We start from the raw sequence: 115,343 nt of genomic DNA, 5'->3' as shown, positions 1-115,343 counted from the left end.
ATATATCTCGCAACAAAAATAATTGCTACACTTATTGCGATCCTTATAATAAAATTTAAAGCAGTTGAAAGCCATTCTTCCATAAAGAATCTCGCCCCCCAATTATATATTTAATCTATCAAATTCATAATTTAAAGCAGTCACAACATATATAGCCGAAGTCTCAAATCTAAGGATACTTTTACCTAAGTTAATAATTTCGAAGTTATTTGTTATAAAAAAATCCTTTTCGTTTTCGGAAAATCCTGTATCTGGTCCTAAAACTACGTTTATGTTTTTAATTGCTTTTGTTTTTAGACTTTGAAGAAATGTTTTTAAAGATGTTTTATTATCGATTAAATCAAGAATGATCGTGTTTTCTTTAGGTATATCTTCTATATTTACTATCTTTATACTTGGAATTTTAGCATAAACAGTTTGCTTACAAGCCTCTATGATAGTTCTTTGAAATTTTTCTAAACTTTTATAGTTTGTTTCAGATTTTTCAGCTTTAAATACATTGAACTCATTCACTCTTAGTTCTACTAATTTTTCTAATAATAAATGAGTTCTGTCCCATTTACTCATACCAAAATATATTGAAATGTAAGGATTATAATTTTCATTTAAATACTCTTGTTTAACAATTTGTGAAATCGTCTTTTTTTTATTTAATTTTTGAATTTTAGCATAATATAAAAATTCGTCTCCAGTTATAGCTTTTATTAAATCGCCTTCTATTTTTCTTAAAACCTTTAAATGAGCAGTTTCCCTTTCATCTAAAATAATGTTATTATTTTCTTTTATACCATAAAAAACATTAGGCATATTTTTGGTCCTTATTATCCAATAAATTTTTTCCCCATATACGGAATTAATTTATCAGGAATCTCTATTTTCCCATCGGAAGTTTGATAATTTTCCATTATCGCTACAAGCGTTCTTCCTACCGCTAAACCAGAACCATTCAAAGTATGAACAAACTCCGTTGTATTATTTTTGCTCTTATACCTTATATTTCCTCTTCTTGCTTGAAAATCTTTTGTATTTGAGCAAGAAGATATTTCCTTAAAATCTTTATAACTTGGAAGCCAAACTTCTATATCATAGGTTTTTGCCGCAGCAAAACCCAAATCTCCTGTACATAATGTTATTACTCTATAAGGTAAATTTAAAAGCTGTAAAACCATTTCTGCATCGTGTGTTAATTCTTCTAACGCTTGTTCAGATTCTTCAGGAAGGCTGTACCAAACTAATTCTACCTTATCAAATTGATGTTGTCTGATAATTCCTCTTACATCTTTTCCATAGCTCCCTGCTTCTCTTCTATAACATGGGGTATAAGAAACATATTTCAATGGTAATTCTTTATATTCTAATATTTCATCTTTATGTAAACTCGCAAGCGGAACTTCTGCAGTTGAGATAAGATACATTTCATCGGGTGTAGTTTTGTAAAGTTCTTCTTCAAATTTTGGTAACTGTCCAGTTGCTGTAATTGTTTCTTTTGTCACTAAATGGGGAGGAAGTATAAAAGTATACCCATGTTCTTTTGTATGTAAATCAACCATAAAATTAATAAGAGCTAACTCTAATCTTGCAATGTCTCCTTTTAACACAGTAAATCTTGACCCACTAAGCTTGGCTCCTCTGTCAAAATCCAACAAATTTAATTCAGAACCTATATCCCAATGTGCTTTTGGATCAAAACTAAAATTTCGTGGAGTTCCCCATTTCCTTATTTCAACATTATCTTTTTCATCTTTCCCAATTGGAACGCTTTTATCTGGAATATTCGGTATATATAGCAATTTATTGTACAAAAGATCTTCGATACTTTTTAACTCATATTCAATTTCTTTAATTTGATTAGAAATTTCTTTTCCTTTTAAAATCAAGGATTCGGCTTCTTCGTGTTTCTTTTCAGCTTTTAGTTTGGCAACAACATTAGAATTTTTGTTTCTTTCAGCTCTTAACATCTCTACATTCTTTAATAACTCTCTTCTTTTTTCGTCTAAAGACAATATTTCATCTATTATTTCTATTTCGTTGTTTCTATTTTTTAAAGCGATTTTTATTAATTCTGGATTTTCACGTATTAATTTTAAATCAATCATTTAGTTTCCTCCCCAATACATTTCTTTTGCCCACTTTAGAAATTACAAAACTCAGATTTTGTAAATGTTTTAACGTTTAGTTTTTTCAAAAAATACCTTCACTACTCTAATTTTGACCAACTGACTATTTCTTTAACTTTTCGCTACGCGTAGCTAAGGAGATGGTGAGAGGGCTCCGCCCTGGACCCATTTTAAATTCAAAAGCTTATTTTCAAAAAAATCTCCGTTTTTTTAGTCTTCTAATATTTTTGCATCATTTTCAAGTTTTGAAAGATTTTTAACGGTTATTTTCCCACTTTCTAATTCTTTTAAAGCTATTGAGACATAATCTTTTCTTTCCTCTATACCGTTCAATTCATCTAAATTCCTCAACGCTTCTGCTCTTTTTGCAGCTATGATGGGAACAGCATACTTGAATCTCACTTTTTTTAAGATTTTATCAAAATTAATATCTAAACTCATTAAAACATCACTCCTTTTTTGAAAAAAGAGAAGTTGAAGTCTCTTTCTTTAAAATTTTCTTTTTTTAATTGTTGGGTTACCAAAACCGACATCAATTGTTTAGTAGCTTCTAAAATTTCATAATTTACTAAAATATAATCAAAAATATCTATTTGAGATATTTCTGACTCAGCATCTTTTAACCTTGTTTCAATAGAATCTTCCGTTTCAGTACCTCTCTTTTTTAACCTTTCTTCAAGATCCTTGGGTGATGGAGGTAAAATAAAAATGTAGGTAGCTTTAGGATATCTACTTTTTATATTAAGAGCTCCTTGTACATCAACATCTAAAACTACTCCTTTACATTCTTGTAAACTTCTTTCCACAAAGCTTTTCGAAGTAGCGTAATAATTTCCGTGCACTTTTGCCCATTCCAAAAATTCATTGTTTTCCCTCATCTTCATAAAAGTTTCTAAACTTACGAAAAAATAGTCTTTACCGTCTATTTCTCCTTCCCTTTTTGCTCGTGTAGTATATGAAACAGAAAAAGAAAAACCATTTAAACTATTCAATGCGTTTTTTATTAGCGTTGATTTTCCTGCTCCAGATGGGCCGCTAACAACATATAATAGCCCCGTCATTTTTCGGAAGTTTCCTTTCTTATTTTATCTAAAGCCTTTTCTATATCGTAAAAATTTTGCAAAAACCTATTCGTTATAGTTTCGGGTTGAATCGCACTTGATATAACGTGTCCTGAGTCAGTAATTATAAAGGCCCTTGTTTTTCTACCGTGGTTGACTTCCAACAGTTTCCCTTGTTGATCTGCAATCTCTTTTAACCGCTTTAATGGCTGAGAACTCGGGTTCACTATAGCGATAACTCTATCACCTACTACAACATTTCCAAAACCGATGTTAATTAATCCATACATAAAGAGCACCTCCCATTACGAAATGAGGAAAATTAAAAAAAATCCATTTTTTATTAATGAATATTTTGGACTTGTTCGCGAATTTTGTTTACCAAAGATCTTCCTTCAAGAGAAAAATTTGTTATCTGTAAAAGTTTCGACTTTGCAGCTATTGTATTAAACTCTCTATGCATTTCTTGACAAATAAAATCTAAATCTTGTCCTATACTATCTTCTTCACTTTCAATAAATCTTTTAAACCTATTTATATGACTGTTCAATCTTTCTATTTCCTCTGATATATCTGATCTTTCAGCTAAAAGCGTTATTTCCATTTCTATCCTTTTTTCATCTAAATCATCAAAATTATCCAATAAAGTTGTAAGATTATTCCTTACTTTTTCCCTGTAAGTTTCTTTCATTTTTGAAGAATTTTCTGAAATATTATCTACAATTTCTTGAGTATCTTCTAAATATTCAGATATAACTTTTTTTAAATGTTCTCCTTCCTCTTTTTGATAAGAAATAACTACTTCGCATACTTCTTTTAGCATTTCTTCCAATCCTTTCCATGCTTCTTCAATCACACTTTCATTTATTGAAATTTTGACAATATCTTTAAATTTCAAAAGTATATCTAAGCTTACATCATCTGTTAAATGAAGTTGACTAACCAGACCACTTAAAGCATTATAATAAGATTTTGCCAACCCGACATCAACATCCACAACATCATCTGTTTTTAAAAATTTTATATCTACAAATACTTTTAAGCTTCCTCTTTTAAAATACTTTTTTAGAAAATTTTGGATATTTATCTCCATAGGAGAAAAAATAGGTGAAAGAAAAGTATTGATGTTTAAAGTTCTAGAGTTTAAAGATTTAATTTCTAAATTATAACCATAATCACCAATATTTTTTGATAATCTCCCATAACCAGTCATACTTCTCATTTTTATACCCCCCTTTTTATATATTATACATTAAAAATTTAATAATTCAAAAATTTCAAAACATTTTTTAACTTATTTACAAATATTTGAACTTCTTCATGATTATTTAAGTAAGAAAGGCTTATTCTAATCATTCCTTTTGATGAATCTTCATCGTACCCCATTTCTCTCATAACTTTACTTGTAGAATTAACCTTGCTCGAACACGCAGAAGTCGTTGAAACAAAGATTTCTTCTTCAGAAAGAGCGTTAACTATAATATCTCCTCGAATTTTAGGGAAAAAAACAGCCAATGTATTTGGTACCGAATCCTCTAACGGTGTTACGATTTCCGCCCCCATACTTTTCAATTCATTAGCGAGCATATTTCGAATTTCTTTTATCTCGGAATTCATAAAAGGAATATGCTCACAAGATTTTTTTAGAGCAATAGAGGTTCCTATTATCCCAGCAACGTTTTGCGTTCCTCCTCTCATAGCATTTTCCTGATTACCGCCGGTAATCAAAGGAAATATTCGAGAGCCTGTTTTTTTGTATAATATGCCAACACCTTTAGGACCATGAAACTTATGAGCAGAAAAAGAAGCAAATTCACATTTATATATTTCTAAATCAAAAGGAATTTTTCCGAGGGCTTGTACCGCATCTATATGAAAATACGCTTCTTTATTTTTTTCTTTCACTATTTTGTAAGCTTCTTTAATTGGTTCAATAGTACCTATTTCGTTATTTGCTGCCATTAAACTAACGAGTATGGTATCTTTTCTAATACTTTTAGAAAGTTCTTCAAGCTCCACAATACCTTTTTTATCAACCTTTAAGTAGGTCACCTCGTATCCTAATCTTTCAAGATCTTTTAATGTACTTATAACTGCTGAATGTTCTATAGATGAAGTGATTATATGTTTACCACGATTTGAATTCGCTTTGGCAACACCTCTTAAGACCCAATTTATCGACTCTGTGGCACACGATGTAAAATATATTTCGTTCACAGAAACTTTTAGCAACTTCGCAATATTTTCTCGAGCTTCTTCTAAATCATTTTCAACTTCTACTCCAAATTTATGTATAGAATTAGGATTCGCATAATATTTTGTCATGTATTTTAATATGACTTCTGCAACTTCCTCATCAACCTTTGTTGTAGCGTTGTTATCAAAATATATCATTCGCAATCCTCCTACTAATTATTTAATACTCGCTTTAGAAATTACAAAATCCTTATTATATGTATTTTTTAGATTCGATTTTTTTACAAAATACCCCATCAGCTCTAATACTCCCTAATCCTTAATTTCTTTAGTTTTTCGGTACTTTTACCAAGGAAAGGGGGGAGGGCTCCGCCCTGGACCCATTTTAAAGTTAAATACTTATTTTTAGAAATTTCTCATTTTTAAAGTCCCTATATATGTTTTAACGTTAAATTTTTTATAAAGCACCTCTTTCACCCTAATCTTCACAAAATATGAATTTCTTTAACTTTTTCGCTACATGTAGCCAAGCAATGGGGAGAGGGCTGTGCCCTGGACCCGTTTAAAGTCAAATGCTTATTTTCAAAAATCCTCATTTTTAAAGTTTCTATCTAATACTTACTAACTATCATTTTTTTTTAACTTGGTCAATACTTCGAGCAAAAAAAAGGAGGAACTGTGCTCTAAAGACCCGTTCCATATTTTCAAAAATTATTACTTATGCGTACATACGCATCTACTCTATTTAACTTTAAATTTTCTCCTTCAAAAAGATAACGTGAATATACTTCCCTTACCCATTTCTGACTCAACACTTATTTTTATATGAAGAGTATCTGCCAATTTCTTAGCAATTGATAATCCTAACCCATGTCCTTTCTGAGATCTTGAAGGATCAGCTTTATAAAATCTTTCAAATATATTTTTTAATTTCTCTTTTTCTATACCTATTCCATAGTCTTTGATACTGATTTTCTTCTGTGAAGGATCTAAGGTTATTTCTATCTCTTTTTTATCAGACGAATATTTTATTGCATTTTCAAATAAAACCTTTAATATTATGAATAAATACTCTTTCGAAGTTTCAACTTTAAAGCTTTCACCATTCACTTTTACAGAAAAGTCTTTAAGGTCTAACTTAAAGAAATCAAAAATATCAGCTAACACTTCAGAAATATCAAAAACTTCTTTCTCAATTTTGTATTCACTCTTGGTAAGCAACAGAAGTTTTTCAACCAAATCTCTGAGATATTCACTTGATGATTCTATACTGTCTAACGCTTCATTCATAACTTGAGGATCACTTTTACCCCATCTTTTTAACATTTTTATATAGCCATTAATTGATGTTAAAGGAGTTCTGAGTTCATGTGAAACATCCGAAACAAATTGATTTTGTATTTCAAAGGCATATTCTATTCTATCTAACATAGAATTTAACTTTTTTGCTAATACATCGAACTCTTCTGAAGCTTGTTCAGGAATTCGTTCGTTTATATTATCTGCGTCTATTTTAGATATTTGTTCCGAAATTTTGACAACTGGTTTTAGAGTGTTTTTAGCTAAAAAATATGAAATTATGAGAGAAATGATGGCACCGATAGATAATATTGCCATAACAATCTTTTCAAAACTCTTTAAAAGTGCCGTAAGTTCAAGAGAAGGATTTCCGACAATTAAAAAAGAAGATTCAAATATAGGCACACCTATAAAAATGTAATATAGACCATCGTATTCATAGAGATAAGGCAAGCGAGGAATTTTAAAACCTTCTTTGATCAAGCCATAAGGATCAGATATCAATACTCCATCAAGTATAACTATTTTATTTGAAAGAAGGCTTCTTCTTAATACACTTGAATCTTGCATCAACTGATAAAGTAACGATAATGAATCTTGAGGGGGTCCGCTTCTTTCTCTATTCATAGTCCCGATATTCAACTCAGAAACATATAATTCATTATAACTTCTGATCGTAAATTCTATAAAAATTACTCTGATTACCACAACTATTGCTAACACGATAGCCATACTTACAGCTGTAAAAACTATGGTTTGTCTAAAAATAGCACTATGTTTCACTTTTCCTTTCTCTGATAACGTATCCAACACCTCTTACAGTTTCAATATTTTGAGAAGCACCTTTAAGTTTTTTTCTAAGGTAGTTTATATAAACTTCAACTAAATTATTATTTTCTTCGTCGGCGTATCCCCAAACTTCTTCCATGATTTTTTCTTTTGACATAACAATGTTTTTATTAATTGCTAAGAACTTTAAAATATTAAACTCAGTTAAACTAAGATGAATCTTTTCGTCTTTTATAAAAACCTCCATACTTTGAGGATAAATCTCTATTTCTCCGACTTTTATGACTTCTTTTGTTTTCCCTAATCTTCTTAACAAAGACTCTATCCTTGCTAAAACCTCTTCTATTTCAAAAGGTTTTACGACATAGTCATCTGCATTTTTCAAACCATCAATCTTAGTTTCTAATTCCCCTTTAGCAGTCAGAATAATTATACCCACATCTTTGTCGTATTCTCTAATAACTTGGGCCACTTCTAATCCATCCATTTTTGGCAACATTATATCTAATAGTATAACATCAGGCTTAAAATTTTCATAGAATTCTAAAGCCTCTTGTCCATCTTTAGCAATTTTTACTTTATATCCAGCATGCGATAATTCTAATTCTAAAAGTCTTGATATTGATTTTTCATCTTCAACAACTAAAATCTTAAACATAAGTCCCCCTTAATTCTGAAATATTATCTTTAGAAATTAATGCTTATTTTAAAAAATCCTCTTTTCTAAAGTTTCTAGATTTTTATTAAAAACTAAGAAAAACGCTAAAATTATTGTTTTTTCTATAATACTGGTATTTAAACGTTAAGATTGCTCTTGTCAAATCAATTTCATATGCTATATTTAAATTAAAATATAAATTAGCTTCTTTTTCTTTATTTACTTCTAAAGATGTACCTGGTGCAATAGTTACTTTTTGAGTATTGTTATCGTTTAAAAAATAATTTTTTATAATAAATAAGTCATAGCTCATTGATTGCATATTGAAGAAACTACTGGAAAGTTCACCATTTAATGAATTTATATATAATTCACCGTTCAACAAGAAAGTTTCAAAATCCTGTGTATCACTTAATATAATAGAGCTAACAACATTTTCATTCATAGTTTTAAAACTGATTCCTATCTTAAAATTTTCAATCAACTGAAAATAATAGAGTATCTGGTAAAACTCAAAAAAGTTATAAGAAAAACTCAAATAATTTTTATTGAATGCTGTAGCACAATGAATTCCAAATAATAAATCTTTTAAGGAATAATCGAGTCCGACGGAAAAAGAAAAAGTATTATTTTGATTATTATTAATAACTTTTAATGTGTCTAAATTTAGATAAGATAACGCTATAATATAATATTTATCCTGATTTTCAAATAACAAATAGTTATTTTCCACCGAAATTAATTCTAAATCTTTACTATTCTGATTTTTTAGAGTATTTACGGTTATTTTTAGTTTATCTTTTTGAACTTCTTTTATTTCAACATTAAAATCCTTCAGATAAACAGTATCTTCGGAAATTTCGAAAAATTCTATTTTATTTAAGGTTGTAAGAATATCAAAATTACTTTCTAAAAACCCTATTGAATCTTTACTTTTAAGTTCTAAAACTTCTTGATTCTTTTCTATGATTTTCAAATATTCATAAAAATTAGAAGATATTTCGTGCTGAGAAACAACAATAATTTGATTTTCTTTTCCAACATTGTTTTTTAAATATTGAATTAACGTTACGATAGAAAATTGTAATTCATCTTGTCCGTGCACTAAAATTTCGTCAGAATTAGGCATTATATTTATTCTATCAGAAATTAACATTAGCACATTTGAAATTTTATATTTATCAATATTTTCTATTTTAATCCTTGTTGAACTTTTCTGCATTGTTTCAATACTTCGGTTAAAATCTCCTACAACGTATAAGTTTTGATTTATTTTCCTATACTCAAAATTTGTTCCGTATAGTAAGATATCCAAAGCTAATTCTATATCTGTTGTATTAATAATTTTATTGGTATTTCCATACAAATTCGCAGTAGTTAATATAGTCGATCCACTTATATTTTCCAATATCTTCAATGCATCTTCCAATTTAGTATCATAAAATCTAACGTTTATGTTTGCAAAAGATAACGTCAAAGCTAATAAAACAAAGAAAAAAACAAAAAACTTTTTCATCTAATATCTCCTTGGAATTTGGATAATTATAGTTCCAAAATATAGGTTTCTTTGCTTAAAATTTCTCTATTAGGCCCTTTATAGTATTCAACATCAATAATAAGTTTATCTATTCCTATCTCCACTTCAAATTCTTCATTAATAGTTATCGATTCACCAGGTAGCAAAGGGACGTTTGAATTGAAATATATATTATCGCCTACTTGCCTACCTATTTTATCAACCCATTTCTTAACTGTTATTAAATAAAACACACTTGAATTACCATCATTTTTAATTTTTGCGTTTAACTCTACTAAATTCGTAAAATCATCGATTTTTGACTTATTGCTTGAAGAGAATATTTGGCTTATCTTATAGTCATTATGCCCAAAATCTAAAATTATAGGTATTCTTATTGAATCCATCATCGAATTTTCTACTTTCGCTGATATAATTCCGAAGTATTCACCTTCTAAATTTGAAAGATTCGCCCTCCTATAATCGACGATTAGATTTACTTTTTTCTTATCATAAGCTTTTAATTCAAATTTCTCTGGAGATAATTTTAAATATTTCTTATTAATAATTCTATCTAAAGGAATATTGCTATAAATTAAGTCGGTATCTACAACCAAAGTTACAAAATCGTTGTTTAAAATATAAAAAGAAGTCTCTTGAGGCAAAGTTATATATTCTCTTGAACTCATCACTTTGGGAATTTTCAAATATATATATTTTATGTCGGACAAAAGATTAAAAGATCTCCAAGAATCGTATAAATTTTCAGTAACATAAAATTCTTTTTCAAAAATATATCGTTCCTGGAAAAAACTTTTATACCCATAATAAATTTCAACTCGAAATTGATATTTATCTGGAATTAAATATTTTTCTAAGAAAATATTTAATTTTCTATTTTCATTAGGCAAAATACTTATAGCATTTTCTTTAGTCAACATTTTTTCTGATACTAAAATATTATCCTTTGTGAAAACTCTAAAATTACCCCAAAAATCTAATTTCATATTGCTATTGTTTAAAATTTCTGACGGGAAGATCATTCCTTTTTCTTCACCAAATAAAATTTCAAAATCGTAACTATTAAACCTTATAACAGGATGAAAATTTTTTTCTAATAAATTAATTTCAATTAGAAATGGAATACTCACCTTAATTTTATTAAAAATTTCGTTAAATGGTTTAGTGATTTCTAAATGAAAAAATAAAAAATATGTACCGCTGGTTTGTTTTAAAGAACTTATATCAAATACTACCATTTTAGTTTCATAAGGTTTTAGACGTATCTCTTGAGGATAATCTATAAAAAAGATATCGTTTAAAGAAGTACTCTTTATGTTGATTATTTGGTCATAGCTTTCGTTATTAGTTATATAAAATGGAATTTGGGTGCTTTTACTTTCAATTAAATCTATGCTCTTATAATATTCATCTAATTCTATAGAAGCTCCCAAAGCTATTATTGTTATTAAACATAAATAGGTAAGAAAAATAATCTTTTTCATATTAAGCCTCCTTTTCAAATAAAAACACTTCCTTTAGAAATCCCAAAATCTACTCTTAACTCCTTTTAAATTCAAATGCTTATTTTTAGAAAATTCTCATTTCTAAAGTGCCTAAAATACAAATTCAAAATTTATTCCAAAAAAATCTACATCTATAAGGTTTAATAAATACCAATCTCTTTTCGTTATATTATATCATTTAATCTTTTAATATTTAAAAATTACTTAAATTATCAGTAAAGAGACAAGAATATTATGATAATATATCTATGAAAGACAAAAGACAACAATAAAAAGGAGTGAAAAGTATGGATTCTCTTTCATTTATGGATTCAACGTTTTTTTCTTTAGTGATTTTTCCTATTATTATATTTCTTATGAGACTATGCGATGTTTCACTTATGACATTAAGAATCATATTTGTTTCTAAAGGTATAAAGCTTTTAGCTTCGGTTATCGGATTTTTTGAAGTCAGTGTATGGCTCATAGCTATATCTCAAGTTATGTCTAATTTAGATAATATTTTTTATGCTATTGCTTATGCTTTAGGCTTTGCTTGTGGAAATTATTTAGGAGCTACAATAGAAGAAAAGATTGCTTTGGGAGTAAATTTATTAAGAGTTATTACTAATAAAGACGCAGAAGAGTTAGTAGAATACTTAAGAAAAGAAAATTTTGGTGTCACAAGTATCAACGCAGAAGGTTCTCAAGGACCCGTAAAAGTTATTTACAGCGTAGTTAGAAGAAAAGACTTAGAAAAAATTATTAACATTGTTAAAAAATTCAATCCAAATGCATTTTATTCTATAGAAGAAGTTCGAGGGGTTAATAAAGGAATTTTCCCACCCGATACGATGGAGTTAAAAAAATTTGGAAGGTTTAATCGAAATGGAAAATAATTTACAGGAAAGATTTTAAAGGTTTTATATGGAGTTTAGAAATGAAGAATCTTAAAAAATAATGTTTTGAATTTAAATGGATTTAGGGCAGAGCTCTCTCCCCCTTTTCTGGCTACAAGTACCGAAAAGCTAAAGAAACTCATATCTTGTGAGGATTAGAGTTGAGAAGGTATTTTTGAAAAACTAAGGTTCAAAACATTTATAAAATCGGAGTTTCATAGTTTTTAAAATGAGTAAAACTAAGAGTTAGGGACTTTAGAAATGAAAATTTTCTAAAAATAAGCTTTTGAATTTAAAAATGGGTCCAGGGCGAAGCCCTCTCCTCTCTCCTTAGCTACACGTAGCGAAAAAGTTAAAGAAATTAAGAATTAGTAAGGGTTAGAAGGAGAAGGTATTTTTGAAAAAACTAAGATTCAAAACATTTATAGAACCAGAGTTTCATAATTTCTAAAGTAAGTAAAACTAAGAGTTTTAAGGAGGTTAAAACTTTGAAATCATATAGAAAAGAACTATGGTTTAACACAAAAAAACAAAGAGAGTTTATAAATATTACACCTATGATAGAGGAATGCGTGAAAGAAAGCAGTATAAAAGAAGGATTACTGCTATGTAATGCTATGCATATTACAGCAAGTGTTTTTATTAACGACGATGAAAGTGGCTTGCATCAGGATTTTGAAAGATTTTTAGAAAAGTTAGCTCCAGAAAAACCTTATGATCAATATAAACACAACACATATGAAAATAATGCTGACGCCCACTTGAAAAGAACTATCATGGGAAGAGAAGTTGTTGTAGCCATTACTGATGGTAAATTAGATTTTGGACCATGGGAGCAGATTTTTTATGGGGAATTTGATGGTATGCGAAATAAAAGAGTTTTGGTAAAAATAATAGGAGAATAAAATTTTTCTTATTTTTAAACATTTTTTTGAGTATGTAAATTATGGTATAATGATAAATAAGGAAATAATTAATAAGCAGAATCAAACAGTTATTTCTTTAAACTTTTAAAAGTATTATAAAATTTATGAATGAAGATTTTAGAATAACAATGTCTTTAACTTAAAGTAGGTTGATGAAGATTTTATAATTTCTAAAGTGAGTATTAAAATAATAGGGACTTTAGAAATGATAATTTTTAGAAAATAAGCATTTGATTTAAAATGGGTCCAGGGTACAGCCCTTTCCCCCTTGCTTGGCTACAAGTACCAAAAAAGGTAAATAAATTGGGAATTATTAAGGACTAGATGCATGTAGGTGTTTTGTAAAAAATCAACGCTAAAATATACATATAATGAGGATTTTGGGATTTATAAAGTGGATATTAAAATAAAAAAAGGAGGGATAAAGTTATGAGTTTAAAAGTTTCTTCACCTTCTTTTAAGAACAATGATTACATACCAACCAAATTTTCCTGTGAAGGTAGAAATATAAATCCAAGTTTGCTGATTGAAAATATACCAGACAGTGCAAAAAGCTTAGCTTTAATAATGGACGATCCAGATGCTCCCAGAGGAACGTTTGTTCATTGGGTTGCTTGGAATATTGAATTAGCAAATGAAATTCCTGAGAACATTCCTAAAAAACATCAAGTTTCTTCTCCTATAAAGATGATGCAAGGAAAAAATAGCGCAGATCAAACTGGATATATGGGACCTTGCCCTCCTGTAGGCCACGGGGTTCATCATTATCATTTTAAAATTTATATTGTGGATACAGAAATAAATTTACCAGAAAGCGCTAAAAAAGAAGATTTACTAAAAGCAATAGAGGGTCATATAATTGATCAAGCAGAGATTGTTGGACTATATAAAAGGGATTAATTATTTGGAACCTAATTGGAAAAAGACAGGAGGGAAATCTGGTGGAATTGAAGTTTGACGTTGTTCAATTGGATATACCACAAGACTGTAATATAATAGTTGGACAATCACATTTTATTAAAACTGTCGAAGATATATATGAAACAATAGTTACCACGAATTCTTCTATTAAATTTGGTTTAGCTTTCAATGAAGCATCCGGTCCTCGCCTTATTAGATATGATGGCAATGACGAAACTTTGATAAAAGTAGCTATAGAAAACGCAAAAAAAATTGGTGCAGGGCATTGTTTTGTGTTATTAATAAATAAAGGATTTCCTATAAATATTAAAAACCAATTACAAAATGTGCAAGAAGTTTTAAAAATCTTTGCCGCAACTGCTAATCCTCTTCAAGTAATTGTTGCAGAAACTGATCAAGGTAGAGGTATCCTTGGCGTAGTCGATGGTTATTCTCCTTTAGATGTTGAAAAAGAAGAAGACATAGAAAAAAGAAAAGATCTACTTAGAAGCATTATAGGTTATAAAAGATAAAAACATTATACTATTAACTTTTTAAAATTAGAGTTTCCCATTATCAAAAGCAAAAAGAATTAGATACGTTAGAAATGAAATTCGTGAGAAATGAACATTTAAGCTTATATTGAATTCTAAGTGATTTATAAAGGAGAGCAGAAGGAGAAAAAGATGTGGTTTTTAATTATTATAGTATTATTAATACTTTTTTATTTAGTCTTTTTTTGGATTATTCCTTTTTCTCTTAATGGTGCTATATTTGATCCAAGTAGAAAAGCTTCTGTAGAAAAAATGGTCGAATTAGCTCAAGTAAAAAAAGGAGAAATTTCAGCTGATTTAGGTAGCGGCGACGGAAGAGTGGTAATTGCTTTTGCTAAAGCAGGAGCTGAGGCACATGGCTACGAAATAAACCCGCTTTTGGTAATAATTTCAAGAATCAACGTTCGAAAAGCTGGCTTGAAAGGTAAGGCTTATATACATTGGAAAAACTTTTGGAATGCCGACTTATCAAAATATGATATTATAACAGTTTTTCAAGTAGATTTTGCTATGAATAAATTAGAAGACAAGCTCAGAAAAGAAATTAAACCTGGAGCAAGAGTCATCTCTAACCATTGGACTTTTCCAAAATGGAATTACTCAAAATTCGAAAAAGATATATATGTATATGATTCAAGAGTTTATTCTATTCCTAAGGATTAGCGAATTATTGGGGTAGACGAAATATGAATAAATTATTGGTGACTATATTACTTTTAGTGTTTTCTGTAGCTTTATATTCGTATAATATACATATTTTCCCAAAAAATTTTTATATTTTCGATGATAGATTGGATAATTTTTTAGAATATTATAATATAGAAATTGATGAGAATATTATAATTTTGGAAGCAAATACTTTAAAAGAGTTTACAAAATTAACAAACTTACCCTATTCTTATTATTCAGGGGCATTTTTGAATAGTGGTGATCAATTTGTAATAGTTACGTTGCCATTTTATGTTTTAATTGAAAAAGGAATTTTCAACGATACTATATTACATGAAATTATGCATTTTTTTCTTAATAAGAATTTTGATTATTCTAAGAAAAGACAAGAAGAAATAATCTCAGAATTTTTAAGGGGGAAAAAAAATGAAAATTAATCTTTCTGATGTTTTTACAGAACCTTTTAAAATTGTTGGTAAAAATCCTGTGATTCTTATTCCAATGTTTATTGGAATAATTGTTTCTATTATTTTTGAAATTCTTGGTTACTTAGGACCAATTGCATCCTTTGTTACAACATTGATAATAGGTATATTTTCTATGATTTTTTTCACTTGGACAACTGTAATGTTTGATGATTACAAAAATGGAAAAGAAGTCAGCCTCAAAGAGAGTTATTCAAAGATTTCGTCTCTTTTTTTAGAAATTTTAGTACTTTCAATAGTTGTTGGCTTTTTGATATCCTTAGGATTTTTAGCGTTTGTAATTCCAGGTATAATTATTTCTCTTTTTCTTATCTTTTCTCCTTGTTCATTAGTTGTCGATAACTTGTCGGTTACTGATTCTATGAAAAGAAGCTTTTCTTTTGTGTTTAATGGTGATCACTTCTTCCAAATCTTAATTGTTTTGTTAGTAATCTTTCTTTTAGGATTGATACCGTTTGTGGGTATTTTTATATCGCTTGTTTTAGAGTTTTTATTACTCCCATATATTTATGTTACTTTCTCATAAAAACTATCTACCAATTAATTCTTAATGTATCTTGAAGAAAGTTTGCAAAAAAACGTTTTTGGTTATAACAGAGATAGTAGTATGATTATTATTTTGAAGCACGTTGATCGTTTTGGTTTGTAGAAGGAAAAATCTTCTTGATATAATGCAACAAATGCTCTATAAAATGTGGAGGTGATGTTTTTGAATACCAAAAAGGTTTTAGGTATATTAGAATACGCTTTATCTAAAGAAATCGAAGGAATGCAATTTTATGAATCAAAATCTAAAACAGTAAAAATAAAACAAGTAAAAGATATCTTTGAAGAGTTAAGCAATATGGAGAAAGGTCACGTAAATTACATTAGTGGTTTAATAAGAAATGTTAAAGATCATGATTATGTATACTTTTCACAAGAAGAAGATATAGGACAAGCTTTCTCAAAAAGGGCTCAGACAGAAATAGTGTATGGAGGAGATTTTGAAAGTGTGAAATCTGATATTCCTGTTTTGAGAATGGCTTATTTGATAGAAGAAGATTTTGTAAACTATTATAAAAAAGCTGCTCAAAGTGTTGATGATGATGAAATGAAAAAGATTTTGAACCATCTTGCCGAATGGGAAGAAGATCACAGAGATCGAATTTATACCCTTTATCAAAAAGTTGCTAAAGACTACTGGGAACATATGGATGTTGAACCACTCTATTAATTAAAAGCAAAATTAAAGGGATGCTTTTAGAAGCATCCCTTTAATTACACTAAAAATTGATCAACTTGCATAAGCTACACTTCGTTTTTCTCTAATTACCGTGACCTTTATAACTCCTGGATATTGTACCTTTTCTTCTATTTGAATTGAAATATCGTGTGCTAATTTTTCGGCTACAGCATCCTCTACTTTATCGGGTTGCACTATTATCCTCAACTCTCGACCAGCCTGGATAGCATAAGCTTTATCAACATATCTAAAAGATTTCGCAATTTCTTCTAATTGTTCTATCCTTCTTATATAATTTTCTAATGTCTCTTTTCTTGCGCCAGGTCTTGATGCTGATAAAGCATCACTTGCAGCAACTAAAACAGCTTCTGGAGTCATTGGATCAACTTCATTATGATGATATTGAATTGCATTAACGACTTCCAACTTTTCACCATATCTTCTGGCTATTTGCCCACCAACCAAAGCATGAGACCCTTCAACTTCATGGTCCACAGCTTTTCCAAGGTCATGAAAAAGCGCTGCGCGTTTTGCTAATTCGACATTTAACCCTAATTCACTTGCCATCATACCAGCAAATTGTGCTACTTCTATAGAATGCTCCAAAACATCTTGCCCATAACTTGTTCTAAACTTTAACCTTCCCAATAGCTTAATTATTTCATTGTGAGGCTGTTTAATTCCAACTCTTACAACGGCTTCTTTTCCCATTTCTTTTATATATTCTTCTATCTCTTTCTTTGATTTTTCATATAGTTCTTCTATTCTTGCAGGATGTATCCTTCCATCTGCTACTAACATTTCAAGAGTTCTCTTGGCAATTTCTCGTCTTAAAGGATTAAAAGATGAAATAACTACAATTTCTGGTGTATCATCTATTATTAAATCTGCTCCTGTTAATTTTTCAAAAGTTCTAATATTTCTACCTTCTCGCCCTATAATTCTTCCTTTCATATCATCTGTTGGAAGAGCAACCGTTGATGTTGTTAATTCTGATGTAATGTCTGATGCATACCTTTGAATGGCCGTTGTTATTACCCATCTTGCATATTTTTTGGCTTCATCTTCATATTGATCCTTGATTTCTTTAAACTTTTGTGCTATTTCTAATTCATATTTTTCTTTTGCTTCCTTTATTACCAATTCTTTTGCTTCTTCTTCACTCATTTTGGCTATTACGTTCAATTTAGTTTCTAAATCTTTTTCTAATTTTTCTGCATTTTCAATTTGGGATTCTAACTTTTCTTTTAATTTTTCAATGGTTTCTTCTTTCTTTTCTAAACTTTCTTCTTTACGTATAAGTCTTTCTTCTAAAGCTTTTAGTTCTTCCCTTTGTTGTTTCGCTTCTAAATCAAATTGTTCTCTTAATTTGTGAATCTCTTCTCTTGCCTCAATCAATTCTTTTTGTTTTAAAGCTTTGGCTTCCTCTTCTGCTTTATCTAAAAGTTCTTTTATTTCTTTTTGTTTGTTCTGAATTTCTAACTCTAACTGTTCTTTTCTGTTTTTTAAAGAAGCAATAAGTCTCTTATTGCCTACATATATCCCCAATATTAATGATAAAACAAATACTACAAATGCTACAATTATAGTTATCCATATTCCCATTATTAATCACCTCTCAAGTCTTCAATAACACAGTTTATAATGTCTGGCTCAAAACCTCGCCTATATAAATATGATTTAGTTTTTAACAAATCAGAAGATTTTTTATAATAATTTTTTGCTACTTCTAAAGCAATCATATAAATATCTACTTCCGTCTTAACTTTTTCCAAAGCTTCAACGATTAAATCTTCTTCAACTCCCCAGCGTTTTAATTCGTTTTGTATATATAACGGACCTTTTTTATCAAGGGTTAATTTGTCGTATGAAAATAAACACGCAAAAATTTTGTCGTCAACCAGACCACTTTTTTTACATTTTTCTACAATCTCAAAAACAACCTTTTCATCAAAACCTTTTTGTTTCAATCGTTCTTCAAGCTCTTTCTCAGATCTAACTCTATATTTCAATAAATTTAAAGCAGCTTTTTCGGCAGCTTTTTTATCATAAGGGTCAATTTTCTTCAACTTTTTCCTCTTGCGATTTTACTTTATTTTTTTCATTTTTAGAAGACTTCGATTCAAATTTTTCTGCTAAAAGTTCCGGGATAATTAATCCATGATTTTTTCTTATTTTATATTCTAAATAGTCTAATATATCAGGATTTTCAACTAAATAATTTACGGAAACATTTTTACCTTGTCCCAAACTTATTTCTTCTCCCTTATCGTTGATATAAGAAAACCAAGCACCCTTTCTCTGGATCAATCCCTCTTCTAGAGCCAAATTAAATATATCATTTTCTTTTGCGATTCCTTTCCCAAACACCATGTCAACCGAAGCTTCTTTAAAGGGTGGAGCTACCTTGTTCTTAACAACTTTTAGAGTTGTCTCAGTCCCAATTTGATCTTTTCCTTCTCTTATTACGCTGCCTTTTCTAACTTCTATTCGTATAGTCGAATAAAATTTTAAAGCTATTCCTCCTGTGGTTGTTTCTGGATTGCCATATACTACTCCTATTTTCATTCTTATCTGATTTATAAAAATCACTATAGATTTAGATTTGCTAACACTGCCCGCAAGTTTTCTTAATGCTTGAGACATCAATCTCGCTTGTAATCCCATATGAGAATCTCCCATTGCGCCTTCAATTTCTGCCTTTGGAACAAGTGCAGCTACCGAATCCACTACTATTATATCTACTATGTTTGACCTCACTAAAGAATCTACAATTTCTAAAGCCTGTTCTCCGTAGTCTGGCTGAGATACAATTAGTTTGTCGACATCTACTCCTAATTTTCGCGCATAGTCAATATCCAAAGCATGTTCTGCATCTATAAATGCTGCTATACCATTCATCCTTTGAACCTCTGCCAAAGATTGTAAAGCGAGAGTTGTTTTACCAGAGGATTCATTTCCATATATTTCAATTATTCTTCCACGAGGATATCCTCCCACTCCTAACGCTATATCTAAGGATAAACAACCTGTAGGAACAACAGAAATATTTTTGTTGTCTAAACCTTTTCCCATTATCATAACTGAACCAGTACCATGATTTTTTTCTAGTTCTTTCACAAGTTTTTCAAGCAAATCTTCTTTGTTTACATCTTTTGAATCATTTTTAGCCATTAATGATTACGCCTCCTTCAAAATCAACCGTGTATAACTTATTATATATAGGTCTTTTTTTTGTCAGTGTAGAAGAATAAATACCTATTGAATTTACAAAAACCTTTATTTCCTCAAAATCCAAAGAATTCAATAGTTCTTGCCAATGATTAGGATATCCTTTAATTCTTCCAACTGTAATATGAGGTACAAAATCTCCTTCTTTTGTATCTATTTCATTTATTTTTATGACTTTTTTTACTTCCTCATATAATCCAACTAAGGTTGGATCATCCTTTATTCCAAGCCACAACACCCTTGGAACGTTATTGTTCTCAAAAAATCCTATCCTTTGTATTTTAAAAATAAAAGTTGGAAAACCCGTTAATCTTTCGCCTATTTTGTATGCCAAATGAGCTATTTTTGATATTTTTTGATCTCCCAAGAAAAATAAAGTAAGATGAACATTTTTAGCTTGAGTCCAGTTTGCTTTAAACCCCATTCTTTTAAGTTTTTCTATTAAATCAGATATACCTTTTTCTAACTCTTTATTTGTTTCTATCGCTATAAAAGACCTGACTTTACTATCATTTATAGGTTCTTTGTCTTCTTTTAATTGAATCATTTGAATTCCTCCCTTACTTCGTTTCACCTTTAAAGTACGAAGTGTTTTTTAACGTATAATTCACAGCAGATAGGAGGCTTATAATTAAGGTAAAATATACAAAAATATTAATAAAAAAAGCTGTAACTTGTAAATAAATCAGGATAATCAAAATAATTTCTAAGACAGTCTTAATTTTTCCAAGTATATCCGCGGGTATAACTAAATTTCTACTTGCTAAATACATCCTAAGTCCACTTACATAAATATCTCTTGATATAATTAAAGCAACAAACCAGCCAGGTAATAAGTTAACGGATAACATAGCAACGAAAATAGAGTTTATAAGGATTTTATCTGAAATCTGATCTAAAAATTTCCCTAAGTCGGTAACTTGCTTCGTTCTCCTAGCTATTAGTCCATCAAACAAATCAGTGAGAGACGCCACTATAAAAACAATCAAGGCAGCGAAATAAAAATTTTCTCCTAAAACAGTTAAAATGAATATAGGAATTACTAAAATTATTCTACTTAGACTCAATAAGTTTGGGACATTCATCTTTTAGCTCCCCTTCCAGATCATATTCGTAAGCTCTTGATATTAGCACATTTGCAAATTCTCCAACTTTTAAATCTTCATCTTCTTTTAAAAATACATTCCCATCAATTTCGGGAGCATCTAAATAACTTCTTGCCAAATAAACACCGTTTTCTTTCTCTTCAAGAAGAACTTTCATAATCTTTCCTACATAGGATTCAAGTATTTCTTTTGATATTTTACTTTGAAGTTCCATCAATTCTTTTTGCCTATTAATTTTAATTTTTTCAGGTACTTGATCAATCATTTTAAACGCTTTTGTACCGTCTTCCTTTGAATATCTAAAACTCCCCAACCGTTCAAATTTAACTTCTTTTACAAATTCCATCAGTTCTTCAAAGTCTTTGGAAGTTTCGCCGGGAAAGCCTAACATTAATGTTGTACGAATAGCAGAAGGTTCTTTTCTAATTCTTTCTATAATTTTGATTATTTCAGTTTTCTTTTTTAACCTTCCCATGGAATTAAGAATATTATTAGAAATATGTTGAATTGGTATATCAAAGTAGTTTAAAACTTTTTCATTGTGATGAATAGAATCTATTATTTCCTGGGTTATAAAATCAGGATGTAAATACATTACTCTAATCCAAAAATCTCCATCAATTTTATTCAACGTATCTAAGAGTTTTGGCAACGCTTGATTTTTGTAAATATCTACACCGTATAAAGAATTATCTTGAGATACTAATATAACTTCTTTAACACCATTTTTTACAAGAAAATTTACTTCATTTTTTATGTCTTCAATTTCTCTGCTTTTTGGTTTTCCTTTAAAAGAAGGAATAGAACAAAAGGTACAATTTCTACTACATCCATCACCAATTTTCACATATGCATAATAAGAGTCTGGAAAGGATCTACTTTCACATTTGTAGATTGTTTCCGGCTCGTTAGATTTAAAAAATAGCAAACCTCTTTCAACATTATCAACAACAGTTTTTGGAGATATAACTCCAAAGATTCCGTCCAATTCCGGTATTTCTTCTTTTATTTCATTGTAATACCTTTCTGTAAGACAACCAAGTGCAATTACTCGCAAATTTTTATGATTTTCTTTTAGAGATATATATTCAAATATTGTTTCTATACTTTCTCTTTTTGCCTCTTCTATGAAACCACAAGTATCAATAAATATTAAATCAGAATCTTCAGGTTTCTTTTCATATAAATATCCTTTACTCTCTAATAAACCTTGCAAATTATCCATATCTGCATCGTTTTTTGGACAACCTAACCTAACTATATGAAACTTTTTCATTTGTTGCCTCCACTTGCACTAAATTAAAGATAAACAATTTATTATTACTCTAATTATATCAAATTTTCTTGAAAAATGAATATTTTATCTTGCGTAGTTATACAAACATATAAATTAACTCTATTTTTGCCAATTTTTCCCAACGTTTATATCAACTTTCAAGGGAACTTCTAATTTTACGACATTTTCCATACAATCTTTAACAACCTTTTTTGTATTTTCAACTAATTTTTCTGGTAGTTCTATGAGAACTTCATCATGAACTTGAAGAATCAATTTTGCCTGTTCATCAAGAGTTTCATACAACTTTATCATGGCTAATTTCATTATATCAGCCGCACTTCCTTGAATAGGGGTGTTTATAACTATTCTTTTTAATTCTGATTGATTAGTTTTTATTTTATTTAAAAATCTTTTTCTTCCAAATATAGTTTCAACATAACCTTTGCTTTTTGCAACTTTTAAACTCTCTTCTTGACTTTCTTGTACCTTTTTATAAGTTTCAAAATACTTTTTTATAAATGTTTTGGCATCTTCGACAGGTATACCAAGATTTTCAGCAAGCCCATAAGCGGAAGACCCGTATATAAGAGAAAAATTAACCACTTTTCCAACTCTTCTCATATTGGAATCGACCTTCTTAACATCAACACCAAATATTTTTGCAGCCGTTAAAGAATGAATATCTTCATCATTTATGAAAGCATTTATCAATGTTTCATCCTTTGTTATATGAGCCAAAACCCTTAATTCTATCTGCGAATAATCTGCGCTTAATAACACAAAGTCTTCTTTTTGTACTTTAAGCGTTCTTCTTATTCTTTCTCCTTCTTCTTCTCTTATAGGCAAATTTTGTAGGTTGGGTTCACTGCTACTCAATCTCCCAGTAGCGGTACCAGTTTGATTGAATGAAGTATGGACTCTTCCTGTTTTTGGATTAACTAATTTTGGAATAGCAACTATGTATGTTGAAATAAGTTTTTGATATTTTCTATATTCTAAAAGCTTTTCAACTATAGGATGCTCATTTTTTAAAGACTCTAAAGCATCTGCGTCTGTTGAATAAACACCACTTTTTGTTTTTCTTTTACCTTTCAAACCTAAATGTTCGAAAAGTAATTCTCCAACCTGCTTTGGAGAATTAGGATTGAAATCATACCCCACCATTTTTTTCATTTCGGCCATTAAAGAATCCAATTTTTTGTTATATTCTATTTCAAGTTCTTTCAACTCTTTTAAATCAAAATACACCCCGTTTATTTCCATTTCTGAAAGTACGTTAATCGTTGGTATTTCAATTTTTTGAAATAATTCCAATAGTTCGAATTCTTCTAATTTTGGTTTCAAAACTTCAAACAATCTGTATGCAATATCAGCGTCTTCACCAGCGTAATCGACTACTTTTTGCTTCTCGATATCTCCTAAAGTTAAAAGTTTTATATCTTTTCCGAATAATTCTTTGTATTTAGTTGATTTGTAATCTAAATATTCTTTTGCAAGATCATCCATATTGAACCTTCTACTGTCTGGATCTAATAAATATGCTGCTATCATAGTATCAAAATATACTTTTTTTAACTCTACACCATTTACTTTTAAAACAGAAATATCGTATTTTAAATTTTGTCCAACAATTTTTTTGTTATTCAATATATCTATGAGTTCATTTACTATGTCCCATCTTTTTTCGTCTTTGTATAAATCAAGAAAATATCCTTCAAATGTTTCAACAGATAACGCTATACCAACGATATCTGCTTTATATGGATCTAAAGAGGTAGTTTCTATGTCAAAAGAAATAATCTCGTTTTCTTCAATAATTTTCAATAATTCTTTATAATTTTTTGAAGTGAACAATTCATATTTTCCTTTTGAAGAATAATCTTTTCTTTTTTCTTTTGTGGAGAGATTAGTACTTTTTTTAGAATTTTCTTGTGTGATATCTAATTCTTTTAGTATAGAATTAAATTCCAGTCTCCTCAAAAGTTCTCTTAAATCTTCTTTGTAACCTCTATATACAATCTCTTCGTCTTTATACATTTTTTCAATAGGAGCGTCTAACATTAGTTTTACAAGTTTTTTGCTCATAACAGCATTATCTTTATTTTCAATGAGCTTCTTTTGAGTGGATCCTTTGATTTTATCTATATTTTCGTACAGTTCTTCTATACATTCGTAATCTTGAAGTAATTTTTGAGCAGTTTTTATACCAATACCTTTTACTCCAGGAATATTATCCGATGAATCTCCCATTAACGCTAATAAATCAGCAATTTTTTTAGGAGGGACTCCCATCTTTTTCTCTACTTCTTTTTCATCATATTTAACTATCTCCGTTACTCCTTGCTCAGGTCTTAAAATATAAATATTTTCTTTCACTAATTGCATCATATCTTTATCAGAAGTTATAATGTAAATATTGTCATAATTTTCCTTTTTTTTAACTACTATTGAAGCTATTACATCATCGGCTTCGTAATTATCCATTGAAATAAACTTTATTCCTAATTTTTCTACAAGCTCCATAATGTAAGGTATTTGTTGAATATATTTTTCGGGAGTTTCAGGACGTTGAGCTTTATAACTTTTAAGTAATTCGTTTCTATACGTTGACGTTTTTTTATCCATAACAAATATTATTGAATCTTCTCCCTTTTTTACGTAATCTTTCAATAACTTGAGAAGCATCCTTGCAACACCGTATATAGCATTTGTAGGAAGGCCGTCAGAAGTACTCATCCAATCTCCCAAAGCAAAAAAGGCTCTATATGCTATTGCCGAACCATCTATCAAATAAAGATTTCCCATAAAAACACCTTCTTTTTGAATCTTTAAATTTTGTGTAATTTATGAATATTAAAACTCTATTTTCACCAAATTGAATTTTCCTGTTTTTTCATCAGGTCTTATATCTTCCACAACTTCTATTGTAAATTTTACATTTCTCATCTGCTTTTTTTCTAAAATATTTTGAAGTCTCATTTTAGTATCTTTTAAGACAGAATTTAGATCTTTATCCTTAGAAACAACTATCCTAAACGTAAAAGTATCCAACCCTGTTTGCACAAATTGAAACCTGTTAACTCCTTTAACAAAGAATTCCGCTATAACGATAGGATGTATGAAATCTTTTTCCTTTTTTTCATTTATAAAATACGGAATCAGTTCATTTCTTCCCACAACATCTTCAATAGGAGTAAAAGGCCACATTGTATTTTCTTTTTCAACAGGTTTTAAGATGTCGCTTATTTCGTATCTTATAAGTGGTTGTGTGTAGTTGTATAAATTCGTCAATAATAATCCTTCTTTTTCTATTTCAACATAAACTGCATCATCGTACAAATACATATAATCGAGATCTTCTCTTGAGACTCCCATTGCTAAAGACTCCGAAGTAGCATAGCTATTAACTATCTTCGCCTCAGGCCAAGCTTCCTTTAAAATCAACTTTGTTTCTTTAAACAAGGGCTCTCCACCGGTAACTATCGTTTCAGGATTTACATTTAAAATCTTTTGTTTTTGATATAGGGCTATACTTTTTATACCATTCGGATATCCTGTCAAATTATCAGGCTTAAATTTATTCAAAATATCAATGTATTCATTTATAGGTTTATTTATATCCATAATTAAATAATCTTTATAAAAATATTGTTCTAACTGATTAATAGGAGATAAAAACAAACTTATTGCTGCGTAATGTCCGTCAACTGCTCCTATAAATGCATATTTCTTCCTTGTTAAATCAAAATGAGGAAACATACGTGTAGAAATCGCTTTTATAAAGTCCCATTCTTTTTTCCCATATAAATAATATCCTATCGTACCGCTTGTTCCAGAACTATGAACTACGTAGTATTTATTAAACAAAAGAGCGCGTGGATCTGGATTGTTGCTTAAAAAATTTTCAACTACTTGTTTATTTATTTTTGAATCTTTAAAAAATTTATTAAAGTTTTCCATAAGAATATTTTTATTGATTTTAGGCAGCTCGGAAATGTCTGTGGATTCTATATTTTTAATCGTTATACCAAAAGAATCATAGTACTCTTTATAAAAAGGTACATTATTTAAAACAAATCTCAAAATTTTTTTTAACTTTTTTTCTCGAAGTTTTAGTATTTCTTCTCGAGATTTTTTTATATTGTTTTGTAATGAATTGTATAAATAAACTGTCCTTAAAAAACTCATAATTGACCGAACTCATTAACAAAGTAAGTTAGGAAACTTTTGTCATAGATAACAAAACGAATATCTTTAAGAAACTTAGGATTATTATTAACAAAATCAAAAACTGCTTTTTTGTAAATAAGAACAGCTTTTTCGATGGGATAACCATATATGCCCGCACTTATAGCAGGCAACGCTATTGAATTTAATTTCAGCTCTTCGGCTTTTTTTAAAGAATTATAAACTGCACTGTACAGTAACTTTTCTTCATTTTTGTTTCCACCTTTCCATATTGGACCAACAGCATGAATTATATATTTACATTTTAAATTACCCCCCGAAGTAACAGCTACGTTTCCAGTTTCCACACTTCCAAATTTTCTTACGTAATCATTTGACTCCTTTTGAACCTGTGGCCCACCTTTTTTTGCTATTACACCTGCAACACCACCACCATGCATAAGTTCTGAATTTGCAGCATTAACGATTGCATCAACCTCTTCTTGTGTTATGTCTCCTTCAATTATATCAATCAATACACCATTTATTTTAATTTTTTTAATTATTTTATTCATATTGATACCTCCTGTAAATAATTATTATACTTACTTTAGAAATTCCAAAATCTACCCTGAACTCCTTTTAAATTCAAAATTCTATTTTTAGAAACGTCTCATTTCTAAAATCCTTAATAATTATTGCTCACTTTATAAAATCTCAAATCTCGTCAGTTATCAAATAATTATATCAAATTTGGTTTTTATATACTAAATTTCAAGAAAAAATGAGAAAAAACTGTTTAATCAAAAATAATTGTTTCTAATATTTTCTAATTCGATATAAACAAGAATAAAGAAATTTTGAAAATAATTTTTTTTATTTTATAATAAAGAAGGAAATTTTCATTTTTTAAATAAGTTTTAAAATTTTTTTTCAAAAAAGCCCAAATTTTAAGGAGGTGTTTTCTGTGAGGAAACTGTTAGCTGTGTTTTTAGTAGTTTTAATGAGTGCTTTGATTTTCACTCAATCGATTACTTACTGGCACACGCAAGTAGAAACAGATAGACAACAAAGAATAAGAGCGTTGGCACAAATTTTTCAAGCTCAAACAGGAATAAAAGTGAATTTAGTTCCAATTGAAGAAAACGAGATTTTGGAACAGATTCCAAGGGCAGTTCAAGCTGGTACTTTGCCAGATGTTATAGAAGGAGGAATTTCTCCAATTTTATTGTTAGGAAGCCAAGGTTTTATGGACACTAAATTGAACGCTAAAATAATCGAAGATTTTGGGGATGTATACACCGGAGTTTCAAGATTAATGCAAGCCCCAGATGGTGGTTATTATGGGGTCCCTTTAAGTGCATGGGTTCAAGGAATTTGGTACAAAACTAATTTATTTGAAGAGAAAAATTTAGGAGCACCAATTTCATGGTACAACATTTTGACCGCTGCAAAAACCTTGCATGACCCACAAAATAGATTTTATGGTTTGGTTCTTCCCAAAAGAGCGGATGCTTATACAGAACAAGTCTTTACACAGGTTGCACTTTCTAATGGTGCAAGACCTATAGACACAGAAGGAAATATCCTTTTTAATACCCCAGAAATGATACAAGCATTCGCATTTTATAAAGAATTGGGTAAATATTCACGTCCAGGTTTTACCGGCGTTCCAGAAGCTCTGAATGCTTATCTTAATAATGAAGCAGCTATGGTTTTTTATTCAACTTACATAATGGATGATATTGCAGTAGAAGAAGTACAAAAGAGAACTGTACAAAATTTTGATCCTAAACTTGTTGAAAACACAGGATTTGCAAACATGATGATGAATATAAGGCCATCTTCATTTGGTGAAGTTATTGGAATAGGCATATTAGACACTTCAAAAAATAAAGATGCAGCTGAACAATGGGTAAAATTCCTTATGAGTGGAAGTAATTATATTTATTTCTTGCATATGGCACCAGGAGGGATGAATCCAACAAGAAGTTCAATAGCTGAAATGGATGAATTTATGGATAATCCTGTATTAGAAAGATACGGAAAAGAACAAATCACTACCATTATTTCCGCTTTGGAAACCGTTGAAAGATTTGAATTCGTGGAAGGTCAAATTATCGACGAAATGGCTATTTTGTCAGGTAATTTTGTAATAGGAAGAGCAATAAATCAAATGTTTGCTAATGATTGGACACCTGAACAAACTGCACAATGGGCTCAAAAAGAGGCAGAAAGAGTTTTAGGTAGATAATCTTTTAGCGACAACTATATAAAGGGGAATTAAAAATTCCCCTTTTTTAATAATGAGAAATATTGGTAAAAGAAACGAATTCTATTTTCGAAAAACAGCAAACTTTACTTAAGGATTTTAGAAATGATAATTTTCGAAAAATGGGTCCAGGGCGGAGCCCTCCCCTCTCTTTCGCTACACGTAGCGAAAAAGTTAAAAAAATTCAGAATTAGTGAAGATTAGAACTGAGGAGGTATTTTGTAAAAAAATCGATTCTAAAACATATATATAATAAGGATTTTGGAATTTCTAAAGTGGGTATAGAAAGAATTTTAGGGACTTTAGAATTAAAGATTTTTGAAAAATAAGCTTTTGAATTTAAAGTGGGTTCAGGGCGGAGCCCCTCTCTATCTTTCGCTACACGTAGCGAAAAAGTTTAAAAAATTCATAGTAAATAAGAATTAGCGTTGAGGAGGTATTTTTGGAAAAACCAAGTGTCAAAACATCTATATAATCTGAGTTTCAGAATTTCTAAATACGTTGAAATTTAGTTTTAAGGAGGGTAAAAATGGAAAATAAATTTAAAGATTTATCTCCTTTAAAAAAGAAAGAAGCCTATTTTGGTTGGAAGCTTATATCTCCAGCAGTAATATTAATAGGGTTGTTCATCTTATATCCTGTTATATACAATATATATCTCAGTTTTTTTGAGGTTTCAATATCTCCAAACCAACCAAATAAATTTGTTGGATTTGCTAATTATACCAGGATATTAAGTGATGCTACTTTTTGGAATTCATTTGGTACAACACTATTATTTGTTTTAATAACAGTAGCAGGAAGTATTTTGGTTGGTTTAGGAGTCGCACTTTTGATGAATAAGAAATTCCCTGGTAGAAGTATCGTAAGGGCACTTATTTTATTTCCTTATGTTGCTCCGGTTATTTCAACAGTTTTTGCTTGGCAATATGTTTTGATGCCTGTAAACGGGCCACTTACTTTATTGTTAAGTAATTTAGGAATAATGGATGCCGGTAAAGATTTGATCAACGATCCCAACAATGCTTTGATAGTTGTTTCTATATACAGTATTTGGAAAAACTTTCCTTTCATTTATCTTATGATTTTATCAAGACTACAATCGATACCTGAAGATTATTACGAAGCAGCAGATATCGATGGAGCAAACGGCTGGAAAAAATTTAGGCATATTACTTTACCTGAACTTTACTACGTATTAGGCTCTTTAGTTCTTTTAAGAGGTATTTGGAATTTTTATAAGTTTGAAGAAGTTTATCTTTTATCAAAAGAGGCAAAAACCTTACCTATATATTTGTATGAAAGAGCTTTTGTAGGCATACCTGAACTTGGAGTTGCTGCCGCCATATCTACAGTCCTTTTCATTGTGATGATGGTTTTAATAACCATTTACGTAAGGAGAGTGTTAAAATGGTAGTAAGAAAAAAATCTTTTATAAAAACGTTTTTCTTTTGGTTTTTTATCGTGATTGTGGTAATTTTTGTTGCTTATCCTTTTGCTTATATGGTTTCTGTTTCTTTTAGATACGATTCTGATGCTTTTGATTCACATTTGATACCCAGAAATCCCACTTTAACGCAGTATGCACAACTATTGGGATTACAAGAATCCATACGACAACAGATGAGTCAGGAAGAGCAACAACTGATGAAACTTTTAGAAGGGTTACCTGAAGAGCAAAGACAACAAGTATTAAATAATATTATGGCTGAAAGAAAAAAAGAATCTTTTCCTTTCTTGAGATGGTTTGGAAATAGTTTGTTGGTTGCAGGATTGAGTGCTTTAACAAGTGTAATAATAGGAATATTTGGAGCATACTCCTTTAGTAGAATATGGTATCCCGGACGTGATCTTGTTCAAAGAGGAGTGCTTTTAGTTTACCTTGTGGGTGGAGTCATTCTTTCAGTACCTTTGTATGCAATGTTTGTTAGGTTAGGATTGACTAATTCTGCAGGAACATCTTTGTTCTCTTTGTATATAATTTATATTATTCAAACACTTCCAGTTTCTTTATACATGCTTGGAAATTATTTTAGAACCATTCCTGAGTCTATTGAAGAGGCAGCCTTAATTGATGGAAGTACCAGAATTGGAACAATAATGAGAATAATAATACCTCTTTCTATGCCAGCTATAGTTACAGTCTTTATATATGCGTTTATGATAGGATGGAATGAATATTTATTTGCATCAATCTTTATCAGACCTTATCCAAGTGCTTATACTTTACCTGTTGGATTGAGAGAAATATTCTTCTCTGAGCATGCCGTTTGGGCAAAGATGATGGCTGCTTCCGTTTTAACTGCCGTACCTGTTATAATATTATTTATGGGTGTTGAGAAATATCTTACCGCTGGATTGACTGCGGGTGGAGTTAAAGAATGAGAAAACACTTTGAATTTGATTATAGACATTTTAAGAAAAAAGGTTTTTGGGACTTTAGAATTTTAAATGAATTATTTAATAATTATTAAAATAAAAAGTTATTTTTTGAACCCAAAGAGGTGTTATTACAGTGAACATTGGACTTATGCACTTTAGAATAGGGGAAACAGATGGAGTTTCTTTGGAAATGGCAAAATGGAAAAAAGTTTTGAAAGATATGAAACATAAAGTATATTTGATAGCTGGAGACATGGGAACTTCAGCAGGGTTCAAAATACCATTCATCGCTTATACTGATAAAAGGAATAATATTTTAAAAGAAAAGTCTTTTGTTAATTTAGGCGATTGGGATGAAAACAAGTATAGAGCAGAGTTAGATGATTACATTGAAGATGTTTATAATCAGTTATATGAATTAATGCCTTTAGATTTAATTATTGTTAACAATATGTTTTCATTGGCTCATAATCCTGCTGCCGCTGTGGCACTTTATAGATTTTGCAAGGACAATTCTATAAAGATGATAGGTCATCATCATGATTTTTATTGGGAAAGAGATTTTTATAAAAATCCAACGAACGATTATATTAAAAGTATATTAGAAAATTTTTTCCCACCCGTAGATATTACTCATGTAGTAATTAATTCTTTGGCACAAGAAGAACTAAAAAAAGTTAAAGGTTTAGACAGTTGTATCATTCCAAACGTTTTTGATTTTGATCAACCACTATGGAAAATTGATAGTTATAATATAAAAATTTATGAAAAACTGGAAATTTCTCCTAATGATTTAATATTTTTACAAGCTACCAGAATCGTAAGAAGAAAAGCTATAGAACTTGCTATTGATACTGTAGCTGAAATAAAAAATGCTTTAAAAGATTATATAGGTATGGTAACTTACAAAGGCAAAAAGATAACTGAAGAAACAAAGATATTTTTGATATTGCCAGGTTTGTCTGAGGAATCTGATTATGTTAATGTACTAAATGAATACGCAAACCAAAAAGGTGTGGAACTAAAATTTGCTTCCTCTATATGCGATGACATTAGACATGAAGAAGAAGAGATATTTTCTTTATGGGACTTTTATGCAATTTCTGATTTTATAACATATCCAAGTATTCTTGAAGGCTTTGGAAATCAATTTTTGGAAGCTATATTTTCTAAAACGCCGATTTTAATCTTTGAGTACCCTGTTTTCAAAAAAGACATCGCACCTTTAGGATTTGAAGTAGTCACACTTGGAGGTAAGGCAGAATATGAAAAAGGCATGTATAGAGTAAATCAAGAAGAAGTTAAAAAAGCAAAAGATCAAATCTTAGATATATTATTTGATTCAAAAAAAGTGTATGAAATAACTCAAAAAAACTTTGAATTAGGGAAAAAATATTTTTCTTATCAAACCTTAGAAAAAAAATTAAAAGAGTTACTTTACCAACAAAATTCTTAAATTTTATAAGGCCTTTAGAAATGAAGCGTTTCTAAAAATAGAATTTTGAATTTAAAAGGAGCCCTCTCCCCATTCCTTGGCTACAAGTACCAAAAAAGTTAAAAAATTCAGAGTTAGTGAGGGTTAGAACTGAGGAGGTATTTTGTAAAAAGTTAAACGCTAAAATATTGATAAAATATAAATCTTAGAATTTTTAAAGTGAGTAATAAATTTGAGAAAAGGAGGAATAAAAACGTGCCAATGTTCTTTAAAGAAGATATTTTAAATGAATTACCTAAAAAAGCTAAGATAGTTGTTGGTATTCCAAGTTACAATAATTCAAGTACAATATCTTTTGTCGCAAAAACTGCTGCAGAAGGTATAAGAGAATATTATAATTCAGATGGAATAATAATAAATTCTGATGGTGGTTCTAAAGATGGAACAAAAGAAGCTTTTATGAAAACCGACACCAGAAATATCCCTAAGGTTGCTTTTGATTATATAGGACTTGCTGGTAAAGGAAGTGCAATGCTTTCAATCATAGAAATTGCAAGACATTTGAACGCAGAAGCTTTAGTGTTTTTAGACTCAGATTTAAAAAGCGTGAGACCTTGGTGGATAGAAAGATTAACAGGTCCTATAATTAAAAAACTCTCGGATTATGTTACTCCTTATTATAGAAGACATAAGTACGATGGAACTATAACTAATCAAGTTTGTTATCCTTTAACTACAGCCTTATACGGACAAGAAGTAAGACAACCTATCGGAGGAGACTTTGGTATTGGCAAGGAACTTTTTGATTCTTTTTTAATTGAGGCAGAAAAAATAGCTAAAACCGACGTAGCGAGATTCGGAATAGACATTTGGCTAACAACCAAATACTTGGTGCTTTCTAAGAAACCCTTATATCAAGCCGCTCTTGGAGCTAAGATTCATGATCCAAAGGATCCAGGTTCAGACCTTGCCCCTATGTTTACTCAAGTTGTCGGAACGTTATTTGATCTTACTTTGGAAAATGCTGGTAAGTGGAAAAGAATAAATTCTATTACTCAAGCTCCTATTTATGGAGAAATACCCGAAGTAACCCCTGAAGTAGTAAATATAAATGTTGATAACTTAAAAAATCAATTGATCGATGGTTTGAACGATGAAATCACGAAAAACCTCGCAGGTAAACATTTAGATAACATCTTAAAAGAAAGAAAGGTGTCGCTTGAAGAATGGGTTGACATTTTGTATAATGCACTGATCAAGTATTCGTCTTCAAAAGATAAAACGTTGATAAAATCTCTTGTCCCATTATATTTTGGAAGAGTAGCGGACTTTGCAGAAATTACTATAGACATGAACGAAAAAGATGCTGAAGATTTTATAAGAAACCAGGTTAAAGTATTTTTAGATAAAAAAGAAACACTCACTGAAAAATTGTAATTTATTAAGTATTAAGAGGTGTTTTTAGATGGTTATTTCTAAGATAAAAGGTTTATTTAACTCTTTAACCGATACTGAAAAAAAAGCCGCACAATACATTATAGAACGTCCGGGAGACGTTATTCATTATAGTATAACAGAACTTTCAAATTGGGCAGGAACAAGCGAAACTACTGTATACAGGCTTTTAAAAAAAGCAGGTTATTCAGGTTATCAAAGGTTTAAAATAGATTTAGCAAGAGAGTTAAGTATGCCTATTCCTGAAACAAAAGAAGTAAAAGATATTTTTGATACTGTTTTCAACAAAGTTATTAAATCTCTTAGTGATATACAGACAGAGTTGGATAGAACAAAAATTGATAAAGTTTCTGATATTATTATTAGAAGTAAAAAGCTATTGTTTTATGCAGTAGGAAGATCTTTTCCAATTGCCTTGGATGCATCTTTAAAATTCGCAGCTTTAGGATTTTCCTCTGTAGCCTATTCTGATCCACATATGCAAGTTATTGTAGCTTCAAACTTGGAAAAAGAAGATGTTGTTGTTGCCATAAGTCATTCAGGTGTAATTAGAGATACGTACAAATCTGCTCAAGTAGCCAAGGAAGCCGGTGCTTTCACAATAGGTATCACTTCTGGTGTGAATTCTCCTTTGTCTAAAATTGTTAATTTGGTTTTGTATACGTCTGCGGGCGAACCAAACGATAGTGAATTCACCGCAATTAGAATCGGAGAGATGTTTATGGTTGAATTGTTATATAATGCAGTTGTTTCAAAAATACAAATAGGGACAAAAGAAAGTAACGTGGTACAGGCAATGAAAACTAAAAGATTCTCATAATACAATAAAAACACTTGCTAAAATTGCAAGTGTTTTTATTTTATGTAAGATTAAAAAATAATTTTTTGCGATAAAATATTTAGAGACTTAGAAATAATAATTTTAAAAAATACGCTTTTGAATTTATAACAGTAAGTGCGCAGAACTCTCTGCATTCTTTCGATATGAGTACCGAAGAAGTCAAGAAAAATAGAGAACGATTTAAAATTAGAATTTGGAGGTATTTTATAAAAAGTCAAACGCTAAAATATCCATAAAATGTGAAGTTTATAATTTCTAAAGATAGTATTATCGTACTAAAAGGAGGTAATTTATGAAAACTCTTATAAAAAATGCAAACGTTGTCTCTCATTCAACCAATGGAATCAAAAATATTGTAATTGAAGATAAGATTATTTCTAAAATAGCAGAAGATGAAATAGAAGAAAAATTTGACAAAATAATCGATACAGGTGGTAAAACTTTGATTCCAGGAATAATTGATATGCACGTACATCTTCGAGAACCAGGATTTGAACATAGAGAAGATCTTGAAAGTGGTTTAAAAGCAGCTTTACATGGTGGAATAACTCTTGTGGGAGTTATGCCTAATACGGAACCAGCTATAGACAATCCATTCCTTGTAGAATATTTGAAATTAAAATCGGAAAAGTTGAATTTAGCAAAACTTCTTCCAATTGGAAGTGTAACAAAAAATCGTGAAGGAAAAGAATTAACAGATATGTTAGCAATGGGTGAGAAAGGAGTAATAGCCTTTAGCGATGATGGAAATCCTGTCGAAGATTCTTGCATAATGTTAAAAGCTTTACAACTTTCAAAAAAGATTGGTTTACCTATAATAAATCACTGCGAAGTAAAAGAATTATCAAGAAATGGGCATGTTAGAGAAGGTTATTATTCAAAACATTATGGTATAGAAGGTATTCCTGATATCGCAGAATCTGTAATGGTCGCAAGAGATATAGAACTGGCAAAATATTGTAAAACTCATGTTCATATTGCCCATCTTTCTACAAAGGCTTCTGTTGATTTAATAAGAAAAACAAAAAAAGAAGGAGTAATGGTTACTTCAGAAGTAACACACAATCACTTACTTTTCACTGATAAAGATCTTTCAGATTATTCTACCAATAAAAAGGTTAATCCCCCTTTACCTACCCAGAAAGATCAATTAGAACTTTTAAAAGGATTACAAGAAGGAGTTATAGACATTATAGTGACTGACCACGCACCTTATTCCAAAAAGGAAAAGCAAGTAGAATTTCAAAGTGCCCCTTATGGGATCTCAGGAGTCGAAACCTTATTATCTTCTTTAATATTATTATCTCAAAAATATGATATTAACTTTATTGATTTGATAAAAAAGGTTACTTATTATCCTGCAAAGATATTTGGCATTGAAAATGTTGGGGACATTAAAGAAGGATATTTTGCGGATTTAGTAATATTAGATACTGAAAAATTCTGGGTAGTTGATGAACTTTCTCTTTTATCCAAAGGCAAAAATACTCCTTTTTTAGGGGAAAGATTACCAGGGGTTGTCGAAAAAACCTTTGTGGAGGGAGAAATAAAATATGATATTGGCTAAGATAACTGAAAAAAGGTTAATTAAAGATTATTTTATTTTGGAATTAAAATTAGACGAACCTTTACATTCGCAGCCTGGACAATTTATAATGATCAAGGTAAAAGATGATGTCAACTTGCCCAAACCTTTTTCTATAATGAATGAAGAAGGAAATTTTATTACTTTATTTATAAAAATTGTAGGACAATTTTCTTTAAATCTTTCTAAACTTAAATCTGGGGATGAAGTATTACTTAGAGGACCATACGGAATACCTTTTTTGAATAAAATCGAAAAAAATGATAAATATTTTTTATTAGGTGGTGGTTGCGGTTCTGCACCATTGATATATTTTTATAAAAAATATCCACAACTGGTTAAGGATTATGTTTTTGCTTTTAAAGAAAAATATGTAGAAACACTCTTTTCTGATTTAACTCTTTACGTAGACGAAAAGGTTGGAAAAACTCCTTTAGAATATTTATCTGAAAACATATCTCAAATACGAGAATGTGATTTTTTAGTCTGTGGTAGTAAAAACCTTATAAAAAATTTTTTTGAATTTTTCCCTATGCTTAAAACAAAATCTTACGTTTCTTTAGAAGAGAATATGGGATGTGGAGCTGGATTATGCAAGGGTTGCCCAGTCCAAACCAATCAAGGAATAAAGATGATTTGTAAAGATGGACCTATATTTAAGGCCGATGAGGTGAACTTAGAATGGATATAAACATATGTGGTATAAAATTTAAAAATCCAATAGTGATAGCATCAGGTCCAGGCGGGAATGGAAAAGAACTTAGTAATTATATAAATCTTTCAAGATTAGGTGGTTTTACAACAAAGACGATTACTTATAAGCCTAAAATTGGTAATCCACCTCCACGTATAATAAATATAGAAAATGGGGTGATAAATTCTATAGGATTGGAAAACCCAGGCTTTGAAGAATTTTTGAAAAATGATCTACCTTTTTTAGAACAGTTCGATACCAACATAATTGCAAGCATTGGAGGATATAATTCTAATGAATTTTGTTATATGATAAAAGCGTTGGAAAATACTAAAATAAAGATTAACGAATTGAATCTTTCTTGTCCTAATGTGGATAAAGGAGGAAGTGTGATATTAAATGACGTAGAAGAAACTAAAAAGATTATAAAAGAGACTCGTAACGCTACTCATAAGCCTCTATTTGTAAAATTAGGAATAGAAGGAAACCTCGAAGAACTTGCCAAAATATGTGTTGAAAATGGGGCAGATGGTTTAACTTTGATAAATGCTCCCAAAGGAACAAAGATTAGCCTTAAAGATAGAAATATGGATTTAAAACGTGGATATGGGGGTATTAGTGGTCCAGTAATCAAACCTTTAGGGCTTGCCAGTGTTTATAGAGTAAAAAAATTGTTTCCAAAAATTCCAATAATAGGAATGGGAGGTGTTGTCAGCAAAACTGACGTCCTTGAATATTTAGCTGTAGGAGCAACCTTAGTAGGAATAGGTTATGGAGTTATGCTGGATCCACAACTTCCTATGCACATCATTGAAGGATTAGATGAAAGTTCAACATAGCTATAGATGAATATCATTAATCTATGATATAATATTTTAAAATCTTCAATGGGGGCGTATCTTTTTGCAAGAGAAAGCTAAATTACCTAATGATATCCTTATAATGCTCATTCTATTTGCATTAATACCTTTTTTAATGGCTCCAAAATTCGTTTATGAATATTCTACACAAAAGCATCTTGTATTTACGATATTTATGTTAATTATCGTGTTCTATTATTTTATAAAATATTTTTCTAAATCTGCAAAATTTGAGTACACTTATGCACATATGTTTTTATCTTTTTTTAGCGTGTCTGCTTTTCTTTCTTTGATATCTGTCTACATGGAAAATAAACATTATTTACCGGCGGCATCAAATATAGCTTTTTATATTGTTTTGATTGTTTTCTTTTCATATTTGGTTACAACACGTTTTGGTGAAGATTTCAAGTTTATAGAATATGGGCTTTTTGTTTTCATGATAACTGGTACGATAATTGCTTTTGATGGGCTTTTAAATAAATTTTTTGGTTATGATATCTTTTTCGGTAAATATGGTGATCCTTCTCAAAGAATCACTCTAAGAACTACTATAGGTAATCCGAATTTTGTGTCAGACTATTTGGCTCAGTTACTACCTATTTCTGTATATTTTACTTTGAGAAAAAACACAAATGTATATATAAGATTGTATGGTTTAATTAATGTTTTCATAATGTTTTGGGTAATTTTATTAGCTCAAACTCGTTCTATATACCTTGCTACTTTTGTGGGTATGGGTTTTGCTATTATTTCTTTTCTTCTTTCTATAAAAAAAGATAGTTTAAAAACTTATATAAAAAGCCACGAGTTTAGACTTTGGCTCATATTAGTGATAAGTGTTTTTGCGTTTCTGTTTTTAATGTTTAGTTTTGAAACACCATTTAACAAAGGTGGAGAAGTAATTGCCTCCGATCGTTTGGCTAGCTTAACTTCTGTTTCTTCTTGGGATGAAAGGATTTTATCATGGAGTTCCGCTATAAAACAATTCAGCGATGAAAATCACAAGAATCATTTTTTCTTTGGAAGCGGTATATCTACTTATCCTGTTTATTCAGTCCGCTATTTAGCGGAAGTTCAACAAGAAAATCCAGAAAGGTTTTTGTACGCGTGGAACAATTTTAAACGTGCCCATAACGATTATCTCCAAGTGTTGGGGGAAACAGGAATTATAGGGTTTACCTCGATAATATTGATGTTGATTAGTTTAATAATTATATATTTTAAAACCCTAAAAAAGGAAAAAGACGAAGATAATAAAGTTTTATTGTTTACATTATTTGGATGGAGTGCTGTAGTAATGGTTATTCACGCATTTACAGAATTTGCGTTTCACATGCATCCAAATCTTATTCTAAGCGTTTTTATTTTGTCTTGTGCTGTTTCAAAACAGTTTTCTGAAAAAGTAAGAACTATTAATTTTAAAAAAGGATACATGATTTTTCTTCCACTAATGATAGTAGCGATTATTACAACTTATTTCAAGATAAATGAAACGTTATCTGAAGCCTATTTTGTATTAGGAAACGAAAAATACAATTCTATGGTGGCATTGCAGGATGCTTCTAAAAATCAAATTCCTAATATCCTTGTTCAACTTGAGAATCAAAAAAGTAATTTGCAAAAGCAGCTTACTACTGGTAATGTTTCGACTCTTGAATTTCAAAGAATTACAAGAAATATAGAACAAATTCAATCAGAGATTGATAAATATGAAAAATTGAAAAATGAATATGAACAACAATCCTTTGAAAACTATGAAAAAGCTTTTGAGTATTTTTTAAAATCTTTAAATAGAAACCCAAATTTTGGTAAAGCTTCTTTTTATATGTCTCAGTTATTTACGTCTGATATTCGAAAAAATTATTTAACATATGAGGATCTGCCAAAGGTATTTAATATGGAACTTCCCGAATATAAATTCATGATTCGAGAGTTCGAAGGAGCTTTAGATTTAATGCCGTTCCCAGATAAAGCTTTGAGAGACACAGTAGAACCTCTTTACGAAGAGACTTTAAATAATAACGCAAAAGAACTTCTTCTTACTATTCAATCGTTGTATGACGGTATAAACCAATTAGAATATACTTATTTATCTTTTAACGAAAAAAACGCTTACAGATTAATAGGAAGAATATATTATAACATCATAGTCCTTTATCAACAGCTTAAAAATTACATGCCAAATGAAGAAGAAATATTAAAAATACAAACGCTACAAAACCAAGCTTATGAAAGTTTTCATCATTGGGAGAATCAAGCCATATACATATTGCCTGGAGGATGGAATAGATTCCCTGAATGGGAAGATGTTTATTATGAGTATATGCTTCTTACAGTTAGATTGAGATCAGTGTATCCCGAAAGTGAAATAATAAAGCAAATTGACCAGATTTCAAAAAAAGAAGGTATGGCAACTTACTATATGGCTAAAAAGAACAGAGGTATTCCAGATGGTTCTTTAAATTTATTAACCGAATTTTATACTTTAATAACAGATTTAAATCCAAAGCAAGAGTTAGCCAGAATAGTAGTTGAAAATTATAAAGATGTTTATGAGTACAATAAAAAAATAAAAGAAGATAATACTAATATTTATAAATCTTATAAAGAAAGGATAGATAGCTTTTTAGAAGCTTATGAATTTTTTATGAGAAAGGTCAATAAATAGTGAACAAAGTGATGATATTTTTATTGTTTTTATCTTTAAGTTGGTTTTTAATTGTATATTCTGTTTATTTAAAAGTAATGTCTTATGGAAAAACTCTTGAAGGAAGCTTAAAAAGTTTTTATATAGAAAATGCTTCACTCATACAAATAAAACCATTGATAGAAAGTGGAGAAATTAAAGACATTGAACTTAATGGCTATAAAATGTATAAAAAAAATGATAAAATTATAATTGAAAAGACAGCAAAAAATAGCGAGTTTTGATTTTAAGGTAGGTAACAAAAATGATTGAAGACATCCTAAATACTTTTGAATATATTATTCAATTGAAAGAAAAAAACATAAAAACTTGGGAAGATATCTTCCCAAGTTTTTATAACCTTGTAAAAAATAATATTTCAGAAATCACAGAAATTGGAGCTTTAGAAGATATTAAGAAAATACTGGCGTATGTAAAACCTTTAAAACTACTTCCGGAAGATAGAAGAGAACAAAGATTAAAAGGTTTAAAAGAATCTATAAGAGAATTAAAAGAAAAGTATCTAATAGATGAAATTACTGAAAGACCCGAAAAAGAACTTGCATTATTCACAGACATAAAATATATAAAACATGTAGGTACAAAAAGGGCTGAGCTGTTAAAAAGACTAAATATTTCCAGTTTATATGATTTTTTCTACTTTCCTCCCCGTGATTACGAAGATAGAAGAAAAGTAACAAAAATTTTTTCTGCTAAAGAAAATGAAAAAGGGGTTATTATAGGTAAAGTAATTAATTATGAAGAGCTAAAAATTAACGAAGGATTAATCATTTTGAATTTTTCTGTGGCAGACGATACAGGTGTTATTATAGTTACTTTTTTCAATCAAGGATATGTTAAATCATATTTGAAGAAAGGTGTAAAAGCTGCTTTTTATGGGAAAATAGAGTTCTCTTATGGATTAAAACAAATGAAATCTCCAGATTTTCAGATTTTAGAAAAAGAAGAGGACTTTAAAAAAGAGATTCTTCCTATATATCCATTGACAACCGGCTTATTCCAAACTACAATGAGAAATATCGCAAAAGAAGTTATAAAACAAACTTTTTTCTTAGAAGACTTTATACCGGATGAGTTCTTAAAAGAGTTTAATATGTTAAGCTTGAAAAAACGTTTAAAAGGTCTGCATTTTCCCTTGAGCCTTTACCATAAAGATAGAGCTTTGTGTTCTTTAAAATATGAAGAAGCCATATTATTCGAAATAGCAATCTTATACGTAAAGTTGAAAGTTAAAGAAACCAAAAGAGTCGAACAAAAAGATATTGAAGGAAAACTTTCGCAAAAATTTATAGAATCATTAAACTTTAAATTAACCGATGCTCAAAAAAGATGCTATGAAGAAATAAAGAGAGACTTGATGTCTCCATATCCTATGAATAGGCTTCTTCAAGGAGATGTTGGTTCAGGAAAAACTGTAGTTTCAGAATTAGCTATTGTCGACGTTTGCGAAGCAGGTTATCAAGTAGCGGTTATGGTTCCTACATCAGTTTTGGCGAAACAACAATTTCAAAGAATTTCGAAAGATTTAACCTCTTTAGGATTAAAAGTGGAGTTACTTATAGGCGAAACTAAGGAAAATGAAAAGATTTCTATAAAAGAAAGATTAAAATTAGGACAAATAGATGTTGTCATAGGCACTCATGCAATTATTCAGCAAGATGTGGAATTTAAAAAATTAGGTTTTATCGTAATAGATGAGCAACATAGATTCGGAGTAAATCAAAGATTAGAGCTAATAAAAAAAGGCACTCACCCTGATATTTTGGTAATGACTGCAACCCCTATTCCAAGAACATTAGCTATGACATTTTATGGAGATTTAGACGTAAGTTTGATTGATGAAATGCCTAAGGGCAGAAAACCTATAAAGACAATCTTGGTATCACAAGCTAATCAAAATAGTTTGTACGAATTCGTTCAACAAGAATTAAAACAGGGCAACCAAGCTTTTTTCATATACCCTTTGATAGAAGAATCGGAAACATTAGATTTGAAAAATGCCACCGATATGTACGAAAAATTGAAAGAAACTTTTAAAGAGTATAATGTGGGCCTTTTACACGGAAGATTTTCTGCCTCAGAAAAAAACGACGTGATGGATAAATTTTTCAACAAAGAGTACAATATTTTAGTTGCGACATCTGTTGTTGAAGTCGGAATAGATGTGCCTGATGCAACAGTTATTGTTATAGAACATCCGGATAGATTTGGTTTATCTCAACTCCATCAGTTGAGAGGGAGAGTTGGAAGAAGTAAAAAACAGTCTTATTGTTTTTTAGTCATAGACGAAAAAATGAATTATGAAACAAAGCAAAAATTATCTGCCTTTGCTAAAACAAAAGACGGATTTAAAGTTGCAGAGATAGATTTAAAATGGAGAGGTCCTGGAAAATTCTTTGGCTTAGAACAGCATGGGATACCTGAATTTAAATTTTTAGATCTTTCAGAAGATATTTTGATAATAGAAAATTCGAGAAAGAAAGCAGAAAACTTTTTAGAAAATCCGCTCGCTCTCGAACACTCTGAGAAGTTAAAAAAAGAGTTAAAATTTAAATATAGGAATTCTTTAGAACTCATAAATGTTCTTTGAAAAAACTCATTTTTTTAATAAATAAAAACATGAGAGGGGATAAGATGAAAAAAGATAAAGTGTTTTTCAATACATTTTTGGTTTCAGTTTTTTCTTTTATTTTAGTGAGTATAACCATATTACCGAAAAGTTTCTCTGGAGAATGGTATTTTAACCCAATTATTATTAAAATAGGAGTTTTAGAAATAAGATGGTACGGGTTATTAATAGCTATTTCTATATTATTAGCTACATTTATCGGTCAAAAAGAAGCTGAAAGAGAAAAAGTGAGCGAGGATGATTTTTTCAATGCCCTTTCTTTAGGAATCATCTTTGGGATTATAGGTGCAAGATTATATTATGTCCTTTTCAACTTACAGTATTTTAGCAAAAATCCTTCAGAAATATTAAAAATATGGCATGGTGGATTAGCTATACATGGAGCCATTTTAGCTGCTTTTTTAACAGTTTTTGTTTATACCCATCTAAAGAAAAATTGTACGTTTACTTTTCTGCAGGGTTTAGACTTATTTACTTTTGTATTACCGTTGGCTCAATCTATAGGAAGATGGGGAAATTTTTTTAATCACGAAGCATATGGAACTCCGACAGAACTTCCATGGAAAATGTATATAGCCCCTGAACATAGAATGGTTGGATTTGAAAGTTATGAATATTTTCATCCAACGTTTTTATATGAATCTGCCTGGAATCTTTTGATATTTTTAGTACTTTTTTATTTCATCAGAAACAAAAGAAAAACATATGGTGAAGTTACGGCTTTATATTTAATACTGTATTCTATTGGTCGCATTCCTATAGAAATGCTTAGAACAGATAGTTTATATGTAGGTAATATGAGAGTAGCTGTTCTAATCAGCATATTTTTCATAATCATTGGAGCTATAACTTTTCTTATTTTAAGATACAAGAAATCTACAAAAGTTATTAAATAAAGGCCCTTAAGGAGTTATATCGATAATGTTATCAGTTAAACATAGAAAAAAGTTAATTTTAATCTTTTCAATGTTTTTATTATTTTTCATTTTTTTAGTATTTCCAATCACTTTAATAATCGAAGAAGATGGAATTATTAAAATTTTTTCTACAGGATTTACAGATATTATTTTTTTTGATGAGATAAAAGAAACGTTTTTTAATAAAAAATTTTTTTTCTATGATATTATCAACTTTGAAGAATTAGGCATTTTAAATATAAGAAATAGTCTTTTAAGCATTCAAAAAGGCGAAAATTTAATTCAAAAGCAAAATAATAAAAGTTCGGCTATGGTATTTTTAAATGGAAAAAATGATTTGTACCAATTCGAAAATTACTATTTTAATAAAGAGTGGCTTAAGGATTGGATAGTAAATGCAGATATCTTTTTAAAAAATATCTATGAAATAGAGGAACCTTTATATATTATTTATGGAAACTATGCCAGATCTTTTCAGGTTTTACCAAAAGTTTATGTAATAACTTCTTATAAAGACATTGTTCATGAATTGTCGCATTATTTTTTTGGGTACAAAGTAAAAAATCAATACGATGACAACTGGGCTGAATTGTTGAGTGAAGTTAACAGTATGCTATTTTTGAGATCTGTTTCAAAGTTTAGATACCTTAACGAAATAGAACTAAAAAGTATAGGATTTTACAATGAACCATATGGAAAGAGTGTTTTAAAATTCCTCGAAAATTTTAATTATGATGAAAAAAAGATATTTGAATTAGAAAAATATATATTATTAAATTTTAATAGATTAGATGATTCTGAATTTGAAAAAATCTTAGAGACATTTCTTAATTATTAAGCGAGAATCTTTTAAAAATAAGCTTTTGAATTTATAACAGGTTCAGAACGATTTTGGAGCTTCTAAGGTAAAAAAATAAAAGGAGGAAAATTAATGAAAAGACTAATTTTAACAATAGGGTTTCTGCTGATATTTTTATTTTCTTTTTCGTATAAGTACATCTTTTTATTTATAGCTGATGGAATGGGCATACCACATTTACAATTAACTAATATGTATAAAGAAAACAAATATGGTGAAACATTAAATATGATGCAACTGCCTTATTTTGCTTTGGTAGAAACGTCTTCCTTAAACGGTGTTACTGATTCAGCTGCCGCAATTACCGCTATACTCTCTGGAGAAAAAACTTATAACGATATGATTAACACTAAGGGCTCTAAAACCTTAACTCCTTTAACTTATCTTCTCAAAAATGATGGGTATCAAGTAGGCGTTATTTCTACAAATAGCTTAGTTGATGCAACTCCTGCAGGTGCCTATGCTTTTGTTGAAAATAGGAGAGATTATCAAAAGATAGTTCAAGATTTGTTAAAAAGTAATTTTGACCTTTTGATCTCAGGTGGCAGAGCTTATTTGGACAAAAAAGAAGTTGAAAAACATGGATATAGTTACAGTGAAATGCTTCCTCAAACTGTTATACCTCAAAAGGAAATTTTAGCTTTGTACTACGGAAATTTTCCATTTTTAACAGACAATGAACAAAGAATAACTTTAGAAGAGAGCTTAAAATACGCATTAAAAAAATTTGGAGAAGATCCATTTTTCCTTTTGATTGAAGGAGGAAGAATAGATCATGCGGCCCATGCACATGATACTTACTCGATGATAAAAGAAATAATTGATTTAGATGATGCAGTTAAGGTGGCGTTAGAGTTTTATGCAAGTAATCCTTACGACACTTTAATAATAGTAACTTCTGATCATGCAACAGGGGGATTGAGTTTGGGGGATGGATTCTTATCTTTAAATAAAATAAAAGAAAATAGATTTTCTTATGAAAAAATGATCAACGTTTTTAATTCAAGTCAAAGCTATTCGGAATTTAAAAAAATTTTGGGACTATTAGAAGATTTACAAGAGGAATTTTATGCCTCAAAAAATTCAACAAAAAACATAACGTATCAATCAGAAATCATAAAAAACTATTATGATTCCTTAAATAATTTAATTGGATTGAGTTGGGGAACATTCGGGCACACTATAGATTACGTTCCATTATTTTCAAACATTCCAAATGATACATATTTAATAAAAAATAACGAAATTTTTTATGTTTTTGAGATTTTTTAAGTTAAATGCCCTTAAAGTGGTTTCTTCGAGCATAAATGAAATTATTTGCTAATAAACAAGTTTTGAGAAAAAAATTTCATGGTGTATAATACTTCTACAGGACACTTTTGTAGGTTACCCTCCCTCCTGGAGTGTTCTGTCCCCGGAAGAATTCATTTCCAAATTAAGGTCCTTTTTTAAAAAAGGACCTTTTTTTTCAAAATAATTAATTCCACATCTCCATATTCTCTTACTTCCTCTAAAAACATATTTTTTAAAGAAAAATTATTCTTTTCTTTTTTATGTTTTTCAATGAACATAATTCCATCGTTTTTCAATATATCACAACTATTGTCAATTATTTTTATTAGATCATCCACGTATCCTAAATTGAACGGTGGATCCGCATATATACAATCATAAGAATAATCTTTTAATTTATTTATAACTCTTCTAAAATCTGACTTAATAACTTTTATACTCTCTAAAATGTTTAATTCCTTTGCATTTTCCAAGATAGTGTTGATAGCTTTAGATGAAATATCTACAAGTGTCGCACTTTTTGCTCCGTTACTTAAAGCTTCAAAGCTAAATATACCGCTTCCTGCGAAAAGTTCTAAAATATCAACATTTGAAAAATCGAACATACTCATAATAGCTTGCCTTAAAGAGGCTGTTGTATATCTAGTTCTGTAATCACTTACAGTGTGAATTATCTTATTTTTAAATTTTCCTGTTTCGATTTTTAAAATCATTTTACCCACCTTCTATATTTTAAAATATACGAATCTTATAAACTCAAAATATTATTTTCTATAAAATAATAAAAGGAGCTTTGGCTCCTTTTATTATACTCAATTTAGAAATTATGGCACTCAGATTTTATAAATATTTTGATCTTAGTATTTTTTAGAATACCTTCGCTATTATGGTTTTGACCAATTAACTATTTCTTTAACTTCTTCAGTATTTTTACTGAAGAAGAAGGAAGAGGACTCCACCCTAAACCCGTTTAAAATTCAAAACTTGCTTCTTAAAAAATTATTATTTTTAAAATCTTTACTATACATTGGAGCGGATGACGGGATTCGAACCCGCAACCCCCAGCTTGGGAAGCTGGTGCTCTGCCAATTGAGCTACATCCGCACTTAATATGTATTTTTATATATCATATTATATCAATAAAACACATAAAAATCAATAATTTAAAAATATGAATTTTAAAAAACAACTAAACTTTACCTTTAAAAGAACCTTGTACTATTTAATGTTTTCTTCATTTGTCTCATAAAATAAGCTATTAAAAAATCTTTCTATATCAGATTTTTGAGGTTTAACATTTTTTTTGCTTAGTTCTACAACTAAATCTTTAACATTTTGAGATTTATCTAAGTTTAAATTTATTTTTTTTTCTTCTTTTTCTAAAATTGATGAATACTTTAATTTAGTGTTATCATTAGGTTTAATAACATCTTTTAGGTAGACATATTCATTTTGATATTCATTTAAATTTTCATGGATAGAAACATTTGAAATATTTTCATTTATTTTACCATCACTATCTTGAAGTTCGTCTAAAATTTCTTCAATTTGGTTTAAATCAGCTGATTTTAATATCTCGTTTATTTCTTCATTTAATGTTTTTTGAAGAAGTTCTATCTCATCTAATTCTTTAGTTTTTGGAGTAGCTACATCTAAATTTCCTTCAGTTTCAGTGTACTCTTGTGAAATGTTCAAAAGATTTTTTAAGGCCTTTGCTTGCCTCCATATAGATTTGATAGATGTTTCATCGAATTCATCTATAGTTTTATAGTTAATTTCTTCATCTTTTTCATTTTTTATATCAGATATACTTTGAAAAGAAATTTGATTATACTGAGTTTTCTTTTTTGATGAAAAACCATACTTTTGAATCCAAATAAAAGTTAAAAGAGCTGAAACAAAAGATACAGAAAAAATAATCAACATTATAATAAAAAATGGAGGATGAAAAAACTCACTTAGTTTTTCTTCAGTTGTTTTTGAAGAACTTTCCGTTATTGTTGATATAGTATTGCTTAAGCGATAATTTTCCCCTTCATTATTCTTTTTCAATTCTTCCAAAACAGAAAGAGTTTGGTCAACCACAGCATTTCCTTCAAATAGTCGAAGATAAATTTCTGCGGTTGCGTAGTCTCTATTTTGAAAAGCAGAAAGCCCCAAATACATTTTGATTTCCGGGATTTCATTCTCTAAGCTTGGAGAAACTTCCAAAGCCTTTTCTAAGAAAGTTTGAGCTAATTCATAGTCACCACTTCTATAATACTTTAAACCATTCAAATAGTACTCATAGCCCAGAGTATAATTATCGGCATTAATAATAACTATCAAAAATGTGAATAGAAAAAAAATAAAGATTTTTTTCATAAACAACCGCCTCATGAATAAACTTATAATTAATATTAAATATTTTATTCATAAAAAGAATATCTAAATACTTCAAAAGCTTCTTGATTAATATACTGAGAAACTATCCATATTTCTTTGTTTTGAGTTACTAAAATATCAAAAACATCTTTTTCTATTCTTTGGTAAACTCTTGGCATTATCATATCTTTTAATTGTAAATAAGTAATATGATTTTTACCAAAAATGTATAAGTTATCTTCAAATAATTGCAGTTTTAATCTTCCAAAGTTTTCGTCACTAATAACCTGAATTTCATTTTTACTTCTATCCCATGCAATCATTTTATAATCATGGGTGAGTATAAAAAATATTTCCCCATATTTGGTAAAATCAACGAAATCCATTATGTTTTCTCCAGATACTTTTTTTATAACATCAGAATCAATCAATTTTTGCAATTTATTCTCTTTTAATTCCATAATTTTATCGTTGAAAAGCAAATAAATCTGACCATCTTCTAAAATTTTTAAACTTATGAAAGTACTATCTTCTTGAATAAGTACATCATTTAAATAAATTTGAGAATAACCTTGTATATATTTTATACTTAAAAATCCCAAGTTGGGAATATAATAAACTTCATCTCCCACATAAACATTATCGCGTATCTTATCAATTTCTCCTTTGCTATTTATCGTATAAACGCCATCAGTTGAACACAAATAATATCTCTCTTGGAAAATGATTCCACCTAATACTGGTTTATTAAAAATTTTGTTTAGCCTGTTATCGTAAATTCCTTCAGGACTTTCAAAAAAAACACTTCCATTTACAGATATGATTTTTAACCTGTTTTCCCTAATTTCTCCTATTTTTATAGGACTTGTCAATATTTCTTTTTCTGCGTAGTACTCGGTAGGTTTAATTATATTCCCCATTTTTAATTCTTTTACTTCACTTATTCCACTTTCTTGATTGTTTTGTCGGTAGGTCGTTTCATTAATGTATTCTAAAAAATTGTCATCTTGAAAAGGCTCTATAGAAATATAATTTATAGACTTTTTTAAAAATTCATCGATTTTGTTTAATACAGCTTGGTCTGTATATAAATCATAAAATCCTTTAAAAAAATAATATTTTTCATCCGCACTATCTAAAATCGCACTATCAACATGAACTATCCCATCACCTTGTCCATTTATAAATTCTGGATAAATTTTGGAAATAATACTTTTTGAGATATTTGCATCTATATTAGAATTTGTTCCCGCAATCGTTAGATAATTTATGTCTTTTCTTTTTTCTAAAGAATTTAACTTAGTTAGAAACGTTGAACCGGGTATAATTTCTTTGTAATAAGAATTAATCTGTTCTAAATAAAAACTCACATTTGCAGTAATTTTGGGTATGATATTTAACTCTACATTTAAATAATCAGTTAAAATAGTAGGGTCTTTTCCATATAAAATGTTTAACAACAAAGGATTTGCCAAATTTGTTCCTTTATGAGGTGTAGAAATAAAAACAACATTTTTCACATTTTTTATGTCAAGATCTGATTCTATAGCATATCTTACAATTAAGCCACCAATACCATGAGCAATAATATCAAAAGATTTATTTGGAAATCTTTTTAACTCTTGAGCAAATCTTCGCGCCTCAAATTCTATATAACTGTTTATACCTGTTCTGGATACAAAACTGTTATAAGAATCTGTGTAATTTTTGCTTTTGGTGGATGTTAAAGGATATAAATAATTCCATATAGTACGATTTGGAAATAAAGAGCTCCAAAAAGATTGAGGATAAACATCACGAGAAAGATTTGGTAACCTTCCAAGAAAGTTCAAATCACTTCCTGGCACCAATATAATATCCGGTTCTATGGAAGGAGGTGCGTCTTTCATAATTCTTAATCCATATACCGCTTCATTTGGAGGATATACTACTAAACCAATATTTTTAATTTTAGTCAATTGAAACGTTTCGGCTTCTATGTAATATTGATCATTTATGCTAACTATTTTTGAACCAGAAAAATCAGATATAATAGGATATTCGTTTTCAATAGTGTATACTAATGAGAAATTAACAAAGTTATCCCCAGTGTATATTTGTTTAGGAATTTTGTACCTAATTGTTACGGGCAGTATAGAAGACTCTTTTGAAGCATCAGAAAAATTTATTTGGTAAATTTCTCCATAAAAATTCCTAAAAGACTTCAAATTTTGATACTCAACAGAATTTTCAGCTATAGGACTAACGGAAAAAACTTTTTGTGAAGTATAAGCGCCTTCAGGTATATAAATTTCAACCATTTGGAGCGAGGTTGAGCTTGAAGGAGAAAATAAAATATTCCTTACAATAAAAAATGTAATTATTCCTATTATTGCTATCAAAGTAACTAATAATAAGATTTTATATCTTTTTTTTGCAAACTTAAGATAATTTAAAATATTTTTAGGTTTGAAATTAATTTTCAGCTCAATTACCTACTTTCTATAAGATTTCTGATGTTTAATAAAAGCTCTACCATCTTATTTAAATTAATCTTTCTAAAATAGTTTAGAGTACTTTCATAATAATTATCGGCCATTTTTTTAGTTTCTTGAAGAGAATATATATTAAGCAAGGTTTTTTTGTAATTATCTTTTTGAACGTCTTTTCCTAATTCTTCAGAATTTTTTGATAAATCTTTTAAATCATCATATATTTGAAAAGCTATACCAAAATATATTCCTGTGTTATGTATCTCTTCAATATTAAAGGTATTTTTTTTAAGAATAAAAGGTATAGAAAAACACAGCCCAAATAAAGCTCCGGTTTTTTTTGAATACATATCTATAATATCTTTTTCATTAACGTGCAACTCTTCTTTTTCAAAAACTAAATCAAGCATTTCTCCTTCAAATAATTTTAAGGTATCTTCTATAAAATATTCTGATAATAAAGTTTTATTATTTACATCTATATATTTTAAATTATTTATAATTTTCAACGGTAATACAAACCCATAATCTCCACTAACAACGGCTTTAAATTCACCAAATTTTAAATGACTTGTTAGTGAACCTCTTCTTAAAGTAGCATTATCTAAAGCTGGTAAATCATCATGAATTAGAGAAGCTGTATGAAGTATTTCTACCGCCATTCCTAAATTTATAAGGGTTTCATGATCATTATTACCTAATAGTTGGCCCAACACATAAATTAACCATGGTCGTAATCTTTTTCCACCGTTTATTACAGCGTATCCTAAAACTTCTTTGATATTGGATTCTAATGTAGCTTGATCAAAAAAATTTTCTAAATATTTATCAAAAACGCGCTTAAACTCTCCTAACTCTAACAAATCCATAAAGGCACCTCTTTGGTGTGTGTTAGTTATTATCTTCGTCGGTTTCATCGTCTTTTTTTTCAAACTTTCTTCTCAACTCATCTATATTGAAATTATCAATATCTTTTTTTATACTATTTTCCTCGTTTTCTTCAAAAAAAGATGAATCAATAGAATGTTCTACCGCAATTTTTTCGTCTATAAAAATAGGAATGTTCTTTTTTAAAGATAATATAATGCAATCAGAAGGTCTTGCATCTATAGAAATTTGATTTGAATCTTTATCTTCTAAAATTAATTTCGCAAAGTAAATGTCATTTTTAAATTCATCTATCAGAACTTTTATTGGAATTGCTCCCAAATTCTCTATAACACTTTGTATAAGATCATGCGTAAGTGGTCTTTCAAATTCTTCGTTTCTTAGTATTAAAGCCAAAACACCCGCTTCACAAGGCCCTATCCAAATTGGTACTACTAAATTTGTGTTTTCTACTTTTAAAAAGACAATGGGAGAATTTGATAGTTTATCTATTCCCATGGTAATATTACTAATTTTTCTCATTATTTTCCACCTCCTTAGAGATAATATCTCTAACATAATTCCTTAATGATTCTTCATTTTCAAAACTCTTTGGTTCTATCGGCTGGTGTATTTTTAGTTCAACATTTGAAGGCTTTATTAAAAAACTCCCCTTTTTATTCATATTTATGGTTCCACTTATACTAACTGGTAAAATTTTTACATTATATCTAAAAGGTATAAGCAAAGAACCTTTTTTAAATTCATTGACTTTTCCATCTAAACTTCGTGTACCTTCCGGAAAAACGGTTAATATACTTTCTTGCTGGATAGCTTGAGCAAATCTTTTTAACGCAATAGCTCCGCTTTTTGGATTCTTTCTATCAATTAAAATAGAACCTAAACTCTCTATGAACTTCCCTAAAATAGGAATTTTAGAAAGTTCCTCTTTAGCAATGAAACCACTGGGATATACGTATCCTAAGATTAATGGAATATCAAAAATACTTTGATGATTTGAAACTATTACATATGGCCCTTCTTTGGGAATATTTTCTTTCCCTATAACTTTAACTTTGCTAAATAAAAATTTAAAAGTAACTCTTCCAAACCATGAAACTACATTTCTAATATAATCATCTGCTGATTTTTTATCTTTGCGCTTTTCTATAATTTTAGCCTTTATTAAAACATAACTACCGTATACAAGAACCACACCCACAAATCCTATGAAAAGCCAAATGCTAAATAAAATACTCTGAATTACTTTTAGAAAAGTTTTCATAAAGATCCCCTCTTTATATATTTAAATGAATTTATTTCTTCTATTTTTCCATCAAAAATTTCAAACTTCTTAGATGTGGTTAGCGCTTCTTCTTCTAAGTTCAAAAGTTCTGCAATTGAAGCTTCTAATTCTGATATTTTTTCTTTTTTTGACTTAGTTGCTGGTTTTTCAGGAACAAAAATGCTACATGAATCTTCGTAAGGAATAATAGAAATTTCATATAGCCCATATTTTTTTGACAGATTTATTGTCTCATTTTTTGTAAAACCAATCAAAGGCCTTAAAATCTCTTTTTTTGAAGCAGCAGAAATAGTTAATAAATTTTCAAGTGTCTGAGAAGCAACTTGCCCCAAACTCTCTCCGGTAATTAAAACATTTGTACCAGTAATTTCAGAGATCTTATTTGCAATTCTCATCATAGACCTTCTTTGAAGAATAACAGAAAATTTGTTTTCTTTCAAATCTTTAAAAAGAAGCTGTATTTTTGTCAATGGAACTATGTAAACATTAAAAGGAAATGGAATATATTCAGAAATTTTGGAAGATAATTTTAAGATTTTATTTAAAGATTTCATCCCAGTAAAAGGTGGACTATAAAAATTAACCGCATTTATGTTCATTCCTCTTCTAAGCATTAAAATCGATGCTACCGGACTGTCAATTCCTCCTGACAAAAGAACTGTTCCGTTTGAAGAAACACCTACTGGAAGCCCTTCAGGTCCTTTGTAGCGGTTTGAAAACACAAAGATTCCGTCATTTCTTATATCTATTTCTACAGTGATATCAGGATTTTTCAAATTTACTTTTAATTCTGGTCTTTTTTCTAAAATGTAAGCTCCTATTTTTGCAGCTATCTCCGGACTTTTTAAAGGAAAAGTTTTATCTGCCCTATTCACCGAAACTTTAAAGGTATCAATCTTTTTATCTAATAAACTTTTTTCTAATGTTTCATAAGCCTTTATTTTTACTTTCTCAAAGTCTTCTTCGACCTTTTCAGCAAAAGAATATGAATGGATACCAAAAATTTTTTCCAACTTTTTTAAATTAAGTACATCTAAACTTTCATTATTTAATGGTTCTAAATAAATCCGATTATTCACAACATGATACAAAAAATCGTTCTTAAAAACTTTTTTAATGTTACTTTTTAATTGATTCATAAAAATAAATTTGTTTTTAATTTTCAAGCCTATTTCATCAACTCTTACTATAATATATTTATCTTTATTAAAATGCATATACTGTTTCACCTCAATAAATATGTATAATCGCCCTGACCTGACATGAATTTATAAAAATGTTTTTTTGATGACCTTAATTTCTAAAGTAGATATACATACAATTTTACTTATAAAATTATATCATAATAGCAAAGTTTTTTTGAAGATAAGTGAACCAAAGACAAAAATGTTAAGATATAAATTTTATATTTGCGAAAAAGTAAATAAAACGTTATTTATCGAATTCAAAAATACGACTTATATATCTTAATTTCTTTGTCCTTTAGAAAGTTTATTAATATTAGATATAAGAATAAATATAAATTGAACAGACTAAAATTTGACAAAATTTATCATATTTGAAAAATTACAAAAAATAGTTTATAATTAAAATGACTGAACGGTCAGTCAAGTTAAGGAGGAATTATAAAAATAAATGAAAACATTAGATAAAAATAAAAAGAAAAAATATATAGCGGAGAAAACTCTTGAACTTATAAATGAAAAAGGACTTTCGAATTTTACAATGGAAGATGTAGCTTTTTCATGTGACTTATCAAAAGGATCTCTTTATAACTATTATAAGAATAAAAACGCATTAATTGTCGCAGCTTTCAGTGCCTTATTGGAAAAAATACAAATGTTTTTTGAAGAAAAAGAGTCTGAAACACCAAACAATTGTGTTGAAAAAAGTGCTGAAATATATTCAGACCTTTATTCAGAGGTTTTATCGAACTTCCCTGCTAATGAATTAATGAGGTTATTTGAAATTTTAATAAATTCTACTCACGATAACAATATGATGAAGATATTGACACAAACTTTTAAAGATTATTATGGAAAGATATTAAGTAACTTTGAGAGAATATTTAAGTCAAAGACTAAAGCTTTGATGTTACAAGCAATGTTTGATGGGTTAGTTATTTATAGGGCAGTGGGTGTAGAGTTTCCAGATGATGAAATCAGGGAAACATTTAAAAAGATAATTATATGTTTAGCAAAAGAAAATGGAGGTGTATAAAATGGCTGTAATAGATTCAATGAAAAACATGATGTTAAGACAAAGTGCAAAATTGGTGACAAATGTAGTTAGGCATGCAGATATCGATCAATTGGCAAAGTTGTTGTGGACATTGTCTAAATTATCTAAGGAACCAGCAAAAAGTGGCTTAAAAAAACTCGCAGAAGGTGCTGAAAACCACGATCCAATGCTTGTGAATTGGTCTGAATTATTCCAAAAATCAAATCCTAAAGTCGTTGAAAAGATAATAAATAATCTAATAATTAATGAATTTGCAATTGGGGAAAAAGTAAGGCAAGAAAAAATGCACGAATATCAAACAGTTTTGCCAAAATTAGGGGTTATTTCTCCTACATATGCATGTAATTTACGATGCGTAGGATGTTATGCTGCTTTATATGGACACAAATACATGCTTTCAAAAGAAGAAATTTTTGACGTTATACAGCAATTCAATGATTTGGGAATTTATTTTTTCATAATAACAGGTGGAGAACCGTTCGTATATCCATACCTTTTTGATGTTTTAGAAAAATTTAACGATTCATTTTTTATGATATACACAAACGGTACTCTTATCAACGAAGAAAATGCCAAAAGATTAGCTGAATTAGGAAATGCTACCTTAGCTATATCTATAGAAGGATTCGAAGAAATGACTGATTGGAGAAGAGGAAAAGGAGTATTTGATCAAATAAAAAATGCTTGGAAACTCTTAAGCGAAAATGGCGTTATATATGGAGCTTCCGTTACAGCAACACGCAAAAATCATGATTTGATTATGAGCGATGAGTTTTGGAATTATTTAAAGGAAAATAACGTAAGTTATGCATGGGTCTTCCAATTTATGCCTGTAGGAGCAGATGCGTCTATGGATTTAGTACCTACTCCAGAACAAAGATATGAGAGATTCTATAAAACAGAAGAGTTGAGGCTTGGAGGTAAATTCGCATTTGTAGCTGATTTTTGGAATCACGGCTTTTTAACAAACGGATGCTTGGCTTCTGGTGCAAAATACCTTCATATAAATGCTAAAGGTTATGTTGAACCATGTGTTTTCCAGCAATTTGCAGTAGACAACATCAGAGAAAAAAGATTGATAGATATTTTAAAATCTCCTTTCTTTGAAGCATATAAAAGAACAATTCCTTATTCTGACAATCTATTTAGACCCTGTCCAATAATTGATAATCCTAAAGTATTTAGAGCCATGGTTAAAAAGTTTAACGCTATTCCTCAACATCCTGGAAGTGAAAGAACCGTTAATGAATTAGCTCCCGAATTAGATCAATTAGCTGAAGAATGGAAAAAATATGCGGATAAACTTTGGTACGAAGAAGGTTACGCTGAGAAGTATCCTTCAAAAAGAGGCGTTTACAACTATGAAGTGAGAATGAGAAGATATGCAGAAAATGAAGAAAAGTTAGCTTTAGATAAAAAAGCTTGATTGATAAAAAACGTTTTAATAAAATTGAAAATAAATTAAAATAACGGGTGATATTGCCCGTTATTTTAATTTATTTGATAATAATACTTAGTTTTAATATGATATAATATTAAAGTAAATTGAACAGTTATGTAATTTTTAAAAGTAGATATATACAAGAACTTTAGAAGCCAGGTTTTCGAATGGGAATGCTTTGAATTTATGATGATTTCGGGACAGAGCTCCTTTCTTTCGTTGGATGTAGCGAAGAAGTTGAAGAAATTCATAGTTAGCAAGAATTAGAGTTATGGAGTATTTTTGAAAAAAATTAAACGCTAAAACAGGATAAAAATCAAGTTTTAGAGTTTCCAAAGTGAGTAAATATCTAAAAATCAGGAGGAAATTGTGAGGCAAAAAGTATCGCTTTTAACTTTTGGATGTAAGCTGAATCAAGCGGAAACTCAAGCAATAGCTGAAAGATTGTCAAGAAATTTTGAAATTAACTTTGAAGAAAAAAATGGCGAAAGTGATATTTATATATTAAATACTTGTGCTGTAACTAAAGAAGCTGAAAGAAAAGTAAGACAAACTATAAGAAGATTAAAAAATTTAAATAAAGACTCTAAGATAGTAACCATAGGGTGTTTTTCAAATGCCAATCCAAATGAATTAGAAAATCTCGGAGTAGATTTGGTTTTAGGTAACTTCGAAAAGAAAAACATTGAAAATTTTATCGAAAAAAATGGAGTTTATGTAGACAAAAATTTTTGGCTCGATAAAGAGAAAATGGTAATAATGAAACCACAAAGCGCTTACAGTAATTATACGAGATTCTTTCTGCCTATCGAAGAGGGATGTGTTAATGGCTGTACTTTTTGTAAGATTAGGTTTTTAAGGGGTATAAAAATTTCAAGCTTGTCACAAGAAGAGGTTATCACCCAAATTAGAGAAGCGATAAAACGCGGCTATAAAGAAGTAGTTCTGACCGGCATAAATTTAGGTTATTATGGTTTTGAAAGAGGAGAAAGTCTCGAAGATTTATTGAATAATATAGGAAAAATCTTTGATAATAAAAATATAAGAATAAGATTAACATCTTTGTATCCAGAAAATGTATCGAACAATTTGAGTTTTATTTTGAATAACTATTCAATATTCGAAAAGCATGTCCATTTGTCTATTCAACATTTCTCAGACAAAATATTAAAAGCAATGGGAAGAAAATATAGTAACGAGGATGTTTCTACAGCTATAAACCGTTTGAGAAAGTATGATCCTAAATTTTCAATAACTTGTGATTTGATAGTAGGATTTCCAGGAGAAGAAGCAGAAGATTTTCAAATAATGTTAGATTCTGTTAAGAATCTTAAGTTGTTAAAAGTTCATGGATTTAGATTTTCTCCTCGAGAAGGTACAATAGCAGCAAAAATGGAAAATCAGATCCCAGAAAACGAAAAAAAAGAGCGATTAAATCAATTGCTCAGTGTTTCTGAAAAATCTAAGTATGATTATTTAAGTCAGTTAATTAATTTCGAAGTTAACGTGTTAATAGAATCTTTTTATAAAAATAATTTTTACGGTTATGATGAGTACTATATTTTTCATGAAATAACAAATACTTCGGATAATTTAAAAAAAGGAGAATTCGTAAGAAGTAAAATTTTTTCAATATCTGACAGAAGGAAAGGGGTGGCATCAAATGTTTTTTAATGGAAAAGAATGGGTAGAATTCCCTTTAGTTAGTGCAGATGATGAAGGTTTTGTTAATGGTTATTCTATTTATGAAGTAATCAGAACTTATTCAAAAATACCTTATAGTTTAAATAAACATTATGAAAGGTTAAAGAAGTCTGCTGATTTTATGGGATTAGAAATACCTTCTTTAGAAAAAATAAAAACCGTTTTAGAACAAGCAAATAAAATTCATAATTATGAGGAATATAGGTATAGAATATTTGTCACCCCTTTCACCTCAAAATACAAAACTTTTTATTGCTTTATCGAAGAGTTAAAAGAAGACGACGACTTGATAGAAGAAGGGGTAATTGTCAATATATCTCGAGAAAGGAAGCCTTCTTCACCAATTATTCCTTATTATGTAAAAACACCATTGAATGGATCTGTTAAATATATCCACAAGAAATATGATTATTATTATGATTCTATCGTATTGAACGAATTTGGATATGTTACTGAATGTACGTTTTCAAATATTTTTTATGTAAGCGGCGGAGTATTAATTACTCCACATCTGTCAAGTGGTATTTTACCAGGAATAACCAGAAGAAATGTAATAGAGTTGGCTGAAGAACTTTCTATGGAAGTGGAAGAAAAAACAAATGTTGAAGTATGGGAGTTGTTGTCTGCTGATGAGGTTTTTCTTTCACATACTTCAAGGGGTGTAGTTCCCGTAAGAAGGATCTTTCCAGACTTTACTTTTACTGTACCCGGGGTAGTAACAGAAGCAATTTTAGAAAATTGGAAAGATTTTATTGCAAAAAATATAGATTAATATAATGATAAATTGCGCGGGAGAAAATAAAATTGGAGGAAAAATTTGAAGATATTTTAAAAAAATTATCGATTAAGAATCCTATTTTTAAAAAAATATACATTCTTTCAAAATTGCGTTTAGAAATGCATCAATATATTCCCGAGCATTTAATAAAAGATATTAAAATAAAAAATTATCTTATAAAAGAAAAAAAATTAATAATTTCATGTAATAATAATTTTGTTATGCAAGAAATAGTATTTAGGGAAAAAGAAATTTTGAAAAAAATCGATATTTTATTTGAACCAAATGTTGTAAAAAGTATCAGCGTAGTTTCGTGAAATTTTTGGAGGTGCATTAATGGTTGAGAAAGAATATTCTGGGGAACAAATAAAAGTTTTAAAAGGGTTAGAAGCTGTTCGATTAAGACCAGGGATGTACATAGGTTCAACAGGAAAGTCTGGGCTTAATCATATGGTATATGAAATAATCGATAATTCTATAGATGAACATATAAATGGTTTTTGTAGTGAAATTAGCGTTATAATAAACGAAGATAATTCAATAGAAGTTGAAGACAATGGAAGAGGAATACCTGTAGATATACATCCAATTGAGAAAAAAAATACGTTAGAATTGGTGATGACCTCTTTACACGCCGGCGGAAAATTCGACAAAAAAGCTTATAAAGTAAGTGGAGGTCTTCATGGAGTAGGTGCATCGGTAGTTAACGCTTTATCTGAATATATGGAAGTAAAAGTATACAGAGAAGGCAAAATATATTATCAAAAATATTCTCGAGGGATTCCTGAAACAGATGTTATAGTTATAGGTGAAACAGACAAAACAGGTACTTTTGTTAAATTTTTACCCGATAAGGAAATTTTTGATGATGGAGATATTGTTGTAGAATCAAGATTGATAGAAAACAGATTAAAAGAAATAGCTTTTTTGAATCCTTCACTAACAATTTATTTTGAAGATAAAAAAAGAAATTACAAAGAAACATTCCAATATAAAGGTGGAATGAAAGAATTTCTTGATTTCTTACTTAAAAAGCGAAAAAAAGAATCTATTTCAGAAACAATTTATCTTTATGGTTCCTATAGATACAATGAAAAAGATCCTGATATACAAGTAGAAATTGTTTTAACCTATACACAATCAGAAGAAAGTGAAATTATATCTTTTGTAAATAATATAAGAACTATAGATGGAGGAGAACATGAATCAGGATTTAAACAAGCTCTAACTCGATTAGCTAATGAATATGCCAGAAAATATGGAATTTTAAAAGAAAAAGATGAAAATTTTAGTGGAGAAGATGTTAGAGAAGGTTTAATAGCAATTATACATGTAAAAATGGCTAATCCAATTTTTGAGGGTCAAACAAAAGGGAGATTGGGTTCCAAAGCAGCAAGAGAAGCTACCAATCAGATTACTTCAGAAAAATTATCTCTTTATTTTGATTCCAACGTTAAAGAAACGAAAAAAATTTTAGAAAGAATGAGTTTTGCATTTAAAAAAAGAATGGCTGCTAAAAAAGCCAGAGAAAATGTAAAAAGAAAATCAATATTTGAAAGTTCTACATTGCCTGGTAAATTAGCTGATTGTACATCCAAAAATATGGAAGAATCTGAGCTTTTCATTGTTGAAGGAGACTCGGCAGGAGGAAATGCCAAGCAAGCCAGAGATAGGTATTACCAAGCCATATTGCCTTTAAGGGGTAAAATATTAAATGCAGAAAAAACAGATTTAATAAAACTTCTAAAGAACGAACAAATAACAAATATCTTTACTGCCTTAGGTACAGGTATAGGAGAAGAGTTCAACATTTCAAAATTAAGATATGGTAAAATTATAATTATGACCGATGCCGATGTGGATGGAGCCCACATAAGAACCTTGATTTTAACTTTGTTTTACAGATATATGAGGCCTCTTATAGAGGAAGGGCATGTTTATATAGCCCAACCGCCTTTGTATAGGTTCGAAGTTGATAATAATCATTTTTATCTCTACTCCGATGAAGAACTGGAGACGATCAAAAAAAACTATCCAAATAAAAAATGGAGGCTTCAAAGATATAAAGGATTGGGTGAAATGAATCCGGAACAACTTAGAGAAACTACGATGGATAGAAATTCAAGAAAATTAATAAAAATAAAATTAGAGGATTTAGAAATGGCTCAAGAGATAATAGAAATACTTATGGGAGATGATCCTAATATACGTAGAGAGTTCATCGAAACAAACGCTAATAAGGTGAAAGAGTTAGATGTTTAAAGATGAGTTTGAAAAGACGTTTCATTACATTACTATATTTTTTTGTAACTTTGGTATGTTTATATAAAATATTTTTCCCTTATCGTTTACAAACAGACATTGAAAACTTATCGTCTCAAATAAAGAATGAAGGAATTATATATTATATAAAATATAATAATCGTTTTTTTTATTTTGACATATATGATAAAATCGTTTTAATAAATGATCTTCCCAATCCTAAATTTATCGAAGTTATTTATAGTGAAGACATTAAAAAAAGAAACGAAGAATTAAATTTAATAAAAAAGATTTATTGGTTACCAAACATTATAAAAGTAGATTTTAAAAATCAAGAAATAACTTGTTTTAATAATGTTTCAATTAAATATTTCGAATTTAAGGATATTGAAGCATATTTAGAAAAAAATAACTTGAACTATTTGAATAGTGGCAACTATGTTTTAATCGGACAAAAGCTATTTTATATAGATGATCGGGGGCTATGATATGACGAAAAGTTATTTAATAGGTTTAGATATAGGCAGCTTTTTTATAAAAGGTGTGTTATTCGAAGTCGGAGAAGATGAAAAGATAAGGCCAATTTCTTTTGCAAAATTACCTGTTGAAGGAATAATAAATGGAGAAATTCAAGATGTAGAATCATTACGAAGAACTATTTTTTATATAATCGATAAATTAAAAGAAGATCTACAAAAGAAATTCAAGAATCCTGAAATAGTTGTTGGATATTCGACAAACTCATTGAGTATAACGCAAGAAAACTTTACCGTTGAATTCAGCCAAAAAACAGAAATTAGAGAAAAAGAACTTTATAACATAAAAAGAAACATTACAAAAAAATACATCGAAGAAGGTAAAATAATTTTAGATGTTAGTTTTGTTAAATTTATTATAGACGATAAAACAGTGAAAAATCCTGTTTCTTTTTTTGCTGAGAGAACTCTGACTACTTCTTTAAACATCGTTTGGGTGGATGGAAATGCGTTCTCTTTGTTAATAAATGTTTTAAAAGATATTGTTCCAACTTCACAAATACCGGTCTATGACTCTACTTTATCTACCAGTTATTTAGTCACTACTGCAAACGATAGAAGCATAGGAATAACAGTGATAGATTTAGGGTACAATTCCTGTCGATTAATTATTTTCAAAGACGGGATACCAAAACTGTTTTATTCTTTCCCATACGGCATTAAATATGTTTTGAAAGATATAAGTAATGTTTTAAAAGTTTCTGAAAAAGAAGCGCATAGATTGTTATCAGAAGAAGGAGCTTGTCTCAGAGATACAAAGATAGTAAAAAAAGTAGATTTTCAACTATTGACAGGGACAGGATATTCTTATGTACCGCTTAGTCTTTTAAATAAGATTATTTTTGCACGTGTCAGAGAAATTATCAGCAGATTAAATGGTGAGCTATCTAAAATAGGTTATGAAAAAACTTTTGAAGTTGGAGCTTTACAAGGTGGGATTGTTTTAACTGGTGGTGGTTCAAAAATTAGAAACATTGAACAGACAGTTAAAGAACTTATGGGTGAAAACTTTAGAAAAGGTTCATTTGTTTCTACAGATTCTTTTCAAGATGTACCTGACGAATTAAAAAAGGATCCGGAATATTTGCCTGTATTTGGTATAATTGATAAATATAGACTTGATTTACTAGAAGAAAGCTCTACTGAGAAAATAAAAGAACAACAATATGTAGAGTCCCCGAAAAAGTCGAAAGACGAACCGAGAGGTAAAATATTTAAAACCTTTATTAAGAAAATTACCGGAGGCGATGAAGATGCCGTTTGAAATTGAGGATATTGGTAAACAAAAAAAACTGTTCACTCGTAAAACTACTTATAAAATAAAAGTCATCGGTTTAGGTGGAGCAGGGAACAATGCTATCCAACGTATGGTGAAAAAAGGGATAGATGGAGTAGAATTGATAGCAGCTAATACAGACGTTCAAGTATTGGAAAATAATGATGCCCCAATAAAAATTCAATTAGGCAAAGAACTTACAAGAGGACTTGGAGCAGGAGGAGATCCAGAAATTGGAAAAAGATCAGCTTTAGAAAGTGAAGAAGAAATAAAAGAAATTTTGAAAGATACTGATCTTTTATTCGTGACAGCAGGATTAGGAGGAGGAACAGGTACAGGAGCTTTACCTGTCATATCTGACTTAGCAACTAAAATGGGGATTTTGACAGTAGCAATAGTAACCATGCCTTTTCATTTTGAAGGATCTACCAAAGAAAGAATTGCTTTGAAAGGTTTTCAGGAAACTAAAAGATATGTGGACAGCTTAATAAAAATTTCTAACGATAAACTCATAGACAACGATGAAGATATACCTATCGATAAAGCTTTTGAAAAAGCTGATGAGATATTGCTTCAGGCCATAACTGGCATTTCAGATCTTATTACTAAACCTGGGATGGTAAACTTAGATTTCGCCGATGTCGCATCTGTATTAAGAATAAAGGGTTCAGCTATGTTGGGTATAGGAATAGCTAAAGGTGAAAAAAGAGCAGAAGAAGCCATTAAAAATGCTCTAAACAGTAAAATTTTAGAAGATCCTGTAAGAAATGCTACAGCTGCTCTTGTGAACATTGCTGGTAAAAACCCAACTACACAAGATGTCAAGATTATAAATGAGATACTCCGGTCCTATGCAATCGACGATGCAAAACTTAAAATGGGTATAACCATTGCTGATTTACCTCCTGAAATGATAAAGGTAACTGTTATAGCATCAGGATATGATAAATTACCTGGAGAAGAAAATTATTTAGACCTCTATGAACAACCCGCACTTTATAGGCAGTTTGGAAAAGGCGTTGTTTCTGAAGAAATATCTAGGTTAAACAAATATTTGCAAGAACATATTCAAGAAACTTCAGAAGAAGAAATTCAATAAAAAAGCAATGAGTAATAAAAAGTTTAATTTGTACGATCTATACAAAAAAAATAATGAATTTTTAGTTGAAGAGGATATTTTAAGTAAATTTTTTGAAAAGTATAATAATAAAAATATAACAGATTTTCATTTTGAACCTCTTGAAGATAATGTATTGGTAAAAATAAGATATTGTGGTAGTTTAATAAATTTGAATCCTATTGATTTTTATGAATACGAAATCTTACTCAACAAATTACTTATTAATTGTGGCTTTGATATAATAAAAGATTTTGAAAATATAGACGGCTCTTTTACTTATAAAAGGGAAAATTTTCGTGTCTCTTTTGTTAAATCCGCAAGAGGTATAAGTTGCGTTTTAAGAAAACTTCGAAATATATCAGAGATAGAAGTTGAATTGGGTTCTGAAATAGAGAAAAAAACAGTTGATTTAATGAAAGAGAAGTCAAAAGTACTCATTTTTTCTGGCCCTACTGGTTCTGGAAAAACAACAACTATGCATTACATTGTAAACAAATTTAAAGGTCAAAGAAAAGTCCATAGTATAGAAGATCCGATAGAGTATATAAATCCAGAAATAATACAAATTGTTTGTCACGATGAAAATGAAAGATTAGACATATTGAAATATATATTGAGACAGGATCCTGAATTAATAGTAGTAGGAGAAGTTAGAGAAAAAAATTTTGCAAAATTATTGTTTGAATCTTCTGTAACTGGTCATTTAGTATTTTCTTCTTTACATACAAAAAACGTATTTTTAGTACTTCAAAGGCTTAAAATGTTTGATATAGATGTTAAAAATCTTTCAGATAGTCTTGATTTTTTAACTAATCAAAGATTGATATCAAAAAATTGTAATCTATGTAAAGGTGCAGGATGTGATAACTGTTTCTATACAGGTAAAGATGGTTTTATTACAGTATTTGAAGGATTAATCGTATCAGAAAACTTAAAAAAAGATATAGCACAAAATAAAAGTGTCAACTATATCAAAGAAAAGTACAAGTTTTCGGAATTTTATATTGATCCTAACCTTAAGCTTTTAGAAGCTCTTAATAGTAAGATAATAAATGAAGAAGAATATCTTGGAAATCTTTCTTCTTTTGAATAAAGGAGAGAAAATGCAGTATTTTTCTAAAAGCCCCAAGGAATGGGAAGAATATGACGAAAAAAAAAGAAAAACAAAAGAAAAAAAATATGGAACCAGAAAGAAGATAACCAAATGGACTTCTTATATTATTATTTTGTTGTCTATAGCGACTTTGTTTTTTATTTTTTTTGGGCCAAGATTTTCAAGATTTGATCTACCTTATAATGTTGTTATTAAAGGAATTAACCTAAATTTACAAGCAGAAGAAGAATATCATTATCCAGATATTGTTGATGTCAAAATAACCATGCAAAATACAAACAATACTTCTGCTAATATTACATTAGAAAACTTTTCATTTTTAATTTTAAATACGGATACTTCGGAAATAGTTTATAGTTTTGTTTTTACTGAAAGCATAAACACCGTGGTTCAATCTTATCAAACGATACTGGTTTTCGATTTATTAAGAGAAAAAGAGTTAAAAGGATTAAAAAATGGAAATTATGAAATAAGAAGCTCTTTTATTTTAAATAATGAAAATATAAATCTTAGAAAAAGCTTTAAATATAATCAAGACTTAGTTTTAAACATTTATCCTAAAGAAATGTTTTTCTTAAGCAATGAATTTCCCGTTTTTGATATATTAGTTTCTAATCGAACAGATAGTCTTATCTCTAAAGAACTAAACGGTAGCTATACAGTGAAAACAAGAAATGATGAAGTTTTTACTTCAGAATTTTCATTCGGTACTTTAAGTTTAAATTCTTTAGAATCTTTCGCATACACTATAACCATTAACAGCCTATTTTCTCCTAATATTTATTCAATTTTATTTGAATTTGATTCTTTAGACAAGAATTATTTATTAACACTTCCTGTATTTGAAAGAATTGACGAAAGTGGTGAGAATTTATCTTTAATAGTTTATTCTATTTCAAGTTCAGATAGAGGTGGACCTTTATATTTTGAAGCCCATTTGAAAAATGACAAAAGAACACCTCGTGGAATTTTAATTTCAAGCATGAATTTCAAACTCTTTTTTGAAAATAACTTGATTTTTAATTATGAAAACACAGACAACTTTCGAGTTTATCTTTCAGAATTAGGAACAACGAAAATTTTTAATATAAATGATATTAGAAATATTGTGTTAGACATCGCAGGTAATTATGAAGCACAATTCTCTGTTAAAATAGGAAACAAAATTTTTTCTCAAAGTAAAAAGATTCAAGTTTATTAATTTATTAACATAAATAACTTTTACTTTAATAGCTTGTACAATCAGAACTTATAAAACTTAGAATATTTACAAAACCTAAGTTTTAGAATATCTAAAGCAAGTAAAATTTCTAAAAGTAACGAGGTATTACTGTGTTTGGATATATATCAATTTACTTTCAACCGACTAAAAAAGAAATAGAGAGTTATCTTTATTATTACTGCGGATTATGCCATATTCTAAAACAAAAATTCGGAGAAGCTTATAGGCCAATAATAATAAGAGAAGTCGTATTTTTTTCTATGATAAAAAACCCTATGCAAAAATTTAACACATTTAGGTGTCCGTACACCTTTTTTAAGGAAAGATACAAACCTGTTGATATAACATTTTTAGAACCCTATTCTTACCTAAATTTGTTAATAATTTATGGAAAACTCTTAGATTATAAATTAGAAGGTATTTCTATTCCTTTGAAGATTGTTAATAAAGTCAAAAATTTATTAATTACTTTTTTTGATGAAAAATTTTTAACAGAATATGAGAGGTTATTGAAAAGACAAGACGAAATAGAAAAGCAAAAGTTAGACTTAGATGAGTACGCTAAACCATCACAAGAAGTAATGAATTTAATTTTTAAAAATTTTTTTGCCGATGGATATCCCGAAACAATGCCTATAGTAACAGCGAACTTAGTTTATTTATTAGATAGTATATACGACTTTAAAAAAGATATAAAAAGACATAAATTTAATGCATTAAATAGTTCTTTTGGAATAAGTGAAATAAAATTTTTGACAGAAGACCAAAAAGAAAGATTACTTTTTACTTATGATATCTGTGCAAAAGAATTTATGGAAAACCTTCAAAATATAACAGAATTTAATATCCACTTCAGTAAAAAATTAGCTACTTTTTCATTAATCTATCATAGAAATGAAATAACTAATATTTTATATGGAGGAAAGAAACATGGCAAACCAAATAATGTTACAAAGTTATATAAAAAATGGGGATTTCAAAAACCTATTTTTAAAATATAAAAACGACGAAAATTTAAAAAAAGATATCGATACCTTTAGAGCTGGATACTACAGATACGGAGGATCCGGATGTGGTGAATGTTTGAAGTGTTTGGGAGCTACTGTTTGTTTGGATACCTTGTGTGAATGTGGTGGAGGAGATCTTTGTCATTGGTTTTAAATTATGAATGTTAACTTAAAAAATCCTTTAATAAAAATCGCATTTTTGGTTATTTTTTTTTATCTATTATTTATTATATCAAGATATCTAAGAATTGCTCCAACAGTGGTTAGTTTATTAATGCCTTTAGGTATTTTGTTTTTGGATAAATGGCAGTCTATAATTTTTTCATTTGTTCTTTTATTTTTAACCTTTTTGAGCGGTTTTTTTGTAGAAGTTATTGGAATCTTTTTGTTATTTTTTATTCCGATAATTGTTTTTAAATTTGTTAAAAATAATTTTTTAAAACATCTTTTTATTTCAATCTTTTCTTTTAGCTCTTTTTTTGTGATGTATTATTTTTTTGGAGATTTGTTACCAGATTTTATAGAAAATAAAAGTATATTGACTATTATAATTTTTATTTATATTTTGTTTTGTAACTTTTATGGGTATCTATTGGAAAGATTAAAGTTGGAAATAAAATATTTGTTAAATAATATTTTAAATTTTAAATAAAAACAATCGTTGATAACTCATGCCTAAGGAAGGTTTGATAAAATTGAATGAAACAATTACAGCTGTCCCAGGAATAAAAGTTGGTCATTATACAGATTTTAAAGCTTTAACTGGTTGCACAGTTGTTCTGTCTGAAAAAGGAGCAATAGGTGGCGTAGATGTTAGGGGATCGGCTCCAGGTACAAGAGAGACAGATTTATTGCGCCCGGGAAACCTCGTACAGCAAATTCACGGCGTTCTTTTAACTGGAGGCAGTGCCTTTGGCTTAGCTGCTGCAGATGGGGTTATGAAATATTTAGAAGAAAATAAAATAGGTTTTCAAACAACAACTATTAAAGTCCCTATAGTTTCAGCTGCTGTCATTTATGACCTTGATATTGGAAATACTTTTATTAGGCCTAACTCAGAGTTTGGCTATTTAGCAGCAAAATATGCCACAGAAGAGCCGGTTGAGCAGGGTTGTATAGGAGTAGGAATAGGAGCTTTAGTTGGCAAAGCTTTAGGAAAAGAGTATGCTATGAAAAGCGGTGTAGGAAGTTATTCTTTAGAACTAAACAGTGGTTTAATAGTTGGAGCCTTAACTGTCGTAAACGCTACAGGAGATGTTTATGAAAATGGAAACATTATTGCTGGAGCTATAAATAAAAATTATACCTTCATGAACATTTATGAAAGCATGAAAAAGCTTGTTTTTAGAGCTCACCCCGGTGAAAATACTACACTTTCAGTTGTTGCAACAAATGCGAAATTGACAAAAGAACAAGCAAATAAAGTAGCACAAGTCGCTCATGATGGTATGGCAAGAGCAATAAAACCGGTTCATTCTATGTATGATGGAGATACTGTTTTTTGCTTATCTACGGATAATATAGAAACAGATACTACAATAATTGCTGAAGTTGCAGCAGATGTGGTAGAAAAATCAATAATAAATGCAATCAAAAATTCTAAAAAAATTGAGAATATTTTAAGTTATAGAGATTTAAAAGAAAATTTTTAGCAAATATAAAAAATGGGCATATTAATGCCCATTTTTTTATTACTTTACAGCGTCTTTCAATTCTTTTCCGGGAACGAATTTTGGAACTTTCTTTGCAGGAATCTTTAAAGGTTTCCCTGTTTGTGGGTTTACACCTTTTCTTGCCGCTCTTTCTTGAACTTTGAATGTTCCAAACCCTACTAACTTTACTTCTTCCCCTTTACTTAAAGCTTCACTTACAACTTCAACAAATGCATCAACGTAAGTCTCTGCTTCTTTTTTAGTTACAGAAGCTTTTTTTGCGAAAGCATCCACTAACTCCTTCTTATTCACGAACATTCCCCCTTTCAAAGATAATAACTCTAAAACCACTATTCTTCAAACTTCAACGCAATTATACCACAAACTTCCTAAAAAATCTACAAATTAACAAATTTTTTCTTGTTTTTCTATTTTAATGCAGTAATCCGTTTTTTTCTATAAATGAAAACAGTTTTTCAAAGGCTTTTGCTCGATGACTAATTTTATTTTTAATATCTTTTTTAAGTTCTCCAAATGTTGTTTTAAAGCCCTCAGGAATAAAAATAGGATCATAACCAAACCCATTAGTACCTCTTATTTCATTTGAAATTGTACCATAAATTTTTTCCTCAAAACTTAATAATATGTTTTTTTCTATATCAAAATAGGTTGCAGCACAAGCGAAAAATGCTCTCCTATCTTCTTCTCCTTCAAGCATAGCCAAAATTTTTTCCATCTTTTTTTCATAAGGTTCATCTTCAAGGAATCTTGAAGAATTGATGCCTGGGAAATCTTTTAAACATAAAATCGATAGACCAGAGTCATCAGATAAAACTGGTTTTTTTATTATTTTACCATAAGACCAAGCTTTGATCACAGAATTTTCTATAAAACTTTCCCCATTTTCTATTATTCTAACCTCTTGATTTTCTATTTCATCAAATATATATTGAATTTGAATATTATTTATATAATCAATTTGAGCCAAAATCTCATTAACTTCTCTTACTTTATTTTTGTTTGAAGTTGCTAAATATAATTTTATCTGATTACTCAAAACTTTCAACCACCTTTTTTAATTCTTTTATTGCTAAAGAAGGATTTGAACTATGAAATATACTCGCACCAACTATAAATGTGTTAGCTCCACAATCATATAACTTTTTTATATTATTTACACTGACCCCACCATCTACTATAATTTCCGTTTTATAGCCTTTTTTTTGAGCCATATCTCGCAATTTTCTAACTTTATCAAATGTCAAATCTAAAAATTGTTGCCCTGTAAAACCAGGATTTACAGACATGATAAGCACTTTATCTACAAACGGTAGAATCTCTTCTAAAAAAGATATAGGTGTATGCGGATTTAAAGAAACACCCGCATCACAACCTAAATCTTTTATTTTACTTATAATTCTATGCAAATGTGTAACTGCTTCAAAATGGACAGTTATGGAACTTACATATTTAGCAAATCTTTCTAAATATTTATCGGGGTCAATCATCATCAAATGAGCATCTAAATAAGTATCGGTATAATTTCTTATTGATTCAATTAAAGGAAAACCAAAAGTCAAGTTTGGAACAAAAACTCCATCCATAATATCTAAATGAATTCCATCGGCCTCTTTCGAAACGCTGTCAATTTCTTTTGCTAAATTCATAAAATTCGCAGCTAAGATAGAGGGATAAATTTTTATCATTATTGAAAACCTCCAACTACACATTCACTTAATTTGATTTTTTCTAACCTATAAAGTATTTATAAAAAATCGAGTTCATTCTGTTACTGCCTTGAGAAAATCCTTTTTTCTTAAATTCTATTGGTTTAATTCTCTATAAATAACACAATAATTATTATACCTACTTAATGAAATATCCCCTTTTTCTACCGCTGCTTTAACCGCACAATCAGGTTCAACAGTATGTGAGCAGTCCGTAAAAGTACAATAAGGTTGATATTTTAAAAATTCTATAAAATAATACTTTATTTCATCTTTGTCGAAAGATTCCAATTCAAGATTTGCAAAGCCAGGAGTATCCACTATAAATCCTCCAAAATCTAGATACAAAAGTTCTCCATAAGTAGTAGTATGTTTCCCTCTTTTTAACTTTTTGGAAATTTCCCCTACTTTAAGGTTTAATTGTGGATCAAGAAGATTCAACAGTGAAGACTTCCCCACTCCAGATAAACCTGCAAAAGTAGATATTTTACCTTTTAAAACACTTTTAAGCAAATCTATATTTTCTTTAGTAATCTTAGAAGTACAAATGATAGGATATAAGGGTTTATATATTTCTAAAAATTCTTTTAATTTACTTTTTTCCTCTTGAGAATTTATTAAATCCATTTTGTTTAAAACAATTATTACTTCCAATTTTTCTTTTTCCACTTGTACCAAAAATTTATCGACTATTAATAAATCTACTTTAGGATCCTTTAATGTAGTAACTAAAACTACTTGATCGATGTTTGCCACTGTAGGCCTAAATAACTGATTTTTCCTTGGCAATATATTTTCGATTGTACCATAGTTTCCATTTTCTTGAACGGAATATTCAACATAGTCTCCGACTATTGGCCTAATTTTTTGAATTTTAAATTTCCCTCTTAAATAGCATTCAAGCCTCTGGTGTGTCTCAAGATCCTGAACAGTAACCATATTGGAATGAAATCTAACTACTATAGCCTTTTTCCAAGCCATCATTTAACTCCTTCATACTTTCCATTGTATAGAATAACTTTTTCACCAAAATATTCTTTTCCAGGTGAGGGAGAAATTTCTAAAATTATCCCATGTTGTTCAGGATTATTCGTTAGCCTATTTCTTATTTCATAACTAATATTATATTCTTCTAAAAATTGTTTTGCCACTTCAGTAGGTATACCTATCAAATCTGGTATTACTAATGAGTCAATATCTCTTAACTGTACAATTACATGATGCCCTAGTTTAACCTTAGTCCCTGCAGGAGGATCTGTATATAGAACCGTATCCCCACTTCCTATTAAATTTGGAATTAAATTTAATTCTTTCAGAGAATTTAACGCTATATTTTTATTTTCTCCTACTAAATACGGTACCTCAACCATTTTAGAAACATTAACAAAAGCTGTCATAAAAAAGAAAGAAAAAATACCTGCACAAACTATTCCTAATAAAAAGAAAATCAAGCTCTTGATAAATCGCTTTACCTTTATCTTCCATTTCATTTGTATGAAACCCCTATCTTTTTAAGGCGAAGTTGTCCACACGCTGCCAAAATATCGCTTCCTTTTTCAGCTCTGACAACTGCGTCTATTCCAGCTTTTATTAAAGTATCCAAAAATATTTCTATAAACCTTTTCGAAGGTTTTTCGAAACCTGCTGGATTTTCATTTATGGGTATCAAATTCACCATAGCTTTCATATTTCCGATAAGATCAGCTAATTTTAAAGCATCTTCTTTCGTATCATTAAACCCTTTTATTAAAATATATTCAAAGGTTACCCTTTTATTTGTTTTTTCCTGATATATTTTACAAGCTTGAACTACCTGTTCAATAGTATATTTATGATTTACAGGCATTATTTTGTTTCTTTGGGCATTAGTAGGAGCATGTAAAGAAACAGATAATCTTATTTCCTTTTTATATTCAGCTAATTCTTCAATCTTATGAGGAATTCCTGCAGTAGAAATTGTTATGTGTCTAGCCCCTAATCTTTTCATTTTAGGATCATTTAAAATTTCGATGCTTCGAATAACATTGTCAAAATTTAAAAGAGGTTCTCCCATTCCCATATATACTACATTATTTATTTCTAAGTTTTTGTCTTTTTCTATTGCTAATAATTGGCCTATAATTTCCCCGGAACTCAAATTTCTTATAAAACCACTTTGCCCTGTAGAACAAAATTCACATTTCAAAGGACAACCAACTTGTGAAGAAATACAAGCAATGGTTCTATTTGGATAAAATATAAGAACAGATTCTACAGTATTTCCATCTTCTAATTCAAAAAGATATTTCGTAGTACCATCAACTTTAGAAACTTGTTTTTTAATGAGATAAGGTATACTTATCTGAAAATTTTCGGTGAGTATATCTCTATCAGTTTTAGATAAATTAGTCATCTCTTGAAAATCAAATATTTTCTTTTTATATATCCAATCACAAATCTGATCGGTTCTATATTTTTCTAATCCTATGTTTTCAGTTAAATATTTTTTCAAGTCGTTATAGTTAAAATCTAAAATATTTTTAACGTTCATTTTTTATAATAATCCTCCGTATACATTTATTTTTACTCACTTTAGAAATTCTAAAACTTAAGTTTTATTAATATTTTTGTTAACTACTATTACTTTAACTTCTTCGCTACGTATAGCGAAAGAGAGGGGGAGGGCTCCGCTCTGAACCCATTTATACATTCAAATCTATTTTTATGAAAATTCACCTTTTCTAAAGTACATAAATTTATTTTTATCATTGAGGTGACTTCGAATATATTTGAGTTTCAAAGAAATATGTATTCTATTTTCTTAATTTATTATACTATACAATCATATAAAAATAAAAATCTAAATTCTTTAAAAAACCCCGGCTATCTAAAATTAATGCCGGGGTAAAAATTATTTTTCAAAGTTCTAAATTTAGGAATTTTTAAATTTAAAACTAATAAATTAGTTTCTTCCTCTTGCTAAAATTAGCATTCTAAGAAGTTGTGCTATAGACATTAAAGCTGCTGCAACATAAGTTAAAGCCGCCGCACTTAAAACTTTTTGGGCACCAGAAACTTCTTCTTTAGACATACCCATTACGGGTAAAATTTTTATTGCCCTTTTGCTGGCATTAAATTCAACCGGTAAAGTTATTACAGAAAACAAAACTACAAAAAGAAACAAGAATATACCGGCATTTAAAAGAAAAGGAGCAGAAAAAATTAATCCTACAAAGAAAATTATCCACGCCATATTAGAACCAAAACCAGCCAAGGGAACAGCTAAGTTTCTTAAAACCAGCGGTTTGTAGCCTTTAGCATGTTGTATAGCATGGCCTGCCTCATGTGCTACTACTCCTAAAGCTGCTATCGAAGAACTATTATAAGTCGCATCAGAAAGTCTTAATACTTTTTTCGTTGGATCATAATGATCAGTTAAAGTTCCTCTAACTCTTTCGATTTTAACATCATATAGTCCCATAGAATCAAGCAACCTTCTGGCAAACATATACCCTGGTTCTCCTAAAGAAGACTTCACTTTGGAGTACTTATTAAAAGTACTACTAACCCTCGCTTGCGCATAAATTGCCAACAGTAAAGGGGGTATTAATAACAATAACGTTGAGTAAAACATAATTATTCACCTCCTAAAAATTTATATTTTACTATCTTTAAAAATTCTAAAACTTAAGTTTGCCAACATTTTAGTTTTAAATTTATTTAAAAATACTTCCCCACTTCTAAGCTTCACTAATTCTGAATTTTTTAACCTTTTTTGTTACGTGTATCGAAAGAGAAGAAGAAAACTTCGCCTTTTCCCTTTTACGAAGGGGTAGATGCGACTGTTTTATGTCACCGACATCAAAGTTTAACCATTATAAATACAAGCACTTATTTTTAGAAATTTTCATTTTTAAAGTTTTTAAAGTATATAACGCCAATTATGACCTCAAAAATATTAAGCTGCTAATATTTATGTTAACATGGTTTTATTTAAACTATTTTACGGTTATGTATACTTTATAACTTTTTACGTATTTCAAATCATCAATAAAAATTTAATATAATAGTTGACAATTTTTGATCTTTTTGATAGAATTACTATAATATTAAGAAAACATATATAAATCTATTTAAGAAAGAGGTTTTGTTATGAATTTCAAGAATTATTTTGAAAAAGTTAATATGTTTTATTATTGGTATTTTAGAAAGACACCCATTTTGGTGCCTTTGTTTGTGCGTACGCAAACATAGCATCAAAGATTCCAAAATGGGTGTCTACTTAATTGTAGACACCTTTTTTTAATATATACACAACTTTGGAGGTGAATTCTTTTATGATTATTGTAATGGAGGAAGATGCTACAGAAGAAGAGATCCACAGGGTAATTAAGAAAGTAGAAGAAGCTGGATTTAAAGCTCATCCAGATAAAGGCGAGAATCATACAATTGTAGGTGTCGTTGGTGAAGGTGACAGAGAATATATTTTAAATAACATCGGTACCTTTCCGGGGGTGCAAAAAGTGGTGGAAATTACCCAACCATTCAAATTATCGAGCAGAACCTTTAGACCTAATCCCTCTATTTATAATGTAGAAGGAATAAAAATAGGGGGAGAAAATTTTACTGTTATTGCTGGTCCTTGTGCTGTGGAAAATAGAGAACAAGTTATAAAAACTGCTAAAATGTTAAAAGAAGAGGGGGTTCATTTTTTGAGAGGTGGTGCTTATAAGCCAAGAACATCTCCCTATTCTTTTCAAGGTTTAAAAGAAGAGGGATTAAAGATTTTAAAAGAAGCATCTGAAGAGACCGGCCTTAAAATTGTAACAGAAGTTATGGACACAAAAGAAGTAGAATTAGTAGCAAAATATGCAGATATTTTACAGATTGGAGCAAGAAACATGCAAAATTTCTCTTTATTAAAAGAGGTTGGCAGGATAAAAAAACCTGTTTTACTAAAACGAGGTTTATCTGCAACATATAAAGAATTATTGATGTCAGCTGAATATATAATGTCCGAAGGAAATTATGAAGTTATATTATGTGAAAGAGGTATTAGAACATTTGAAGATGAAATTAGAAACACACTTGATATTACTGCTATTCCTGTAATAAAAAGATATAGTCATCTTCCAATAATTGTAGATCCAAGCCATGCTGCGGGAGATTGGAGGTACATAATTCCATTATCAAAAGCCGCTTTAGCAGTAGGGGCAGATGGAATAATCGTCGAAGTCCATCCTGATCCCAAAAATGCTCTATCTGATGGTAAACAATCCCTAGACTTTGAAAAATTTAAGGAATTAATGTCTAATTTAAGAACTCTTGCAAAAATAGAGCATAAAGTTTTATCATGAATTTATTATATATTCTTTAAAAATGTGTTTTTTTGAAAATCATAATCGGCTATCGTAATGGGAACTTACGATATTCGCAATCCTGGGGGAAAATTTATGAATTTTGAAAAGTTAATGATAATTGGGACAGGATTGATAGGAACCTCTTTAGCGTTAGCTTTTAAAGAGACTAATTCAATAAGAAAAATAAGTGGTTATGATGTAAATAAAACCAATTCTCAAGATGCTTTAAAATTAGGTTCTATTGACGAAATAGAGAATTTACAAGATGGTATTCCTACAGCTGATATTATAATTTTTGCTACACCTGTTGAAAGTATAAAAGATATTTTAACAAATACAATTGAACTTATAAAGCCAGGAACAATTGTTTCTGATGTTGGAAGTACTAAGTACCAAATTGTAAAAATTTTTGATAGTTTCGTAGATAAAAACATAAATTTTATTGGAGGACACCCAATGGCGGGTACCGAAAATTCTGGACCTTTGTTTGCAAGAAAAGATCTTTTTAAAAATAAACCATATGTACTTGTGAAAACAAAAAAATGTTCTAATGAAGCATTTGAGAAGTTTCGATGCCTAATAAATAAAATAGAAGCTAATCCTGTAATAATGGAAGCCCAAAAACACGATAAAATCGTTGCTGTAACAAGTCATTTACCCCAAATAGTTTCTTTCTATCTTGCAAAAACACTTTTAAAAGAAAAAGATGAAGATTTTCTAAAATTAGTGGGATCTGGTTTTAAAGATACTACAAGACTTGCCAAAAGCGATCCAACTATATGGATAGATATTTTTAAACAAAATAAAGAAAATATTTTAAATTCTGTCGAAATATTTGAAAGTCAAATACAAAACTTTAAAAATAACTTAAATGAGAATAAGTACAAAGAAATAGTTGAAGAACTAAAACAAGTAAGAGAATTTAGAAATAAGTTATAATCAAACAGGAGGTAAAAATGGAAATAGAAATTACTCCCCTTAAAAGTATTGATGGTGAAATAACGGTACCAGGAGATAAGTCAATATCGCATAGAGCTTTAATTTTTGGATCCCTTGCTAATGGGCAAACAAAAGTCTATAATTTTTTAACTTCTGAAGATACCTTAGCAACGTTGAATATTTTAAAATCTTTGGGCGTTGACATTCGACAAACTGATTCAAATGAACTAATTATAAATGGGGAAGGCCTTCATAGTTTTTGTGAACCTTTAGATGTACTAAACGCAAAAAATTCTGGTACTACTATAAGATTAATAATGGGGGTACTGGCTGCTCAAGATTTTTATACTGTTATAACAGGGGACGATTCACTTAGAAAAAGACCTATGAAAAGAGTTATAGAACCTTTAAGCAAAATGGGAGGACGTTTCTACGGCAGAAAATCCGGAAACTACGCTCCAATTACGATATTAGGATCAAAAAATATTTCTTCCATAACTTATCATTCTCCGGTTGCAAGTGCACAAGTTAAGTCTGCAATATTAATAAATGCTTTATACGCCAACGGTGTCACAACGGTCATAGAACCTTATAAGTCAAGAGACCACACCGAAAGAATGCTGAGGTATTTGGGAGCCAATATTTTAGAAAAAGAAAATATTGTAAATTTAGAAGGTCCCGCCTATAACTTGTATGGAAAAGAACTTTTTGTGCCCGGAGATATTTCTTCTGCTTCTTTCTTTTTGGTTGCATCGCTAATTACAAAGAACTCATCTATTCTTATAAAAAATGTTGGTATTAATCCTACAAGAATAGGGATATTAAAAGTACTAAAAATGATGGGGGCAAATATAGAGATAATGAATGAAAGAATTCTCAACAATGAACCTGTAGCTGATTTATTAGTTAAAAGTAGTAAACTGACGGCAGTAGAAATTAAAGGAGAAATGATTCCAACTTTAATCGATGAGATACCCATTTTGGCAGTTGCTGCTACCCAAGCGGAAGGCAAAACTGTAGTTAAAGATGCAAAAGAGTTGAGAGTAAAGGAAACAGATAGAATAAAAGCGATAACAGATGAACTAAGGCGAATTGGTATAAATATAATAGAGAAAGAAGATGGCTTTGAAATAAACGGAAAACAAAAAATAAAAGGAAACTGTATATGCGAAAGCTATAACGACCATAGAGTAGCTATGTCGCTTGCAATTGCAGGACTAATCGCAGAAAATCCTATAAAAATTAAAAATTTTGAATGTGTGAATATTTCATATCCAAACTTTCTTGAAACGTTGAACTCTTTGATATAAAAAGCAGCATAAAGAAGTTGTAGTAGGAGGAAAATATGAAAAAATATGGTTTATTTCAGTATCCACAAAAAGAAAGCCTTTCTAAAAAGGTTTTTAATGAATATTTCCGTAAGGCAGATATAAACGCAATTTACGAAGATATTGTAATTGAACCAAAAGATTTTGATAATAAAGCGGAATATTATTTGGAGAGTTACGAAGGAGTAAATGTTACTGTTCCCTTTAAACAAAAAGTTATCAAATTTGTTGAACCTGTTGAAGACGCCAAGGAAATTGGTGCGGTGAACTGCATTTATCATAATAAAGGCTATAATACTGATTGGAAAGGTTTTTACAATTCACTTGAAAATGTTGAAATTGAACTTCCTGTGTTGATTATAGGAGCTGGAGGAGCTTGCAAAGCTATTCTTTACACATTATTCAAAAAAGATATAAAAGAAATCATTTTAGTCAATAGAACAAAAGAAAAAGCTGAAAACTTGAAAAAATATTTCTCCGATAAATTGGAAATACATATAGAACCGTTTGAGAATTTAAAAATAGTTATAAAAAAGGTAAAAACACTTATAAACTCTACTTCAATTGGCATGTTTGGAGAGTCTTTTGATTTTACCGATAGCGATTTATCAAATATAACCTTCATCTATGATATAGTGTACAACGATACTCCTTTACAACAATTAGCTAAAAAAAATAATATAACATGTTTAGATGGAAAAATATTCTGGTATTATCAAGCTTTAGAAAATTTAAAAATTTGGAATATTTACCAAGAAGAGATATTCAAGAAAGTATTTTCTGATTTTCAAAAATAATAACTGAATTTTTTTAGCTACTTAGATTTTACAATTTAAGAGGTGAAAAGATGCAAATAAAAATAGCCGGTGATTCGCATGGTAGTCAAATGATAGGATTTATTGAAGAAGTTCCTGCAGGATTAAATTTAGAAATTGAAAAAATAAACGAAAATTTAAAAAGAAGACAGTCAGGATACGCAAGAGGAAATAGAATGAAATTAGAAAAAGATGAGGTTCAAATTATTTCAGGATTATGGAAAGGAGTAACTACGGGAGCACCATTAGTTCTTTCTATACAAAATAAAGCTCAAAATCCTATAAAAGATGAAAGATACGTTCCCAGACCTGGGCATGGAGACTATAGCGGATGGAATAAATATAGATTGCAAGATTTAAATATTTATACTGAAAGAAATAGCGCTCGCTGGACAAGTGTATTAACAGCTATAGGAAGTATTGCTAAACAATTTTTGGAAAATTTTGAAATTCAAACAATTAGTTTTGTAAGATCTATAGGAAGGGTAGAAATTAAAGATGAGTTATTTGATGAAGTTCAAAACAATTTTGATTTATACATTCAAAAGCGTAATGAATCTGAAGTTCAATGCCCTTTTGAAGATGAATCAAAAAAAATGATAGAAGAAATAAGAAGTAACGCTTTGATGAAAGCTACAACCTTAGGTGGAAGTATAAAGACTTTCGCTACAAATGTAAAACCTGGCCTTGGAAGTTATACGGACGTATTTAACAAAGTTGATTCGAAAATAGGGAAATATTTTATGTCTATTCCTTCTGTAAAAGGAGTATTCATTGGACATCAAGATGTGAGTTTAACTGGAACAGAATATCAAGATCCATTTATATTAATTGACAACAAAATTAGCCGGTCTAAAAACTATGCCGGCGGAATAGAAGGTGGAATTACAAACGGAGAAAATATTGTGGTTACGACATATTTTAAACCAATATCAACACTTGCTAAACCTTTGGATTCAGTTAATTTAAAGACAAAAGAAAGTGAAAAAGCTCCTTATATAAGGTCTGATTCTGTCATTATTCCTGCTGCAACAGTCATAACAGAATGTACATTGGCTATAATATTAATGGAAGAAATAATAGATGGTTTTGGAAACGACAATATAGATCTAATGAAAGAAAGGTATTTTAAAAAGTATGCTAATGATTTTAATATCGAAGGTTGATTTTATAAAAATAATTTAACTTTTATAATAAGACTTTAGAAATAAAGATTTTTGAATTTTTATAATGAGCTTATTTAAAAAACATCAGAGGTACTTATAGCACGTCTTTACAATTAGTCAATAAAATAATTTTTTTTGAATTTATAACGGGTCCAGGGCGGAGCCCTCCCTCTCTCCTTAGTTACACGTCGCGAAGAGGTTAAAGAAATTCATATTTTGTGAGAATTAGATAGGCACTTTAGAAATAAGAATTTTATAAAAATAATGTTTTTTTGAATTTAAAATGGGTCCAGGGCGGAGCCCTCTCCCCTTTTCTTCGCTACACTTAGCGAAAAAGTTAAAAGTACTTTAGTAAGAATTAGAGTTATGGAAGTATTTTTTAAAAAACTAAACGTTGAAATATTTATAGAATCTGTGTTTTGAAATTTCTTAAGACAGTAGTGATCATTATACGAGGAGGACAAAAGTTGAGTAAAATATTTTTAATTGGAATGATGGGCTCAGGTAAAACAACACTTGCAAAAATGATTTCTAAAATCTTATCTATACCTTATATAGATACAGATGAAGAAATAGAGAAATCCCACCATATGGAAATAAAAGAAATATTTGAAAAAAAAGGTGAAATATATTTTAGAAAGTTGGAAAATCAAATACTTGAATCGTTATTGAAAAGAAGAGAAGATTTAGTTGTATCTACTGGTGGAGGTATAATTTTAAACCCTAAAAATCGTGAATTACTGAAAAATCAAAAAACAATATATTTAAAAGTAGATCCTATAGAATTAAAAAATCGTGTTTCAGTTGAAAATAGACCTCTTTTATTAAATAATAAAGAAAAAATTTTAGAAATATACAATCAAAGAAAAGAGTTATATGAAATTTTTGAAACTGTTGATATTACTAGTCTTAACGAGTGGGAAGCTACAGCTAAAATTTTATATACTTTAAATATATACGAAAAATTGGAGATAGATTCGTCATTTCAAAAGGTTCGTATACAAATGGGAGCTTTAAAATTAGTGCCGAAAGAATGGATAATTTTTACAAATGAAAAAGTTAACAGCTTATATGGAAATTTTTTCTCAAATAAAAAGTTTATTTTCCCAAATGGGGAGAGAGTAAAAGATATATCTTATGTTTCAAAAGCTTACGAACAACTACTTGAAAACAACGTTTCAAGAAAAGATTTTCTCTGCGGAATTGGTGGAGGTACAATTACTGATTTCACAGGTTTTGTAGCATCAACTTATAAAAGGGGTATGAATTTTACATTTTATCCAACGACATTACTCGCACAAATAGATGCTTCTATTGGAGGAAAGAATGGAATAGATTTTAAAAAATACAAAAATGTTGTTGGAACTATAAACTTACCTAACGAAGTCATAATAGACCCTCTTTCTCTTTTATCATTAGACGAAGAAATTTACAGAGAAGGTCTAATAGAAGGATATAAGATGGCTTTAATAGCTGGTAGAGATTTTTATAGTTTTTTTAAAGAAAACTTGAATGAATTATTGAATCGTAATCTTGAAAAATTAAGTAATTTTATAAAATGGGCTGTAGAAGAGAAAATACGAATAGTACAAGAAGATTTTAGAGATATAGGATCAAGAAGTTTTTTGAATTTGGGGCATACCTTAGGACATGCGTTTGAAGCATCTACTGGAATTGCACATGGTTTATCAGTTGGATGGGGATTACTTAAAGAATTAGAGTTATTTAAAAAATACAATTTAACAGATGAGAAATGTTATCAAGAAATTAAAAATACTTTAGAATACCTTGTTTCAGAAAACATTAGAAATATCGAAATAAATAAAGAAGAGTTATTTTATTACCTTATCAACGATAAAAAAGCGGAAAATTCTAAAAAAATAAAAATACCTATTTTAAAGTCTCCTGGGAACGTTACTTTAGAGGAAATTGAATATTCTGTATTAAAAAATTCCCTATAAGCCCGATCATTTAAATGAAACTTTTTAAAATCTCTCATTTATAATTATTGAAAAATGCGAAAAGGTAACCTATAAATCTGACTTTGAGATTTTACTTTTGGAAAAAGGATTTTTATAAAATAAAAATTTAGGTTTGACTAACTTGAAGGAAAGTTACTATTTCAAATTCGATAGGAGGGAATATATGATTTTAATAATAAACGGCCCAAATTTAAACATGCTTGGAAAAAGACCACAGGAAATTTATGGAAGCGGTAGTTACCAAGATTTACAAAGAACTATAAACGAATACGCAAAAAATAACAATTTAGAAGTAGAGCTATTTCAATCTAATTCCGAAGGAAATATAATCGATAGGATTCAAAAATTGAACTACCAAGCAATAATTATAAACCCTGGAGCTTATACTCATTATTCTTATGCCATAAGAGATGCTTTGGAAATTGCAAAAGTTCCAAAAATCGAAGTTCACTTAACAAATATATTGGCAAGAGAAAGTTTTAGAGAGACTTCTGTGACCGCAGCCTCCTGCGACGGTATTATTTCTGGATTAGGGTTCGATGGATATATCTTAGCATTAGAATATATTAAAAACAAAAGGACTTAAAGTTGGCATAGAAAAAAAAGACGTCATCATACGACTATTAGTTCAATAGCCAATTTATAGTTTCTTTGGCTACTGTTTCTTTTTCTATATCGTTCACAACAACATGACCACTTTCTTTCAAAATTAGGAAATCATAATTGGAATGTACATGGGTTTCTATTAAGTTTTTTACACTGAGGGGAACTGCGTCGTCTTTTTCTGAAAGAATAACAAACAACTTTGATTTTATGTCACCGAGATTTTTTACAGCTAACCTCTCCAATTTATACAAGTCTGCTGCTTTAGAAGGCCAATCGTAATTCCAATAATTTTTCGCTAAGAAATCTAAATTATGGTCATCAAAAGTCTGAACGTTTTTTTTAGGAATTCTTTTAATAAAAAATTTCATAAAAGGAGTTAGTTTAATTCTCCAATCAACAGTTAATAAAGCAGGTGCTGCCAATACTACCTTTTCGATTTCAAACTTTTCAGCTAAAATAGTTGCTAACACTCCTCCCATAGATAAACCTAATACATAAGTTTTCTCATAATAAGATTTTAAATTTAAATATGACTCATAAGATTTTCTGAGCCAATCTTTCCAAGAAGAGTTTAAAAAATCTATCGAATTAGTACCATGCCCAGATAATCTAGGAATATAAATTGTGAAACCCGCTTTGTTTATTTCTCTACCTATATAATACATATCGTGCGGAGATCCTGTATAACCATGTAAAATCAAGACGGCTACATCTTTATCACCTTTTAAATATAGTTCTTTAGAAATAGGAGAAACTTTGGTCTCTTTGGGGATTTTTTCAAAAAAATTCATTTAAAGATTCTCCTTTCATCAAATTTTTAGATGATTAAAGTGCCCTGATTATCAGCAAAGGTTATAAGATACTCACTTTCTAATCCGTAAGAAGAAAGGGTTTTTACCATTTCTTCCCCAACGTATTTTTCATTTTTTTCACAAAAAGCTATTATGGAAGATCCTGATCCACTTAAAGCTACACCTAAAGCTCCGTTTTTATAAGCGTTTATTATGACTTTATCAAAGCCCGGAATTAACTTTGCTCTGTAATTTTGGTGTAATTTATCTTGAAAGGCTATTGGAAAGTATTTATAGTCTTTTGTGGTAAAACATGCAGTTAATAGAGAAGCTCTAGCGATATTGAACACAGCATCTTCCATTTTAACTTCTGAAGGAAGTATTTTCCTAGAGTCTTTTGTTCTAATTTCCATCTTTGGTACCAAAACTACTATCTTTAAGTTTTCGTCTACTTCTAATTTTTTATAAATTATTCTATTATCTTCTAAAACAGTTATATTGAAACCACCTTTTAAAGCGGGTACTATATTATCACCATGCCCTTCGATTTTAAAAGCAAGATTTAATATATCTTCTTCTTTCATTATATCGCCTAAAAAAATATTACTCGCTAAAATACCCGCTAAAACAGCTGAAGCACTACTACCTAATCCTCTGGAAAAAGGAATGCTTATATCTTCCTCTAAGTGTATACCTGGTAATCTTTTACCATATTGATCGAAAACCTTCTTAACTGTAGTATATACTAAATTTTCATTTTCGTTAATATTGATATACTCTTTTTTATTTCTGAAGTTCATAACACATTCAAAACCATCAGCCGTCTCTTCAAATTTGAAAGTATTATAAATTTTAATTGCTAATCCAAAACAATCAAAACCGGATCCTAAATTTGCAGTCGTTGCCGGAATTTTTATTTTAAACAATATGTTTTCCTCCTGATTCAACATTTATTACTAATAAATTCGAAACATTGCTTTTTGAAAAATCCCATTTTTAAATCACCTATGACTTTTAATTAAAAAATTTTTTGGAAGTGGAACATTGTATAGTTCTTTTCCAGGTTTTTCATTGTAGAATGGCCTCGTACACCAACTGCATCCGGCGGTTTTAACAGATTCTTCCTTATCTATCTCTAAATCTGGAAGATGCATAATATTACCATTCTCATCAAAAATAAAAGAATCTCCATCTAATTCATACTCTAATATCATTTGACGTGCATACTGAATTTTTCTGTATCTTTCAATATCCGGAGTGTTCAAATTTTCCAACTTCGTTCCTTTAACAGGGGTAAACGCAAATAAACTAACAGTTATACTTAATTTTTTCATCTTTAAGAGAAAATTTATTATATCTTTATCTGTTTCACCTAATCCAACGATTAAATGAGTAGTAATCCTATTAGGAAACTCTTGAGAAACGGCTATAAGTAGGTCCTCATAAGTTGAATATCTTCCTCCTTTTATAATTGAGAAAAGTTCTTCGTTTGCTACATCAACGGCTATGCCTACTCTATCAACTCCGTATTTATCAAATAAAATCCTTATTTCTTCGATATTTTTCGGTCTTATAGAAACAGACGTTTTGACCTTTTGCTCTTTGGTAAAATTTAACAATTCAGATAATTCACTCCAATAGTTAATTGAAGAAATTACTTGAATGCAAACTCTTTTAAATTTATCTCGCACAAAATGGCTTTTAAATTCTTCCATAGAAACTTCTGGCCAAATAACTCTTGATAATAAATCTAACTCGCTTTTTGAATCTCGAGCTTTCGAACAGAATGAACAATTAAAAAGACACTTTTTCCCAACAGAGACGTATGCAGTAAAATTATGGTAATCCAGTTTTCCTTTTTTTAAATTCATCTCAACAGCAGTAGCATAAGAAATTTGCAAACAAACCACCTTCTGAATTATTTTTCGATATACACAAAATCATACCCCTCATGATTAAATATGTAGACAGTTGCTTCTTTCGTTGTTGTATTAATCGTTTCACTGATTTGTATATTGTTAAAAAAATCTTCTATAGGTAATGCTAATATTTCTTCAACTTCAGATATTAAATTGAAGGCTTCATTAACTTCCGCATTTTTAATATTTCTATATTCTAAAATTTTAGCTGTATAATAATATGACAATATAGAAAAAAGCAATAAAGGAATCATAATTACAAAGGTTAAAACAACTTTCAATTAAACGGCTCCTAAAATAATTGCTATTAAAATTATTAATAAAATCGCTATTACAGAAAAACCGCTTATTAAAAGAAAGTCCAACGACCCTATTTTACGGTATTCATAACTATTTTTATTATTTTTCATTTGCTCATAAATATCTCCAATAATTTTTTCGTTTTCATCATCCTCTAACTTTTCTTGCGATTGTCTCAACAATTGTAATTTACTTTGGTCAATGGAAACTTTTAAATCGTTGTGAACTATAGTTTTTCCTATATTATTATTTCCTAAGTCGATTTTCAAAAATATATAATCACTTGAAGGAATCAATTCTTTAGAAATAATCCTTCCTTCTATTATGCTTTTAGGTTTTTTAGCTTTTTCTGTGTTGTCAACAAGTAGAACAATTATAGGTTCTCCTATATCTAACTTAAATATTGGATAACCTTCTACTGGATCTATTATAGGATAAACTTCTATTGCATCTTTAACATCTTGCCTATTAAAATATTCTTCAAAACCTTTTTCACCTTTTTCCTTTACTGCGGATACCCAAGTTAAATCTTTATAATCAAATTTCTGAGCAATTAACTTTATGTTTGTTTCTCCTGCCCATTCTTTTAAAATATCAGCTAAAATAGATTTTAAAACATATGTGTCGTTTTCTTCTATAGCTAAAAAGATTTTTGTGCCGATAATTTCAAAATTCATCTTTCTTAGAGTGCTATAAAAATAAGCTCTAAATTGCTGCAACGAATCATTTTCTTTCTTCCTTGATAGCTGATAGTACAACAAATCAATATCTGATTTAAACTCTAAATAATCTTTAGAAATATCAGGAAGATCTATTTCTTTCATTTGACTCTTATTAAGTAATAAAACATTGAAATATGGACTTTGCGCTTTCTTCCCAAACAGGTAACCAATATAAGTTTCTCCTGTTAAATTAGAAGTTGCCATAAATTTAACTGCATAAAAGTCCAAAATAGACACCTCTTAAAATTAATTGTTAATCCCTTTAGAAATTCTTAAACTTAGATTATATTAATGTTTTGACGTTTAACTTTTTAAAAAAACACTTCTATAACTCTAATTCTTAATAAATAGGCATTTTTTAACTTTTTCGCTACGTGTGACTAAGAAGAGAAATGGGCTCCGCCCTAAACCCTTTTTAAATTCAAAAGCTTATTTTCTAAAATCTTTATTTATAAAATGCTTATGCAATTCTAATTTTGACAAATTAACTATTTTTTAAGTTCTTAGGTACGCATATCAAAGAAGAAGGAAGGGCTCCCCCCTGAACCTGTTTTAAATTCAAAAAAACATTATTTTTTATAAAATTCTCATTTCTAAAATTCTTATCTAATTCCTTCAAAATATGAATTTCTTTAGTTTTTCGGTACTTGTACCCAAGGAATGGGGAGAGGGCTCCGCCCTGAACCCGTTATAAATTCAAAAAAACATTATTTTTTATAAAATTCTTATTTTTAAAGTATCTATCTAATTCTTACTAATGCATTTTTAACTTTTTCGCTAAGTGTAGCGAAGAAAAGGGAAAAGGGCTGTGCGATGAACTCTTTTCAAAACATCGTTTTTCGAAAATCTCAATTTCTAACGTAACTGCTATAAAGTTTCAGTTCGATTCCAAACCTAATATGTCTTACTCAACAATAATGGCTTCCCCACTTTTTAATTCTTTAACATCATAATTGTTTAAATCAACATTATTATCTATAACACAATTTTTACCAATTTTAATCCTTTCTTTAACCTTACTGTTGAACCCTACTACTGTAATTTCAGAGTCATAGATTTTTTTATCAACCTTAGACTCAGCAAATTCTCCTATACCAATTTTAACTGATTTTCCTATAAAAGCATTTTCGCATATTATCGCCTTTTCTATGTAAACATTTTTATCTATAAAAACGTTGTTCATTATAACCGAATCTTTAATAATGGCTCCTTCAGAAACTGTAACTCCCTGGAAAACAACCGAACTTTCTACATTTCCATAAACCTCAGAACCCTCACTTATAAAACTTCTTGTAACTTCAGCATCTTTTGCAATAAAAGCAGGAGGCAGTTCTTCTGATTGAGTATATATTTTCCAATTTTCATCATGCAAATCTAAAGGAGGTAATGGAGCTAATATTTCTAAATTGCAATCAAGATACGACTGAATAGTTCCAACATCTCTCCAATAACCTTCATAATTGAAAGCAAAAAGTTTAGCTTTTTCTTGCAAAACATTTGGAATAACGTTTTTACCGAAATCATGTTCAGATTTACTATCCTTTGCATCTTTGATAAGGGATTCTTTTAAAAATTTCCAATTAAACACATATATCCCTAAGGAAGCTAATGTTCCTTTTGGATCTTTGGGCTTTTCTTGAAATTCAACAATTCTGTTAAAAGGATCAGTAACCATTATACCAAATCTATGTGACTCTGATATAGGTACCTCCATACAAGCTATTGTACAATCCGCTTCTTTTTCGATGTGATAATCTATTATATCGTTGTAATCCATTTTATATATATGATCACCAGATAGTAAAACAATAAAATCTGGTTTATAACGTTCTATAAACTCCATATTTTGGTAAACAGCATCGGCAGTACCTCTATACCACGAAGTTCCGGATCTACTTAAATAAGGTGGAAGAATATGAAGTCCTCCTCCTTTTATATCAAGATCCCAAGGCTTTCCAATCCCCAAATGTTCTACCAGTCTATGAGGCATATACTGAGTAACAACGCCTACCGTATTTATGTTAGAATTTACACAATTACTCAAAGTAAAATCAATCATTCTATATTTTCCACCAAAAGGTACAGCAGGTTTTGCAAGATTGTTAGTTATTGCACCAAGACGAGTACCTTGCCCTCCAGCTAAAATCATTCCTATAACTCTCATAAAATCACTCCTTATATGATTGTACCTTTTTCTATAAGGTTAATCTCGTTTCCTACTGTTTCTAATCTTTTACCTGATCTTATTCGTACGTTTTTATCTATAATGGCTCTTTTTATCACACTACCTTCTTCAACAACACATCCTTGTAATATTATCGAATCTTCTATAACTGCTCCCGCATTTATGATTACATCTCTTGACAAAATAGAATTTTTAACTACCCCATTTATTATACACCCATCCGATATAAAAGAATTACTTATTTTAGCGTTTATATTTATTTTAGGTGGTGCCGAATCTCTTAATTTCGTATAAATTTTTCTTTCGGGATTGTAAAATAACTCGTCACGTACTTCTTTTTTTAGTATATCCATATTAGTATTATAATATTCTTCTACGGACTTTTTAATATTTTTCCAATATCCATTAAATTCGTAAGAAAAAACTCTTAATCGAGATAAATTTGGAATAACTATATCTGTTAATAAATCATATTTTTTGTTTGGTACGTTTGCATAAAGCATTTCTAAAAGTAAAGCTTTATTTATAAAATATAAGCCTAAAAATATTTTGTCAGAATGAAACTCTGAAACCTTTTCATATATTTTGGAAATTCGATTATTTTCATCTGCAACCACTTGACCATATTGTGTCAAATCTAAACCTTTTTTCATGGTTTTTGTAATTAAAGTAATATCTGCACCATTTCTCACATGGTATTTGAAAACATCTCTAAAATCTATATTATATATATGATCACCCGAACCAATCAATACAAAATCTTCTATAGATCTACGCAAATAAGTCATATTTTGAAAAATTGCATCAGCAGTTCCTTCGTATTGCATTTTTTGACTTTCCAAACTCATAAAAGGCTGTAAAATAAAAAGGCCGCCTCTCTTTCTATCAAGGTTCCATTCTTTGCCACTTCCTAAATGGTCCATTAGAGATCTAGGATTGTATTGAGTTAAAACACCTACATTTATAATGCCAGAATTCACCATATTACTTAAAGTAAAATCAATCGCCCTGTATTTTCCAAAAACAGGGACAGCCGCACTTGCTCTTTTTGTTGTTAATTTATCTAAATTATCTCTACTTGAACCGGATAATATCAATCCCATTACTCTCATAAACTTTTCCCCTTCTTTCCATCATATTTTTACTGTTTTTAGAAATTCCAAAACTTAAGTTTTGCCAATCTTTTAAATTTAATTTTTTTACAAAACACCTCACTAATTTCTTTAGTTTTTCTGTACTTATACGGAGTCAGGAAAGAGCTATATCCTGGACCAATTATAAATCCAAAATCCCATTTTTAGAAAATCTTCATTTCTAAATCTAAAACGGCTACATTTAATTTAATCAATCTTTAAAAATTTTCTTCACCAATTGAATATTCCAAAAGTTCTTCTTGATCAAAAAATATTTGCCATTCCTTTTCAGCCTTTTCTTGTGAATCAGAAGCATGTACTATATTTTTTCTAACGGTCAATCCATAATCTCCTCTTATACTCCCAGGAAAAGCTTTTAAAGGATCGGTATCTCCATGCATATGCCTGACCACTTCAACAGCCCTTTCACCTTCTAAAACCATTACTAAAACTGGACCAGACAAAACAAAATCAATCAAGGGTTTATAAAAATCTTTACCTTCATGTTCTTTGTATAACTTTTCTGACTGAGTTTTTGTCATTTGTATCATCTTTAAAGCAATTATTTTTAATCCTTTTTTTTCGTACCTTGATATGATTTCTCCTATTAGTGATCTTCTTACTGCATTTGGTTTGATAAAAACAAATTCTCTTTCAATCATGTTAACTTCTCCTTTGATATAAACATTATACTCACTTTAAAAATTCTAAACTTCACATTTTATAAATATTTCAGCGGTTAACTTTTTGCAAAATACCTCCCCGCTTCTAATCCTTACTAATTCCTAATTTTTTTAACTTCTTCGTACTTGTACCGAAGGAATAGGGAGAGGGCTCCGCCCTGGACCCTTTATAAATTCAAAAGCTTATTTTCTGAAAAATCTCCATTTCTAAAGTTTCTATATAAACATTAGTATATACTGAATTTAGAAACTCTAAAAACATTTTTTATGTATATTTTATCGTTGAATTTTTTATGAAATACCTCCCCACTTCTAATCCTTACTAATTCCTAATTTTTTTACCTTTTTCGGTACTTTTAGCCAAGAAAGGGGAAGAGTGCTGTGCCCTGAATTCATTTTAAATTCAAAAGCTTATTTTCTGAAAATTATCGTTCCTAAAGTGCCTATTAATTATTCTTCTTTTAAAATTTCAACAATGTTCAAGTTAGATGCTCGCCTTGCAGCAGCAAAACTGAAAAGTATAGAGACAGAACAGTTCATAACAAAAGCTACAAAAAAAGAATTAAACGTAATATTTAAAGGCAAATAATCAACATAAAAAAGGTCTTGTGGTAAAGGTATTTTTATTAAATTTAAAGTCCAAGATGTCAAAATACCGAAAAAAACTCCTCCCGAATAACCAATTAAAGATATAAAAAAGGTTTCTAAAATAAAAATTTTTGCTACATTATTCTTCTTTAAACCAAGCGCTCTTAATATAGCTATTTCCTTTTTCCTTGTAAAAACAGAAAAGGAAACTGAATTGGAAATGCTAAAGCCGGAGATTAATATAATAAAGAAAGTTATTAAAAAGGCAATCAAACTATCGAATTGTATAGCTTTTGCTAAGGTTTGATTAGATTCTTCCCAAGTGAACGCAGAATATTCTTTTAAATAACTACTTTTAAATCTGTCTGCCATATTAGAATTTTTAAGAAATATCCCTGTATAATTCTTTTCGGATGTATTTTGTACTAATAAAAAAGAGGTGTCATACGTTGCAACACCTGATTCAAAAATGCCAGAAACTTTAACTCTTTGCGTTATGGGAAGAAAACCTGTTGGACTTATTAATAATATTTCATCATCAATGTTTATATTTAAACTTTCTGCCATTTTTTTACCTACTATTACCCCTTCACTCAACTTACCGTTCACTAAAAAATCTTTATAGAAAGAGGCATCATCCAACTCCATGATCTGAACAAAATTTATTTGATTTTGAAAAAAAACGGCAGCATTCTTTAGATTAAATTTAATTTTGTCTACAATATGTTCATTATTTTCGTTATAATCGCCGTACACTATAATATGAGGGTAGAAATTTGTAATAGAATTAATCAAAACATTTTGAAATCCATTGATTATGGAAGTTACGATTATTACACCCCACACTCCAATTACCATAGCTACGACAGAAAATCTAAAATTGCTTTTTGATCTTCTAAAAAACATTTTGGCTAAAGTAAAACTCATTCTAATATTTTTACCATCTATCATTAAGAATCACCAAAACATCGTAGTCCAAACTATTAACTAAATTCGAAGCAATAAAGTCTATTAATTCAAAATACTTATTTTTATCAGTTATTTCCAGAAAATCTGTGCCAAAACTTTCTTTTAAATCTGATTTTATGGTTTCTTTTTTCTCTTCCTCAATATCTTTAAAAAAAACATATGAGTGAGTAGAAGGTAAACCTCTAAAAACTTCGTCTAAAACTTTTATTTGATAATTAGGTTTTTTCCACACTGAAAACACATAAGTATAGAAATTGTAAACCTTGCTATCAAAATTCTTTGTAACCAACATCCAAACTTTTTTATCTGTAGAAACGTTAAAAGACATTTCAAAGGTTTTTAAAGTATGTTTGAGATTTGTCAATTCCTTTTCATTTATAACTAAATAACCCTTCTCTGTTATTATATATGGAAAAGATAAAAAATCTAATTGCGCATCTTTGCCAAAAGAATACAAATATATCAAATCTGTTATTTCAAATGTATTAATAGTATGGTTTAAAACCAAAGTTGCTGCTTCTATTATCTTTGATATGCCCCCATTTTTGGCTTCATTCAATAATGAAAATACGGCATTCTTTTGTCTTTCTATTCTTCCTAAATCACCACTTTCATCTCTGTACCTTACATAATAAAGTAATTCTTCTCCGCTTAATTGATTGTAACCCATTTTAAAGTCAATAAACAAGTTTTGATGATAGTCTACATATTTCATATCTTTTTCAATATATATATCAATTGGAGCAAAAAGATCTCCAACTTCTTTAAATATTGAATAATCAAAAATAATGTAATCCTGTATAGAAACGTCGGTTAAATTTTCAATTTCACGCATCAAAGTTTCTATACCATATAATTCATAGATAGAATTTATTCTTCTTTCATTTCCGTTTATATTGACTAACAAGTCTCTTGGAATAGATAAAAGAAGAATTTTATCTTCGTTTAAAGCTCCCAACATTATAACATCAGTTCTCACTGAGTTTTCTAAATCTTCGTCTCTTCCAAGAATTAAAAAATAATAAGGTAATTCGATTTTACTTTCTCTTTCATCGAATATCTTAATGAACGGAACAAAGAAACTTATTAATAAAATGAAAAGTAGTACAAAAGAAACTATTCTTAAAATATTTAACCTCAAAATATTTTCACTCCAAAATTTCTTTCATCCTCTGAAAAGCTCCAACATCTGCATATTTTCTTTCAAGCTTTTGAGTTCCAATATTGATTTGTAAGGGTTCATCTAAAACCAAAGGTATTGTCAATTTGTCGTAATTTGTTATTGCATACTTAGAGAATGCATTAATTAAGGCATAAAAACCTTCCTGATCTATGTTACTACTCCTATCATAATCTTTTATTGTATTAATAACTCCGCCAAGAGTGAAAACTTCCCACATATTGAATTTACTATTTTTAAGCGCGGTTAACAACCCATCTATACCCTGTGAAGTCGTACCGTTAAGTTTGCTGATCAACTCATTTGCTAAATTATCAGATAGGTACAAATAATAATTTACATCAGATTTGAGCTCAAAAAGGTTTAAAAAGTTCCTTGCAGCAATTTCCAAATTATCTGAGGTTAAGGTAATATATTGTCCAGGAAATGTTGTACCATTTTGAATTTTCATAACCATAACTTTTCTATTGTTATTTAACACCCTTATGAAATATAAGTCCTCGCTATATGAAACCACATAAGTTAAAGCATCAGCACTAACCACGGGTGATTTTGTTAATCGAGAATATCTATAAAAAAAGAAACCAAAAAAAGCAACAACTGCTACAATGATTATAATTAAACTTATCCAAAATTTACTTCTTTTTTTCTTTTTACTTCCAAGATAAACATTTGCCACGAACTACACCTCCACAATATTTAACTTGTTAAGAAATAGATCTTTTTTTAAGAATCTTACATTTTCTAAATCATATGAGACTATTCCGTGATAAAAACTCTTCAATTACGTCTTGTAAATTGGGTTTACCTATTTCTTGAAGCTCATAAGTTACTCTAACATGTGGCTTAGATATCTTTACAACTCTTGTTAGATCAATAGGAGTTCCGACTACAACAACTTCGGCTTGTGATCTATTTATAGTTTCTTCTAATTCTTTCATCTGTTTTACTCCATAACCCATTGCTGGAAGAATCTTATCAAGATGAGTATATTTTTTATAAGTATCTATTATCGAACCTACAGCATATGGTCTTGGATCTATGATTTCAGATGCACCATATTTTTTGGCAGCTATGAATCCTGCCCCATAGGTCATTCCTCCATGAGTTAAAGTAGGACCATCTTCTATTACTAAACACTTTTTGCCTTTTATAATCGAAGGATTTTGTACAAAAAGTGGTGAAGCAGCATCGACAACGGTTGCGGTTGGATTCCACATTTCTATGTTTTTTCTTACCTTTTCAATATTTTCCAAAGAAGCGGTTTCTTCTTTATTTATAACAATAACATCTGCTGCAAGCAGATTTACCATTCCTGGGAAATACGTTACTTCATGTCCAGCCCTATGAGGATCAGCAACAACTATCGACAAATCTGGTTTGTAAAAAGAAAAATCATTATTTCCCCCATCCCATAATATTATATCTGGGTTTTCTTGCTCTGCTTGCCTTAAAATAGCTTCATAATCAACTCCTGCATAAATTACAGAATTTCTGTCTATGTGAGGTTCATATTCTTCTCTCTCTTCTATAGTGCACTCATGTTTATCTAAATCATCGTAGGAAGCAAATCTTTGTACTTTTTGTTTAACAAGGTCCCCATAAGGCATAGGATGCCTTATAGAAACAACCTTTAGTCCTTTGTTTCTTAAAATATCTAAAACGCGTCTTGAAGTTTGACTTTTTCCAGACCCTGTTCTTACAGCACAAATTGAAATAACGGGCTTCGTAGATTTTATCATAGTATCCTTCGGCCCTAAAAGTTTAAATTCAGCACCTGCTGCAAGAACGATCGACGCCTTCTCCATAACATATTGGAAAGGCAAATCACTATAAGACAAAACAACTTCGTCAATATTTTTTTCTTTTATAAATTCTATAAGCTTTTCTTCAGATTCTATAGGAATACCGGTGGGATAAAGGTCTCCAGCAAGTTCTTTTGGATAAACTCTTCCTTCAATATCAGGAATTTGTGTAGCGGTGAAACATACAACTTCAAAATCAGGATTGTCTCGATAATATACGTTGAAATTGTGAAAATCTCTTCCTGCTGCTCCCATTATTAAAACTTTTCTTTTCATAACAATCTCCTCCTTATTAGAGGCATACTTGCGCATCTGGGTCCACCTCTGCCTCTTGATAATTCACTAGATGGTATGGCAAGAACCTCTACGCCAGCATTTTCCAACTCTCTATTTGTTACATAATTTCGATCGTAGGATATTACCTTTCCAGGCTCAATTGCCAAACAATTTGACCCATCATTCCATTGTTCTCTATGAGAAGCAATGATGTCTCCGTTTCCACATTTTATCAATTGCACTCTATCTAAGTTCAAGTGCCTTTTTAATATTTCTTCTAAAGACATTTCTTCTTCAGTAAAATCAAACCCTTTTGCAGTTTTGTAAATTACAAATGTGTCTATATCCCCTCTTAAATTTGCATGGACAAGGAATTTATCGTAATCTACCATAGTAAATATTGTATCTAAGTGCATGTATGCTCTATTATCTGGTATGATGAATGCTAAAATTTTTTCAAATGAATCTCTATTTTCTTTTAAAAACTTTTTGGCGAGTATTTCAACTGCTTCAGGAGAAGTTCTCTGAGATATTCCTATAGCCAAAACTTTGTCACTTAAAACTAAAATATCTCCACCTTCTATTGAATATGGGAAATTTCTCTCGTAATATACTTCTGTTTCTTTAAAATCATCATGATATTTTATTATATACTCGGTTAACATAACTTCTCTTCTTCTTGCATAAGTTTTCATTCGATTAATACAGGCACCTTTTCCAACCATAGCAACGGGGTCTCTTTGAAAATAAAGATTTGGCATAGGATTCAAAAAAAATGGCAATTCTATATCTGCACGTCTAACTCTCAAGGAAAAGATATTTCTTTTTATTTCCAACTCATCCGATCTGACACCTGCGATAATTTTATTTATCATAACCTCTGTCTCAAGAGAAAACAAATAATCTTTTAAAATTTCAAAGATAAAGTCATTTTTTATATCCGAAAAATCTAAAAACTCATTTAAAAACTGTTCTTTTAAATTATCCTTTTCAAGAGTTTCTTTTAGTAATTTTGTAAGATATAAAACTTCAACCCCATTTCTCTGTAAAAGATTTGCAAAATAATCATGTTCTTGCTGAGCCTTTTCTAAATAAGGAATATCGTCAAATAATAGATCCGAAAGATAATAAGGAGATAAATTTTCTAATTCATTACCAGGTCTATGTAATAATATCTTTTCTAATTTTCCAATTTCAGAATAAATCGATATTTTCATTTTTTAATAAGACACCAACCTTTTATAATTTGAAGTTATTACATTTTAAATTATTATATCATATAATATATAACTAATTGTCTAATAAAAAGCAAAAAGCTCCGCATTTTTGCGGAGCTTTAAAAAAACTTTTAAATTATCGGATATTTAATAGATATGGCATTTACTTTGTATACTACTTTATTGGCATAATATGTATTTCCACCACCGTTATACCAGCCTAAAGCCATATAAATGTCTTCATGTTCTTCTATCAAATATTTTAAATATCCTGTTCCAACTAATATATTAAAACGTGGATCAACCAGTAATCTCTCTCTAATCCAATCTAAATCTGTATTGTTGTAACCTAAACTTTCAAACAGCAAAATATTTTTCTCTACGATGTATTTAGCAGTTGTAGGCTTAATTTGCATGTATCCTATTTCACCATAAGGTCCTATGATGTTTTTAAAAGTAGTTTCGGTATCAATAACAGCTACTATCATTATGGGTGAAATATCAAAAACCTTAGATGCTTCCATAATAGCATCAACTAATAAATACAATCTTTCTTCCGGCATATCCTTTTCTGTAGCTAATTTATACTGAGTTGCTATATAATCGTACAAAACGGTCTTGAGTTTAATATCGGCCTTAATATCTTCTTCACTAATTTCTAAAGAAGGAGAAATAGAGAAAAAAATCACAGAAAACATTACCATAATATAAAAGGACATCGTTTTTTTAAATCTCATTACTTTTACATCACCTCTGCTTTGCTTATTATCCACCTACTTATGTTTTACAACATAAACTCCATAAGGTGCTAATTTCAGATTTTTTCCATCAATTATATTTTCCCCTATGGACAACAATCTTGTACCATTTTCGAGAAAAAACGAGCTATTTGAAGATTTTAGGTTATAATAAGCAATAATTTCGTTTAATTGGTCATACACCTTTAATTTTACCACATTTTGGTCAAAATTCAAAATATCGATCTTTGCATTGTCTATCCAACTGTTGTTTTTTCTGAATTTAATGAGGTTTTTAACGATATTTAGTATAGAATTTCTATCTTTTGCTTGCTCTTCGTAAGAATTACCAGAATAAGGTGGATTGAATTTATAGCCTTTCCATTCCGTTTGACCTAATCCAAAACCATTTTCATACCAATGAAACGGTTCTTGACTATCTTCTGTAAAATTCACATCTATAGGAATACCTTTCATTCCTATTTCTTCACCGTAATATATGAAAGGAATGCCTGGTAAAGTATATATTATAGAAAATCCCAACTTAACTTTCTCTTCACTTTTCAAATCTGATAATATACGTGTCATATCGTGATTAGTTAAAAAGTTACCAGAAGCCGAAAAAACCTTACCAGTAGGCAAATATTCAGGTATACATTTATTTAAAGTTTCTACAAACCTTTGAGTGTTTTCATCTTTTAAAGTGGTTTTTAAATCTTCAGCTATTGGAAAATTAAATCCAATGTCAAAAATTCCTTCATATTTTCTCACTATCTCGGGAGCATCCCAAACCTCGCTTATAACTAATGCTTCGTTCTTTATAGATTTTATAAAAGAAATCATTTCCTTCCAAAACTCTACGTTCTTTTCATGTTGATATTTAAATCTCATAGTTTCAGTGTCAAAATCAAAAATATGCTTAGCTGCATCTAATCTAAAACCATCAAATCCTGCATCCAACCAAAATTTAAAGATATTTTTTATTTCTTGCCAAAGTTCTTTTCTTTCAAAATAAAGATCAGGTGAAGCAGGGCCAAATATTCCATAAAAATATTTATTCCCAATTTTTTGCCATATTTTACTATCATCCCAATGTCTTTTTTCATTTAAATCAGCTTTTTCATTAGCCCAAACGAACCAATCCTTATAAGGTTCTTCTCCTTTTAAAGCTTTTTGAAACCAATCTGATGTAACAGCAACATGATTTATAGGAAGATCAAGAACAAATTTGATTCCTTTTTTATGGCCTTCGCTCAAAACCTCTTTTACATCGTTTAGATTACCATATACGGGATTAACTTCATAGAAATTAGAAACAGTATAACCATGAAAGGCCGGTGATTTCATTATAGGCAGTAACCAAACATGATCTACACCTAATTCAACAAGATAATCAAGTTTTTCTTTTAAACCTTTTAAATCACCCAATCCATCTTCGTTTGAATCATAAAAAGATCTTAAATATAGTTCATAAAATATCATAACTATCCCCTCCAATAAAAATATGCTTTATACTCACTTTAGAAATTATAAAATCTACATTATATCTATGTTTTAGCGTTGAAATTTTTATAAAATACCTCCTCAGTTCTAATCCTTACTAATTCCTAATTTTTTAACCTTTTCTGTACTTGTAATCAGAGAGAGGCTCCGCCATTACCCTTCTACGAAGGGATTGATGCGACAGTCTTTGTAGCAAACGGGATAGTTTAACCGTTATAAATTCAAATGCTTATTTTTAGAAAATTATCATTTTTAAAATCCCTAAAATATGTTTTGCTACCAACTTGAGCCGGTTATAAATTTCTTGTCCATTAATTTATTTGATTTTTTCTACTTCCTCTATAAATTTTACAAAAATAGGATGTGGGTTTCCCACCTTTGACTTAAATTCAGGATGATATTGAATTCCCACAAAAAATGGATGATTTTTAAGTTCAACCGCTTCAACGAAATCTGTTTTTGCAGATATAGTAAGTTTATTTTCGTTTTCTTCTGGCGTTTCGAACATATTATTAAATTCATGATAATTAACTTCATATCTATGCCTATGTCTTTCATATGTTTCTACTTGTCTACCGTATATATCAAAAAGTTTTGTATTTGGTAATATTTCTATCTTTTGAGCTCCCAATCTCATTGTACCACCTAAGTTTAATAACCTTTTCTGTTCCTCCATCAAATCTATTACAGGATAAGGTGTACTTTCATCAAACTCTGTGGAATTGGCGTTTTTATATCCCATAACATTTCTTGCAAATTCAACAACCATTAATTGCATTCCCAAACATATACCTAAAATTGGGATTTTGTTTTCTCTGGCATATTTTATAGCTTTTATTTTACCTTCTATTGCTCTTTTACCGAATCCTCCCGGAATAATTATACCTTGATATTTACTTAAAAAAATCCCCAAAGTTTCTTCTTTCATTTCTTCTAATTCTTCGGCATTAACTATCTCAGGTTTATTAGCTCCACTCAAAAATATGCTTTCTATTATACTTTTGTAAGCATCATCTGTACCCAAATACTTTGATATCATAGCAATCTTTAAATTTTTAAATATCCTTGGACATTTCCAATTTATGCTTTCAATTTTTTGCGGAACAGAAATATTAAGTTTTTTACATATTAGAGAATGAATATCCTTTTCATACAACAATTCAGGAACTTCATAAATATTACTCAAATCTGGTACGTTTACTACGTATTGTAAAGGCACTCCACCAAATAAAGCAATTTTTTCAAGACTTGGTAAATCTATTTCTTTTTCAGTTCTTACCAAAATCATATCTGGTTGAATCCCAATTCTTCTTAAAAGTTGAACAGACTGTTGAGTAGGTTTAGTTTTAAATTCGTTGGTTATGTTCAAATATGGAACAAAGGTAACATGAATAAACATAAAATTGTCTCTACCCTTTTCAAAAGATAGTTCTCTGACAGCTTCTAAAAATATTTCTCCTTCAATATCTCCAACAGTTCCACCAATCTCTATCAATAACACATCAGTTTCAATTTCTTCTATTCTCTCTTTAATTCGCTGAGTAACATGAGGAACCATCTGAACAGTAGCACCCAAATACTTACCTTCTCTTTCTTTCTCAATAACATATTTATAAACTTGACCTGCTGTCATGTTGTTAAACTTCTTCATTTCTATACCTAAAAATCTTTCGTAATGACCTAAATCAAGGTCAGCTTCGTAACCATCTTCAGTAACGAAAACTTCCCCATGCTGATTAGGGTTCATAGTTCCAGCGTCTACATTCAAATAAGGATCTATTTTTAAAGAATTAACCTTTATACCCAACTCTTTGAGAAGTCTTCCAATTGAAGCAGAAGTAACCCCTTTGCCTATGCCACTCAAAACGCCCCCAGAAACAATTATATATTTTTTGGCCATTTATTCTTCACTCCTTTCATAAAAACAATATTAAAAAATAAGGGGGAGCCAAAGCTCCCCTCTTTATTATGGGTTATTCCTCGTCGTCAACATTCAATTTTTCTGCAAGAATATCGACTGCATTTTCAACGGTTTTAATTTTTTCTAACTCGTCATCTTCTATTGTAACACCAAACTCAGTTTCGAAAGCCATTGTCAAATCAACTAATTCCAAAGAATCTGCATCAAGGTCATCTGTAAAAGAAGCATCCAAAGTCACTTCGTCTTCGTCTACACTCAATGTATCTACTATTATTTCTTTTACCTTTTCAAATAATTCGTCTTTTGTCATAATGTTTACCTCCCTATGTAGTTTTCAATACTGCTTTTAAAAATTATGAAATTCATATTTTATCAGCATCTTAGCGCTTAACTTTTTACAAAATACTTCCAAGCTTCTAATACTTACTAATTCCTAATCTCTTTACCTTTTTCGGTACTTGTAACCAAAGAAGGAGGAGAGGGCTGTGCCCTGGACCCGTTTTAAATTCAAAAGCTTATTTTCTGAAAATTATCATTTCTAAAGTTCCCACTTCTTTTTTAGTCATTCTAAGTTCTAATACTTACTAATTCCTAATCTCTTTACCTTTTTCGGTACTTGTAACCAAAGAAGGAGGAGAGGGCTGTGCCCTGGACCCGTTTTAAATTCAAAAGCTTATTTTCTGAAAATTATTATTTCTAAAGCACCTAATCAGTTATTTACTCGCTTTAAAAATTATAAAATTTATATTTTATCAATATTTCAGCGTTTAACTTTTTACAAATTACCTTCACAATTCTAATTTTGAGCTATCCTCTATTACTTCAACCTCTTAGACACACATACCAAAGAAGAAGGATGAGATTTCACCCTGAACCTGTTATAAATTCAAACGCTTATTTTTAGAAAATTCTCATTTTTGAAGCCTCTATAAATCATAAAACTCTGCAATTTATTCTTCGAAGTTTTTCATAATTTTTCAAAAAAAAGAATACAAAATTCGAAACAATTATAATAAGTTATCTTTTTTTTGTCAAGTTATTAATTTTCTATAAAGTAAAATTTTTATAAACTTTTACTTTATAATTTTAAAAATTTATAGGAAATTAATATGGTATAATATTAGTATTTGTAAATATTTTTTTAGCTTTTTCGATGTTATTAATAATAATTAATAATATAATAAATAAAATAATATAAGGGTGAAGAAATGACGTATATATTTTTATTTTTTATTTGGAGTGTTTTAATAAATGACTTTTCAGATCTATCAATAATATTAGGCATTTCAATGGTTTTTATTACAGTGAAACTAACAAACTTATTTTTTAAAAATACAATTTATGGAACTATTCAACTTTTAATTTATAGTATTGGTAGCATTTTAAAAATGTACAAAAATACTTTTCAATTTATACCTCTTATTTTCTATAAAAGACATTCAGGAATAACTCATATTGACATGAAAGGAAAGTCAGATTTTGAAAAAGCGGCCATATCAATATCTGTTACTTTGACGCCTAAAACACTTGCTTTGTATGAAGAAGATGAAACGTTAATTATTCATAAAGTATCTTCAAACTCAGAAGAAATCCACGAGATCGAAAGTGAATGGGAGGAAGACATCTTTTGACAAACATTTTAGAAATATTTCTTCTTGTTTCAATGTTAATAACACTTATAAAATTTATGTTCACAGCTTCTAAATGGGAAAAGGTTCTTGCTTATTCTTCTTTTTCTTCAAAAGCTGTTTTATTAATGTTAGTATTTGCTTTTATTTCAGATCAATTATTTTTATTGGACGTGATAATCATTTTTTTGATTTTAAACGTATGGGGAATAGTGATTATTTCAATTTTTTTAGAGAGAAAAGGTGATATAAAATGATTATTTCAAATATTTTTTTAGTTAGTGGCATAGTGTTTTTAATAATTGGAACTATAGGGTTGTTCACAATGGAAGATCTTTATTCAAAAATTCAAGCTGTAGGGGTATCGGATACGGTAGGAGTATTTTCTATAATGGTAGCATTGATTTTAAGATATCCTGAAATAGTTGGAAGATTGTCTATAATTGCTGTTCTTGTTCTGATTTTGAATCCTGTAATATCTTCTATTATAGGTTACAGCGCGGCTAAATCTGGTGAAAAGTTAGGGAAAAAGAACTAATGAATCTATCTATAATTTTTTTATTGGGATGTTTAATAATTTTTGCTTTATACACTTTAATACAAGATAATCATTTGTATGCAATTATAGGATACGGAATTTTTTCAGTTTCCTTATCGGTTTTATTTTTCCTTTTAAACGCTCCAGATGTTGCTTTTGTAGAGATTACCGTAGGAGCAGCTTTTGTAATATTTATATATATTTTAGCCATTAAAAAAAATGCGGAAATAACAATTTATTATCTTGAAACTCCATATTTGATAGAAAAAAAAGATAATAAATTGCACGGTTTTGAGTATGAAATTATTAAGAATTTTTTAGAAAGGAAAGGTTTAGACGCAGATTTTATAAAAGTAGATGACGCATCTGTATTAGAAAAATTAAAAGATCACGGGGCAATATTAGTTGGAGGAATAATTTTTGAAGATAACAAAGAATTTCTTGCTTCTAAACCCATTATTAATTCTAAACTTTATGTAATAGGAGAACCTAAAAAAGCTCCTGTAGGAATTTTTCTTCCTGATATAGAGACCTTTCAACAAAATGATTTAGATAATGATTTTGTTATCGATGAAATTAGATTACAGACCTTAAAGAATAGTTTAGAAAAATTGGAAACTACGGATTTAAAAATTTTTAAACGCTCTGGATATAGAATAATTTTCTCAAAAAAAGATAGTTCCCTATTAAAGGATTTTAATAAATATATTAGCGAAATAAAAAAAGATAGAAAATATTATAAAAATCTAATACGGAGGTACTTTGGATGAAAAATTTTTTCATTCTCTCTTTGCTTATATGCATTTTTATCCTAATAGTATCGAATTTAACGATTGGAGATGCAAAAAGTTTTTATAATCCTTTAGACATTTTGAACGAAAATGGATCAACCAATATGGTTTCAGCGATTGTTCTAGATTATAGAGTATACGATACTCTTTTTGAAATATTAGTTTTCACAGTCGCAGTTATAGGAGTATCTGAGTTTATGAAGAAAATACCCATTTCAGAAACGAATAATCAAAATACTACATATGAAACTTCAATTATAAAAGTAATCACACCTATATTATTTCAAATAATGGTTTTAACCTCACTATATATTGCTATAACAGGACACCTTGCTCCAGGAGGAGGATTTGCCGCGGGAACAATTTTAGGAACTGCATTTTTAGCTGTATCCTTTGTAAGACAAACTGATGAAATAGAAGAAATATTCCTTAATTCCCAAATTGAAAAAGCAAAAATGTTAGTACCTTTAGCAATAATTGTTTATGGTCTTATGGGTTATATTTGGGGAAATAATTTTTTCTCTAACTTTAATAATGCAGGCACTCCAGGAAAATTAACGAGTGGAGGTTCAGCAATAATATTGAACTTTTTAATATTGTTTGAAGTATTTGGAGGAACTTGGACAATACTATATAGATTTTTAAAACACAGAGGTTTATTATGAATGCTTATGAAATAGCTGCTTTTATAACAATTTTTATTGGGTTATTTGGAGTTATTATAAAAAAAGATCTTATTTTAAAATTTATAAATCTTGGAGTTTTTCAAAGCGGAGTTGTTTTGTTTTTCGTTCTTTTAGCCTTTGATTATCATTCCCCTATTATTGTGTTAGGAGTTGACAGCTATTCGGACCCCTTGATCCATTCCTTTTTATTAACAGTTATAGTTATAGGATTTGCAAATCTTGCTTTAATGCTGGTTTTTGCCATGATACTTTTTTTAAAGTTCAAAACATATAATGTTGATGAAATAGAAAGTAAAATAAAAAATGATGATTTTAAAAAGGAATGATATTAAAAATTTTTTTGAAGTAGGAGGAAATAATGTTTTTGCTTTTGACTTTGATACCAATGTCTTTTGGAGTTTTAGCATATTTATTTAAAAAAAAGGCAAATATTTTAGTTCTGATTTCTTCCATATTAACTTTTGTATTTGCTATATTTTCCCCTGTACAAACTATGGTGATTGGTGGTCATAATGTTTTAAACGGTATAGAATTTAGCTTTGACATAATTAGTAAAACATTAGTTATTTCTTTTTCAATATTTTCGCTTATTTCTTTTTTTAGAATAAGAAAGATATATGATAATGTTTTCTTCTCACTATGGCTGCTTTTAATAGGAAGTATAAACGGCTTTTTCTCAAGTAGAGACTTCTTTAATCTATATGTTCACTTAGAACTTGCGTCAATATCAGTATTCTTGCTATTATCTTACGATAAAAAAGAAACAAAAGTGTGGTCTTCTTTAAAATATATGATAATGAGTATAGTTGCTTTAAATTTCTATTTGATTGGAGTAGGAATATTATATTCTTATTCGGGAACTTTAAATATATATCTTAATGTAAATAATGGACTAAATCCTGTTGCCTTCAGCTTTATAGCTACAGGCATTTTAATTAAGAGCGGTTTATTTTTTCTATCGGGCTGGTTACCTGATGCTCACACACAAGCAGTTAAAGGTATTTCTCCAATTCTTTCCGGAATGATTGTTAAGCTTTCGTTATTTATTTTATATCTTCTTATACCATCTTTAACTATAGAGATGAAGAACTTTTTATTTGGATTTGCAATTATTTCTTCGGTATGTTCTTCTATTTTTACATTAATGCAAAACGATTTAAAAAGATTTTTGGCCTATTCAACTATGACTCAAATGAGCTATGCATTACTCGTAATTTTATCGAATCCGAATCTTTTTCCACATTTTATAATTTTTCACATGTTTAGTAAAGGGTTCCTGTTCATGATTATAGAAGACGTATATGAAGAAACCGGAACTAAAGATATACATAAATTAAAGGGAAAGTCGATAGATCTTTTATTTTTTATAATTTTCACCTTTTTCTTGTTGAATTTAAGCGGTCTGTTCCCTTTTAGTTTATTTTTTATAAAAGATAGTTCAAATTTATCAATATTCATTGATATCAATATTTTTATATGTGGTATGTATTTTTATAAAATTATAAGCATCTTTACTATCGATAAGAATAAATTTTCTTTAAAATACTGGTATATTTTGATTTTTATGATTTTAAATATTTACCTAATTGTATATTACTTTTTTAACTTTAATTATGTCATACCGGTTTTAAAGATTTTATTTCAGTATTTGCTTTTTTCTTTAGGAGTTTTGACTTTTATAACATTCAAAGATAGAGTCACCATAAAAGATGTAGAAATCTATAATTTTAAAAACAGCTTCATTTATCAAATATTATTTCTGTTAATCTCTTTGATGTTTATTAGATAGATAAAGATTTTTCAAAATGTATATATGCTAAAATAAATATAGAAAAATTTTTTTGTTCATAAATCACTTTCAAAGGAGGATGATAAGTGATGAAAAAGACTTTGTTAGTGCTTATATTTGCTATTTTTTTAGTATCCTTTGTTTTTCCTTTTAAAGTAACTATGGTTACTGATGTGGGTGGTTTAGGTGACAAATCTTTCAACGATGGTACATGGCAAGGAGTTTTAAGGGCAAAAGATGAATTAGGGGTAGAAATTGATGTCATTCAATCACGCGAACAAACTGATTATTTACCAAATTTGTCTAATGCTGCAAAAAATTCTAATGTTGTAATTGCTGTAGGGTTTATGATGACAGATGTTTTATTTAATGTTGCCCCTCAATTTCCAGATGTCTACTTTGTAGGAATAGATATAGAACCATCTCCTGGTCAAATAGTTCCTCCAAACGTTATAAGCTATGTATTTAAGGAACATGAATCGAGTTTCCCTGCTGGCTATTTAGCTGCTATGATGACAAAAACCGGTAAAGTTGGTTTTATTGGAGGAGTTGCTGTCCCGGCAGTAACTAAATATGAAGCAGGTTATAGGGCAGGTGTTAAAGTTTACAACGTATTACATAATACAAACGTTGAAGTTATTTCAGGATATGCTAATACATTCAACGATCCTGCTTTAGGGAAAAGTATGACTTTGACACAAATGGAAAGGGGAGCAGATATTGTTTTCCATGCTGCAGGTCCGACCGGTAACGGAGTTATCAGTGCTGCTCAAGAAAGAGGTGCATCATTGTATAACTTACCTATAAATGCTCCTTTGAAAGACGTAATTGATAAATATTACGAATTGGAAAGAGGTCATTTTGCAATAGGTGTGGATGTTGATCAAGATTATATGGCACCAGGATACGTATTAACAAGTGCGATGAAGAGAGTTGATACTGCTGCATTTGAGGGAATTCAAAATGCTATGTCAGTGAGAACTTTTAATTCAGGAGTTTATAGTTTGGGTTTAAAAGAAGGTGGAGTTAGCATTAGTCCTATGAAATATACAAGAAGCATGGTTCCAACACGTTTTTTTGTTGAAATTGAATATTTGACAAAACTTATAAAAGAAGGAAAACTGGTAATTCCTACTGATCCTTCAAAAATAGGTTCTTTCGAAGTTCCTGAAATAGTTTTTCCATATTAGAATAAAATATCCCGCGATAAGCGGGATATTTTATTCTAATTTTCCAGTTATTATTTCTTCTATTGCTTGTTTTAATTCTTCATATTTTACTGCTCCACTTATTATCCATTTTCTATCTATTATAAGAGTCGGAGTAGCAGTGACACCACTTTTTCTTGCGTAATCATAATCTTCCATAACCATATTTCTTACTTTTTCACTTTGAAAATCTTCTATAAATTTATCTATGTCTAATCCAATAGTTTCTGCACAATTTATTAACACATTTTGATCAGCAATATTTTCACAGTCTGTTAAATGCGCTTTCTGAACTCTATCGAAGTAGTCCCAATGAGCCTCTTGTCCTCCCTGCAATTCGGCAGCTTTACAACTCATGAGTCCAGGCATTGAATAAGGATAATCAAAATCTCTCATCGCCATAAGTTCGGCATTTATTCTATGCTCATCGTCATTTGCATTTGCAGCTCTCCAATGATTCAAAATCTCTTCCTTAGCTTTATATTTATTTCCAAACATTTCACTTAAATCTCTATGTTCAGGAGCTAAAGGAAATGCTTTATGAATCACTTCTATATCAGGATATTCTTTAACAATTTTTCTTAATCTGGGAGAAAGCGCGTAACACCACGCACATAAGACATCATGATAAAACTCTATTACCATATAATCACCTCAATAATTTGGAATAAAAATCAGTTTAAATATAGTATATCATAAATAAGAGCATTTTAGTCCAAATTAAAAAACAGGTATATTTAATACTTATTCAATATAAATTTTAAAACACTTAGAGACAATAATTATACCTTGCACATATCTGCTGGATATAAAGGAGGTATTATCAATGGAAATGAATACTATGAAAAACAAAGTTCTAAGAACGAAGCGTTAGAAATATTGAATGGAAAATTTGCAAATGGAGAAATACCTGAAGAAGAATGTTTCCGAAAAAGGAATATTTTAAAAGATGATAATTTGAATTAAAATAATTAAAAGGCGCATTTATAAGATTAGATAGATGCGCCTTTTTGACTGCTTATTTCGTAATTACCAACCATATTCACCTATCAAAGGAACAAATACACACCCATCGTAATCTTCACTTTGCATACTTCCATCATTTAACTTAACAATTTTGCATAACCTCTGGTAAGTTTTAGAACCAATAGGAATTACCATAACCCCAGTTGATTTAAGTTGCTCAAACAATGGTTCTGGAACCTTAGGTGCTGCTGCTGATACGATTATTTTATCAAAAGAAATATTTTTTTCGGGCCATCCTTTAGTTCCATCTCCAATTTCAATAAAGATATTATTGTAACCTAAGTTTAATAACCTTTCTTTTGCTTTTTGCATTAAAATTTCGTTTCTTTCAATAGAATAAACAAATTTTACAATATTAGCCAATAAAGCAGTTTGATACCCTGATCCAGTCCCCACTTCTAAAACAACATCATTTTCATTTAATTCTAAAATTTGTAGCATAAGAGCTATTATATATGGCTGAGAAATAGTTTGCCCTTCGCCTATAGGCAAAGCACAATCTTCATAAGCGTATTCTTGAATACTTTCAGGAACAAATAAATGTCTCTTAACCTTCATAAAAGCGTTGAGAATTTTTTTGTCATATATTCCTCTTAATTTTAATTGATACTCAACCATATTTTTTCTGGCTTTTTCGAAATCTATCAAATCTTACCAACCTTTGATGAAATGTATTCATCTATCGCTTTTGCTGATCTTTTACCTGCACCCATTGCTTCTATAACAGTAGCTGCACCGGTAACAATATCTCCTCCTGCGTATATTCCTTCTATAGAAGTAGCCCCCGTGATTGGATCAGCTTCAATATATCCCCATTTATTCAGTTTCAATTCTGGAAAAGCGTTTAATAATACTTTGTTAGATTCTTGACCAATAGCTACTATAAAAAGATCTGCCGGTATTTCTATTTCACTATTTTCGACTGGTACGGGTCTTCTTCTTCCTGAAGAATCAGGTTCACCTAATTTCATCTTTTGACAAATTATTGAAATTAAATTACCAGTCTCGTCTCCCTTACATTCTATAGGATTGGTTAACCACATAAAATTGATGCCTTCTTCTACAGCGTTTTCATATTCTTCTTTTCTTGCAGGCATTTCTTCTTCCGTTCTTCTGTATACTACCGTTACACTTTCTGCCCCAAGCCTTAAAGCAGATCTCGAAGCATCCATAGCTACATTTCCCCCGCCAACGACAACAACATTTTTGCCTTTTTTAACAGGAGTATCCACTAAAGGGAATTGATATGCTTTCATAAGATTTACTCTTGTTAAAAACTCACTTGAAGAATAAACTCCGTTTAAATTTTCACCAGAGATATTTAAAAATTTTGGAGTTCCCGCACCAGTACCGATAAAAATTGCATCGAAATTTTCTCTCAGTTCATCTATCGTTATAGTTTTACCAACTACGACATCCGTTTCTATTTCAACGCCTAAGGATTTAACATATTCAACTTCTTCGAAAACTATCTGCTTTGGAAGCCTAAATTCAGGAATCCCATAAGTAAGAACCCCACCAGGCTTGTGTAATGCCTCAAATATTTTCACATAATATCCAATTTTAGCTAAATCTGCCGCCACCGTTAAACCCGCAGGTCCGGCTCCAACAACAGCTACTTTGCCTCTAAATTCATTAATTTTAATTACTTCTTTCTTTTCTTCTGTTTTTCTTTGAACACGTTCCCAATCTGCAACAAACCTTTCGAGCCTACCAATAGCTACTGGTTCAAAAATTCCTGATTTACCTAAGGTACAAGCTCCTTCACATTGATTTTCTTGAGGACAAACGCGACCACATATGGCAGGTAAGTTATTGTAACTTTTCAAAATTTCTGCCGATTTGGCAAGGTTTCCTTCTTTTATTTCTCTTATAAATCCACGAATATCTATACCTACAGGACATCCTTTTATACAGTTATAAGCGCTATCAGGACATTGTAAACATCTTTCTGCTTCCATCATTGCCTCTTCTAAACAATAACCATATGCAACTTCTTGAAAATTATGCTTTCTAACCTCTGGAGGTTGCTTTTTTATAGGAACTTTGTTTTTTAAAATTTTTTTAGGTTGCTTTTTTGGCTGGTCTTGGATGGCGGTTTTTTCTTCTATCTTATACTGCCCAAGCCTTTTTAAAAGTTCGTCCCACTCAACTAATTCCCCTTCAAACTCAGGCCCATCAACACAAGCAAACTTCACATTGTTTCCAACAGTTACTCTACAACCTCCACACATCCCCGTACCATCGACCATAATTGGGTTCAAAGAAACAATTATAGGAAAACCCAATTCTTGAGCAGTTAATGTCGCATATTTCATCATAATAACTGGACCAATAGCCCACGCTTTATCTATCTTTTCCCCTTCAGAAACTACTTTCCTCATCCCATCAGTTACTAAACCCTTTATCCCTTTTGATCCATCATCTGTAGTAATTAGTACTTTATCAGAGTATTGTGAAAATTCTTCTTCTAAAATTACAAGATCAGAGGTTCTGGCACCTATTATAGAAATTACTCTATTCCCTTTTTCTTTTAATGCTTTCAAAATAGGAAAAACAGGCGCAACTCCTATACCCCCCCCAACTAACAAAACAGTTCCATAATAATCTATTTCTGAAGGTGTTCCTAAAGGCCCTACTACATGAGCAAAAGAATCTCCATCCTCAAAAGCAGCCATTTTTTGTGTACTTTTACCCACAACTTGGAAGATAAGCCTTATCTTGTCACCTTTTTTATCTACTATTGTGAGAGGAACTCTTTCTCCATCTTCCTGAGCTATTACAATTACAAACTGTCCCGCTTTAGCATGTTGAGCTATTTTTGGAGCTTCTACCCATATACTGTAAACACCTTGGGCTAATTTATTCTTATCAGAAATTAAAAACATTTGTTTCCTCCCTTATAACATTGATTTATAACCGCTTTAGAAATTCCGAAATCCTTATTATATGTATGTTTTAGCGTTGATTTTTTCAAAAATACCTCCTTAGCTCTAATCCTTACTCATTTTAGAAATTCTAAACTTCACATTTTATAAATATTTTAGTGTTTAACTTTTTATAAAATACCTCCCCACTTCTAATCCTTGCTAATTCTTAATTTTTTAACTTTTTCGGTATTTGTACCGAAGGGAGGGGAGGAGGGCTCCGCCCTGAACCCATTTTAAATTCAAAAACTTATTTTCTGAAAAATTATCATTTCTAAAGTACCTATCTAATCCTTGCTAATTCTTAATTTTTTAACTTTTTCGGTATTTGTACCGAAGGAAGGGGAGGAGGGCTCCGCCCTGGACCCATTCTAAATTCAAAAACTTATTTTCTGAAAATTATCATTTCTAAAGTACCTATCTAATCCTTGCTAATTCTTAATTTTTTGACTTTTTCGGTATTTGTACCGAAGGAAGGGGAGGAGGGCTCCGCCCTGGACCCATTTTAAATTCAAAAACTTATTTTCTGAAAATTATCATTTCTAAAGTACCTAAACATTGATTCACATAAAATTTTTAGATTTTATCTTTTAGAATCTATCAAAATGAATTACTTTTTCAAGTGGCCTTTTAGGCACATGAAAATTACCTTCTTCATCCATATAATATTTAACAGTTTCATCATTATTCTCAGCGTAAGATTCATGTCCTTTGTATCCTAAGGCAATTATCGTATCAACTTCGTATTCATCTGGAACATTCAGAATCTTAGCAACATTTTCTTTTTTTATGGATCCAATAATACAACTGCCTATTCCTAATTCCCAAGCTGCTAAAACGATGTTTTCAAATGCGGCACCTACATCGTGCCCAATCCATTTTGTTGCTCGAACTTTATTAACCAAAATGGCAATGTATGCAGTAGGCCTTTCTCCTTCATTTGGTGTCCATTTAGGAGATATATAACCTGCCCAACCAGTATTTTCAAAAATTTTAGCACAAACTTTTTTATCTTTTACCACTACGAATTCCAAAGGTTGCTTATTTGAAGCACAAGGAGCTAACCTTGCACAATCAACTAAATCTTTTAAGATACTATCATCTATAGAGTCCTGTTTAAACTTTCTTATTGTTCTTCTCTGTTTTATTATATCCCGTACACTCATTTTTCACATACCTCCGTTATTATATTTTCATACTTACTTTAGAACCTCCAAAATCCTTATTATGTGTATATCTTAGCAAGGAAGGGGAGAGGGCTATGCCCCGTACCCATTTTAAATTCAAAAGCTTATTTTCTGAAAATTATCATTTCTAAAGTACCTATATATTTTCATCCAATTTTTAAAAAGTACCGTTTCATAAGTATTATAACATATTTAAATTTCTTAACATTGATGGTTTTATTTTAATGGTTTTTCGACAAAGACTATCTCTTCTTTAATTTTATCCTTGTTTTTAGTAATTAACGATAAAAAATAAGTAAATATTATACCTATTACAAAAAGAAAGATATTCAATATAAAAGGCAATGGTCTCCATTTTTCTGAAAGGATTCCAGCAATCCATCCAAATGGAGAAGTTAAAGCTATCATTATTACATGCAAAATTGCCATAATTCTAGCCCTTTCATTGGGATCAACATTAATAATTGTTAAGGAATCAGTTAAAGGGTTAATCAAAGATAAGCTAAAAGCTTCCAATAATGTACTTACCACTAAAATAATATAACTATGCGCTGGAGCACTGATTAGGAGAGTTTGACTGACTATAAATAAGCTAAAACCTATGAGAAGAGGATATTTAAAAAAAGATAAATTTATTTTCGGAATAATAATGAAATAAATAACTAAGATAGTTGCAGAGCGTAAAAAATAAAATAAAGAAACCATTTGTACCGAAACTCCAATTTTTTCTGTAATATAAAGCGGCCAAAAAGTAGTATTTACCATATTCACGATACTCATTACCAATAAAATACCGAATGACAATAATGTTTGTGGAGATTCTAAAATAATTTTTAATACTCCACCATATTGTTTCAGCAAAGAAAAAATGTGTTCATTTTTAGTTTCTTCAAGCCTTCTTTTCCCTTGTTGAGTTTCTTCAGAAAAAATATAAAGAATAACAAATTTTGAAGTCATCATTACAAAAGCTATTAAATATAAAATCCTTACAGCAGGAATAACGTCAAATTTTGCTACAAAAAATCCAGCAATGGGTGCAAAAAAAGCCGCTATTAATCCCGCCATATGAACCCATGAATAAATATACACTAATTTTTCTTGTTCAGCATCTTCAACTAGTAAGCAAGTCCACGAATTCGCAGTTACCCGTTGAACACTGTTTATTATTGCGGCAACCACAAAATAAGTAAAGTTTTTCGCAAAAAACCAAATCAAACAAGGAACACTCCATGCAATAATATCAAATATAAAAGTGGTTTTCCTTCTACCAAGTTTATCTGTAATAGCACCGCTTAATAAAGCAAATAATATTTGAAATGCCAGTCCTATACTTGCAACAAGACCTATTTGACTATCTCCAAGTCCCAAGGCGAACATATATACAGAAGCATAAGGAGTATATAGATTAAAAGGAATCCCCCATAACGGTTCAGTGTAAACACACGCTTTAGTGTTACCTTTGAGGTTTAAAAGAGTATTTATCATAGGATGACGTTTTTTCAAAGTTTTCACCACTCATTAAAGTATAGCTTATCTTTTAATTGATTTAATACTTTTTATAATTATATTTATCCCACTACTTTTAAAATATATTATAGTAAATTTTTTATAATTTTACAAAACATTCTAATGAAAATAATTTATTTTTTAGGCCTCAGGTGATATAAAATATTTTGTGTAAGAAAAGCTTAACATAATCACCCCAAATAGAGATTGGAGAAAAATGAAGGAAATGATAAAACAAAGGTAAGGAGTGAGAGCATGGAAAGTAAAAATCCCCTTTATTGAAGGGGATTCTATTTCAATATTTCTTTCAATTCTTCGATGGTTACTTTTAATAGATTATCTCCTATGTAG

The 115,343-nt window shown here is 29.6% G+C and carries 111 protein-coding genes and 1 tRNA gene (1 of these 112 running past the window's edge); 54 read left to right on the top strand and 58 right to left on the bottom strand.

The genetic code is table 11. The annotated features are described in order from the left end of the window. The 12 genes from X924_RS09375 to X924_RS09320 form a co-directional block, all read right to left on the bottom strand. Positions 1-83: the 5' end (the start) of a mechanosensitive ion channel family protein gene (locus tag X924_RS09375; RefSeq protein WP_121958648.1), read on the bottom strand. Its footprint begins 754 nt before the window's first position; the window shows 83 of its 837 coding nt (coding positions 1-83); its start codon is at positions 81-83; its stop codon lies off the left edge, out of view. Positions 84-102: 19 nt separating this feature from the next. Continuing rightward, positions 103-807, bottom strand: a complete 705-nt coding sequence (locus X924_RS09370) for a 16S rRNA (uracil(1498)-N(3))-methyltransferase (RefSeq protein WP_121958647.1) — start codon at positions 805-807, stop codon at positions 103-105. 14 nt (positions 808-821) lie between these two features. Next, complete coding sequence (gene serS, locus X924_RS09365) at positions 822-2,096, bottom strand: serine--tRNA ligase (RefSeq protein ID WP_121958646.1); 1,275 nt, start codon at positions 2,094-2,096, stop codon at positions 822-824. A gap of 231 nt (positions 2,097-2,327) precedes the next feature. Continuing rightward, positions 2,328-2,558, bottom strand: a complete 231-nt coding sequence (rpoZ, locus tag X924_RS09360; RefSeq protein ID WP_121958645.1) for a DNA-directed RNA polymerase subunit omega — start codon at positions 2,556-2,558, stop codon at positions 2,328-2,330. Continuing rightward, positions 2,558-3,178: a guanylate kinase gene (gmk, locus tag X924_RS09355; RefSeq protein WP_121958644.1), complete on the bottom strand. Its 621-nt coding sequence runs from the start codon at positions 3,176-3,178 to the stop codon at positions 2,558-2,560. The genes rpoZ and gmk overlap by 1 nt, the downstream gene beginning before the upstream one ends. After that, positions 3,175-3,468, bottom strand: coding sequence for a DUF370 domain-containing protein (locus tag X924_RS09350; RefSeq protein ID WP_121958643.1), 294 nt, complete (start codon positions 3,466-3,468; stop codon positions 3,175-3,177). Before X924_RS09350 ends, gmk begins: the two co-directional genes overlap by 4 nt. 53 nt (positions 3,469-3,521) lie before the next feature. Beyond that, positions 3,522-4,400 carry a YicC/YloC family endoribonuclease gene (locus X924_RS09345; RefSeq protein WP_121958642.1) on the bottom strand — a complete coding sequence of 293 codons (879 nt, stop codon included), beginning with the start codon at positions 4,398-4,400 and terminating at the stop codon, positions 3,522-3,524. A 38-nt stretch (positions 4,401-4,438) separates the two neighbouring features. Next, a complete protein-coding gene (locus X924_RS09340) occupies positions 4,439-5,572 on the bottom strand; it encodes a cysteine desulfurase family protein (RefSeq protein ID WP_121958641.1) in 1,134 nt (377 codons plus the stop codon). A 567-nt stretch (positions 5,573-6,139) separates the two neighbouring features. Further along, positions 6,140-7,483, bottom strand: a complete 1,344-nt coding sequence (locus tag X924_RS09335; protein WP_121958640.1) for a cell wall metabolism sensor histidine kinase WalK — start codon at positions 7,481-7,483, stop codon at positions 6,140-6,142. Beyond that, positions 7,446-8,120 carry a response regulator transcription factor gene (locus X924_RS09330; RefSeq protein ID WP_121958639.1) on the bottom strand — a complete coding sequence of 225 codons (675 nt, stop codon included), beginning with the start codon at positions 8,118-8,120 and terminating at the stop codon, positions 7,446-7,448. Before X924_RS09330 ends, X924_RS09335 begins: the two co-directional genes overlap by 38 nt. An 85-nt stretch (positions 8,121-8,205) precedes the next feature. Beyond that, positions 8,206-9,636 carry a hypothetical protein gene (locus tag X924_RS09325; RefSeq protein WP_121958638.1) on the bottom strand — a complete coding sequence of 477 codons (1,431 nt, stop codon included), beginning with the start codon at positions 9,634-9,636 and terminating at the stop codon, positions 8,206-8,208. A gap of 26 nt (positions 9,637-9,662) precedes the next feature. Further along, a complete protein-coding gene (locus X924_RS09320) occupies positions 9,663-11,141 on the bottom strand; it encodes a hypothetical protein (protein ID WP_121958637.1) in 1,479 nt (492 codons plus the stop codon). A 308-nt stretch (positions 11,142-11,449) separates the two neighbouring features. Between X924_RS09320 and X924_RS09315 the strand changes: the two genes are divergently transcribed. The 8 genes from X924_RS09315 (at position 11,450) to X924_RS09280 (ending at position 16,790) form a co-directional block, all read left to right on the top strand. Continuing rightward, complete coding sequence (locus tag X924_RS09315; protein WP_121958636.1) at positions 11,450-12,040, top strand: DUF2179 domain-containing protein; 591 nt, start codon at positions 11,450-11,452, stop codon at positions 12,038-12,040. 488 nt (positions 12,041-12,528) lie between these two features. Further along, a complete protein-coding gene (locus X924_RS09310; protein WP_121958635.1) occupies positions 12,529-12,945 on the top strand; it encodes a secondary thiamine-phosphate synthase enzyme YjbQ in 417 nt (138 codons plus the stop codon). 450 nt (positions 12,946-13,395) lie between these two features. Then, positions 13,396-13,866 carry a YbhB/YbcL family Raf kinase inhibitor-like protein gene (locus X924_RS09305; protein ID WP_121958634.1) on the top strand — a complete coding sequence of 157 codons (471 nt, stop codon included), beginning with the start codon at positions 13,396-13,398 and terminating at the stop codon, positions 13,864-13,866. A 41-nt stretch (positions 13,867-13,907) separates the two neighbouring features. Continuing rightward, the gene (locus tag X924_RS09300; protein ID WP_121958633.1) at positions 13,908-14,399 is read left to right on the top strand and encodes an adenosine-specific kinase; all 492 of its coding nucleotides are present in this window, start codon (positions 13,908-13,910) and stop codon (positions 14,397-14,399) included. Positions 14,400-14,552: 153 nt separating this feature from the next. Beyond that, on the top strand, positions 14,553-15,083 hold the full coding sequence (locus tag X924_RS09295; RefSeq protein WP_121958632.1) for a class I SAM-dependent methyltransferase: 531 nt from the start codon (positions 14,553-14,555) through the stop codon (positions 15,081-15,083). Positions 15,084-15,106: 23 nt separating this feature from the next. Continuing rightward, positions 15,107-15,526, top strand: coding sequence for a hypothetical protein (locus tag X924_RS09290; protein ID WP_121958631.1), 420 nt, complete (start codon positions 15,107-15,109; stop codon positions 15,524-15,526). Then, the gene (locus X924_RS09285) at positions 15,516-16,100 is read left to right on the top strand and encodes a hypothetical protein (RefSeq protein WP_121958630.1); all 585 of its coding nucleotides are present in this window, start codon (positions 15,516-15,518) and stop codon (positions 16,098-16,100) included. The genes X924_RS09290 and X924_RS09285 overlap by 11 nt, the downstream gene beginning before the upstream one ends. Before the next feature lie 183 nt (positions 16,101-16,283). After that, a complete protein-coding gene (locus tag X924_RS09280) occupies positions 16,284-16,790 on the top strand; it encodes a ferritin family protein (protein ID WP_158245368.1) in 507 nt (168 codons plus the stop codon). A 60-nt stretch (positions 16,791-16,850) separates the two neighbouring features. Here the strand turns inward: X924_RS09280 and rny are convergent, their stop codons facing one another. From rny to X924_RS09235, 9 genes are all read right to left on the bottom strand, one after another. After that, positions 16,851-18,404, bottom strand: coding sequence for a ribonuclease Y (gene rny / locus X924_RS09275; RefSeq protein ID WP_121958628.1), 1,554 nt, complete (start codon positions 18,402-18,404; stop codon positions 16,851-16,853). Between the two features lie 2 nt (positions 18,405-18,406). Continuing rightward, positions 18,407-18,868, bottom strand: a complete 462-nt coding sequence (locus X924_RS09270; RefSeq protein WP_121958627.1) for a regulatory protein RecX — start codon at positions 18,866-18,868, stop codon at positions 18,407-18,409. Then, positions 18,855-19,973 (bottom strand): recombinase RecA, encoded by a 1,119-nt coding sequence (gene recA, locus X924_RS09265; RefSeq protein WP_121958626.1) that lies wholly within the window; start codon positions 19,971-19,973, stop codon positions 18,855-18,857. Before recA ends, X924_RS09270 begins: the two co-directional genes overlap by 14 nt. Further along, the gene (gene thpR, locus X924_RS09260) at positions 19,966-20,577 is read right to left on the bottom strand and encodes an RNA 2',3'-cyclic phosphodiesterase (RefSeq protein ID WP_121958625.1); all 612 of its coding nucleotides are present in this window, start codon (positions 20,575-20,577) and stop codon (positions 19,966-19,968) included. The genes recA and thpR overlap by 8 nt, the downstream gene beginning before the upstream one ends. A 13-nt stretch (positions 20,578-20,590) precedes the next feature. Then, positions 20,591-21,115: a CDP-diacylglycerol--glycerol-3-phosphate 3-phosphatidyltransferase gene (gene pgsA, locus X924_RS09255; protein WP_121958624.1), complete on the bottom strand. Its 525-nt coding sequence runs from the start codon at positions 21,113-21,115 to the stop codon at positions 20,591-20,593. Continuing rightward, positions 21,084-22,412: a 30S ribosomal protein S12 methylthiotransferase RimO gene (gene rimO / locus X924_RS09250; RefSeq protein ID WP_121958623.1), complete on the bottom strand. Its 1,329-nt coding sequence runs from the start codon at positions 22,410-22,412 to the stop codon at positions 21,084-21,086. Before rimO ends, pgsA begins: the two co-directional genes overlap by 32 nt. A gap of 120 nt (positions 22,413-22,532) precedes the next feature. After that, complete coding sequence (gene polA / locus X924_RS09245) at positions 22,533-25,220, bottom strand: DNA polymerase I (protein WP_121958622.1); 2,688 nt, start codon at positions 25,218-25,220, stop codon at positions 22,533-22,535. Positions 25,221-25,268: 48 nt separating this feature from the next. Then, the gene (locus X924_RS09240; RefSeq protein WP_121958621.1) at positions 25,269-26,603 is read right to left on the bottom strand and encodes a phenylacetate--CoA ligase family protein; all 1,335 of its coding nucleotides are present in this window, start codon (positions 26,601-26,603) and stop codon (positions 25,269-25,271) included. Beyond that, complete coding sequence (locus tag X924_RS09235; protein ID WP_121958620.1) at positions 26,600-27,157, bottom strand: macro domain-containing protein; 558 nt, start codon at positions 27,155-27,157, stop codon at positions 26,600-26,602. Before X924_RS09235 ends, X924_RS09240 begins: the two co-directional genes overlap by 4 nt. A gap of 392 nt (positions 27,158-27,549) precedes the next feature. On the opposite strand from X924_RS09235, the gene X924_RS09230 reads away from it, so the two are divergent. The 15 genes from X924_RS09230 to X924_RS09160 all read left to right on the top strand — a co-directional run bounded on the left by X924_RS09230 (position 27,550) and on the right by X924_RS09160 (position 46,493). Beyond that, positions 27,550-28,836, top strand: coding sequence for an ABC transporter substrate-binding protein (locus X924_RS09230; RefSeq protein ID WP_233186631.1), 1,287 nt, complete (start codon positions 27,550-27,552; stop codon positions 28,834-28,836). A gap of 547 nt (positions 28,837-29,383) precedes the next feature. Further along, positions 29,384-30,271 (top strand): carbohydrate ABC transporter permease, encoded by an 888-nt coding sequence (locus tag X924_RS09225; RefSeq protein ID WP_121958619.1) that lies wholly within the window; start codon positions 29,384-29,386, stop codon positions 30,269-30,271. Then, positions 30,265-31,239, top strand: a complete 975-nt coding sequence (locus X924_RS09220) for a carbohydrate ABC transporter permease (RefSeq protein WP_121958618.1) — start codon at positions 30,265-30,267, stop codon at positions 31,237-31,239. The genes X924_RS09225 and X924_RS09220 overlap by 7 nt, the downstream gene beginning before the upstream one ends. A 130-nt stretch (positions 31,240-31,369) precedes the next feature. After that, positions 31,370-32,692, top strand: a complete 1,323-nt coding sequence (locus X924_RS09215; protein WP_121958617.1) for a glycosyltransferase family 4 protein — start codon at positions 31,370-31,372, stop codon at positions 32,690-32,692. A gap of 240 nt (positions 32,693-32,932) precedes the next feature. Beyond that, entirely contained in the window at positions 32,933-34,108 is a 1,176-nt protein-coding gene (locus tag X924_RS09210; protein WP_121958724.1) for a glycosyltransferase, read from the top strand. 28 nt (positions 34,109-34,136) lie between these two features. Continuing rightward, entirely contained in the window at positions 34,137-34,946 is an 810-nt protein-coding gene (locus X924_RS09205) for a MurR/RpiR family transcriptional regulator (RefSeq protein WP_121958616.1), read from the top strand. Between the two features lie 313 nt (positions 34,947-35,259). Continuing rightward, a complete protein-coding gene (locus X924_RS09200) occupies positions 35,260-36,534 on the top strand; it encodes a dihydroorotase (protein ID WP_121958615.1) in 1,275 nt (424 codons plus the stop codon). Then, the gene (locus X924_RS09195) at positions 36,521-37,243 is read left to right on the top strand and encodes an FAD-binding oxidoreductase (RefSeq protein WP_121958614.1); all 723 of its coding nucleotides are present in this window, start codon (positions 36,521-36,523) and stop codon (positions 37,241-37,243) included. The genes X924_RS09200 and X924_RS09195 overlap by 14 nt, the downstream gene beginning before the upstream one ends. Further along, positions 37,234-38,085: a dihydroorotate dehydrogenase gene (locus X924_RS09190; RefSeq protein ID WP_121958613.1), complete on the top strand. Its 852-nt coding sequence runs from the start codon at positions 37,234-37,236 to the stop codon at positions 38,083-38,085. The genes X924_RS09195 and X924_RS09190 overlap by 10 nt, the downstream gene beginning before the upstream one ends. Positions 38,086-38,149: 64 nt before the next feature. Then, positions 38,150-40,777: an O-antigen ligase gene (locus tag X924_RS09185; protein WP_121958612.1), complete on the top strand. Its 2,628-nt coding sequence runs from the start codon at positions 38,150-38,152 to the stop codon at positions 40,775-40,777. Then, entirely contained in the window at positions 40,777-41,040 is a 264-nt protein-coding gene (locus X924_RS09180; protein ID WP_121958611.1) for a hypothetical protein, read from the top strand. Before X924_RS09185 ends, X924_RS09180 begins: the two co-directional genes overlap by 1 nt. A gap of 20 nt (positions 41,041-41,060) precedes the next feature. Further along, on the top strand, positions 41,061-43,406 hold the full coding sequence (gene recG / locus X924_RS09175) for an ATP-dependent DNA helicase RecG (protein WP_121958610.1): 2,346 nt from the start codon (positions 41,061-41,063) through the stop codon (positions 43,404-43,406). A gap of 44 nt (positions 43,407-43,450) precedes the next feature. Continuing rightward, complete coding sequence (lgt, locus tag X924_RS09170; protein ID WP_121958609.1) at positions 43,451-44,341, top strand: prolipoprotein diacylglyceryl transferase; 891 nt, start codon at positions 43,451-43,453, stop codon at positions 44,339-44,341. 25 nt (positions 44,342-44,366) lie between these two features. Continuing rightward, positions 44,367-45,200, top strand: coding sequence for a hypothetical protein (locus X924_RS09165; protein ID WP_121958608.1), 834 nt, complete (start codon positions 44,367-44,369; stop codon positions 45,198-45,200). A gap of 93 nt (positions 45,201-45,293) precedes the next feature. Continuing rightward, positions 45,294-46,493: an alkaline phosphatase gene (locus X924_RS09160; protein ID WP_121958607.1), complete on the top strand. Its 1,200-nt coding sequence runs from the start codon at positions 45,294-45,296 to the stop codon at positions 46,491-46,493. Between the two features lie 176 nt (positions 46,494-46,669). Here X924_RS09160 and rsmD read toward each other — a convergent pair whose 3' ends face one another. From rsmD to thiI, 8 genes are all read right to left on the bottom strand, one after another. Beyond that, on the bottom strand, positions 46,670-47,227 hold the full coding sequence (gene rsmD / locus X924_RS09155) for a 16S rRNA (guanine(966)-N(2))-methyltransferase RsmD (protein WP_121958606.1): 558 nt from the start codon (positions 47,225-47,227) through the stop codon (positions 46,670-46,672). Between the two features lie 315 nt (positions 47,228-47,542). Beyond that, a tRNA-Gly gene (locus tag X924_RS09150) sits at positions 47,543-47,618 on the bottom strand. A 114-nt stretch (positions 47,619-47,732) separates the two neighbouring features. Beyond that, a complete protein-coding gene (locus X924_RS09145) occupies positions 47,733-48,878 on the bottom strand; it encodes a tetratricopeptide repeat protein (RefSeq protein WP_121958605.1) in 1,146 nt (381 codons plus the stop codon). A gap of 44 nt (positions 48,879-48,922) precedes the next feature. Next, positions 48,923-51,178 carry a triacylglycerol lipase gene (locus X924_RS09140; protein WP_146255694.1) on the bottom strand — a complete coding sequence of 752 codons (2,256 nt, stop codon included), beginning with the start codon at positions 51,176-51,178 and terminating at the stop codon, positions 48,923-48,925. A 170-nt stretch (positions 51,179-51,348) separates the two neighbouring features. After that, the gene (locus X924_RS09135; protein WP_158245367.1) at positions 51,349-52,218 is read right to left on the bottom strand and encodes a polyprenyl synthetase family protein; all 870 of its coding nucleotides are present in this window, start codon (positions 52,216-52,218) and stop codon (positions 51,349-51,351) included. A 22-nt stretch (positions 52,219-52,240) separates the two neighbouring features. Next, positions 52,241-52,759 (bottom strand): bifunctional nuclease family protein, encoded by a 519-nt coding sequence (locus X924_RS09130; RefSeq protein WP_158245366.1) that lies wholly within the window; start codon positions 52,757-52,759, stop codon positions 52,241-52,243. Next, positions 52,746-53,501 carry a 1-acyl-sn-glycerol-3-phosphate acyltransferase gene (locus X924_RS09125; RefSeq protein ID WP_121958601.1) on the bottom strand — a complete coding sequence of 252 codons (756 nt, stop codon included), beginning with the start codon at positions 53,499-53,501 and terminating at the stop codon, positions 52,746-52,748. The genes X924_RS09130 and X924_RS09125 overlap by 14 nt, the downstream gene beginning before the upstream one ends. Then, on the bottom strand, positions 53,498-54,739 hold the full coding sequence (gene thiI, locus X924_RS09120; protein ID WP_121958600.1) for a tRNA uracil 4-sulfurtransferase ThiI: 1,242 nt from the start codon (positions 54,737-54,739) through the stop codon (positions 53,498-53,500). Before thiI ends, X924_RS09125 begins: the two co-directional genes overlap by 4 nt. Positions 54,740-55,157: 418 nt before the next feature. On the opposite strand from thiI, the gene X924_RS09115 reads away from it, so the two are divergent. The 15 genes from X924_RS09115 to X924_RS09045 all read left to right on the top strand — a co-directional run bounded on the left by X924_RS09115 (position 55,158) and on the right by X924_RS09045 (position 69,875). Continuing rightward, the gene (locus X924_RS09115; protein WP_121958599.1) at positions 55,158-55,742 is read left to right on the top strand and encodes a TetR/AcrR family transcriptional regulator; all 585 of its coding nucleotides are present in this window, start codon (positions 55,158-55,160) and stop codon (positions 55,740-55,742) included. 1 nt (position 55,743) lies between these two features. After that, complete coding sequence (locus X924_RS09110) at positions 55,744-57,189, top strand: radical SAM protein (protein WP_121958598.1); 1,446 nt, start codon at positions 55,744-55,746, stop codon at positions 57,187-57,189. A gap of 384 nt (positions 57,190-57,573) precedes the next feature. Then, complete coding sequence (mtaB, locus tag X924_RS09105; protein WP_158245365.1) at positions 57,574-58,878, top strand: tRNA (N(6)-L-threonylcarbamoyladenosine(37)-C(2))-methylthiotransferase MtaB; 1,305 nt, start codon at positions 57,574-57,576, stop codon at positions 58,876-58,878. Then, complete coding sequence (locus X924_RS09100; RefSeq protein ID WP_121958596.1) at positions 58,868-59,680, top strand: aminotransferase class IV; 813 nt, start codon at positions 58,868-58,870, stop codon at positions 59,678-59,680. Before mtaB ends, X924_RS09100 begins: the two co-directional genes overlap by 11 nt. A gap of 32 nt (positions 59,681-59,712) precedes the next feature. Further along, positions 59,713-60,003 (top strand): DciA family protein, encoded by a 291-nt coding sequence (locus X924_RS09095; RefSeq protein ID WP_158245364.1) that lies wholly within the window; start codon positions 59,713-59,715, stop codon positions 60,001-60,003. A gap of 19 nt (positions 60,004-60,022) precedes the next feature. Beyond that, a complete protein-coding gene (locus X924_RS09090; RefSeq protein WP_121958594.1) occupies positions 60,023-61,948 on the top strand; it encodes a type IIA DNA topoisomerase subunit B in 1,926 nt (641 codons plus the stop codon). Between the two features lie 2 nt (positions 61,949-61,950). Continuing rightward, a complete protein-coding gene (locus X924_RS09085) occupies positions 61,951-62,436 on the top strand; it encodes a hypothetical protein (RefSeq protein WP_121958593.1) in 486 nt (161 codons plus the stop codon). Between the two features lies 1 nt (position 62,437). After that, positions 62,438-63,748, top strand: a complete 1,311-nt coding sequence (locus tag X924_RS09080) for a cell division protein FtsA (RefSeq protein ID WP_158245363.1) — start codon at positions 62,438-62,440, stop codon at positions 63,746-63,748. Beyond that, entirely contained in the window at positions 63,738-64,859 is a 1,122-nt protein-coding gene (gene ftsZ, locus X924_RS09075; RefSeq protein ID WP_121958591.1) for a cell division protein FtsZ, read from the top strand. The genes X924_RS09080 and ftsZ overlap by 11 nt, the downstream gene beginning before the upstream one ends. A gap of 7 nt (positions 64,860-64,866) precedes the next feature. After that, complete coding sequence (locus X924_RS09070) at positions 64,867-65,973, top strand: ATPase, T2SS/T4P/T4SS family (RefSeq protein ID WP_121958590.1); 1,107 nt, start codon at positions 64,867-64,869, stop codon at positions 65,971-65,973. Between the two features lie 10 nt (positions 65,974-65,983). Beyond that, entirely contained in the window at positions 65,984-67,195 is a 1,212-nt protein-coding gene (locus X924_RS09065) for a hypothetical protein (RefSeq protein WP_146255693.1), read from the top strand. Between the two features lie 131 nt (positions 67,196-67,326). After that, positions 67,327-68,217 (top strand): DUF5685 family protein, encoded by an 891-nt coding sequence (locus X924_RS09060; protein WP_121958588.1) that lies wholly within the window; start codon positions 67,327-67,329, stop codon positions 68,215-68,217. After that, positions 68,147-68,377, top strand: a complete 231-nt coding sequence (locus X924_RS09055) for a hypothetical protein (RefSeq protein WP_121958587.1) — start codon at positions 68,147-68,149, stop codon at positions 68,375-68,377. The genes X924_RS09060 and X924_RS09055 overlap by 71 nt, the downstream gene beginning before the upstream one ends. A 3-nt stretch (positions 68,378-68,380) precedes the next feature. Then, positions 68,381-68,875: a hypothetical protein gene (locus X924_RS09050; protein ID WP_121958586.1), complete on the top strand. Its 495-nt coding sequence runs from the start codon at positions 68,381-68,383 to the stop codon at positions 68,873-68,875. A gap of 43 nt (positions 68,876-68,918) precedes the next feature. Continuing rightward, positions 68,919-69,875, top strand: coding sequence for a P1 family peptidase (locus X924_RS09045; protein WP_121958585.1), 957 nt, complete (start codon positions 68,919-68,921; stop codon positions 69,873-69,875). A gap of 39 nt (positions 69,876-69,914) precedes the next feature. Here X924_RS09045 and X924_RS09040 read toward each other — a convergent pair whose 3' ends face one another. The 7 genes from X924_RS09040 to X924_RS09010 form a co-directional block, all read right to left on the bottom strand. Continuing rightward, the gene (locus X924_RS09040; RefSeq protein WP_121958584.1) at positions 69,915-70,187 is read right to left on the bottom strand and encodes an HU family DNA-binding protein; all 273 of its coding nucleotides are present in this window, start codon (positions 70,185-70,187) and stop codon (positions 69,915-69,917) included. Positions 70,188-70,308: 121 nt separating this feature from the next. Continuing rightward, positions 70,309-70,932, bottom strand: coding sequence for an RdgB/HAM1 family non-canonical purine NTP pyrophosphatase (gene rdgB / locus X924_RS09035; protein WP_233186630.1), 624 nt, complete (start codon positions 70,930-70,932; stop codon positions 70,309-70,311). Then, the gene (gene rpe, locus X924_RS09030) at positions 70,925-71,581 is read right to left on the bottom strand and encodes a ribulose-phosphate 3-epimerase (RefSeq protein ID WP_121958583.1); all 657 of its coding nucleotides are present in this window, start codon (positions 71,579-71,581) and stop codon (positions 70,925-70,927) included. The genes rdgB and rpe overlap by 8 nt, the downstream gene beginning before the upstream one ends. 117 nt (positions 71,582-71,698) lie before the next feature. Beyond that, positions 71,699-72,583 (bottom strand): ribosome small subunit-dependent GTPase A, encoded by an 885-nt coding sequence (gene rsgA, locus X924_RS09025; RefSeq protein WP_199172692.1) that lies wholly within the window; start codon positions 72,581-72,583, stop codon positions 71,699-71,701. Then, positions 72,583-73,092 carry a PASTA domain-containing protein gene (locus tag X924_RS09020; RefSeq protein ID WP_121958581.1) on the bottom strand — a complete coding sequence of 170 codons (510 nt, stop codon included), beginning with the start codon at positions 73,090-73,092 and terminating at the stop codon, positions 72,583-72,585. The genes rsgA and X924_RS09020 overlap by 1 nt, the downstream gene beginning before the upstream one ends. After that, a complete protein-coding gene (gene rlmN / locus X924_RS09015; RefSeq protein WP_121958580.1) occupies positions 73,089-74,132 on the bottom strand; it encodes a 23S rRNA (adenine(2503)-C(2))-methyltransferase RlmN in 1,044 nt (347 codons plus the stop codon). Before rlmN ends, X924_RS09020 begins: the two co-directional genes overlap by 4 nt. A gap of 411 nt (positions 74,133-74,543) precedes the next feature. Then, entirely contained in the window at positions 74,544-75,215 is a 672-nt protein-coding gene (locus X924_RS09010) for a zinc metallopeptidase (RefSeq protein WP_121958579.1), read from the bottom strand. 703 nt (positions 75,216-75,918) lie between these two features. Here X924_RS09010 and aroF point away from each other — a divergent pair. The 7 genes from aroF (at position 75,919) to aroQ (ending at position 83,757) form a co-directional block, all read left to right on the top strand. Beyond that, a complete protein-coding gene (gene aroF / locus X924_RS09005) occupies positions 75,919-76,938 on the top strand; it encodes a 3-deoxy-7-phosphoheptulonate synthase (RefSeq protein ID WP_121958578.1) in 1,020 nt (339 codons plus the stop codon). A gap of 96 nt (positions 76,939-77,034) precedes the next feature. Then, the gene (locus X924_RS09000) at positions 77,035-77,880 is read left to right on the top strand and encodes a prephenate dehydrogenase/arogenate dehydrogenase family protein (RefSeq protein WP_158245362.1); all 846 of its coding nucleotides are present in this window, start codon (positions 77,035-77,037) and stop codon (positions 77,878-77,880) included. A gap of 17 nt (positions 77,881-77,897) precedes the next feature. After that, entirely contained in the window at positions 77,898-79,190 is a 1,293-nt protein-coding gene (gene aroA / locus X924_RS08995) for a 3-phosphoshikimate 1-carboxyvinyltransferase (RefSeq protein WP_121958576.1), read from the top strand. Positions 79,191-79,225: 35 nt separating this feature from the next. Beyond that, positions 79,226-80,005 carry a shikimate dehydrogenase gene (locus X924_RS08990; protein WP_121958575.1) on the top strand — a complete coding sequence of 260 codons (780 nt, stop codon included), beginning with the start codon at positions 79,226-79,228 and terminating at the stop codon, positions 80,003-80,005. Between the two features lie 50 nt (positions 80,006-80,055). Beyond that, positions 80,056-81,189, top strand: a complete 1,134-nt coding sequence (aroC, locus tag X924_RS08985; protein ID WP_121958574.1) for a chorismate synthase — start codon at positions 80,056-80,058, stop codon at positions 81,187-81,189. 467 nt (positions 81,190-81,656) lie between these two features. Beyond that, the gene (aroB, locus tag X924_RS08980) at positions 81,657-83,150 is read left to right on the top strand and encodes a bifunctional shikimate kinase AroK/3-dehydroquinate synthase AroB (RefSeq protein WP_121958573.1); all 1,494 of its coding nucleotides are present in this window, start codon (positions 81,657-81,659) and stop codon (positions 83,148-83,150) included. A 184-nt stretch (positions 83,151-83,334) separates the two neighbouring features. Further along, a complete protein-coding gene (aroQ, locus tag X924_RS08975) occupies positions 83,335-83,757 on the top strand; it encodes a type II 3-dehydroquinate dehydratase (protein WP_121958572.1) in 423 nt (140 codons plus the stop codon). A 37-nt stretch (positions 83,758-83,794) separates the two neighbouring features. On the opposite strand, the gene X924_RS08970 is transcribed toward aroQ, so the two are convergent. The 17 genes from X924_RS08970 to acpP all read right to left on the bottom strand — a co-directional run bounded on the left by X924_RS08970 (position 83,795) and on the right by acpP (position 102,016). Continuing rightward, a complete protein-coding gene (locus X924_RS08970) occupies positions 83,795-84,568 on the bottom strand; it encodes a carboxylesterase (RefSeq protein ID WP_121958571.1) in 774 nt (257 codons plus the stop codon). 26 nt (positions 84,569-84,594) lie between these two features. Beyond that, the gene (thrB, locus tag X924_RS08965) at positions 84,595-85,494 is read right to left on the bottom strand and encodes a homoserine kinase (RefSeq protein WP_158245361.1); all 900 of its coding nucleotides are present in this window, start codon (positions 85,492-85,494) and stop codon (positions 84,595-84,597) included. Positions 85,495-85,569: 75 nt separating this feature from the next. Next, positions 85,570-86,469: a radical SAM protein gene (locus tag X924_RS08960; protein WP_121958569.1), complete on the bottom strand. Its 900-nt coding sequence runs from the start codon at positions 86,467-86,469 to the stop codon at positions 85,570-85,572. Between the two features lie 17 nt (positions 86,470-86,486). After that, positions 86,487-86,768, bottom strand: a complete 282-nt coding sequence (locus tag X924_RS08955; protein ID WP_121958568.1) for a hypothetical protein — start codon at positions 86,766-86,768, stop codon at positions 86,487-86,489. Beyond that, complete coding sequence (locus tag X924_RS08950; RefSeq protein WP_121958567.1) at positions 86,769-87,737, bottom strand: DUF4899 domain-containing protein; 969 nt, start codon at positions 87,735-87,737, stop codon at positions 86,769-86,771. 676 nt (positions 87,738-88,413) lie between these two features. Next, the gene (locus X924_RS08945) at positions 88,414-89,673 is read right to left on the bottom strand and encodes a glucose-1-phosphate adenylyltransferase (RefSeq protein ID WP_121958566.1); all 1,260 of its coding nucleotides are present in this window, start codon (positions 89,671-89,673) and stop codon (positions 88,414-88,416) included. Positions 89,674-89,684: 11 nt separating this feature from the next. Further along, positions 89,685-90,806 carry a glucose-1-phosphate adenylyltransferase subunit GlgD gene (glgD, locus tag X924_RS08940; protein ID WP_121958565.1) on the bottom strand — a complete coding sequence of 374 codons (1,122 nt, stop codon included), beginning with the start codon at positions 90,804-90,806 and terminating at the stop codon, positions 89,685-89,687. Positions 90,807-91,045: 239 nt separating this feature from the next. Further along, the gene (ndk, locus tag X924_RS08935; protein WP_121958722.1) at positions 91,046-91,486 is read right to left on the bottom strand and encodes a nucleoside-diphosphate kinase; all 441 of its coding nucleotides are present in this window, start codon (positions 91,484-91,486) and stop codon (positions 91,046-91,048) included. Between the two features lie 474 nt (positions 91,487-91,960). Next, complete coding sequence (locus tag X924_RS08930) at positions 91,961-93,049, bottom strand: ABC transporter permease (RefSeq protein ID WP_121958564.1); 1,089 nt, start codon at positions 93,047-93,049, stop codon at positions 91,961-91,963. After that, on the bottom strand, positions 93,036-94,208 hold the full coding sequence (locus X924_RS08925) for an LCP family protein (protein ID WP_121958563.1): 1,173 nt from the start codon (positions 94,206-94,208) through the stop codon (positions 93,036-93,038). Before X924_RS08925 ends, X924_RS08930 begins: the two co-directional genes overlap by 14 nt. 7 nt (positions 94,209-94,215) lie before the next feature. Continuing rightward, entirely contained in the window at positions 94,216-94,926 is a 711-nt protein-coding gene (locus X924_RS08920) for a hypothetical protein (protein ID WP_121958562.1), read from the bottom strand. Between the two features lie 70 nt (positions 94,927-94,996). Further along, positions 94,997-96,328, bottom strand: coding sequence for a cyclic 2,3-diphosphoglycerate synthase (locus tag X924_RS08915; RefSeq protein WP_121958561.1), 1,332 nt, complete (start codon positions 96,326-96,328; stop codon positions 94,997-94,999). Next, positions 96,325-97,545, bottom strand: a complete 1,221-nt coding sequence (gene arcA / locus X924_RS08910; protein ID WP_121958560.1) for an arginine deiminase — start codon at positions 97,543-97,545, stop codon at positions 96,325-96,327. Before arcA ends, X924_RS08915 begins: the two co-directional genes overlap by 4 nt. A gap of 131 nt (positions 97,546-97,676) precedes the next feature. Further along, on the bottom strand, positions 97,677-98,282 hold the full coding sequence (locus X924_RS08905; protein WP_121958721.1) for a transglycosylase SLT domain-containing protein: 606 nt from the start codon (positions 98,280-98,282) through the stop codon (positions 97,677-97,679). A gap of 36 nt (positions 98,283-98,318) precedes the next feature. Further along, positions 98,319-99,764 carry an alpha-amylase family glycosyl hydrolase gene (locus X924_RS08900; RefSeq protein ID WP_121958559.1) on the bottom strand — a complete coding sequence of 482 codons (1,446 nt, stop codon included), beginning with the start codon at positions 99,762-99,764 and terminating at the stop codon, positions 98,319-98,321. Positions 99,765-100,101: 337 nt separating this feature from the next. Further along, positions 100,102-101,685, bottom strand: a complete 1,584-nt coding sequence (locus tag X924_RS08895) for a CTP synthase (RefSeq protein ID WP_121958558.1) — start codon at positions 101,683-101,685, stop codon at positions 100,102-100,104. A gap of 73 nt (positions 101,686-101,758) precedes the next feature. After that, a complete protein-coding gene (gene acpP, locus X924_RS08890; RefSeq protein WP_199172690.1) occupies positions 101,759-102,016 on the bottom strand; it encodes an acyl carrier protein in 258 nt (85 codons plus the stop codon). An 898-nt stretch (positions 102,017-102,914) separates the two neighbouring features. Here acpP and X924_RS08885 point away from each other — a divergent pair. The 8 genes from X924_RS08885 (at position 102,915) to X924_RS08850 (ending at position 108,328) form a co-directional block, all read left to right on the top strand. Continuing rightward, entirely contained in the window at positions 102,915-103,337 is a 423-nt protein-coding gene (locus tag X924_RS08885; RefSeq protein WP_121958556.1) for a Na+/H+ antiporter subunit E, read from the top strand. Continuing rightward, a complete protein-coding gene (locus X924_RS08880) occupies positions 103,334-103,591 on the top strand; it encodes a monovalent cation/H+ antiporter complex subunit F (protein ID WP_158245360.1) in 258 nt (85 codons plus the stop codon). The genes X924_RS08885 and X924_RS08880 overlap by 4 nt, the downstream gene beginning before the upstream one ends. Then, positions 103,588-103,872: a monovalent cation/H(+) antiporter subunit G gene (locus X924_RS08875; RefSeq protein WP_121958554.1), complete on the top strand. Its 285-nt coding sequence runs from the start codon at positions 103,588-103,590 to the stop codon at positions 103,870-103,872. Before X924_RS08880 ends, X924_RS08875 begins: the two co-directional genes overlap by 4 nt. Beyond that, positions 103,872-104,642, top strand: coding sequence for a hydrogenase subunit MbhD domain-containing protein (locus X924_RS08870; RefSeq protein ID WP_121958553.1), 771 nt, complete (start codon positions 103,872-103,874; stop codon positions 104,640-104,642). Before X924_RS08875 ends, X924_RS08870 begins: the two co-directional genes overlap by 1 nt. Continuing rightward, positions 104,639-105,328 (top strand): MnhB domain-containing protein, encoded by a 690-nt coding sequence (locus X924_RS08865; protein ID WP_121958552.1) that lies wholly within the window; start codon positions 104,639-104,641, stop codon positions 105,326-105,328. The genes X924_RS08870 and X924_RS08865 overlap by 4 nt, the downstream gene beginning before the upstream one ends. Continuing rightward, positions 105,325-105,675, top strand: a complete 351-nt coding sequence (locus X924_RS08860) for a cation:proton antiporter subunit C (protein ID WP_121958551.1) — start codon at positions 105,325-105,327, stop codon at positions 105,673-105,675. Before X924_RS08865 ends, X924_RS08860 begins: the two co-directional genes overlap by 4 nt. A 32-nt stretch (positions 105,676-105,707) precedes the next feature. Next, positions 105,708-107,138 (top strand): complex I subunit 5 family protein, encoded by a 1,431-nt coding sequence (locus X924_RS08855; RefSeq protein ID WP_121958550.1) that lies wholly within the window; start codon positions 105,708-105,710, stop codon positions 107,136-107,138. Between the two features lie 89 nt (positions 107,139-107,227). Beyond that, a complete protein-coding gene (locus tag X924_RS08850) occupies positions 107,228-108,328 on the top strand; it encodes a BMP family protein (protein ID WP_121958720.1) in 1,101 nt (366 codons plus the stop codon). A 30-nt stretch (positions 108,329-108,358) separates the two neighbouring features. Here X924_RS08850 and X924_RS08845 read toward each other — a convergent pair whose 3' ends face one another. Further along, a complete protein-coding gene (locus X924_RS08845; RefSeq protein ID WP_121958549.1) occupies positions 108,359-108,991 on the bottom strand; it encodes a DsbA family protein in 633 nt (210 codons plus the stop codon). A gap of 144 nt (positions 108,992-109,135) precedes the next feature. Between X924_RS08845 and X924_RS10185 the strand changes: the two genes are divergently transcribed. After that, a complete protein-coding gene (locus X924_RS10185) occupies positions 109,136-109,312 on the top strand; it encodes a hypothetical protein (RefSeq protein ID WP_158245359.1) in 177 nt (58 codons plus the stop codon). Positions 109,313-109,375: 63 nt separating this feature from the next. Here X924_RS10185 and X924_RS08840 read toward each other — a convergent pair whose 3' ends face one another. The 4 genes from X924_RS08840 to X924_RS08825 all read right to left on the bottom strand — a co-directional run bounded on the left by X924_RS08840 (position 109,376) and on the right by X924_RS08825 (position 114,989). Continuing rightward, positions 109,376-110,017: a protein-L-isoaspartate(D-aspartate) O-methyltransferase gene (locus X924_RS08840; protein WP_121958719.1), complete on the bottom strand. Its 642-nt coding sequence runs from the start codon at positions 110,015-110,017 to the stop codon at positions 109,376-109,378. Next, a complete protein-coding gene (locus X924_RS08835; protein WP_121958548.1) occupies positions 110,017-112,260 on the bottom strand; it encodes a bifunctional dihydroorotate dehydrogenase B NAD binding subunit/NADPH-dependent glutamate synthase in 2,244 nt (747 codons plus the stop codon). The genes X924_RS08840 and X924_RS08835 overlap by 1 nt, the downstream gene beginning before the upstream one ends. A gap of 629 nt (positions 112,261-112,889) precedes the next feature. Further along, complete coding sequence (locus tag X924_RS08830) at positions 112,890-113,465, bottom strand: nitroreductase family protein (protein WP_121958547.1); 576 nt, start codon at positions 113,463-113,465, stop codon at positions 112,890-112,892. A 237-nt stretch (positions 113,466-113,702) separates the two neighbouring features. After that, positions 113,703-114,989, bottom strand: coding sequence for an MFS transporter (locus X924_RS08825; protein ID WP_121958546.1), 1,287 nt, complete (start codon positions 114,987-114,989; stop codon positions 113,703-113,705). Positions 114,990-115,343: the final 354 nt, after the last annotated feature.

Origin of the sequence: Petrotoga sp. 9PWA.NaAc.5.4 (assembly GCF_002895485.1) — a bacterium.
Lineage (GTDB): Bacteria > Thermotogota > Thermotogae > Petrotogales > Petrotogaceae > AZRK01.
The sequence above is the reverse complement of the archived record's forward strand: the minus strand, read 5'-3'. Positions and strand labels throughout refer to the sequence as shown.

Coding starts and splice junctions, on each gene's coding strand:
- X924_RS09370 (WP_121958647.1), bottom strand. CDS start 807: ATGCCTAATGTTTTTTATGGTATAAAAGAAAATAATAACATTATTTTA.
- serS (WP_121958646.1), bottom strand. CDS start 2,096: ATGATTGATTTAAAATTAATACGTGAAAATCCAGAATTAATAAAAATC.
- rpoZ (WP_121958645.1), bottom strand. CDS start 2,558: ATGAGTTTAGATATTAATTTTGATAAAATCTTAAAAAAAGTGAGATTC.
- gmk (WP_121958644.1), bottom strand. CDS start 3,178: ATGACGGGGCTATTATATGTTGTTAGCGGCCCATCTGGAGCAGGAAAA.
- X924_RS09350 (WP_121958643.1), bottom strand. CDS start 3,468: ATGTATGGATTAATTAACATCGGTTTTGGAAATGTTGTAGTAGGTGAT.
- X924_RS09345 (WP_121958642.1), bottom strand. CDS start 4,400: ATGAGAAGTATGACTGGTTATGGGAGATTATCAAAAAATATTGGTGAT.
- X924_RS09340 (WP_121958641.1), bottom strand. CDS start 5,572: ATGATATATTTTGATAACAACGCTACAACAAAGGTTGATGAGGAAGTT.
- X924_RS09330 (WP_121958639.1), bottom strand. CDS start 8,120: ATGTTTAAGATTTTAGTTGTTGAAGATGAAAAATCAATATCAAGACTT.
- X924_RS09325 (WP_121958638.1), bottom strand. CDS start 9,636: ATGAAAAAGTTTTTTGTTTTTTTCTTTGTTTTATTAGCTTTGACGTTA.
- X924_RS09320 (WP_121958637.1), bottom strand. CDS start 11,141: ATGAAAAAGATTATTTTTCTTACCTATTTATGTTTAATAACAATAATA.
- X924_RS09315 (WP_121958636.1), top strand. CDS start 11,450: ATGGATTCTCTTTCATTTATGGATTCAACGTTTTTTTCTTTAGTGATT.
- X924_RS09305 (WP_121958634.1), top strand. CDS start 13,396: ATGAGTTTAAAAGTTTCTTCACCTTCTTTTAAGAACAATGATTACATA.
- X924_RS09295 (WP_121958632.1), top strand. CDS start 14,553: ATGTGGTTTTTAATTATTATAGTATTATTAATACTTTTTTATTTAGTC.
- X924_RS09290 (WP_121958631.1), top strand. CDS start 15,107: ATGAATAAATTATTGGTGACTATATTACTTTTAGTGTTTTCTGTAGCT.
- X924_RS09285 (WP_121958630.1), top strand. CDS start 15,516: ATGAAAATTAATCTTTCTGATGTTTTTACAGAACCTTTTAAAATTGTT.
- rny (WP_121958628.1), bottom strand. CDS start 18,404: ATGGGAATATGGATAACTATAATTGTAGCATTTGTAGTATTTGTTTTA.
- recA (WP_121958626.1), bottom strand. CDS start 19,973: ATGGCTAAAAATGATTCAAAAGATGTAAACAAAGAAGATTTGCTTGAA.
- thpR (WP_121958625.1), bottom strand. CDS start 20,577: ATGATTCAATTAAAAGAAGACAAAGAACCTATAAATGATAGTAAAGTC.
- pgsA (WP_121958624.1), bottom strand. CDS start 21,115: ATGAATGTCCCAAACTTATTGAGTCTAAGTAGAATAATTTTAGTAATT.
- rimO (WP_121958623.1), bottom strand. CDS start 22,412: ATGAAAAAGTTTCATATAGTTAGGTTAGGTTGTCCAAAAAACGATGCA.
- polA (WP_121958622.1), bottom strand. CDS start 25,220: ATGGGAAATCTTTATTTGATAGATGGTTCGGCAATAGCATATAGAGCC.
- X924_RS09240 (WP_121958621.1), bottom strand. CDS start 26,603: ATGAGTTTTTTAAGGACAGTTTATTTATACAATTCATTACAAAACAAT.
- X924_RS09235 (WP_121958620.1), bottom strand. CDS start 27,157: ATGAATAAAATAATTAAAAAAATTAAAATAAATGGTGTATTGATTGAT.
- X924_RS09225 (WP_121958619.1), top strand. CDS start 29,384: ATGGAAAATAAATTTAAAGATTTATCTCCTTTAAAAAAGAAAGAAGCC.
- X924_RS09220 (WP_121958618.1), top strand. CDS start 30,265: ATGGTAGTAAGAAAAAAATCTTTTATAAAAACGTTTTTCTTTTGGTTT.
- X924_RS09210 (WP_121958724.1), top strand. CDS start 32,933: ATGTTCTTTAAAGAAGATATTTTAAATGAATTACCTAAAAAAGCTAAG.
- X924_RS09205 (WP_121958616.1), top strand. CDS start 34,137: ATGGTTATTTCTAAGATAAAAGGTTTATTTAACTCTTTAACCGATACT.
- X924_RS09200 (WP_121958615.1), top strand. CDS start 35,260: ATGAAAACTCTTATAAAAAATGCAAACGTTGTCTCTCATTCAACCAAT.
- X924_RS09195 (WP_121958614.1), top strand. CDS start 36,521: ATGATATTGGCTAAGATAACTGAAAAAAGGTTAATTAAAGATTATTTT.
- X924_RS09190 (WP_121958613.1), top strand. CDS start 37,234: ATGGATATAAACATATGTGGTATAAAATTTAAAAATCCAATAGTGATA.
- recG (WP_121958610.1), top strand. CDS start 41,061: ATGATTGAAGACATCCTAAATACTTTTGAATATATTATTCAATTGAAA.
- lgt (WP_121958609.1), top strand. CDS start 43,451: ATGAAAAAAGATAAAGTGTTTTTCAATACATTTTTGGTTTCAGTTTTT.
- X924_RS09165 (WP_121958608.1), top strand. CDS start 44,367: ATGTTATCAGTTAAACATAGAAAAAAGTTAATTTTAATCTTTTCAATG.
- X924_RS09160 (WP_121958607.1), top strand. CDS start 45,294: ATGAAAAGACTAATTTTAACAATAGGGTTTCTGCTGATATTTTTATTT.
- rsmD (WP_121958606.1), bottom strand. CDS start 47,227: ATGATTTTAAAAATCGAAACAGGAAAATTTAAAAATAAGATAATTCAC.
- X924_RS09145 (WP_121958605.1), bottom strand. CDS start 48,878: ATGAAAAAAATCTTTATTTTTTTTCTATTCACATTTTTGATAGTTATT.
- X924_RS09140 (WP_146255694.1), bottom strand. CDS start 51,178: ATGGTTGAAATTTATATACCTGAAGGCGCTTATACTTCACAAAAAGTT.
- X924_RS09135 (WP_158245367.1), bottom strand. CDS start 52,218: ATGGATTTGTTAGAGTTAGGAGAGTTTAAGCGCGTTTTTGATAAATAT.
- X924_RS09130 (WP_158245366.1), bottom strand. CDS start 52,759: ATGAGAAAAATTAGTAATATTACCATGGGAATAGATAAACTATCAAAT.
- X924_RS09125 (WP_121958601.1), bottom strand. CDS start 53,501: ATGAAAACTTTTCTAAAAGTAATTCAGAGTATTTTATTTAGCATTTGG.
- thiI (WP_121958600.1), bottom strand. CDS start 54,739: ATGCATTTTAATAAAGATAAATATATTATAGTAAGAGTTGATGAAATA.
- X924_RS09115 (WP_121958599.1), top strand. CDS start 55,158: ATGAAAACATTAGATAAAAATAAAAAGAAAAAATATATAGCGGAGAAA.
- X924_RS09110 (WP_121958598.1), top strand. CDS start 55,744: ATGGCTGTAATAGATTCAATGAAAAACATGATGTTAAGACAAAGTGCA.
- X924_RS09100 (WP_121958596.1), top strand. CDS start 58,868: ATGTTTTTTAATGGAAAAGAATGGGTAGAATTCCCTTTAGTTAGTGCA.
- X924_RS09090 (WP_121958594.1), top strand. CDS start 60,023: ATGGTTGAGAAAGAATATTCTGGGGAACAAATAAAAGTTTTAAAAGGG.
- X924_RS09085 (WP_121958593.1), top strand. CDS start 61,951: ATGAGTTTGAAAAGACGTTTCATTACATTACTATATTTTTTTGTAACT.
- X924_RS09080 (WP_158245363.1), top strand. CDS start 62,438: ATGACGAAAAGTTATTTAATAGGTTTAGATATAGGCAGCTTTTTTATA.
- ftsZ (WP_121958591.1), top strand. CDS start 63,738: ATGCCGTTTGAAATTGAGGATATTGGTAAACAAAAAAAACTGTTCACT.
- X924_RS09070 (WP_121958590.1), top strand. CDS start 64,867: ATGAGTAATAAAAAGTTTAATTTGTACGATCTATACAAAAAAAATAAT.
- X924_RS09065 (WP_146255693.1), top strand. CDS start 65,984: ATGCAGTATTTTTCTAAAAGCCCCAAGGAATGGGAAGAATATGACGAA.
- X924_RS09055 (WP_121958587.1), top strand. CDS start 68,147: ATGGCAAACCAAATAATGTTACAAAGTTATATAAAAAATGGGGATTTC.
- X924_RS09050 (WP_121958586.1), top strand. CDS start 68,381: ATGAATGTTAACTTAAAAAATCCTTTAATAAAAATCGCATTTTTGGTT.
- rpe (WP_121958583.1), bottom strand. CDS start 71,581: ATGATAAAAATTTATCCCTCTATCTTAGCTGCGAATTTTATGAATTTA.
- rsgA (WP_199172692.1), bottom strand. CDS start 72,583: ATGGCTTGGAAAAAGGCTATAGTAGTTAGATTTCATTCCAATATGGTT.
- X924_RS09020 (WP_121958581.1), bottom strand. CDS start 73,092: ATGAAATGGAAGATAAAGGTAAAGCGATTTATCAAGAGCTTGATTTTC.
- rlmN (WP_121958580.1), bottom strand. CDS start 74,132: ATGAACGTTAAAAATATTTTAGATTTTAACTATAACGACTTGAAAAAA.
- X924_RS09010 (WP_121958579.1), bottom strand. CDS start 75,215: ATGTTTTACTCAACGTTATTGTTATTAATACCCCCTTTACTGTTGGCA.
- aroF (WP_121958578.1), top strand. CDS start 75,919: ATGATTATTGTAATGGAGGAAGATGCTACAGAAGAAGAGATCCACAGG.
- X924_RS09000 (WP_158245362.1), top strand. CDS start 77,035: ATGAATTTTGAAAAGTTAATGATAATTGGGACAGGATTGATAGGAACC.
- aroA (WP_121958576.1), top strand. CDS start 77,898: ATGGAAATAGAAATTACTCCCCTTAAAAGTATTGATGGTGAAATAACG.
- X924_RS08990 (WP_121958575.1), top strand. CDS start 79,226: ATGAAAAAATATGGTTTATTTCAGTATCCACAAAAAGAAAGCCTTTCT.
- aroC (WP_121958574.1), top strand. CDS start 80,056: ATGCAAATAAAAATAGCCGGTGATTCGCATGGTAGTCAAATGATAGGA.
- aroQ (WP_121958572.1), top strand. CDS start 83,335: ATGATTTTAATAATAAACGGCCCAAATTTAAACATGCTTGGAAAAAGA.
- X924_RS08970 (WP_121958571.1), bottom strand. CDS start 84,568: ATGAATTTTTTTGAAAAAATCCCCAAAGAGACCAAAGTTTCTCCTATT.
- X924_RS08945 (WP_121958566.1), bottom strand. CDS start 89,673: ATGAGAGTTATAGGAATGATTTTAGCTGGAGGGCAAGGTACTCGTCTT.
- glgD (WP_121958565.1), bottom strand. CDS start 90,806: ATGAGAGTAATGGGATTGATATTATCCGGTTCAAGTAGAGATAATTTA.
- X924_RS08930 (WP_121958564.1), bottom strand. CDS start 93,049: ATGATAGATGGTAAAAATATTAGAATGAGTTTTACTTTAGCCAAAATG.
- X924_RS08915 (WP_121958561.1), bottom strand. CDS start 96,328: ATGAAAAGAAAAGTTTTAATAATGGGAGCAGCAGGAAGAGATTTTCAC.
- arcA (WP_121958560.1), bottom strand. CDS start 97,545: ATGAAAATATCGATTTATTCTGAAATTGGAAAATTAGAAAAGATATTA.
- X924_RS08905 (WP_121958721.1), bottom strand. CDS start 98,282: ATGAGATTTAAAAAAACGATGTCCTTTTATATTATGGTAATGTTTTCT.
- X924_RS08900 (WP_121958559.1), bottom strand. CDS start 99,764: ATGATATTTTATGAACTATATTTAAGATCTTTTTATGATTCAAACGAA.
- X924_RS08895 (WP_121958558.1), bottom strand. CDS start 101,685: ATGGCCAAAAAATATATAATTGTTTCTGGGGGCGTTTTGAGTGGCATA.
- acpP (WP_199172690.1), bottom strand. CDS start 102,016: ATGACAAAAGACGAATTATTTGAAAAGGTAAAAGAAATAATAGTAGAT.
- X924_RS08885 (WP_121958556.1), top strand. CDS start 102,915: ATGACGTATATATTTTTATTTTTTATTTGGAGTGTTTTAATAAATGAC.
- X924_RS08875 (WP_121958554.1), top strand. CDS start 103,588: ATGATTATTTCAAATATTTTTTTAGTTAGTGGCATAGTGTTTTTAATA.
- X924_RS08870 (WP_121958553.1), top strand. CDS start 103,872: ATGAATCTATCTATAATTTTTTTATTGGGATGTTTAATAATTTTTGCT.
- X924_RS08865 (WP_121958552.1), top strand. CDS start 104,639: ATGAAAAATTTTTTCATTCTCTCTTTGCTTATATGCATTTTTATCCTA.
- X924_RS08860 (WP_121958551.1), top strand. CDS start 105,325: ATGAATGCTTATGAAATAGCTGCTTTTATAACAATTTTTATTGGGTTA.
- X924_RS08855 (WP_121958550.1), top strand. CDS start 105,708: ATGTTTTTGCTTTTGACTTTGATACCAATGTCTTTTGGAGTTTTAGCA.
- X924_RS08850 (WP_121958720.1), top strand. CDS start 107,228: ATGAAAAAGACTTTGTTAGTGCTTATATTTGCTATTTTTTTAGTATCC.
- X924_RS08845 (WP_121958549.1), bottom strand. CDS start 108,991: ATGGTAATAGAGTTTTATCATGATGTCTTATGTGCGTGGTGTTACGCG.
- X924_RS08835 (WP_121958548.1), bottom strand. CDS start 112,260: ATGTTTTTAATTTCTGATAAGAATAAATTAGCCCAAGGTGTTTACAGT.
- X924_RS08830 (WP_121958547.1), bottom strand. CDS start 113,465: ATGAGTGTACGGGATATAATAAAACAGAGAAGAACAATAAGAAAGTTT.